General features: G+C 60.3%; 91 protein-coding genes (2 of these 91 running past the window's edge). 39 read left to right on the top strand and 52 right to left on the bottom strand.

From position 1 onward, the window contains the following. A protein-coding gene (locus VGN12_28885) for a helix-turn-helix transcriptional regulator (protein HEY4313502.1) crosses the window boundary here: on the bottom strand, nt 1-87 show its start. The gene continues 279 nt to the left of window position 1, outside the view; only the first 87 of its 366 coding nucleotides appear in the window; its start codon is at nt 85-87; its stop codon lies off the left edge, out of view. A 68-nt stretch (nt 88-155) separates the two neighbouring features. Here VGN12_28885 and VGN12_28890 point away from each other — a divergent pair, with 68 nt between their 5' ends. Then, complete coding sequence (locus VGN12_28890; protein ID HEY4313503.1) at nt 156-431, top strand: hypothetical protein; 276 nt, start codon at nt 156-158, stop codon at nt 429-431. A gap of 997 nt (nt 432-1428) precedes the next feature. On the opposite strand, the gene VGN12_28895 is transcribed toward VGN12_28890, so the two are convergent. Together VGN12_28895 and VGN12_28900 are read right to left on the bottom strand one after the other, a co-directional pair. Continuing rightward, on the bottom strand, nt 1429-1758 hold the full coding sequence (locus VGN12_28895; protein HEY4313504.1) for an RNA-binding protein: 330 nt from the start codon (nt 1756-1758) through the stop codon (nt 1429-1431). A 267-nt stretch (nt 1759-2025) separates the two neighbouring features. Then, nucleotides 2026-3669: an alkaline phosphatase gene (locus tag VGN12_28900; GenBank protein ID HEY4313505.1), complete on the bottom strand. Its 1644-nt coding sequence runs from the start codon at nt 3667-3669 to the stop codon at nt 2026-2028. A 293-nt stretch (nt 3670-3962) separates the two neighbouring features. Between VGN12_28900 and VGN12_28905 the strand changes: the two genes are divergently transcribed. Then, nucleotides 3963-4970, top strand: coding sequence for a methyltransferase (locus VGN12_28905; GenBank protein HEY4313506.1), 1008 nt, complete (start codon nt 3963-3965; stop codon nt 4968-4970). 39 nt (nt 4971-5009) lie between these two features. On the opposite strand, the gene VGN12_28910 is transcribed toward VGN12_28905, so the two are convergent. The 4 genes from VGN12_28910 to VGN12_28925 are packed head-to-tail and all read right to left on the bottom strand — an operon-like array spanning nt 5010 to nt 8407. Further along, nucleotides 5010-5807 (bottom strand): MOSC N-terminal beta barrel domain-containing protein, encoded by a 798-nt coding sequence (locus VGN12_28910; protein ID HEY4313507.1) that lies wholly within the window; start codon nt 5805-5807, stop codon nt 5010-5012. 45 nt (nt 5808-5852) lie between these two features. After that, entirely contained in the window at nt 5853-6068 is a 216-nt protein-coding gene (locus VGN12_28915; protein ID HEY4313508.1) for a DUF5989 family protein, read from the bottom strand. Between the two features lie 47 nt (nt 6069-6115). After that, a complete protein-coding gene (locus VGN12_28920) occupies nt 6116-6553 on the bottom strand; it encodes an SxtJ family membrane protein (GenBank protein ID HEY4313509.1) in 438 nt (145 codons plus the stop codon). A gap of 15 nt (nt 6554-6568) precedes the next feature. Then, complete coding sequence (locus tag VGN12_28925) at nt 6569-8407, bottom strand: carbamoyltransferase (GenBank protein HEY4313510.1); 1839 nt, start codon at nt 8405-8407, stop codon at nt 6569-6571. Between the two features lie 276 nt (nt 8408-8683). Between VGN12_28925 and VGN12_28930 the strand changes: the two genes are divergently transcribed. Continuing rightward, nucleotides 8684-10105 (top strand): PhoPQ-activated pathogenicity-related family protein, encoded by a 1422-nt coding sequence (locus VGN12_28930; GenBank protein ID HEY4313511.1) that lies wholly within the window; start codon nt 8684-8686, stop codon nt 10103-10105. A gap of 30 nt (nt 10106-10135) precedes the next feature. On the opposite strand, the gene VGN12_28935 is transcribed toward VGN12_28930, so the two are convergent. Then, nucleotides 10136-11623 carry an endo-1,4-beta-xylanase gene (locus VGN12_28935; protein HEY4313512.1) on the bottom strand — a complete coding sequence of 496 codons (1488 nt, stop codon included), beginning with the start codon at nt 11621-11623 and terminating at the stop codon, nt 10136-10138. Nucleotides 11624-12008: 385 nt separating this feature from the next. Here VGN12_28935 and VGN12_28940 point away from each other — a divergent pair, with 385 nt between their 5' ends. The 3 genes from VGN12_28940 (at nt 12009) to VGN12_28950 (ending at nt 15628) form a co-directional block, all read left to right on the top strand. Next, entirely contained in the window at nt 12009-12905 is an 897-nt protein-coding gene (locus tag VGN12_28940) for a phosphoribosylaminoimidazolesuccinocarboxamide synthase (GenBank protein HEY4313513.1), read from the top strand. 241 nt (nt 12906-13146) lie between these two features. Continuing rightward, nucleotides 13147-14286 (top strand): chorismate synthase, encoded by a 1140-nt coding sequence (gene aroC, locus VGN12_28945; GenBank protein ID HEY4313514.1) that lies wholly within the window; start codon nt 13147-13149, stop codon nt 14284-14286. Between the two features lie 34 nt (nt 14287-14320). Beyond that, complete coding sequence (locus tag VGN12_28950) at nt 14321-15628, top strand: hypothetical protein (GenBank protein HEY4313515.1); 1308 nt, start codon at nt 14321-14323, stop codon at nt 15626-15628. A gap of 3 nt (nt 15629-15631) precedes the next feature. On the opposite strand, the gene ccsA is transcribed toward VGN12_28950, so the two are convergent. The 5 genes from ccsA to VGN12_28975 all read right to left on the bottom strand — a co-directional run bounded on the left by ccsA (nt 15632) and on the right by VGN12_28975 (nt 23469). Beyond that, complete coding sequence (gene ccsA / locus VGN12_28955) at nt 15632-19135, bottom strand: cytochrome c biogenesis protein CcsA (protein HEY4313516.1); 3504 nt, start codon at nt 19133-19135, stop codon at nt 15632-15634. 96 nt (nt 19136-19231) lie between these two features. Further along, the gene (locus tag VGN12_28960) at nt 19232-20428 is read right to left on the bottom strand and encodes a hypothetical protein (GenBank protein HEY4313517.1); all 1197 of its coding nucleotides are present in this window, start codon (nt 20426-20428) and stop codon (nt 19232-19234) included. A 217-nt stretch (nt 20429-20645) separates the two neighbouring features. Next, nucleotides 20646-21470, bottom strand: a complete 825-nt coding sequence (locus VGN12_28965) for an OmpA family protein (GenBank protein HEY4313518.1) — start codon at nt 21468-21470, stop codon at nt 20646-20648. Between the two features lie 81 nt (nt 21471-21551). Then, nucleotides 21552-23045 carry a helix-turn-helix domain-containing protein gene (locus tag VGN12_28970; protein ID HEY4313519.1) on the bottom strand — a complete coding sequence of 498 codons (1494 nt, stop codon included), beginning with the start codon at nt 23043-23045 and terminating at the stop codon, nt 21552-21554. A gap of 82 nt (nt 23046-23127) precedes the next feature. Beyond that, nucleotides 23128-23469: a hypothetical protein gene (locus VGN12_28975; protein HEY4313520.1), complete on the bottom strand. Its 342-nt coding sequence runs from the start codon at nt 23467-23469 to the stop codon at nt 23128-23130. 571 nt (nt 23470-24040) lie between these two features. Here VGN12_28975 and VGN12_28980 point away from each other — a divergent pair. Together VGN12_28980 and VGN12_28985 are read left to right on the top strand one after the other, a co-directional pair. Next, nucleotides 24041-24724: a 7-cyano-7-deazaguanine synthase gene (locus tag VGN12_28980; protein HEY4313521.1), complete on the top strand. Its 684-nt coding sequence runs from the start codon at nt 24041-24043 to the stop codon at nt 24722-24724. A gap of 79 nt (nt 24725-24803) precedes the next feature. Next, nucleotides 24804-25205, top strand: coding sequence for a 6-carboxytetrahydropterin synthase (locus tag VGN12_28985; GenBank protein HEY4313522.1), 402 nt, complete (start codon nt 24804-24806; stop codon nt 25203-25205). 40 nt (nt 25206-25245) lie between these two features. On the opposite strand, the gene VGN12_28990 is transcribed toward VGN12_28985, so the two are convergent. After that, nucleotides 25246-26280 carry a hypothetical protein gene (locus VGN12_28990; protein ID HEY4313523.1) on the bottom strand — a complete coding sequence of 345 codons (1035 nt, stop codon included), beginning with the start codon at nt 26278-26280 and terminating at the stop codon, nt 25246-25248. A gap of 388 nt (nt 26281-26668) precedes the next feature. Here VGN12_28990 and VGN12_28995 point away from each other — a divergent pair, with 388 nt between their 5' ends. The 3 genes from VGN12_28995 to VGN12_29005 all read left to right on the top strand — a co-directional run bounded on the left by VGN12_28995 (nt 26669) and on the right by VGN12_29005 (nt 31624). After that, nucleotides 26669-27013, top strand: coding sequence for a hypothetical protein (locus tag VGN12_28995; GenBank protein ID HEY4313524.1), 345 nt, complete (start codon nt 26669-26671; stop codon nt 27011-27013). 936 nt (nt 27014-27949) lie between these two features. Further along, nucleotides 27950-30556: a hypothetical protein gene (locus tag VGN12_29000; GenBank protein ID HEY4313525.1), complete on the top strand. Its 2607-nt coding sequence runs from the start codon at nt 27950-27952 to the stop codon at nt 30554-30556. Between the two features lie 63 nt (nt 30557-30619). After that, nucleotides 30620-31624, top strand: a complete 1005-nt coding sequence (locus VGN12_29005; GenBank protein ID HEY4313526.1) for a hypothetical protein — start codon at nt 30620-30622, stop codon at nt 31622-31624. 10 nt (nt 31625-31634) lie between these two features. On the opposite strand, the gene bioA is transcribed toward VGN12_29005, so the two are convergent. The 5 genes from bioA to VGN12_29030 are packed head-to-tail and all read right to left on the bottom strand — an operon-like array spanning nt 31635 to nt 35953. Beyond that, entirely contained in the window at nt 31635-33053 is a 1419-nt protein-coding gene (gene bioA / locus VGN12_29010; GenBank protein ID HEY4313527.1) for an adenosylmethionine--8-amino-7-oxononanoate transaminase, read from the bottom strand. Beyond that, nucleotides 33047-33844, bottom strand: coding sequence for an SAM-dependent chlorinase/fluorinase (locus VGN12_29015; GenBank protein ID HEY4313528.1), 798 nt, complete (start codon nt 33842-33844; stop codon nt 33047-33049). Before VGN12_29015 ends, bioA begins: the two co-directional genes overlap by 7 nt. Nucleotides 33845-33860: 16 nt before the next feature. Further along, entirely contained in the window at nt 33861-34631 is a 771-nt protein-coding gene (locus VGN12_29020; GenBank protein ID HEY4313529.1) for a phytanoyl-CoA dioxygenase family protein, read from the bottom strand. A 15-nt stretch (nt 34632-34646) separates the two neighbouring features. Continuing rightward, on the bottom strand, nt 34647-35603 hold the full coding sequence (locus VGN12_29025) for a pyridoxal-phosphate dependent enzyme (GenBank protein HEY4313530.1): 957 nt from the start codon (nt 35601-35603) through the stop codon (nt 34647-34649). Nucleotides 35604-35644: 41 nt separating this feature from the next. Beyond that, nucleotides 35645-35953 carry a Rieske (2Fe-2S) protein gene (locus VGN12_29030; GenBank protein HEY4313531.1) on the bottom strand — a complete coding sequence of 103 codons (309 nt, stop codon included), beginning with the start codon at nt 35951-35953 and terminating at the stop codon, nt 35645-35647. A gap of 137 nt (nt 35954-36090) precedes the next feature. Here VGN12_29030 and VGN12_29035 point away from each other — a divergent pair, with 137 nt between their 5' ends. The 4 genes from VGN12_29035 (at nt 36091) to VGN12_29050 (ending at nt 40576) form a co-directional block, all read left to right on the top strand. Then, on the top strand, nt 36091-36888 hold the full coding sequence (locus VGN12_29035; protein ID HEY4313532.1) for an aldolase/citrate lyase family protein: 798 nt from the start codon (nt 36091-36093) through the stop codon (nt 36886-36888). A gap of 45 nt (nt 36889-36933) precedes the next feature. Next, entirely contained in the window at nt 36934-38157 is a 1224-nt protein-coding gene (locus VGN12_29040) for a Tm-1-like ATP-binding domain-containing protein (GenBank protein ID HEY4313533.1), read from the top strand. A 101-nt stretch (nt 38158-38258) separates the two neighbouring features. After that, the gene (locus VGN12_29045) at nt 38259-39101 is read left to right on the top strand and encodes a phosphoenolpyruvate hydrolase family protein (GenBank protein ID HEY4313534.1); all 843 of its coding nucleotides are present in this window, start codon (nt 38259-38261) and stop codon (nt 39099-39101) included. 185 nt (nt 39102-39286) lie between these two features. Continuing rightward, nucleotides 39287-40576: a GAF domain-containing SpoIIE family protein phosphatase gene (locus VGN12_29050; protein ID HEY4313535.1), complete on the top strand. Its 1290-nt coding sequence runs from the start codon at nt 39287-39289 to the stop codon at nt 40574-40576. A 5-nt stretch (nt 40577-40581) separates the two neighbouring features. Here the strand turns inward: VGN12_29050 and fhcD are convergent, their stop codons facing one another. The 3 genes from fhcD to larE form a co-directional block, all read right to left on the bottom strand. Further along, a complete protein-coding gene (fhcD, locus tag VGN12_29055) occupies nt 40582-41478 on the bottom strand; it encodes a formylmethanofuran--tetrahydromethanopterin N-formyltransferase (GenBank protein HEY4313536.1) in 897 nt (298 codons plus the stop codon). Nucleotides 41479-41602: 124 nt separating this feature from the next. Continuing rightward, complete coding sequence (locus VGN12_29060) at nt 41603-42691, bottom strand: hypothetical protein (protein ID HEY4313537.1); 1089 nt, start codon at nt 42689-42691, stop codon at nt 41603-41605. Between the two features lie 184 nt (nt 42692-42875). Continuing rightward, a complete protein-coding gene (larE, locus tag VGN12_29065; GenBank protein ID HEY4313538.1) occupies nt 42876-43724 on the bottom strand; it encodes an ATP-dependent sacrificial sulfur transferase LarE in 849 nt (282 codons plus the stop codon). A gap of 701 nt (nt 43725-44425) precedes the next feature. On the opposite strand from larE, the gene VGN12_29070 reads away from it, so the two are divergent. Beyond that, complete coding sequence (locus VGN12_29070; GenBank protein HEY4313539.1) at nt 44426-45625, top strand: M20 family metallopeptidase; 1200 nt, start codon at nt 44426-44428, stop codon at nt 45623-45625. Between the two features lie 97 nt (nt 45626-45722). On the opposite strand, the gene VGN12_29075 is transcribed toward VGN12_29070, so the two are convergent. The 7 genes from VGN12_29075 to VGN12_29105 all read right to left on the bottom strand — a co-directional run bounded on the left by VGN12_29075 (nt 45723) and on the right by VGN12_29105 (nt 52226). Further along, nucleotides 45723-46052, bottom strand: a complete 330-nt coding sequence (locus VGN12_29075) for a calmodulin-binding protein (GenBank protein HEY4313540.1) — start codon at nt 46050-46052, stop codon at nt 45723-45725. 237 nt (nt 46053-46289) lie between these two features. Further along, complete coding sequence (locus VGN12_29080; protein HEY4313541.1) at nt 46290-47105, bottom strand: MBL fold metallo-hydrolase; 816 nt, start codon at nt 47103-47105, stop codon at nt 46290-46292. Nucleotides 47106-47240: 135 nt separating this feature from the next. Next, nucleotides 47241-48209, bottom strand: a complete 969-nt coding sequence (locus VGN12_29085) for an SDR family oxidoreductase (protein HEY4313542.1) — start codon at nt 48207-48209, stop codon at nt 47241-47243. A 15-nt stretch (nt 48210-48224) separates the two neighbouring features. Then, nucleotides 48225-48698 (bottom strand): Holliday junction resolvase RuvX, encoded by a 474-nt coding sequence (ruvX, locus tag VGN12_29090; GenBank protein ID HEY4313543.1) that lies wholly within the window; start codon nt 48696-48698, stop codon nt 48225-48227. A gap of 49 nt (nt 48699-48747) precedes the next feature. Then, nucleotides 48748-49845 carry a mannose-1-phosphate guanylyltransferase gene (locus tag VGN12_29095; protein HEY4313544.1) on the bottom strand — a complete coding sequence of 366 codons (1098 nt, stop codon included), beginning with the start codon at nt 49843-49845 and terminating at the stop codon, nt 48748-48750. Nucleotides 49846-49891: 46 nt separating this feature from the next. Next, nucleotides 49892-51328, bottom strand: a complete 1437-nt coding sequence (locus VGN12_29100; protein HEY4313545.1) for a UDPGP type 1 family protein — start codon at nt 51326-51328, stop codon at nt 49892-49894. Nucleotides 51329-51416: 88 nt separating this feature from the next. Beyond that, complete coding sequence (locus VGN12_29105) at nt 51417-52226, bottom strand: MBL fold metallo-hydrolase (GenBank protein HEY4313546.1); 810 nt, start codon at nt 52224-52226, stop codon at nt 51417-51419. Nucleotides 52227-52407: 181 nt separating this feature from the next. On the opposite strand from VGN12_29105, the gene VGN12_29110 reads away from it, so the two are divergent. Further along, nucleotides 52408-52770 (top strand): STAS/SEC14 domain-containing protein, encoded by a 363-nt coding sequence (locus VGN12_29110; GenBank protein HEY4313547.1) that lies wholly within the window; start codon nt 52408-52410, stop codon nt 52768-52770. A gap of 46 nt (nt 52771-52816) precedes the next feature. Here VGN12_29110 and ggt read toward each other — a convergent pair whose 3' ends face one another. After that, nucleotides 52817-54541, bottom strand: a complete 1725-nt coding sequence (gene ggt, locus VGN12_29115; GenBank protein ID HEY4313548.1) for a gamma-glutamyltransferase — start codon at nt 54539-54541, stop codon at nt 52817-52819. A gap of 158 nt (nt 54542-54699) precedes the next feature. Between ggt and VGN12_29120 the strand changes: the two genes are divergently transcribed. Continuing rightward, complete coding sequence (locus tag VGN12_29120) at nt 54700-56922, top strand: tetratricopeptide repeat protein (GenBank protein HEY4313549.1); 2223 nt, start codon at nt 54700-54702, stop codon at nt 56920-56922. Between the two features lie 15 nt (nt 56923-56937). On the opposite strand, the gene VGN12_29125 is transcribed toward VGN12_29120, so the two are convergent. Then, the gene (locus VGN12_29125) at nt 56938-57780 is read right to left on the bottom strand and encodes an LssY C-terminal domain-containing protein (protein ID HEY4313550.1); all 843 of its coding nucleotides are present in this window, start codon (nt 57778-57780) and stop codon (nt 56938-56940) included. A 252-nt stretch (nt 57781-58032) separates the two neighbouring features. Between VGN12_29125 and sucC the strand changes: the two genes are divergently transcribed. Both sucC and sucD read left to right on the top strand, forming a co-directional pair. Continuing rightward, nucleotides 58033-59217, top strand: coding sequence for an ADP-forming succinate--CoA ligase subunit beta (sucC, locus tag VGN12_29130; protein HEY4313551.1), 1185 nt, complete (start codon nt 58033-58035; stop codon nt 59215-59217). Between the two features lie 98 nt (nt 59218-59315). Then, nucleotides 59316-60197 (top strand): succinate--CoA ligase subunit alpha, encoded by an 882-nt coding sequence (sucD, locus tag VGN12_29135; GenBank protein ID HEY4313552.1) that lies wholly within the window; start codon nt 59316-59318, stop codon nt 60195-60197. 125 nt (nt 60198-60322) lie between these two features. On the opposite strand, the gene VGN12_29140 is transcribed toward sucD, so the two are convergent. Further along, nucleotides 60323-61780 (bottom strand): hypothetical protein, encoded by a 1458-nt coding sequence (locus VGN12_29140; GenBank protein HEY4313553.1) that lies wholly within the window; start codon nt 61778-61780, stop codon nt 60323-60325. A gap of 971 nt (nt 61781-62751) precedes the next feature. Between VGN12_29140 and VGN12_29145 the strand changes: the two genes are divergently transcribed. Together VGN12_29145 and VGN12_29150 are read left to right on the top strand one after the other, a co-directional pair. Further along, nucleotides 62752-63663 (top strand): PEP-CTERM sorting domain-containing protein, encoded by a 912-nt coding sequence (locus VGN12_29145; protein HEY4313554.1) that lies wholly within the window; start codon nt 62752-62754, stop codon nt 63661-63663. 590 nt (nt 63664-64253) lie between these two features. Beyond that, nucleotides 64254-65204, top strand: a complete 951-nt coding sequence (locus VGN12_29150) for a PEP-CTERM sorting domain-containing protein (protein ID HEY4313555.1) — start codon at nt 64254-64256, stop codon at nt 65202-65204. A gap of 123 nt (nt 65205-65327) precedes the next feature. On the opposite strand, the gene VGN12_29155 is transcribed toward VGN12_29150, so the two are convergent. From VGN12_29155 to VGN12_29170, 4 genes are all read right to left on the bottom strand, one after another. After that, entirely contained in the window at nt 65328-66314 is a 987-nt protein-coding gene (locus VGN12_29155; protein HEY4313556.1) for an NAD-dependent epimerase/dehydratase family protein, read from the bottom strand. 69 nt (nt 66315-66383) lie between these two features. Then, nucleotides 66384-67619, bottom strand: a complete 1236-nt coding sequence (locus VGN12_29160) for an FAD-binding oxidoreductase (protein ID HEY4313557.1) — start codon at nt 67617-67619, stop codon at nt 66384-66386. Between the two features lie 143 nt (nt 67620-67762). Continuing rightward, the gene (locus VGN12_29165; GenBank protein HEY4313558.1) at nt 67763-68623 is read right to left on the bottom strand and encodes a phosphotransferase; all 861 of its coding nucleotides are present in this window, start codon (nt 68621-68623) and stop codon (nt 67763-67765) included. 83 nt (nt 68624-68706) lie between these two features. Further along, nucleotides 68707-70902 carry a PQQ-dependent sugar dehydrogenase gene (locus VGN12_29170; GenBank protein ID HEY4313559.1) on the bottom strand — a complete coding sequence of 732 codons (2196 nt, stop codon included), beginning with the start codon at nt 70900-70902 and terminating at the stop codon, nt 68707-68709. Between the two features lie 202 nt (nt 70903-71104). Between VGN12_29170 and VGN12_29175 the strand changes: the two genes are divergently transcribed. Then, on the top strand, nt 71105-72649 hold the full coding sequence (locus VGN12_29175; protein HEY4313560.1) for a hypothetical protein: 1545 nt from the start codon (nt 71105-71107) through the stop codon (nt 72647-72649). Nucleotides 72650-72683: 34 nt separating this feature from the next. On the opposite strand, the gene VGN12_29180 is transcribed toward VGN12_29175, so the two are convergent. Continuing rightward, complete coding sequence (locus tag VGN12_29180) at nt 72684-73949, bottom strand: hypothetical protein (protein HEY4313561.1); 1266 nt, start codon at nt 73947-73949, stop codon at nt 72684-72686. A 405-nt stretch (nt 73950-74354) separates the two neighbouring features. Between VGN12_29180 and VGN12_29185 the strand changes: the two genes are divergently transcribed. Beyond that, nucleotides 74355-76007: a diguanylate cyclase gene (locus VGN12_29185; GenBank protein HEY4313562.1), complete on the top strand. Its 1653-nt coding sequence runs from the start codon at nt 74355-74357 to the stop codon at nt 76005-76007. 74 nt (nt 76008-76081) lie between these two features. Here VGN12_29185 and VGN12_29190 read toward each other — a convergent pair whose 3' ends face one another. Further along, the gene (locus VGN12_29190) at nt 76082-76402 is read right to left on the bottom strand and encodes a hypothetical protein (GenBank protein ID HEY4313563.1); all 321 of its coding nucleotides are present in this window, start codon (nt 76400-76402) and stop codon (nt 76082-76084) included. 87 nt (nt 76403-76489) lie between these two features. Beyond that, the gene (locus tag VGN12_29195; protein ID HEY4313564.1) at nt 76490-77689 is read right to left on the bottom strand and encodes a sodium-dependent bicarbonate transport family permease; all 1200 of its coding nucleotides are present in this window, start codon (nt 77687-77689) and stop codon (nt 76490-76492) included. Between the two features lie 632 nt (nt 77690-78321). Here VGN12_29195 and VGN12_29200 point away from each other — a divergent pair. Beyond that, nucleotides 78322-78993, top strand: coding sequence for a response regulator transcription factor (locus VGN12_29200; GenBank protein HEY4313565.1), 672 nt, complete (start codon nt 78322-78324; stop codon nt 78991-78993). Further along, nucleotides 78974-80431 (top strand): ATP-binding protein, encoded by a 1458-nt coding sequence (locus VGN12_29205; GenBank protein ID HEY4313566.1) that lies wholly within the window; start codon nt 78974-78976, stop codon nt 80429-80431. The genes VGN12_29200 and VGN12_29205 overlap by 20 nt, the downstream gene beginning before the upstream one ends. A 23-nt stretch (nt 80432-80454) precedes the next feature. Here the strand turns inward: VGN12_29205 and VGN12_29210 are convergent, their stop codons facing one another. Next, nucleotides 80455-81834 carry a DUF1501 domain-containing protein gene (locus VGN12_29210; GenBank protein HEY4313567.1) on the bottom strand — a complete coding sequence of 460 codons (1380 nt, stop codon included), beginning with the start codon at nt 81832-81834 and terminating at the stop codon, nt 80455-80457. Nucleotides 81835-82255: 421 nt separating this feature from the next. Between VGN12_29210 and VGN12_29215 the strand changes: the two genes are divergently transcribed. The 4 genes from VGN12_29215 (at nt 82256) to VGN12_29230 (ending at nt 87351) form a co-directional block, all read left to right on the top strand. Next, the gene (locus VGN12_29215; protein ID HEY4313568.1) at nt 82256-82732 is read left to right on the top strand and encodes a DinB family protein; all 477 of its coding nucleotides are present in this window, start codon (nt 82256-82258) and stop codon (nt 82730-82732) included. A 127-nt stretch (nt 82733-82859) separates the two neighbouring features. After that, nucleotides 82860-84683, top strand: a complete 1824-nt coding sequence (mnmG, locus tag VGN12_29220; GenBank protein HEY4313569.1) for a tRNA uridine-5-carboxymethylaminomethyl(34) synthesis enzyme MnmG — start codon at nt 82860-82862, stop codon at nt 84681-84683. 440 nt (nt 84684-85123) lie between these two features. Then, nucleotides 85124-85705 (top strand): response regulator, encoded by a 582-nt coding sequence (locus VGN12_29225; protein ID HEY4313570.1) that lies wholly within the window; start codon nt 85124-85126, stop codon nt 85703-85705. A 275-nt stretch (nt 85706-85980) separates the two neighbouring features. After that, the gene (locus VGN12_29230) at nt 85981-87351 is read left to right on the top strand and encodes an ATP-binding protein (protein ID HEY4313571.1); all 1371 of its coding nucleotides are present in this window, start codon (nt 85981-85983) and stop codon (nt 87349-87351) included. 56 nt (nt 87352-87407) lie between these two features. Here the strand turns inward: VGN12_29230 and VGN12_29235 are convergent, their stop codons facing one another. The 3 genes from VGN12_29235 to VGN12_29245 form a co-directional block, all read right to left on the bottom strand. Continuing rightward, on the bottom strand, nt 87408-88169 hold the full coding sequence (locus VGN12_29235) for a BMC domain-containing protein (protein HEY4313572.1): 762 nt from the start codon (nt 88167-88169) through the stop codon (nt 87408-87410). A 17-nt stretch (nt 88170-88186) separates the two neighbouring features. Next, on the bottom strand, nt 88187-89209 hold the full coding sequence (locus VGN12_29240) for a dihydrodipicolinate synthase family protein (protein ID HEY4313573.1): 1023 nt from the start codon (nt 89207-89209) through the stop codon (nt 88187-88189). 199 nt (nt 89210-89408) lie between these two features. Next, nucleotides 89409-91151 carry a D-aminoacylase gene (locus VGN12_29245; protein HEY4313574.1) on the bottom strand — a complete coding sequence of 581 codons (1743 nt, stop codon included), beginning with the start codon at nt 91149-91151 and terminating at the stop codon, nt 89409-89411. A 211-nt stretch (nt 91152-91362) separates the two neighbouring features. Between VGN12_29245 and VGN12_29250 the strand changes: the two genes are divergently transcribed. Next, a complete protein-coding gene (locus tag VGN12_29250; protein HEY4313575.1) occupies nt 91363-92859 on the top strand; it encodes a serine hydrolase domain-containing protein in 1497 nt (498 codons plus the stop codon). Nucleotides 92860-92932: 73 nt separating this feature from the next. On the opposite strand, the gene VGN12_29255 is transcribed toward VGN12_29250, so the two are convergent. The 3 genes from VGN12_29255 to VGN12_29265 form a co-directional block, all read right to left on the bottom strand. Then, nucleotides 92933-94093, bottom strand: coding sequence for a TIGR03118 family protein (locus tag VGN12_29255; GenBank protein HEY4313576.1), 1161 nt, complete (start codon nt 94091-94093; stop codon nt 92933-92935). 603 nt (nt 94094-94696) lie between these two features. Further along, on the bottom strand, nt 94697-96106 hold the full coding sequence (locus VGN12_29260) for a PhoPQ-activated pathogenicity-related family protein (protein HEY4313577.1): 1410 nt from the start codon (nt 96104-96106) through the stop codon (nt 94697-94699). A 167-nt stretch (nt 96107-96273) separates the two neighbouring features. Continuing rightward, nucleotides 96274-97599 carry a fatty acid desaturase gene (locus VGN12_29265; GenBank protein HEY4313578.1) on the bottom strand — a complete coding sequence of 442 codons (1326 nt, stop codon included), beginning with the start codon at nt 97597-97599 and terminating at the stop codon, nt 96274-96276. Nucleotides 97600-98096: 497 nt separating this feature from the next. Between VGN12_29265 and VGN12_29270 the strand changes: the two genes are divergently transcribed. Further along, nucleotides 98097-100607: an alkaline phosphatase family protein gene (locus VGN12_29270; GenBank protein HEY4313579.1), complete on the top strand. Its 2511-nt coding sequence runs from the start codon at nt 98097-98099 to the stop codon at nt 100605-100607. Nucleotides 100608-100638: 31 nt separating this feature from the next. Here VGN12_29270 and VGN12_29275 read toward each other — a convergent pair whose 3' ends face one another. Beyond that, complete coding sequence (locus VGN12_29275; protein HEY4313580.1) at nt 100639-101478, bottom strand: transglutaminase-like domain-containing protein; 840 nt, start codon at nt 101476-101478, stop codon at nt 100639-100641. 108 nt (nt 101479-101586) lie between these two features. On the opposite strand from VGN12_29275, the gene uvrA reads away from it, so the two are divergent. Next, nucleotides 101587-104577 (top strand): excinuclease ABC subunit UvrA, encoded by a 2991-nt coding sequence (gene uvrA, locus VGN12_29280; protein ID HEY4313581.1) that lies wholly within the window; start codon nt 101587-101589, stop codon nt 104575-104577. A gap of 36 nt (nt 104578-104613) precedes the next feature. Here the strand turns inward: uvrA and VGN12_29285 are convergent, their stop codons facing one another. Then, nucleotides 104614-104913 carry a hypothetical protein gene (locus VGN12_29285; protein HEY4313582.1) on the bottom strand — a complete coding sequence of 100 codons (300 nt, stop codon included), beginning with the start codon at nt 104911-104913 and terminating at the stop codon, nt 104614-104616. A 631-nt stretch (nt 104914-105544) separates the two neighbouring features. Here VGN12_29285 and VGN12_29290 point away from each other — a divergent pair. From VGN12_29290 to VGN12_29305, 4 genes are all read left to right on the top strand, one after another. Continuing rightward, nucleotides 105545-106066, top strand: coding sequence for a 3-hydroxyacyl-ACP dehydratase FabZ family protein (locus tag VGN12_29290; protein HEY4313583.1), 522 nt, complete (start codon nt 105545-105547; stop codon nt 106064-106066). Between the two features lie 18 nt (nt 106067-106084). Next, nucleotides 106085-106891: a rhomboid family intramembrane serine protease gene (locus tag VGN12_29295; protein ID HEY4313584.1), complete on the top strand. Its 807-nt coding sequence runs from the start codon at nt 106085-106087 to the stop codon at nt 106889-106891. Between the two features lie 6 nt (nt 106892-106897). Then, nucleotides 106898-107545 carry a tRNA (guanosine(46)-N7)-methyltransferase TrmB gene (gene trmB / locus VGN12_29300; protein ID HEY4313585.1) on the top strand — a complete coding sequence of 216 codons (648 nt, stop codon included), beginning with the start codon at nt 106898-106900 and terminating at the stop codon, nt 107543-107545. A gap of 144 nt (nt 107546-107689) precedes the next feature. Continuing rightward, the gene (locus VGN12_29305; protein ID HEY4313586.1) at nt 107690-108490 is read left to right on the top strand and encodes a hypothetical protein; all 801 of its coding nucleotides are present in this window, start codon (nt 107690-107692) and stop codon (nt 108488-108490) included. 33 nt (nt 108491-108523) lie between these two features. On the opposite strand, the gene VGN12_29310 is transcribed toward VGN12_29305, so the two are convergent. The 4 genes from VGN12_29310 to VGN12_29325 form a co-directional block, all read right to left on the bottom strand. Then, nucleotides 108524-109798, bottom strand: a complete 1275-nt coding sequence (locus VGN12_29310; protein HEY4313587.1) for a VCBS repeat-containing protein — start codon at nt 109796-109798, stop codon at nt 108524-108526. 89 nt (nt 109799-109887) lie between these two features. Further along, on the bottom strand, nt 109888-110568 hold the full coding sequence (locus VGN12_29315; GenBank protein ID HEY4313588.1) for a DUF1080 domain-containing protein: 681 nt from the start codon (nt 110566-110568) through the stop codon (nt 109888-109890). Nucleotides 110569-110663: 95 nt separating this feature from the next. Beyond that, complete coding sequence (locus tag VGN12_29320) at nt 110664-111968, bottom strand: PQQ-binding-like beta-propeller repeat protein (GenBank protein HEY4313589.1); 1305 nt, start codon at nt 111966-111968, stop codon at nt 110664-110666. A gap of 139 nt (nt 111969-112107) precedes the next feature. Continuing rightward, the gene (locus tag VGN12_29325) at nt 112108-112725 is read right to left on the bottom strand and encodes a hypothetical protein (GenBank protein ID HEY4313590.1); all 618 of its coding nucleotides are present in this window, start codon (nt 112723-112725) and stop codon (nt 112108-112110) included. A 280-nt stretch (nt 112726-113005) separates the two neighbouring features. Here VGN12_29325 and VGN12_29330 point away from each other — a divergent pair, with 280 nt between their 5' ends. Together VGN12_29330 and VGN12_29335 are read left to right on the top strand one after the other, a co-directional pair. After that, nucleotides 113006-114154, top strand: a complete 1149-nt coding sequence (locus VGN12_29330) for a hypothetical protein (GenBank protein ID HEY4313591.1) — start codon at nt 113006-113008, stop codon at nt 114152-114154. Nucleotides 114155-114798: 644 nt separating this feature from the next. Continuing rightward, nucleotides 114799-115343 carry the start of a DUF1559 domain-containing protein gene (locus VGN12_29335; protein HEY4313592.1) on the top strand. It continues 793 nt past the right edge of the window, so 545 of the gene's 1338 nt are visible here — the first part of the coding sequence; its start codon is at nt 114799-114801; its stop codon lies off the right edge, out of view.

Consider the following 115343-nt stretch of genomic DNA (forward strand, 5'->3'; position numbering starts at 1 on the left):
GCCGGTGATCAAGGCGATTTTTCGCTGCGAATACCCCGGCACGGTCAGCAGACGTTTGATCTCGGCAACCACTGAGGGAGGAATCATCGGTCCGTCCTATAGTCCTCGGATTTAGAAAAGCTACGCGAGACTCCTTGCGTAACGAGAACGTCGCAATGGTGAACCTTCTCTCCAAGCGCGCGGACGTCGTCATCAGGCTCGGGCCAGAAATCGCCCGGCTCGGGATCTGGCTCGTCCTCGTCGAAGTCCGCCCCGAATTCATCCCACCAACGATCGTCGCGGGTGTCCGGTTCTACGTCCGGTTCGTCATCCCCCTCCGCACCACAGTCATCGCGAGCAGGACTACCGGAATCGTCACGCGCGCCGCTCCCGCAGGAGACCAACGCGAAGACGATGGCCCGACGATTAGTAAGGCCAGGAACACGACTTAGTCCGGGGGAGGGAACTGTACGGCAGGCGAGCATGGCAGCAGGAATTGCGAAGTCCATTCCTAGCCGGCGTCGCCAAAAGCAACGTCTGAGCGACCAGGACGGGGCCATGCTATGCGAAAAGGTGGCCTAATTTCAAGCAAAGTTTTGTACATTTTTTGCAACTTTTTCAGCCGATGCTTAGCAGCTTTCCACTACTTTTCACTCGACAGGATGCACGCCATGTCGGTACCATGACAGGGCGGGAGAGTCGCCACATCGCCCTCTATCGAGTCCATCATGACTTTGACTCCTCATTCGCCTGAGACACTCGACGCATTAGCCTTACGACTGCTCGACGCCGCGGGACTTTTGCGAAGAATGGCCACTTTATCCCGGGAAAATACGGTTGAATCGTTTCAACTGCATGGCAATAAAGTCCAAGAGTGGATGAACCATCTCGAGGACTGGGCTTACGACGGTGCCGCCCGACTAGATGCGCAGATCATGCGCGAACGGGGTGCCCGGCGAGGCCAGGCGACGACTACACCAGTGGAAAACGCTACGACACGGCGATCGGGGAAACGTCGCCAAAAGTCGTCCTATAAATGAACCAAATAATGATCGTATTTTTTGGATCCATCGACAGACCGTCGCAACTGTCGTGTCTCATCGCTTGATTGAGAATGCCTGAGTCCTTCAATCATAGCGCATCTGGAAAACTCGCGGCCGAGAGCGGTCATCGCCAAGCAGTGCAGATGCGACGCCCGCAAGAAACAATACCGCCATTAGAAGCAGGCGTAGAGAACTTCGATTCGAACGATTGGCAGACAAGCCCGTCCGCGAGGCGTACAAAGAATGTACGCCACGACCGCGGCGCGCGAATCAAGCGCCTGTCCAATTAGGCGCGCTGTCAGATTAAATGCATTTCAATCGGCAACTGGTGCCGCACTCGTCGCCAAGACATTGGCGGCACAAGTTGCGAGGGATTGAAATCGACGACTTTTGATCAGCAGCTCGCTTAGTAGCGACCGCCGCGACCACCACCGCCGCGACCATATCCACCGCCGCCGCCACCACCACCACCACCACCGCGATCTTCGCGTGGCTTGGCCTCGTTCACCGTTAGCGGCCGGCCACCATGATCTTGTCCATTGAGTCCGGTGATCGCCGCTTGAGCGTCCTTGTCGGAGCTCATCTCGACGAAACCGAATCCCTTGCTTCGCCCTGTCTCACGATCCTCAATGACCTGAGCGCTCTGCACCTGGCCAAACTGTGAAAACATTTGTTCCAGGTCGGAACTGCTAATCGAGTAGGGCAGGTTCCCTACATACAACTTCTTGCCCACCATTCATCTCCTCTGCGAGGGCGTTTTGACCCCTGCCAATCGGCTGCGGGTCACTTGACACAGGGGCCGCTCGTGCAGCCCTAAACCGGAATGGTGATCGAGGTCACGGAGGACAGATCAGCGTAACGTGGCGTGTCGTACCCGACGCTCGACGAACCAATCAACGGGAAAATATACCAGGAAGAATGGCGAGGGAATACATCCGCCGGAAAAATGAAGTCAACCCCCTCGACGTCGGCAATCCGTCTCGCGGCGAGTCGCGCCGCCCCTTCAGCGCCCTTCGCCAGATGGGGGTGCAGGCTCAAGCAGAGCTTTCGGATCGGTCAGGTGCAGGTAATGACCATGGTCCGCCGTCAGGATAACTGCCGTGTCATTCCAGCAGTTATGCTCCTCAACCCAGTCGGTCACGGCATGAAAGGCGGCGTCACCACACATGACGGCTCCGATAGAATTGTCCAAATTGTCGTCGTGATTGGCCCAATCGACTTCGCCTGCTTCGACCATCAGCCAAAAGCCCCGAGGATTCGTGGACAACACGCGGAGCGCCGCGCGCGTCATGTCGGCCAATGTCGGATTCTCGTGCCGATCTTCTGCGGAATAGACTTCGGCCAGTTTCCGCACCCCGACCGCAGGATCGTACTGGCCGTCGGCGGTCGCAAACGGAAGATGACCGGTCTTTGCGCCAAAGAAACCAAACAGTCGCTGGCCGTGCTGGCCGGCGTCGTCAGCGGCAGTCGCGAGTGCCTCGGGGCCATTTCTTCCCGCTTCGCGCTGTACGACCCGATAATTGCCGCCGTGCCTGACGTCGATGCGCTGCAGGTCGTCCGAGGCGATGTATTTGTTGCCAGGGATGAAGTTCGTTCCCTGTTTACGGTCGTCCTCCACGACTTCACCCCATCCTGCCCCGAGTAGAACATCCACTCCGGACAACGGCTCGTGGCGATGAGCGACTGAAGGCAGGCCAAGCAGATCGCGTGTCAAATCCTGAAAGTCGTCCCGCGATACGTTGTGAGCATAAGCGCAGGCGGGGGTCGCATGGCTGATGGGCACGCTGGTTATGACACCAACCGAATAACCCTTCGATTGAAACTCGTGGGAGACCGGCGCTACCTGCCGACCATGAGGACCGACATTGATCGAAACGTTATAGGTCTTGATGCCGGCACACAGACTAGTGGCCGACGCCGCCGAGTCCGTCACTGCATGAGGGCATTCGCGCGATCGACCGATCAGGTACGCCGGATCGTCACCGATGGCCCAGGGTGCCGCTCCGCCATGTTGCGCGTTGTAGCCGCCATACATGTTGGCCGTGGCCGGCAATACGGTCTGGGCGTTAACGTCGATGCTCGTTGCGTCGCTCGCCGGAGATGACACGAAATAGCCAAAATCGGTTTTCGTGCCGCGATAATCCTGAAAGTGCAAACCCGTGCCGCGCCCTTCGGTGTAGCCGACTTTACCCGCCTTATAGATCGCGGCGGCCTGCGTCGTTTGCCAATCCATGCCGTCGAAGATGATCAGCACAACATACTTTTTCCCTGAGACCAGCGCGGCGCGTTGTAATCGAGCAATGTCCGTCTGATCGAGATACTCGGCATGCGGATTCAGCGTTTGGTCAGGCAGTCGGCCATACAACTGCTCGAGACGTTTGGCGTCGCGGTAGACGCTTCGGTCGCCTTGGAAATCCTCCATACTGATGCCGAACGTGTAGGCCGGAATCAATCGGTTCGAGTGGTTGGTCCAGCCCGTGTAGATGCCAGGATCGGTCCCCCAATACCCCCACGGCGCGTGATTTTTCGTAACCGCCTGGGATTGCAAATCCCGCAGGAAATCCGCCGCCTCAACAAAAGATACCGTGCAAGCGGAAAGCAATATTGGCAAGAAGGCAGTCCAGCGGCCGGATCGAAAGAAACTCATAGCAAGACTCTGCGGGCGGGGCTTGGCATGGATCGGGGCGGGGCACATAACGTTGCGAACGGAATTGGCAAACGCACAGTGTAATCCAAAGGCGATCTGACGGAATGCATAGCGCCGCCCGCCCCCCATAAATGCAATAGCGCAGTTGGCAATCCATCCGGACCTCTCACGGAACCTTAATGTTCCGCAATCGTCGGGCTTCCTTGCCCACGGGCGGCAAACCTTCGAGAATATCCCGTCTGTCGAATCACGCGTTCCCCATTCTGGCATTTTGCCAGGGAGATATTCCAATCGTGGACAATGCCTCGCCCGCTCGAACGATTGCCCAGATGCTCAACGGCCAGGTCCTGACTCAAGCGATTTATGTCGCCGCGCGGCTGGACATTGCGGGTCTGTTGTCCGACACCCCGCGCATGGCCGAGGAATTGGCCGCCTCGACGAAAACTCATGCGCCGTCGCTGTATCGATTGCTGCGAACGCTCGCCAGCCTGGGGATCTTCCGCGAGGACGAGCAACATAAATTCCACCTCACGCCGCTCGCCGAGTGCCTCAAGAAAGACGCCCCGGAATCGCAGTGGGCGTTTGCGATGATGATCGGGGACGAGCCTTCCAAGGCCTGGCAGAATCTACTCTACAGCGTGCAAACCGGCGGTTGCGCATTTGAAAAGACCTTTGGCGAGCCGCTCTTCGATTTCCTGGGCAAGCATCCAGAGAAAGCCCGCATCTTCGACGCCGCTATGACCAGCGTGCATGGCCGTGAAAGCAAGGCCATGCTTGACGCCTACGATCTGGCCGACGTCGGAACGTTCGTTGATGTCGGGGGCGGAAATGGCAAGACTTTGGCGAGCGTGCTCGAACGTTATCCTGCCATGCGAGGCATCCTCTTCGATTTGCCTCACGTGGTGCAGGCCGCCGAGCCGAACTTTCGCGCTGCAAAAGTCGACGCACGGACGAAGCTGGTGGGCGGCAGTTTTTTCGAATCGATCCCCGCCGGGGGCGATGCCTACCTCGTACGGCACATCATCCACGACTGGTACGACGAGCAGTCGAAACAGATTCTGAGCAATTGCCGCCAGGCGATGCATGCCAAGGCCAGGCTGCTGGTTGTGGAAAGCGTCATTCTGCCCGGCAACGAACCATCGGTCGGCAAAATGCTCGACCTCGCGATGATGGTTTTGCCTGGCGGCATGGAACGCACCGAGGACCAATACCGCACGCTTCTAGGGCAGTCTGGCCTGAAATTGGAACGGATCGTTCCGACCGCGGCCGACGTGAGCGTGATCGAAGCGCGGCCGGTTTAGATTCGGCCATGATGCATGACGTCCTCCCGTCATGTGCCCTTAGGCTGGCACGACTTCCAGGATTCGCACTTCGTCACCGACGCGGATATCTCCCTCGGTGGTGAGCGGGCTGAGTCGCGTATTCACCGTTAGGCGATAATAGTGATCGAAGCGCTCCGTCACGGTCCAAGCCGGGAGCGTCGCCTGCCGATGTTCGGCAAATAGCCGTGCGAACCGCGGATAGATTGCGGCTGTCCGCGGATGTCGGGTGGGCACGATGCAGCGTTGGCAAGCCGTCACGCCTTCGAGAATCACGTCACCGATCGCGAAACGCACGACATGCTGTCGGTCGGCCACTAGCCGATCCTCGCAAAACGGTGCGTCGCCATCGAATTCGAGATTAGCCCGGAAGCGGCTGCGAACGTCCTCGACGGTGAATCCGGGATACCAGCCCGTGACTTCTTCGATCGATTGCCGGCTGACAATCGTCGGGCCGGGCGAGTCGGTGTCGTCTGGGAACCCGGCGCGATCGTTCTCGACGACCATGACCGGCTCTTCAAAGAAATCTGCCAGCCAGGCGTTTAACTGTTCTCTGTCATCAGCCAGAACAAACTCCGCCTCTCGGCCATCGATCTCGGAGACGAGCCGCACGCTGGCCGCATCGACGGCGAAGTGAGCCCGCAAATAATGAACGGCCGGGTTGGTTTTTCCGCTGATCCAGTCGCCGCGAGCACTGCGCATTGCGAAGCGCCGATCGTTCGCCAGCGCGCTGGTGGGCAACACCTGGGTGGACTCGAGCGAAATGCCGTCGAGCGACTTGATCGGATAGACCACAATACGCGACAGACGAAAATTCACGATCCGTCTCGCATCGTTAGCTCGACGAGGCATACCGGTCGTCGACTAGAACATCGTGTAGATAAACGGTGCTGCGCCCGTGCCGGCCAGCAATACCAGAATTCCAACCATGCCAATCACGGTCAGAATCGGCAGCAACCACCACTTTTTATTCTGCCCCAGGAAGTATAGGAACTCGTTTATTAGCCCGCTACGTCCCTGGCCTTTCAGCTCTTGAAACGAGTTGTCGGGTTCGACGAGAGTTGAAAGCTTTGTGCTCACGGCCAGATCCCTCCAGCGGCGGAAAAGAATGTTCGTTTGCGATCAATTTAAGACTGCCGGAAGTAGCTCTCTGGCCCCGCCGGCTGTGTCTTCGGTTGCCAATATGAGCTCACATTGCGATCGACACGCCGCTCCAGGGCGTCGCGTCCCATGAGCCGAAAGATCAGGCTCACCGGTAAGAACATGCCAAAGTAGATCACCGCCAGCACGATCTCGCCGACCACAAGGCCGATGGGCAGCGTCACCAACGTCGCGCCGACAAACGGCCATCGCAGCGTCTGGGGGCGAACGACGGCCAAGACCGCGGCGATAACTCCCAGGGCAGCCAGCGTGACGATCGCCGTACCCTGCGCGTGTGTGACGGCGGCCGGCCAAGGCTTGCCGCTAAACAGCCATCCCGCCAGTGGCAGCGCGACAAGCGCGATCGCGCCGAATTGTCGTAATTGGCGGTCCGAAGGTTTCCAAGCGATATCAATCAAGGCCATCGGCTGATTTCCTCGCTAATCCAGTTGAAACTGTGCCAGATGCTTGGCGCGGTCTTCCTGCGCGACCTGCGGCTGCTCGTCGCGGACGATGATCTGCCGCCCCATGACCAGCACGTCCATGTCAGTCATCAGCAGACAACGATAGGCATCATCCGGCGTACAGACGATCGGCTCGCTGCGCACGTTGAAGCTGGTGTTAATCAGCACCGGACAGCCGGTCTTTTCATAGAACCGGGTCAATAACCGGTGAAAGAGCGGATTGCGCACCCGATCGATCGTTTGCACGCGCGCCGAATAATCGACGTGCGTGATCGCCGGGAGCGTGGACCGCATGAAGTTCAGCTTCTCGATGCCGAACGCCTGCTCGTAATTCTTCCCCAATTCGCAACGCCACTCGCGTCGCACCGGCGCCACTTGCAGCATGTAAGGGCTGTCTTCACCCGGACGCATCTCGAAGTACCGGTGAACCTCTTCCTGCAGCACGCACGGTGCGAATGGGCGAAACGATTCACGGAATTTGATTTTCAAGTTCATCACGGACTGCATCTTCTCGCTACGCGGATCGCCGATGATGCTGCGCGCCCCGAGGGCGCGCGGTCCGAACTCCATGCGTCCCTGAAACCAGCCGATGACTTTTTCCTGGGCGATCAGCGAGCTGACCTCGTCGCATAATTGCTCGTCCGAGGCGCACGTCGTGTAAGCGGCGCCACTTTGCTCGAGGTAGTCGACGATTTCGTCATCGCTGAATTCCGGCCCCAGGAACGAGCCGTGTTGCTGATCGTGCTTTTGCGGTCGCCGGGGCTGATCGAGCAACTGGTGCCAGATGAATAGCGCGGTGCCGAGCGCACCCCCCGCGTCACCTGCCGCCGGCTGAATCCAAATGTTTTCAAACGGTCCTTCGCGCAAGATGCGTCCGTTGCCAACGCAGTTCAACGCTACACCACCGGCCAGGACCAGATTCTTCATTCCGGTACGCTGATGCACGTGCCGCGCACAGCGCAGCATCACATCCTCCGTCACGGACTGGATCGAGGCGGCCAGGTCCATCTCGCGCTGTGTGACGCGCGACTCGGCCTCGCGCGGCGGACCACCGAATAGCGCATGGAATTTGGCCGACGTCATGGTCAGCCCCTGGCAGTAGTTGAAGTAGCTCATGTCGAGCCGGAATGAGCCGTCTTCCTTCAAGTCAATCAGGTGCTCGCGAATCAGCGATTTGTAAGTCGGGCGGCCGTAAGGGGCGAGCCCCATGAGCTTGTATTCGCCACTGTTGACGCGAAAGCCGGTGTAGTAGGTGAACGCCGAATAGAGCAGACCGAGCGAGTGCGGAAAGCGGACCTCTTGATCGAGGACCAGCTTGTTACCGCGGCCAACCCCCGCGCAAGTCGTACTCCATTCACCGACGCCGTCGAGCGTCAGGATGGCCGCCTCTTCGAACGGCGAAGGAAAGAATGCACTCGCGGCATGCGACTCGTGATGGTCAGTGAAGACGTAGCGCCCTTTGTAGCCCTGGTGCAGCCCACGATCGATCTCGCGCGGCAGGTGAAGTTTCTGCTTCAGCCATAACGGCATCGCCAGGCGGAACGAACGGAAACCGGAAGGCGAAAAGGCCAAGTACGTTTCCAGCAGACGCTCGAACTTTGTGAGCGGCTTGTCGTAGAAGCCGACGTAATCGAGCTGATCGGGGCTCAACCCGGCCACGGACAGGCAGTACTCGATCGCCTTTTGGGGGAAATCCGAGTCATGTTTCTTGCGTGTGAAGCGCTCTTCCTGCGCGGCCGCCACGATCTGGCCGTCCACGACCAGTGCCGCGGCCGAATCATGGTAGAACGCCGAAATACCCAGAATGGCGGTCATGGATGGTTTGCCTCGGGTCGCAATGATACCTCTTGAATTCGCCACTCGCGCTCGAACTCGCGAATAATCGGCCGACGCCCGAACTTCGTTGGCCACCACCGAAAGCGAATATCACCTATCGGCTTTTTGTCAGCGTTTATGCACAGCCAGCGGCTGGTTCCGCGCGAAACGGCGTTTGGACCGACGCTTGCTGCTCATTGACGCTGCCTCGAAGGCGAGCCATGTTAGGAAAAATCGCCTGCATTCGTACACCCCTTTATTTTGGAAGGTTCGACGATGGCAATCCCTCAAAGGTGGGCATTTCGTCTGCCAGGTCTATTGAGCGCCCTGGTTGTGTCCGGTTTGCTGGCGGTGCATGCATTCGCCGCCGACGCCCCGGCGTCGGGCCGGACAGCCCTCGACGAATATGTCGCGAAACCTGATGACAGCTACGCCTGGAAGGTTGCTAGCACGATTCCAGGCGATGGCTGCACGACCTACGTCATTGACCTTAAGTCCCAATCCTGGCGATCCGCCGAGGAAGTTGATCGCACTCTGTGGGAGCATTGGCTGACGATCGTCAAACCCGATCGGGTGACGAGCAAAACCGGAATGCTGTTCATCGGAGGCGGTGGCAAAAAGACCGATCCCCCGGCGAAGTCGAGCGATCTCGTGAAGCAATCGGCGCTCGGCACTGGCTCGGTCGTGGCGGAATTGAGCATGGTTCCCAACCAGCCCCTCGAGTTTCACCAGGACGGCAAGCATCGCGTCGAAGATGACCTGATCGCTTACACATGGATGAAACTGATGATGACGGGCGATCTGACCTGGACCGCGCGGATGCCGATGGTGAAAAGCGCAGTGCGAGCCATGGATGCTATCCAGGCCTTCATGGCGACGGAAGAAGCGGGCAAGCTGCCCATCGAAGGCTTCGTCGTGGCCGGCGGATCGAAGCGCGGCTGGACCACGTGGCTCACCGGCGTCGTCGACAAGCGTGTGGTGGCCATCGTGCCGATCGTGATCGACGTCTTGAACGTGCGGCACTCGATGGATCATCACCACCATGCCTACGGATTCTGGGCTCCCTCGGTCGGCGACTACGTGCGACACAAGATCTTCGAAATGAAAGATAGCGCGGCGTATACGGCGCTTTTGAAAATCGAGGATCCCTATTCCTATATCGATCGACTGACGATGCCCAAGTTCATCGTCAATGCCGCCGGTGATGAGTTCTTTCTGCCTGACTCTTCGCAGTTCTATTTCGCCGAGTTGAAGGGAGAGAAGTATTTGCGTTACGTGCCGAATGCGAACCATTCGCTGAGCGGTAGCGACGCCCTGGAAAGCGTGATGGCATTTTACAACGCGATCCTGACCGATAAGCCTCGCCCCCATTTCACTTGGAAATTCGAGGATGACGCGATCCACGTGACCACGCGCGAGAAGCCGATCAAGGTCAACGTCTGGCAGGCGACGAATCCTAAGGCGCGCGATTTCCGACTGGAAACGCTCGGCCCGAAATACACCAGCCACGAGTTGATGCCCAGCGCCGAAGGAGAGTACGTGGCCAAAGTGGCGCGGCCGGCCGAGGGCTGGACCGCATACTTCGTCGAACTCGTGTTCGACAGCGGTTTCAAGTTCCCCTTCAAGTTCACGACGGCAGTACGCGTTACGCCGGACGACTTGCCGTTTCGCGACCTTCCCACAAACCAGGGTCAGTAGGCGTTGGCGGCAGTATGCATACCGCGGGAACTAAGACAGGTACTTCTTGCGAACTTTGGCGAGCATGGGAAATGCAGGACGCGGAAGATCCTCCGCGTCGAGCAATCCCCCGTCGGAGAATTCATGCGGATGCGAATCGCATAGTTGGTTGTAAATCACGCCGCGCACCGCGGGCTTTGTTAATAGCAGCGGTACGATATGCCGCAGCCATTGGCGCTGCGCTTGAGGCGTCCAACCGTCTGGCAGCGGGCCGCCCGTGGGTCGCGCACGCCCGAAAGCCTGGCTATCGGTAGCCTGGCCCGATGGCGTCGTAATGAAGAACCATAAAGGGGTTCCGAGCAGGGCCCAACGATCGACCAGCCGATTGCACTCCAAGGCATCCCGCAGGTAGCTTCCTCCCGGCGCGTATCCGACGTTCAATTCTAAGCCAATGCCGGACAGGTCGAGACCGGAGCGTACGAGAATGTCGGCAAAATGGAGCGGCGACAGGTCACGTTCGGCCTGCCCCATGTACTCGCCCCACGGCTGATCGAAGCACAGGATGGCGGGCGTGTTGGTATCGAGCTTTCGCGTTATCTCAAAGGCACGTACGGCCAGCCGGAGCCGTTCTTCGTCGGTCAGGCCAAGCACGGCTCCTACATTCACACGCGCGGCACACTGCCACAGGCTGACCTTGCCGACATAGCGTTGAACGGCCGTTTCCACGTAATCGCTGACGAATGCCAGGATGTTGTCAAAGTCCCCCTGCCAGATCGCCAACCAGTCAGGCAGGCCACGGTCGTCCAGTTGCAAAAGTGGACCGCCAACGACCGGTAAATCGTGCTCGTGGCACCAGGCGATTTGACGATCGGCAATTTCCCAGCGGTACGTCCCCTCTTGCGCTTCGACATCCCGCCACTTCAACGGCACGGCCGCCGAGTTAAAGGCGGCTAGGAACTGCCGCGCCACCGTCGCGCGCAATAGCTTTGATCCGAGGTTTCCTCCTAACACGGCAGGCAACCGGGTTCCGGCCCGACGTCGCGTGGCCACGACCTTTTTGACGTAACGGGCCGTCAGCCGATCGGCCAGGTCCAAAGCGCGGGCTATCGCACGTTCGGCATGCTCGGTGGCCGCGAGCGGGTCGTTCTGCGATGTTACAGCCAGCGAAAGGTGCCCCATCGCCTGCCGCAGCGCCGCGAGATGATGCTCCTTGGGCACCATTCCCATCGCCTGCCATTCGACGATTTGAGTCCGCAGTTGATTGATCTTTCCGCGCGCCAATTCCACGGTCAGATGATAGGGCGCAAAACGCTCCATCAACGTCCCAGTGATTAAGGCCACTTCGCCTCGTCCTGGAATGGGATAGGGTATGCAAAGACAGGCCGAATCCGATTCATTCCGACCCAGGCTAAGTACGCCCTTCTGGAATTGAACGCGGCTAACCCAGGGAATCTGCTCGGAACCAAACAGATAGGCGCGGGCCGCCGCCTCGGGAGAAATGCGGTTAGCCGGGGCGACCAAGAACCGCATAAGGCCCATCGACGCAAGATCCTTAGTCGCACCAGTCAGCTACGTCCGCGCTGGCGTGCCGCCTGAGAAGACCCGATTCGGAGGACAAATTACCGCCTTCGCTACCTCGGCCGAGTCTAGCCCAGCGTGGCGAACCCGGCAAGTTTAGCCAATTCTCAGGCACCTCTTAATGGTTGAAGCCGCGGGTAAGGGCGGGCAACTGGCCGAGCCCGCGCTCGACTGGTATATTCGCCGCGATTCGGCCACTGCGATGAAATCGATGCAGCGGCCCGGCGCACGACTTGGCCAGGGCCCCTTAACACCGGGGCTCTGCGCAATAATAAAAATTGCGGTCCGTCGAACTCATCGCTTCGTGCCCCGCAAACGTCGAGTTTCAATGTCAAGGAGGTTTAGTATGCCCACCACGTCGGCCGTTTTGGAATCGTCGATTCATGGCGTGCCAGTTCGTCGCGGTAAAGTGCGGGACGTCTACGACCTGGGGGACAAGTTGCTGTTGGTCGCAACGGACCGAATCAGCGCGTTCGACTGGGTGCTCCCCACCGGCATCCCTGACAAAGGTCGCGTGCTGACGCAGCTTAGCTCGTTTTGGTTCGACGAATTGGGCGAGCCGAATCACGTTCTGTCGACCGACGTCGATCGCATGGAAGAAATTCCGGCTGGCACCTCGCGAGAGCCGCTGGCTGGACGTACAACGCTCGTTCGCAAGACACAGGTCGTGCCGATCGAATGCGTCGTGCGCGGGTACCTATCCGGGTCGGGTTGGAAGGAATACAAAAAGCAAGGCACTGTCTGCGGCATCAAGCTGCCGGCCGGATTGACCGAAAGCGCTCAGTTGCCAGAGCCGATCTTTACTCCAGCGACCAAGGAAGAGTCGGGACACGACATCAACATCTCGTTCGAGCAAATGGTCGAGATCGTTGGCAAAGAGGTCTCCGAAGAACTACGCGAGCGCAGCATCAGCGTCTATGAACGCGGAGCCGAATTGGCACGCACGAAGGGCATCATCATCGCCGACACGAAGTTCGAGTGGGGACGCTTTCACGACAAGCTGATCCTGATCGACGAAGTGTTGACGCCTGACAGCTCGCGGTTCTGGCCCGTCGACGGTTATCGCCCCGGCGGCAGCCCTCCTTCGTACGACAAGCAGTTCGTACGTGACTGGCTGGAAACGACCGATTGGGACAAGAACAGCACGCCTCCTGAGCTGCCCGAAAACGTCGTTGTTCGCACCCGCGAGAAATACATCGAGGCGTACGAACGTCTGACGGGCCGCAGCTTTCCTTGGCGATAGCACGGGCAAGTTTTCGCTCGGTTCGACCGATTTAGCCGATAGCCCCTTACGGCGCGCATTCGCTTGCGCCGCTAGGGTTGCAGTCGTAGCATGCCCAAGAGCTTCCGCTGGCCAACATACGCCTGTCGGTTGTCCACGGGGCCTGTCCGCCTGCAATGGCCCCAGTTAAAATGGGCGTTTTCGGTCGTGCTGCCCGCCCAGCACGCCTGGCTTCACCCTCTTTTCCAGATACTGAAAGCCCATGCTGCGCTATTGGACCGCCGGAGAATCGCATGGCAAAGCGCTGATGGCGTTGGTCGAGGGCTTTCCCGCCGGCGTACCGATCGCGACCGACCCCATCGACGTCGATCTACGGCGTCGTCAGGGAGGCTACGGCCGCGGCGGCCGGCAGCGGATCGAAACCGATCATGTCGAAATTCTGAGCGGCGTCTGGAAAGGGCAAACCCTCGGCAGCCCGATCGCGCTACTGGTTCCCAATAAGGACAATAAGCTCGAACGACTGGAAGATTTGGATCGCCCTCGCCCCGGGCATGGGGACCTGACGGGTGCCATCAAGCATCTGGGAAGCATTCGCGGCATCCTGGAACGCGCAAGTGCGCGTGAAACCGCGGCCCGAGTTGCCGCCGGCGCGTTGGCAAAGCAATTGCTCGCCCAATTCGGCATCGAAGCGTTCGGCTACACCGTCGAGTTGGGAGGGATCGCGATCGAACCGCAAGCCGGCACTCTGGCCGAACAGCGCGCGTTGCGCGATGCCAGCGAGATTTACTCGCTCAACCCGGAGCAGGATCAGGAAGTCAAAGGTCTGATCGATGCCTGTGGCAAAGAGGGAGATACGCTCGGCGGCATTCTGGAAGTTCGCGTGGAAGGTCTGCCGTTCGGCCTGGGAACGCACGCCCAATGGGATGTGAAGCTCGACGGGCGTCTGGCACAGGCCGTGATGGCGGTGCAGGCGATCAAGGGCGTCGAGATCGGCCTCGGCTTCGAGGCGGCCCGCCGGCGCGGTTCCCAGGTTCACGACGCCATTCATTTCGACCAGAGCCAGCAAAACACGCCGAACCTGGGCTACGTCCGCCCGACCAATAATGCCGGCGGCCTCGAGGCGGGCATGACCAATGGTCAGCCGCTAGTGATTCGCGCCGCCAAGAAACCCATTAGCACGCTGCGTAAGCCGCTGGCGAGCATCAACCTGGGCACCAAGCAGGCGGAAGCCGCGGCCTACGAGCGCAGCGATGTGTGCGCGGTGCCGGCGGCCGGAGTCATTCTGGAAAACGTCGTCGCGTTCGAGATCGCGGCGGCCCTGATCGAGAAGTTCGGCGGCGACAGCCTGGCCGAAATGCGCGCCCGCTGGGATTTGTTCCAGCAGATGGCACGCGAACGCTAATTCGCCATTCCGACGTTAAGCCGAAAGAACAAGGATGTTCCGACTGCGTCAAATCACACGCCGACAATTGTGCCGCGCCGGCTTCGTGCTCGGCTGTTTGTCACCGCTGCTGGCCCTGACGATTTGGGGTACGTATCGGCATTCTCCGGTACACGGTCAAAGCGAGCAGTGGTCGCTGCGCCAAGCGCTTGGCGTGCGCGTCGGATTCAGCACCATCGCGCATCCGCGACCGGGCACGGTGCGCTACAACGACTTGGTACTGGCCGACGCTGAGACCGGGAAACCGATCGCGACCTGCCGCCAGGCCGAGTACCGCAGGTCAGCACTCAAGGGGGACGACCGACTCACGCTCAGCGATCTAACGATCGAGCCGGACGGACTCGCCGGCTGTCACGCCCTACTGCAACGAGTGTTGCGCCGTGAACGTGGGACCAACGTGAATCTGACGCTGGCGATCGATTCGATCACAATCGCGGATCGTAACACGGCCGAGACCTGGACGGCAAGCGGAGTGATTCATGCCAGCGACGAAGAGAGCGCAGCGCGGTTCGTGATCGGTCCGCAGAATTCCGAAGACCCGTCGGCCGATGCGGGCGCGACAACCGATCGCATATCGCTCCGTTTTGCGCGTGATCATTCCACGGGCACACCGACCGACAAATGGGAATTGCATTCCGGGGACGATGGCGTTCCCTGCTCGTGGCTGACGGCAATCGTCGGCGATTTGCCCGGACTGAATAACAGCCGGCTGCACGGTTCGATCTGGGTTCGTGACGCCGCTGCTGGTCAGATTGCCGTGCGGGGCCGCCTGACCGACGTGAACCTGGCGGCAATCGTGAGGCCGTACTTTGGCCATTTCATTGAGGGGAACGTCGAAGTCGAATTCGCCAAACCGGCACATTTTCAAAACGGACGTATCGTCGAAATGCGGGGCACCGTCATCGGCGGCGCGGGACGCCTCGGGCGTTCGCTGTTGGCGGCCGCTTCAACGGCACTGGGCTGCCAGGCGAAATACGAGTCGTCAAACGAAGTCTTTGCGTACGATCGCCTGGCCTTCGAATTCTTTATCGACGCCCAAGGGAGAATGGCCATCGTCGGCATTCCCGAACGTGGCCGGCCACTTATCAGCAATCAGGCAGGTCTAGGGCTGCTGTTCGAACCTCGCACGCAACCGCAACCGGCCGTGAATTTGGCACGGGCTATCGCCATCGCCAATGCGCCCTCGGTGCCAGCCACTCCGCAAGCGGCGCTCGTGCTCAGCCGGTTGCCGACGGCGACGCCGGTCATGGCATCTCGCATTGTGCCGGATGCACCGGCTCCCTCTGCAACTCGCAGAAGGTAAGCGTTATCCCTGCATCGCCGCGCGAGTGCTCCACCATTTCTGTCGTGGCAACAGCCCCAGCGCGACGATTGCCAATTGCGACGCGACGAAGACCAGTAGCGCGAGCGCTATCCCTTCGGTAAAGCCGTACGAGTGCAGGCCGACCGATAGCTGGTTCACGCCGAACCAGCTCCATGCCACGGCAATATTTCCTAGCACGGCCAGGACGGCCAGCCCGCGATCTTTCACCATGCCATCCCACCGGGCGTGCAGTACTAGGGCGTTCCAGAGCACGATGATCAGGGCCCCGTTTTCTTTGGGGTCCCAGCCCCAGAAGCGGCCCCAGGAATCATCGGCCCACAGCCCTCCTAGCACTGTGCCGACGAAGCTAAAGAAGATCGCGAAGCAGACGCTGCCGTAGATCATCCGCACCAGGTCGTCGGCCATGCGCTTTGTCAGAGAGGGAGTCAGCACTCCTCCCAAGATATATATCATCCCCAGGGCGCCGGCTACGAAGGTCGTTGTATACCCGAAGGTGATGCATGTGACATGCGTCGCCAGCCAGAACTGTGTATCGAGCACGGCCTGTAGAACAGTGAACGTGTCTCCGTCGCCGGCCAGCTTATCGGCAATCAAGAGTGTCGAAAAACCAACCGCGCCGGCAACGATATTGCCGATTCCCAGCCGATAAACGAGCTCCAGAACGATGCCCAGCAACACGCCTCCCCAGCCAATGAAGATTGCCGAGGAATACAAATTCGTCACCGGCGGGCGACCCGAAATGTAAATACGTGACACCAAAGCCATCGAATGAATGACGAACGTAAAGAGGACCAGACCAAACGCGGCACGATTCAACGGCCGAGACCAACCCAGCCAGCCGATCGCCGCCAAGGCAAATGCGGCGACATACATCCAGGACGCCCAGAAGAATAGCCGGGCGTGATTGAAGAAGGCCTCGAAGTCGATCTTCCGTTCGTTCAGGTCTTCGGGAGGAGCGCTCCGCAGGTCGTTTTGATACTCGGCCACGGCTTTATTAAAGGCCGAGGCATCCTTCTTGGCGTACGCCACGATGATCTCGTTAAAGGCCATCGTGGCAGGGTTCGGCTTCTGATTCATCAGGTTCGCCTGCGCGAACGCTTTGGTCCAGGCCGTCACGTACGGATCCCAGTCACCTTTGCCCGTGGCTGGCGGAATGGCTAAGGGCGCCTGGATGCGGGCGAATATTTTTTGCTGCTGGCGCATTGCCTCGAGCAGGTCCTCGGCGGCGTTCTCGCGGCGAATCTGCGGCTGATCGAACGAGGTCAACAACGTCGAATACAGCCGTAACCGGTTATCGAGTTCGAGTACCTTTTTCTGATAAATGCTGCGGTCCGCCGGCTCGACGGCATGGACCGCCTGCGATTGCTTGTCGAATTCGGCCATGTGATCGCGAAACTCGTTGACCGAATACCGAAAGCCCTTGCGCCGGGAAAGGCCCAGCATGTCGAGCACTTCCAAATTCTGGATGCGTACAATCTTCTGCTTGGCCGCCTCGGGGGGATCGGCGATCACGTCCAGCAACCATTTCACGGCCGACTGACGTTTGTCGTTCTCATCGGTGTAGGTCTCCGAATCCGAAATCACGCGCAGACTATTCCGGGCGAGCGTGTCAAACGGCTTCATGCGGCCCTCGTACATCACGGGCAGCTTGCCGAAGGCGTCGAGATTCAACTGATCTTCTGCTACGCGCGTAGGACGAACGACGGAGAAGACAAAGAGCAGCGCTGCGCCGACAACGGCCAGCGGCATCGCCCAACTACCGGTCGAACTTTGTTGCGGTGTCGGTCTCGACCGACGACCAGGAACAGGTGGCGGGCTCTCGGCGGAATCGATCACAGCGCGACGTTTCAAAAAACGCGTCAGCACGATCGAAAAATGGGCCAGCAGCCCCGTGGCCACGATCATGCAGGCCACGTAGGGAATCATCCAGCCGGCGTTCGCGACCACGCTCAGCCCCGTGAACTCGCGCCCGGTCGCGGGATCGACTTCCATTTGCGACTGATAAAACGTTTCGCCGCCGTAGCGCAGCGGGTTGTTCATCCAGATGTGGACCTTGCGATCGACGTTGCGCGAAGTGTCGACCAGCCGCAGGTCCGAAGAGTAATTGCTGGGCTTGTCGGTCCCCATGTATTTGTCGAAGCGGCCATCGATCAAATGCATCGAATAGGGCTTGTAATCGCGCTTGAAGCGGAGCGCCACGTCGTACGTTTTGCCGTCGACCGTGACTTTCTCGCCGCCCCCCTTGAACGATTGCAGAATGCCGACCAGGTAGGTGCCCAGCGACTTGTCACCGTTCTGCTTATCCAAAATACGGACATAGGCGGCCGCCATGTCGACCTTGCTATTCGTGTCGGCGCCCGCGCCGGGCCGGGCCGCGTCGGCTGCGAATTGCAAACCTGTGCCAGTGTCCGCCAGATTCGTTTCGCCCGGCTTCACTTCGCGCAGGTTCGAGTTGTCGAGAAACTTCACGACCTCGAAATCGAACGGAAGTTTCTCGTCTTTGACGATCTTCCCCGCGGTCAGGTACGATTTCGGCACGGCCACGACCTCGTCTTCGTCAGGGTTCGACGGATCGATCACGGCCAGTTCCACGGCGCGAATGTCTTGCGCGTAATTGACCGTTTCCCCTTCCTTGATCTGCATCAAGGCTTCGGAATGCAGCCCGTAAACCACGATTTCATTGATCATCATCAGGGCGATGCCGCCGTGCAGTAGCACCACGCCGGCTCGCTTGCGGAATAGCAGCACGCAACCTGCCAACAATACGAGGCTGGCGACGCCCCCCTTGAGCAGTTGCCACAAGATGCGAAGTGACGATGCGCCGAGTTCGAAATCGCTGCGCATGTATAACCAGGCGATCAACACTCCCAAACCCGCTGCGAAAATCGCCAGGCCGATTCGCTCGCCGCGTCGTGAAGGGTCAAGTTTGACTAGCGCGAATAACGTTCCCAACCACAGCACGCCTAGCCCGGCCTTCAGCGCCGTCCACAACGACGACCACTCAATGAGCGGTGCGTCCTGCAATCCGCCGCGGCTCGATCCGCTGGAAACGACGACCCAGGTCATACCGGCGCCGGCAGCGATAACCGCCAGGCCGGCCAGTAATCGCGTGCCGCGTGCTTGGATTTTGAATCGCAACGTGTGCGCGGCCAAAAGATTGGCCAGCATTGCGCCGCCAATCGTAAATCCCCCGGGAAACGGAAAAACGATATTGGGCACGTTCCAAGATCGCGGAAAGAAAACGGGCAGATCGACCCACGCCACGGGAGTACGAAAGTACTCCCCCATGACCTGCCAGATATCCTTGTCGATCTGCGCCAGCGTGCCGGCCATGATCAAGAAGATGGCCATCGCCATTAGCGCGACCGTCAACTTTAGTGAGGCCACGGGGCGCAGCACGTCGGCCACCACGCCAGTAAGGCTGGGTGCCTGCCGATCGTCGTCCAGTCCAGCCGCGTGACGGCGCTGCAGAATATCGCTTGCCATAAGTCTCGCTCGCTCGTTGTTATTCGCTGTCGCCGTTTGAAGGCGTCTGTTCACGTGCCTGCTTTGCCGCGGGACAGGGAACCAATCTTGGCCGGATTATTGCCCCGCTGCCGGCTTCGTGAAATTCACCGAATGCAAGAACGACTCGAAATTCGCTCGTTCGCTCTTCACCAGTTCAGGCGTGCCGGTCATTTTGAAAAACCAGGTTTGTTCGCCGCGCTGCACAACGGCCCCCAAGATCGCCTTCTCGGCCCCGAGAAGTTCGACCAGGTCACCGGGCAGACCACCCACTTCAACTTTTTTCGCCTCGCGTTCCAATTCCTCTGACGAGGTCGCGCCAAGTTGCACCTGTTCGCGCCAACGATTGATATTGGGCAACAAGGTTCCACCCGACGCGCCCAGGCTGATTACGCTGGCCTCACCGCCTGCGCCGACCGAAAACGAGGCGCGGCGCATCCCGCTGGCCGTCACCTCGGTCCAACTGGGCGGCACGTTATATGTCAATTCTCGAGACGCCGAGCCAGGCATCGGTGCAGCGGGCGCGCTATTGGGCATCGGTGCCGATGGTCGGCCGGCTCCCGCCATCGGTCCGGACGGAGGCATCGCGCCCCCGGCAAACGGTGCGCGCGACATGTTGTCCTGCGGTTTCTTGCCGAGCAGATCGACGAAAGTGACCGTCGCGCCGTCGACTTCGAAGCGATCGATATTCTCGCCCAACTGCGCAGGCGATAGGTCGGCCAGCCCCAATTGACCACGCCAGCGATTCAAATTCGAAAGCGTGTACACATCGAGATTCGGCTCGTTGCGCGGCAGCACAGTCACGCTCAGATCAAGCGGTCCGCCGGCGGAGGAAACTTCAATCGTCGCATAGCGCATCCCCGAGGACGGCTTTTGTTGCCAGCCTTGGGGCAGACTCCATTCCGGCGTTCCCTCCGCGCCGAAATGCACCGATTTGACGAGCGCCAGAAAGTTCGCACTTTCGCCGGCCACGACGTCAGCCGGACCTAAAAGGCGAAAAAACCACGCCTGAGGGTCGCGTGGCACGATCGCGGCCAGCATCCGGTAATCCTCCGCAGCACTCGGGGCGGCATCGCCCGGCTCAGGGCCATTTTCCTTGTTGAGCACATGCTCTTTTGGCACCCGGTAGCGGCTGATTTTTTCCTGTCGCTCGCAACCGAGGGCCGACAGGCTTAGCCCCATCAGGAAAGCGACGAATAGTCGTCCGCGCAATACCAACGGGCGCCGACTCGGGCAGTAGAAACAGTACGGCAATCGCGACGTATAAACGGGCATGCGGCAAATACTTAGGGCTGAGAAGGAGAACCCAGGGCCCGTTCAGCGGCGGGGGCGCCCAGCGAGGCGCGGCAGGCCCAAATCCCTCATGCCCATTATAGCGCCGTCAAGCGGCGAAAGTATATATGCCCCCCGCGGCGCCACGGCGGCGGGCAAGGACAAAGAGTCCCGAGCATGGGGCTCGTCAGGCGAGGGCCTGGAAGAGGGGAACACGGCGTTAATACATATTGGTCGTGGTCTCGGTCCAGCCGACGACAGGCGTTTCGGGGCCCATCACGAAGACTTCGACGCGGCGGTTCTGGTGCCGGTCCGCGGCGGTGTCGTTTTCCGAGAGGGCCTGGTGCTGGCCATATCCGGCCACACCAAGTTGGTCGTCGCGCACACCACGATGCCGTAGATAGTCCGCTACAGCCAGCGCGCGGGCGGCGCTGAGATGCCAGTTGTCGGGGTACTTATCCCGCGTCGGCCGCTTGGCGATCGGTCGGGCATCGGTATGGCCGACGATCATTACGCGCAATTCGCTGGCCTCGGGTGATTTGAGAAAATGCGCAAGACCATCGAGCGTCTCTTTAGCGCCCGCGTGCAATTCGGCTTCGCCACTGTTGAACAGCACGTCGATGTCGAAGCGGCTGACCCCCGTCTCGGCATCGTAGGCCAACCAATCGTAGCGCCGCGAAAGCTCTTCCAAGCGCAGGTCACGGGCTGAACCGCGCGGGCCGCGAGCGCCATGAACGAGTGTCTCGACCTCGCCGCGCAGAGTCTTGCGCTCGCGCTGAAAGTTGGCAATCTGCTTGCGATCGACTCCCAGACGCTGGTCCATCTCGGCCAGCTCTTCCTCGGCCTGGATCAGTTGATTCTCGACCGCGCGATTGTGAGCCTTGAGATTCTCGATCTCTTGCTGCTGTGCCTGGGCTTGCTCAGTCAGGATTTGATTCTGACTCTGCGCGGACGACAGCTTGCCCGACGAAGGCCACTGGCAGCCGCAGGCTAGCGCGGTAAGCGCGAGCGCAATGCCGGTTGTGCCTCGAATGAACTGGCCCATGATTCGACTCCTTTCGAATCCACGTATCGTTTCGATCGTACGGTGCTTTCGAGCGCCGAGCGTTTCTTGCCGGCGCGACTGCTAACCGAACAATCCCATGATGGCATCCATGATCGTGCTATTGACCGAATAGGGAGCGTTCCAGCTCCACATGTTTCTCATCAGGTCGTACATCATCATCCCGCACAGCGCCAAAAACAGCAGGCAGAATCCCATCAGCAGCACCACCCACACGGGATAAGGCGTTTCCACACCGAAGGATTGCACCTGCGCACCGGACGCCGCGAATGCCGGCGAAGCTCCACCGCCGCCAAGTCCACCCTCGGCCAGCGACGGGCCCCCACCGACGTCTTCTTCGAGCATCGTCGACATGGCCCCATCGGCCGCGGCGAACATGCTCGAATCCGAACCTTCGAAAGGGGAACCGGAATCGATCGCGATAACTTGTGAACCACTATCTTCAGACGCTTCTTCTCCCTCGGGCGCCATCGGCGTCAAAAGGAACTCGTCACTTGTTTTCAGCTCCATGACCTCGTCGGAATCGAATTCCGTGACGCCGCTGAGGTCTTCACCTGATTCGGACATTTCGAACGACGCTTCGCCGCCATCGGACCTCAGCTCGATCGGAGCATCGAGCGACAATCCGCTGTCGGCCGGATCGACCAGCGAAATGCCGCTGTCGCCCGGGCTAATCGTAATGTCGCTGCCAGGTCCTCCTAGTACGAAATCATCGTCCGAATGCTCATCGCCCAGGGTAATTCCCGAGTCGATAACGGGATCCGGAATTGCCTCGCCGGCGAACACTGTCGAGCTGCCAGCCTTCGGGGGCGGTACCACGCCACTCCCGGCAGGAGGACTCGTCGGAAATGTTCCCAGGTCAAAATCATTGTCCTCGAACGCGCTGAGTTTGATGACACTTTCATCGGCCGACGGTGGTTGGCCAGGCTTTCCGATGATCGTGCTCGACGGACTTTCCAACTCAGGACCGACGGATTGCAGGCGAACTGCGCTCTCGGCGGGCCCGAGCGGTTGCCCGGGAGTTCCGATCATCGTATTGGACGCGCTGGGCTCTTCTCCTCCGACGGCCTCGAGCTTTATCGCACTCTCATTCGGACGAAGCGGAGAACCCGGCCGCCCGATCATCGTGTTCGACGCACCCGCAATATCATCATCCAGCGAGCGAAGCTTGACGTCGCTTTCGGCACTCGACAGCGGCAAGCCCGGCTTGCCGATGATCGTCGCCGATGCACTCGGTCCCGACTCTCCCAGTTCGAACTCGCTGAGCAAAACTACTTCGTCGGAGGAATCGTCGATGTCGTCCGGGTCGATGACCAGGTCGATCGGTGCGTCGCTGATCTCTTGCGAGTCACCCATGATGAACTCGCCCGAAAGATCGCTGCTGACGGCGCCACCAGATCGCTTTTCGGCGACTCGATCGATGTCCTCGGGTTTGAATTTCCAGCTTGTTCCGTCGCGGTACCCGTACAGGTCACCGCGTAGGCGCAATTCGTTGACCTCTTCTTCGCTGACACCCAGTTGTTGGGCCGCCTCGGCCAAAGTAACAAACTTGCTCATGCGTCCCCCTCAAGCGGTTGTGTCCATTTGCTGTCTGCAAACGGACTCGATCCGCCGGACGCTTGCGCGTTTGGGCGGACGATTATCTCTGGTCCACCAGCGACCGTACTTCCGAGGGCAACGGGCTAACGCCGTTGTACTCCTCGATCTGCAGGTCCCAGTGAATGTTCCGTATTCCCTTGAGAACGATCTCGCCTTTGACCGGATCGAGTTGATAGTAACCCAGCACCTGCGTCCGCGGATCGACGATCGTCAGCATCTGACGGCCGTCGGCCATTTGAACGGGATGCGTGATCAGTCCGGTTGAAACCTCGGGCGAAACCGTCGCGCGCTGCGCCCAGGCACGGCCGCTCTCGTTTCCTCCCGCCACAGCGGCGTAAACCAGAGCAGCGCCAGCCAGGGCACCCAGGATCACTCGTCTCATGCAACCACCTAGGGCTGATGGGATTAGGGAAACTGGGGCACTTAGTCCATTCTAAGAACCCCAGAATTCGATTCAACAAAAAACGCTCTCTCGACTGCTTACAAATTGCCGGAAACCACCCGGTTCAGGGCCGCGCCCCTGACCTTCGGTACCGGGATATCGCTACAACCGAACCTTTTCGATCTCCCAGCCCATCCGAACCGGGGATCGATCACGTTAAATCCGCCACAGTTACCGGGCCTAAACGTCGGCCGGGTCACCTACGTGCAGGGTCGCCGCGACCACTCTTGGGGAAACTGCTCGGAGATAAACGGAACCGCTGATCGCGCAGAAAGGACGCAAAAACTAACGAGATAGGAAAACAGGCGGCGAAGTGTACCGGCCTGGTTTGGCAGCCACAAGGTCAAGTCCGCGTGCGAATTTTCTGAAGCAGGGTCTCGGGCAAAGACCTGTCGAACTGGTAGCATGGCCGACCACGCCCGCGAGAGCTGGCTCGACCCGCCAGCGGCGACACCTACAATGACCGCCAGCCAGCATCGTTTCTCTTTGCGATAAAGGATCAACTGTTTCCATGGCCGGCCCACAAGCACCTGCGGATATTGGCGTGCTGGTCAGCGGCGGCCTTGATAGTTCGATCCTGGTTGCCCATCTGCTCGCGACCGGGCATTCGGTCCAGCCTTTTTACGTCCGCTCGCATCTGGCCTGGGAGGAGACCGAGCTAGCTTGGCTGCGGCTCTTTTTGCAGGCCATTGCCCAACCGACCCTGGCTCCCTTGGTTGTCTTGGACCTCCCACTCGGTGACGTGTATGGGGCGCATTGGAGCACCACTGGCACGGCTGTGCCGGATGCGGAAACGCCCGACGAGGCAGTTTATCTGCCGGGGCGAAATGCGCTGCTGCTGATCAAGGCCGTGCTGTGGTGCCAGTTGCGCGGAGTGAAGCGACTGGCGCTTGCCCCATTGGCGTCGAATCCTTTTCCGGATGCGACGGATGAATTCTTCGCGGCCTACGAAGCGGTGTTGAATCAGGCGACTCTTGGTGATTTGCACATCGAACGGCCCTTTGGTGCCATGGCCAAACGCCAGGTTATGAAGATGGGACACAACGTCCCGTTGGAACTAACCTTTTCGTGCATTGCTCCCGAAAATGGTTTGCACTGCGGTCGCTGTAACAAGTGCGCCGAGCGACAGCATGCATTTCGTGACGCCGACCTTCCGGATCCGACGCAATACGCTGATACTGCGGGAACTGATTAACGCTGCCGAATCAACGCCGCTCATACTTTGCCTTACCACCTGACTCAGGGGCTGCCCGTCGAGGACGGCTGACAGACGCATGTTTCGAGTGACGCGCGAAATCGACTTCTGCTATGGCCATCGTCTGTTGAATTACAACGGCAAGTGCCGCCACCTGCACGGGCATAACGGCCGTGCAGTCATCGTGCTCGAGGGGGAATCGCTCGACGACCGGGGAATGCTACTCGACTTCTCGGATATCAAGCGGGTGGTCAGTCAGTGGATCGACGACCACCTGGATCATCGCATGCTGTTGCACCGCAATGATCCGTTCGTTCCGCTCATGCGCGAGACGGGCGAGCCGGTCTTTTTGCTCGACGAGAATCCCACGGCCGAGAACATCGCCAAACTGATCTACGAATTCACCGCCGCGCAAGGGTTCCCGATCGTGGAAGCGCACCTGTGGGAAACGCCGCGCTGCTTTGCCACGTATCGCGGCTGAGCTGCTGGCGCCGGAATCCTCGTGGTAATCCATGGCGCAATCAAGAACCACGAGTCTCGGCAACGTCGGCCCAAAATTGTGCTTCGATCTCGGCGAGCGGGGAGCCGAGGAACGCTTCAAAATCTTCGCCTGCTGTCCGCAGTTGACAGCGGTTATAGAGCTCGACGAAGCGCGCGACTCCGAAGCGTCGAATCAGAAAATCGGCCAGCGCGCCGCCATACGTGTAAACTTCGCCAAGCGGACGATAGTAGTAATCGGGACCAAGTAAGTCGGCGACGGTCAGGCCAGGATTCAATTCTCGTGCTTGAAACGCCCTTGCGGCGAGTTCCGCAGAACTAAATCCCGACTGCGACTCGGCCCAACCTTCGTGCAGCAACATGGGTGGGTCGGCGGTAACAGGACGCTGCTGAGTGATTACAGCATGCGCCAGCTCGTGCCGGTCCAAGTTCCCCTCGGTTCTGGCCCAATCCGACGGACTGGCTGTGCTCCCCAACGCGAGCCCCAAAAACGAGCACTTGTTTTGGCCGAGTAACGACCCTCGCACCCAATGCACTTTGCCGCGCAACGCGTGTCCAATCTTCTTTTCGAGCTCGGCCACGTGCTGATCCATCGCCGCGGCGTCCGCATCGGGCCGCGAGACGTCGCGATAGAACATGACCAGTCGTTCGGTCTCCAGGTGTTGCGGAAAGATGTAGGCAGCTTGCCCTTCCATGAGACTGGCAGCGGCCACGATCACGATTTGCCCAGCGGCGCCATGAGGGGCCTGACGTTCGTCCCATTGGCGGCGAGCCGCCATGAACGGCATCGCGAAGAGCCAAAGCGGAAACAATGCCGCGGTTGCCCACAAGAAAGTTGCCGATCGGCGCTTCGCGCGAATCAATTCCCAGATGGCAAGTCCTACGGCTCCCGCGGCGGCGCCCGCGGCAATCAGAAGCAAGGCTATGAACGCTAGCCAACTTGGATGCAGGATTCGCATCCGCCACTCCACCAGCAGAAGCGTCACCAGCAGCCCCACAGCCAGCCAAACCGTTGCGACCGCCAAGCGCAGCAATCGCCCTTGCTTCGTGGTCGGCATTTCAGCATCGCGCGTGCTCGTTATGGGCTCAGGGTTTTGCATGCACGTAAGCTAATCGCTCACGCGCGCTCGTCCTACTGAAAAGTTGCTCCGAAGATCTCGCAGGCGAACGCGCAGTCGACGCATCGAACGAGCAAAGTTGGACGTCGTCAGTTCGAGTGAATCTGTCGCGGGTTTGCGACAGGAAACTGCACGGCTTCCGCGTGCCGACACTTCTCCTCGGCACTCGTATGAGAAGCAGGCATTGGACTTGCGCGCATTCCGCGTGCGACTTGTTTGATCCGGCACGGCACCTGCATCCTTAACCTGCTAATGGAATGCGGATCGGGGCCCACTAAGTCCGCTTTTCATTTACCCGCAGAGTGGGCATGGAGTAAGGAGCAAGGACATGAGACGCGCACTGATGGCCATGATGGTCGTGGGAGTCTTGGTGGTAGCGACGGGGTTGGCGGATCCCCGTGTCGTCCAAGCCGCGCCGGGTTATTTCAATTTCTCGATCGGAACCCCGGGATACAACTTTGGGTATAGCGGCGGATACCCAGGCGTCGCGCCGTACGGATATGCCGCGCCTTACGCGTATCCCGCACCTGTAGCGCCGCAGCCATATTTTTATGGTGGCGTTCCCTATGGTGCTCCGCGGTACGGATATCCGGCCCCTTACGGAGCGTACTACGGCGGATACTATGGTCGCCCGGGATATGGCCATTACGGTCACGGGCACCATCACTGGTAGCACGGACCTCACTTGCCAGAGCGGCATTCAGTAGTTCGAAATGTCCGAGCGGATCGAGGCGAACCGCTCGGACATGCTGCGTTTTCCGGCGCGATGAGTTCCGCACCGATTTGCCGCGCAATAAAAAACGCTCTGGCGGACCGTTTCCGATCAACACCAGAGCGTACCCTCCTGGGAAGACGCGTCTATGTTTGCATCGTCGGGGGTGGGGGGTGCGACGACGCGTCCTCGGAGTGATTGGTTGTTCTACGTGGCTCGCATTGCATTGGTGCGCGAGCTTCGACCTCTTTGAGTGGTTTTATCGCCCGCGACGACGATCAGCGACATTTGGAAACCGCTCAAAGGGACGCACAACGATATCGGCATGCGGATGGCAGGACTTTGATGCTGTTTGCAACGATGCATTGCTGGCAGCTTGACGCCGTCTGTGCGCGCTCCAGTTCTCGAAGGCAGCAGCTCACGCCATTTCGCACCCGTGCGCAGACTCACTCACCTCGGCAAACATCCGCGGCTTCCCCATTCCTACCGAGTTCAATGCCGACAACGAATGCGGCATGTGGAGATGGCATTCGCGACATCCACGGCGCCGGGAGCGCTGCTAGCTTCGCCGCTTCGCCCAAAGCGCCGCTTTCCAACTGTGCTTGGCGCTTGAGTCGTTAGTCAGTACGGTAAGCCCCTTATTTTTTGGGTGCCAGCGGCACGCTGTCCCGGGTTTTTCTACATTCACTTTGCCGATTGCGTCGATTTTATCGACGGGCAACTCGTCGACGAGAGTCTGTGTTCTTGGGCAGCGCGCGCATTCGTCTTGGTGCGGGCGTGCGCGATTGATGGCGTATGCGCCGGAGTTGCGCGCCAAGCTGGCGCTACCGGTCGAAGTCGAGACGGCATGTTAAGCATCGTTAGGGCGGAAGGACCTCTTCCAGGCAACAAGACTGCATGAGCCGTCGCTCTCCTAGGCAATCCGCCGCCTTCTCGCTCTTCACGTTTCTCGACGTGATGCTCTGCACATTGGGTGCCCTGATCATTGTATTGATCTGCGTTGTTCGCACCGCCCAGCAAAAGAACGCCGACGAGCCGCCACAAAATGCCAGCGAAGTGGAAGAGATCGAGTCCGAGCGGGAAACGCTCGAGTGGCGCGCCAAACATCTGGCGAGCTCGCGCGAGCAAACCCGGGCACAACTACAGGACCGTCGTCTCGAGCTGAGCCATATCGAAGAGCACTCGCGCCGCTTGCGCAAGCAATTGGCCGACCTCGAAGTCGCCAAATCGGCCGAAGCTAAAGAACTCGGCTCCGGCGAGCAGCTAGAGCAATTGCGTGCCGAAACCAAACGCGTTTCGGAACTGGCCGATGCCGCCGAACGAGACTTGGAAAAAGCGCGACTCGAGGCCGATTCGCGCCGCCCTTCGTATGCGGTCGTCCCTTATGAGGGGCCAAGCCAGACCCTCCGGCGCCCTCTGTACATCGAATGCACGGCCGACCGCATTATTTTGCAGCCGGAGAATATCGAGCTAAGTCCCTTCGATTTTGCCGGACCAATGGGCCCCGGAAATCCCCTAGCGGCAGGTCTGCGCGCAGCGCGCGAATACCTGACTAGTTACGAGAATCGCAATAGCGAGGATGCCGGCGAGCCTTATCCGCTGTTGCTGGTGCGCCCTGATGGCGTCGAAGCCTACTACCAGGCGCGCGAGGGAATGACCTCGTGGGGATCGGAATTCGGCTACGAATTGATCGATCAGGACTGGAAGCTCGAATTCCGCGCGCCACAACCGGCCATGGTCGAAGCCATGCGCTTGGCAGTTGACGAGGCGCGCTTGCGGCAACAGGCATTGGCCCGCGCCGCCCCCCGCGCTTTCAACGACAAGAAATCGCAACAATGGTATCGCGCATCGCCGTCAGGTGGCATCGTGCAAGATAGCGGGCCCGGTGAAGGTAGTTCGACTCCCTCGCGCAGTGCCTGGAGCGGACGACACGGCGGCGGTCATCGCGGCGGTGGTGGTGGCGGTTATGCCGCGCAGGGCACCGGCGGGCGCGGCAATTCAGGCGGCGGCTCAGGTCGCGGTTCCGGCGCCGGGCGCTACGCCAGCAACACCAGTGGTCGGGGCGGCGATTCAGACTCCACAGGATCTGGCAACAGCGAGCAAGATCTGGCAAGCGTCTACGGAGCAGCGGCCAGTGCGCCAATCGGCGCCAGCGTCGTCGGCGGTTCAGGCAATGGCTACACCGCGGGCGCGCCGGGGGGAACATTGCCAGGAGGCGTAGCGCCAGGCACGGGATACGGCACGCAGGCCGGCGGCATAAATCCCGGCGGAAATGGCGCGGGAACGAACATGCTGGCCGGCGGCCAGAATCCTGTCAGCGGCGCTGGAGCAAATATGCTGGCCAGCGGTACGGGGCCTGGAGCCGCTTTAAACGCGGGTAGCTCGTTTGCCGGGGGCACAGCAAACGGTCCGGAACTCGGGATGCCCGCGGGTGGTGGTGACTCACTTTCTGGTACTGGTTCTGGCACTGGCGCTCAAACGCCGACGTCGTATCCGCTTCCAAGCGGGGCCAATGGCGACCCTTCGGTTCCCAGTACTGCAGCGGCCGGCGGCAAACCTGGCGATCCGATCGGTGGTTTCGGCAGCAGCACATTCGGCTCGGGCGCCGTCACCGAACTCGGCGCTACCACGGCACAAGGGTCTGGTGATCAAAAGGGCACGGTTCCCGGGGGCGCAAGCTCGGGCGTTGCCACCAACGGCGCGAAATCATCCGCGATGTCCGGAGGAGCCAGCGGCGCTAATGCTAATGGTGCCGCTTCCGGCGCCACTTCAGGTGGAGAATCGGGCAGCTCCGGCCCTCCAGGTGGACAAGAATCCGGCCAGGCCGATGGCTCAGAGCAAGCCGGCGGTCAGCAGGGACCAGCCGGTCAAGGTTACAGCAAGAAATACGCACAGGGGCGTCCCGGACAACAAGGGCCCGGAAAGCTAGGTATGCAACCCGGCGCACAACAAAGCGCAGGAGGTGGCGCTGGACAGCCGGGCAACCCCGGTGGCCAGGCCGGTTTGGTCTCGGCTAATAGCGCCGGCGGTCAGTCGAGCCCGATGGGCGCCATGCCCAGCATTCCGAGCGCGCAATTTGGCGCGACAGAGCAGACGGCCACGAACAGCATGGCCGATCGCCGCGGTAAGAACTGGAGCTTGCCCGAAGAGGCCCGGCACGCCGTGCCGATCACGCGTCCTGTACGTGTCGAGTGTCGCGCCGACCGATTGGTTTTGCCGAACGACGATAATCCCGCGCAGCCGTACGAGATACCCCTGGATAAGTACACGGAAGATTCCGTCGAAGACCTGGTTTCGTCCGTTTGGAAACGCGTGGAAACGTGGGGCTCGGCTGGGCGCGGCATGTATTGGCGGCCGCAGTTGGCGGTTGACGTCGCACCGGGAGCCGAAGGGCGTTACAAGGATCTGCAGACTCTGCTATCCGATAGCGGCATCGAAGTGAAGCCCGCGACCAAAGCCCCGGCACAAGTGGCACGGCCGAAACGCAAAGTGGGCCCCTGGTAACGGGCTGCGAATTCCTTGGCGGCGGTTTAGAACCAATATTGCAACAGCCAGCATTGTCCTGACATGGCACGTCCGGCGCGCGATCAAGAAGAAGCCTTCGGTAACGACTCCTTTTTGGATGTCGTCGCTAACATCGTCGGCATTCTTATCATCCTGGTGGTTATCGCCAGCACGCGGATCAAGAATCTTCCCTCGCTACTGTCACCGAATCTGCTCTCGAAAGAAAAGGCCGTCGAGGCGCTCAAGGAGACCGAGGCGTCGATGGCCGCGCTCGAGCAAGACGTGATGGACCTGAACGCCGAAATTCAAAACGTCTCCGTGTCCACCGCGGCGCGCTATCAAGAGCGTGCCGTGCTGGCACAAGTCGTGGCGCAACGTCAACGCGATTTGGACGAACAGCGCAATGCGCTCGACGGTAAATCACGCGAGCAATTCGATCTCGAACGCTCGTTGGCTATGGCCGAGAACAAGCTGACGCAAATCTCGCGATTAAAGCAGGAGGTCGATACCTCGCCGGCACCCACGATTGAAATCCATAGTTATCCCACGCCGATCAGTCAGATTGTTTACGGCAAGGAAGTGCATTTCCAGTTGAAGCGAGGATTGATCGCCCCCATCCCACTCGAAGCGCTTTTGGAAAAATTCAAACGCCGGGCGCACGAGCAGGTTGATCGCTTGCGCGACGAGCGTGAATTCTCGGACATGGTCGGACCGGTCGATGGTTTTCGCTTGAAATACATCGTCGAACGGGTCGACATTTCGCCCGAGTCCGGCCATTCGGGCAGCTATGCCCAATTGCGGCAGTTCGTATTGATGCCGATGGCGGACGACCTTGGCGAGACGGCGGAAGAGGCCCTGATCAAGCAATCAGCCTTTTTTAGCGCACTAGCCGGTCACGAACCCAAGCGCACCACGGTGACGCTATGGACCTACGACGACAGCTTTCCCGCGTTTCGCGAAATTCGAAAGCAGCTGCACGAAATGGGATTCAGCGTCGCCGGCCGCCCGTTGGCCGATGGCCAGCCGATTGCCGGTTCGCCGCATGGCAGCAAGTCTGCCGCGCAGTAGCGAAACTTGCCTAGCGTGCGCCAGTCGCAATCTCGATGCCATGTTCGACAGCGCCGCAAATTTCGTCGAGTTCGGCAAACGAAATCGCCAGCGGCGGCATGACCACAACGATATCTCCCAGCGGCCGCAATAGCACGCCCTGCTCGCGGGCTAGGCGACAGATCTCGCGCCCCCGCTGTTCGTTCCAAGGAAAGGGCCGGTTCGTGCCGCGATCTTCGACCAGCTCGATACCCGCGATCAGGCCACATTGCCGTATGTCGCCGACGTGCGGATGACGGCTAATTCGCGCGAGGTGCTCGGCCAGGCGGTCGATCTTCGCCGGCAGTTTGTCCAGCACTTGCTCATGATCGAAAACCTCGAGCGATGCCAAAGCCGCGGCAGCTGACAGGGGGTTGCCGCTGAACGTATGACCGTGAAAGAACTGCCGCCCCGCTGCGTTTGGTCCCAAGAACGCGCGCCACACGTCGTCCGTTGCCAGTGTCGCGGCCATGGGAAGGTATCCGCCGGTCAGTCCCTTGCCGAGGCAGAGAAAATCCGGCGAAACATCCTCGTGCTCGCAGGCGAACATTTGCCCCGTGCGTCCGAAGCCGACGGCCACTTCGTCGGCAATCAGCAGCACGTCATAGCGGCGCGTTAGCTCGCGAATTCCGCGTAGATAGCCCGGCGGATGGATGATCATGCCCGCTGCCGCTTGAACGAGCGGTTCGATCACGAGCGCTGCGATTTCCTCGTGCCGCTCGGCCAGCAATCTTTCGACCGCATCCAAGTAATGTTGGCCAAACTCATCTCGCGGCACTTGTACTTGCGCCCGAAAGGTCACCGGCGCCGGCACGCGCAGACAGTCGAACAATAGCGGCCGGAACATCGAGTGAAATCGTTCCACGCCCCCAACGCTAACGCTTCCGAGCGTGTCGCCATGATAGGCATCGGACAAAGCAACATAGCGAGTCTTGCGTGGACGAGGATCCTCGCGCTGCTGCCAGTACTGAAACGCCATCTTTAGCGCAACTTCGACGCTCGACGAGCCGTCGCTGGAAAAGAACACGTGATTCAAGCCGGCGGGCGACAGTTCGACTAGGCGGCGGGCGAGCCGAATGGTCGTCGAATTCGACGCACCGAGGAGCGTTGTATGCGCGACTTTGGCGAGTTGCTCGCTGATCGCCGCATTAATATGCGGATGGCAATGCCCATGGACGTTGCACCATAGGCTGCTGACGCCGTCGATGTATTCGCGGCCTTCGCTGTCGACCAACTTACAGCCGAAAGCGCGTTCGATCAGCAGCGGCTCGTACTCGGCCATCTGCGTGAACGCATGCCACACATGCTGGCGGTCCCAGTCGGCGAGCGATTCTGCCGAGGGGGGCTGGTTTTGAGAGGACAAATCGCCAACAGACGTAAGAAGTGAGCGAGGAGCGACTGGCTCTACCATTTAATCGTTACCGGGGTGCCGACGCCGACGCCCAGCATCAGCGCGGCGCTATCTCCCACAATGGCCAGTTCCAAATAGCCGCTCGAACCGACCAGGGCCATCAGGGTCATCTCGGGCTGATCGCTGTAGGTGCGAAAAATGCCCTGGGTTTCATGTTCGTCGCAGTGGATCAGCGTTCGTTCATCAGTCGGGGCGCCGGCGAGCATATCGCTCGTGATGTCGGTCACCAGGTTGCCGAACGAATCGATCGATCGCACTTGTCCTTCGATCTTATTGGGCAAGATCCGCACCTCCGGTTCCGGGAGTTCTACGAGCCCCTGCCGCAGCGCCCCCAATTCCTTAGCGTCGAGCCCCAGGCTCAACCTCGCAGCAACCGGAGCCATGATATCTCGTCCGTGAAACGTGGCGGATACACGCTCCTGCCAGAATCTAGGTTCGGTTAAGGTAAGTATTCTAGAGGGAGCGGTGCGCGCCGCCAAGCGACCGAGCAACCCGTTATCGGGGGCGATGTAATGCCGCCCGGCAATCTCGGCGTAAACGATGGCTCGCTCGCCTCCCACGCCCGGATCGACCACGGCTACGTGAATCGAGCCGGGGGGAAAACTATGAGCCACCTCGGCCAACACCCAGGCCCCGGCGCTGATATTTTGGGGCGGTATCGCGTGTGTGACATCCACGATCGTCGCGTGAGGATTCCGTGAGAGGATCACACCCTTCATCTGGGCGACGTAAGGGCTGCCCGTCCCGAAATCGGTCAGCAGCGTGATGATTTTTGACGCTTGTTCGGACATGGTTGACAGGGCAGTTTTACGGATCGAGCTGAATGCTTCCGTAAACCCATTCGAGTGGCGCCGGCAACGTGTTAGGAGCGAATTCCAGATGCAACACCCGCCGATGTGCGGCATTGCGTGCCGGTGACGAGGCGTGCAACAGCAACGGTTTCATTATGACGGCTGCACCCGCGCAGACACTGCATGTGACAAAAGACGTATCTTTCACGAGCTGCGCGACTTGAGCAACTGAAAGCCGCCCTTCGCGATGTGAGCCGGGGATTACCTTGAGGGCACCGCAATTCTCTTTGCAGGGATCGAGGTGCAACCGCACCGTGACCATTCCCTCCAAAACCTCGGCCGGCGGCTGAACGTGTGGCACCTCCGCTTTGGTTGACCAGCCGGTCCAGTTCGGCATATCGGCCCGTTGCTTTCCGGCTATCGATAGATCCTGATGCCAGTTTACATGCCAATTGGCCGAGGAAGTCTTGTCGAACAAGATCGCCTTAGTCAAGAACGGCCGAGGACCAACGACCTCGCGAAGCAACTCGCGAACCCGCGGCAGCAAAAAAATATCTGCGACCTCTGGCACGACATCCAGCAGGTTTCGAACGGCGAATACCTCATTTCGTCGCCGAATTGCGCGATTCGTTGCCAATCGTTCGCAAGACTCGACAGCCTTTATGAGCCAGGATGTAACCTCGGAATCGAGACATTCCTCAACGATCGCATATCCGTCGGCCGCCAGTTTCTGCGCAATACCTGAAGCCGGTTGAGCTTGAACAAGTTCATTTCCACGATTGGTCATGGATGTTGGCCCGTTTCAGGTCCAATCGATCGCCGCCAAATCCACATTGCCGCCGCTGAGAATGATCCCTACACGACGACCGGCAAAGCGGGAAGCGTTTTCCAGCAGCACGGCAACCGGCACCGCAGCCGAAGGCTCGATCACGATTTTCATCCGCTCCCAAACCTGGCGCATGGCGTGCATCGTGGCGGCATCGTCAACGGTGATGATCTCGTCGACCTGTCGGCGAATGATGTCGAAGGTCAATTCGCCCAGCGAGGTTCGCAATCCATCGGCAATCGTGTGCGGATGGTCGCTAGGCAGAATACGTCCCGCAGCCAGTGACCGTTGCGCATCGTCGGCGCCAGCGGGCTCGGCTCCCACAACCTGTAGTCCAGGGACAAGCTCCTTGCCGGCGATTGCTGTACCACTTAACAGTCCGCCGCCGCCAACCGGCGCCAGGATCATGTCCAAGTTGGGAATCTCAGCCACTAGTTCGAGGGCCGCAGTTCCCTGACCGGCGATGATGCGAGGATCGTTGTAAGGATGGATGAAAACCGCTCCGCTCTGCTCGACCACGGCGGCCGCGGTTTCTTCACGAGCCTGAACTGTCGGTTCGCATTCGACGATCGTTGCGCCGTAGCCCGCCACCGCGTCGCGCTTCACCGCTGGCGCGCCGACGGGCATCACGATCGTGGCCGGAATGCTCCGCATCTGGGCAGCCAAGGCCAGGGCCTGCGCGTGATTACCCGAGGAGTGCGTGACCACACCCCGTCGGGCTTCTTCGTCGGCCAGCGACAGAACAGCGTTCGTCGCGCCGCGAAACTTAAAGGCGCCGACTCTTTGAAAATTCTCGCATTTGAAGAACACCGTCGCGCCACTTTGCGCGTCGAAATATTTCGAGCGCATGACTGGCGTGCGATGGACAAGGCAGGCAATTCGTGCGGCGGCTTGCCGGATCGCGGCGATATCGACTTCCGGCGCGTTGGCCATGATGTGCTCGATTCGCAACGACGATTATTTGTGACAGACGCTTAGGGGATGCGCACTTGGATTTCGTCGCCTACGACGCGCACCTCGAAACGGTCGATCTTGACCTTCGGATTGTCGCACCAGACGCCCGTGCAAACATTGAAGCGCCACGCGTGCCAGGGGCAAGTCACGATGCCCTGATGCACTTGCCCTGCCCCAAGCGATGCTCCCATATGCGGGCAAAGGTCGTCGATCGCCTCATAGCCTTCGCCGGTATTGAAGAGGGCCACCAGGCGCCCGTCGACGGTAAATGTGTCGCCGCGCCCTGTGGGGATCGATCCCACCTTGGCGACAGTTACGAAATCTGACATCCGGGCTTCCCGCAAGTCATGGGTCCACGGCCTCGAGAAAGCAATTCCCAACCGGCCACGAGAAGTCTATTCTAGCCTTGCTGCGCCGACCAGGGGCTGAACCGCCTCCCTCAATTTCCTCAACTGCGAAACGAGATATGAGAACCAATATCGCCAAACGAAAGCTGCGCGAGGGAAAGCCCTCGTTCGGTACCTGGCTATCGCTCGGAGACCTGTACGCCACGCGCATTTTGGCGCGGATGGGCTTTGATTGGCTGACGCTTGATCTGGAACACTCGCCGATCGATTGGTCTCAGGCGGCGATGATCTTTGCCGCAATTGCCGACGCCGGGTGCATTCCGCTCGCGCGCGTTCCCAAGGGGAATCACGACTACATCAAACGCGTGCTGGACGGCGGCGCCTGGGGCATCGTGGTACCGATGGTCGACACGGTCGAACAGGCGCAGATCGCGATTCGCGCCGCCAAGTACCCTCCGGTTGGCAATCGCAGCCTCGGCGGCGGCATGCACAGCCTAAATTTCGATGCTACGTCGGCCGAGTATTACGCCAAGGCGAATGACGAGATTCTGGTCGTGCTGCAAACCGAGAGTCCCACCGGCGTCGCCAACGCCGAGAAGATCTACTCACTGCCCGGCGTCGACGCCATCTTTGTCGGACCGGTCGACCTGCGGGCAAACATGCGCTCGCCGGACGGGAAGGAAGCCACGGATCAGGAATTCGAGGCGATGCTGCAACGCGTCGTGGATATCGGCAAGAAGACCGGCACGCCGACCGGCATGCACACGATGGAATCGGACGCCGCCTTGGCCCGCGCCAAGCAAGGCATGCAATTCATCGCCATCGGTAGCGAACTGCGGATGATGTCGCAGCGAGCGCAAGAGATCGTGCGGGCTGTGAATCCCGACGTCGGCGACAAGAACCTGGCCCGCTATTAATCCGCCGAATTGCCGCAAGCGCGGCGCCGACGGGACTGAAAGCGCATGAGCGTCTACCTGCTCGCCACGCTCGACACGAAGGGACGCGAGGCGGAATTCCTCCGCCAGCGGCTGCGCGCCTGCGGAGCGCGTGTGACTCTGGTTGACACCGGGGCGTTGGGTTCGCCCGCCTGCGCCGCTGATATTTCTCGCGAAGAGTTATTTCATGCGGGCGGCGCGCGGCTCGAAGAAATCGTTGCCCAGGCCGACCGTGGTCAGGCCGTGGCAGCCGCGGCCGTTAGTGCGGCAAAGCTGCTGCGCGAACATCATGTAGCGGGAAAGATAACAGGCGTGCTGGCCATCGGTGGATCGGCCGGCAGCACGATCGGCTCGGCAGCGATGCGAGTTCTACCGCTCGGCGTACCTAAGTTGCTCGTCAGCACGTTGGCCTCAGGCCAGGTGCGACATTACGTCGGCGACAAAGATATCTTGATGCTCAACGCGGTCGTCGATATTTCAGGATTGAATCGGATCAGCCGCACGATTCTCGATGAAGCGGCCCGCGCGATGGCCGGCATGGTTTGCATGCCGGCGGCCAAGCAGAACATCGATGACAAACCGCTCGTGGCCGCCACGATGTTCGGCGTTACGACGCCCTGCGTTGAGAAAGCACGCCAGGTGCTAGAAGCTGCCGGATACGAGGTCCTGGTGTTTCACGCCACCGGCGCCGGCGGACAAGCGATGGAATCACTCGTGGCCGACGGCCTAATCGCTGGCGTCCTTGACATTACAACCACTGAGTTGGCCGATGAATTTGCCGGCGGAATGCTCACAGCTGGTCCTGATCGATTGACTGCGGCAGGTCGCGCCGGCGTACCGCAGGTGATCTCGGTTGGCGCGACCGACATGGCGAACTTTCACGCTCGCGAAACGGTGCCGGAGCGATTCTCTGGACGGAAATTCTATCAGCACAATGCCAACGTGACGCTGATGCGCACGACAGCGGAAGAGAACGAGCGTATCGGCGCCGACATTGGTCGCAAAGCGGCCGCTGCCCGCGGTCCGACCGTTATCATGCTGCCGGAGCAAGGTGTCTCGGCCATTGATCGGGCTGGACAGCCATTCGATGACCCAGCAGCACGTGCAACACTCTTCGACGCCATCCGCCGCAATGCCGGCACGACCGAAGTTGTCTCGCTCGACGACCACATCAACGATCCTGAATTCGCCGAAGCAGCCGCCACACGTTTGATCACGATGATGAAACTCCGCAGCCAGAATCGATCCTGATTTCCGTACCAGCCTACGAGACCGATCTTGCATACCAATCAACTTCGTCCGAGCTCTGCAAAGACCGGCTATCGAAGAGACGTCATACCTAAGGTGCAATCATGGCTCTCCACTCGCGCGACGACATTCTGCAAAAACTGCGCGCCAAGGTCGCAGCCGGCAAGCCGATCATCGGTGGCGGGGCCGGCACAGGCCTGAGCGCCAAGCTTTCCGAGGCCGGAGGCATCGACCTGCTGGTGATCTATAATTCCGGCCGCTTTCGCATGGCCGGGCGCGGCTCGCTTTCGGGCTTGATGCCCTACGGCGACGCCAATGGCATCGTGATGGACATGGCGCGCGAAGTATTGCCCATCGTCGAGCACACGCCGGTGCTGGCCGGCGTCTGCGGCACCGATCCGTTTCGCGTGATGAAACTCTTCCTGCGCGAAGTCGATCGCGCCGGTTTCTCAGGCGTGCAGAATTTTCCCACGGTCGGACTGATCGATGGCACATTCCGGGCTAATCTCGAAGAGACCCGCATGGGCTTTGGCTTGGAAGTGGACATGATCCGCGCCGCGCGCGAGCTGAATCTGCTCACCACGCCGTACTCGTTTAATCCCGACGAAGCCGCGGCACTGGCCAAGGCCGGCGCGGATATCCTAATTCCACACATGGGACTGACGACCAAGGGCTCGATCGGCGCGCAGACGGCGCTCACGCTTGACGAGTCGGTGGCGCGCGTGCAAGCCATGCACGACGCCGCAAAACGGGTGAACCGGGATATCCTCGTGCTGTGCCATGGTGGGCCCATCGCTGAACCGGCCGACGCCCAATATGTTCTCGACCGAACCGAAGGTGTCGTTGGGTTCTACGGCGCCAGCTCAATGGAACGCCTGCCGGTCGAACCAGCGATCACGGACCGGGTGCGAGAATTTACGCAGTTGAAGTTTCGCACTGCCAAGTAATTGATCGCCAGCGAATCGTTAGTTGGCCCGATAAACCAAAATCGAGCTGAGTTTCTCGGGTCATCGGATGTGAAGCCCCTGTCCATGATGCGTACAATGTCCTGTCGGCTGGATACGGTTACAGGCACCCGGCGGCAGATTCCATCGTACGTATCGGCGCCCAAGAGCTTTTGCAAGGGTCTCGCATGGCAACGATCTTCGAACTGACTCATGGAACGTGGCAGGAGCGGCTCGAATATGTCGTGGCCATGATGCGCGAGATGAGCGGCGCCAAGGACCCACAAAAGATGGTGGAATCGTACGCAGCCCGAGTGCGCAAGCTGCTGCCGGGGGATCGCTGGATGGCGATCAGCCGGCGGGGACTCGAGCCACCCCATTATCGGATTACGCGCTCCAGCATCTGGCCCCGGCATATCAACCCGTGGAAAGAGGCCGAACTCCTCCCGGTCCACGATCGCGGCTTGCTGCAAGAACTGCTGTATACCGGCGAGGCGAGGATCATCAATAACCCGGCGGTCGATCCAAATGATCCAGCCGGTGAGCATCTGGCGGACATGAAATCGTTGCTCGTGATCCCGCACTTCGAAGGGGGACGCGTGCTGAACATGGTCATTACCGGGAGCCGCGATCCTGATGCTTTCGACCACGAGCGTTTGCCTGAGATGCTGTGGTTGAGCAATCTGTTCGGTCGCGCCACGCACAACCTGGTGTTATCGGAACAGGTGCAGGCCGCTTATGCAGCGGTGGATCATGAGTTGCAAATCGTGGCTGACATTCAACGGTCGCTATTGCCGCGCGCGATGCCGAAAGTCCCGACGCTCGATTTCGCGGTAAACTATCAAACGTCGCGACGCGCCGGCGGGGACTATTACGACTTTTTCGAGGTCCCGGGCGGCAAGCTCGGCATCTTCCTGGCCGACGCCAGTGGACATGGCACGCCCGCCACGGTGATGATGGCGATCACACACAGCATCGCGCATTCGTTTCCCGGACCACCGCAGCCGCCGGGCGAGATGTTGAGCTATCTCAATGCGCAGCTCACTTCCCGCTATACGGTCGAGAACGACTCCTTCGTGACCGCCTTTTACGGAATTTACGATCCGCAGACGCACATCTTGAATTTCGCGCTGGCCGGTCACAATCCCCCGCGCTGGCGTCGCAGCGATGGCACGATCCAGCCGCTTGGCGACAATGCCGGCCTACCGCTGGGCATAAGTGCTGGGGAGACCTACCCAGAAACATCGCAGAAGCTGGCCGTAGGCGACACCGTGTTGTTCTATACCGACGGAGTGACCGAAGCATCAAACAGCTCGAATATGCAATTCGGAACTGACGGGCTGGACAAGGTCTTGCATCAGCCGCGCAAGACATCGGCCGAGTTAATCGACGCCTTGCGTGAAGCGCTCGAAGAATTCACCGGCGGTCAGGCTCCGGAAGATGACCGCACCGTGCTGATGGTGAAGGTCACGGAGTGATACGCTTATTGCTGATCCGCAAGCACCGTGTGCAGACGAAAGTGAAACTTGCCGAGCTTGCCGCCGTAGTTTCCGGCGTTGATCGCGATGACGCCGGGGCCGGCTGCCGCGCGAATGCCCGCAGCCATGGCCTGGGCGATGGCTGACTCGTCGATGCCGTCAATCACCAGCTCGTAGGCGCAATTCGCCCCCGGATGCAACTCGGTGGTCACGCGACCGCGCAACGTTGGGCAAAAGGCGTCGGCCGTGGAAGCGAGCAGCTTCTTGTAGCGCGAGCCGACCTTGCTGCCGCTGCGAGCGATGCCGCCTGGAAAAGGAGTGATGACGCCCTCAAGCGCGGCGAGCGCATCGACGGCGCGGCGCGCTGCGGCCAAGGCCGCCGGCAGGTCGACGCCTTGAACGATCAGATTACCGCCCGCCACCCCCTTCTCGATACCGAGTGAATCCTCGACGAGAAATTCGCCATCCATGACCGGGATGCGCCAGTAGCGCCGGCCAAGCAGCAACTTGCTCTTCTGGAACCCGTCTCCAAAAAAACGGATGTGTTTGCCAAGCGGAATGCGGTCCTCGGCTCCAGGCAGGCCATCGAACACGGCCGACGTGGGACACGTCATCAGGCACTGCCCCGTCCGATTGGGAACGGCCTTGGCGAGAGCCTCTATCGAGAAACCGAACACCAGCACCGCGGCGCCGGGACGGCCGTCGGGCGTCTCGCTTGGATTGAGCCAACGTTCGACCCCCGCCTCGGCATCACAGGCGATCACCGAACTAGCGTAACCGGTGAATTCCGCGACAGCCGCGTGCAGCCAATGCTCGTCGTGCGCGGTTACCACCAGTCGCGCATAGCGCATGCGAAACGCTTCGGCGAACGTGTCGACGATCTCGGTTCCGTTGACGAGCAAAGCGGCACTCCCGCGCAGGGCGTGGCGATGAATCACTGCAAGATTATCGCCTGGCACGCGGATGCGATAGCCGGGGCCGATGCGCACTCGCCCCTGATCTCCTGGACGATTGCGAAGACGGACGTTAGAAGTTCGGGCTGTTGGCCGCGCCCAGCCCCGTGACTGTCGTTCCCTCGCTCGCCTCGGCTGGGGCGAGGCTCAAGACGATGAGCACGAAGTCGCGGAAAGTTTTCATATTCTCAGGCGTAATCCAGACGTAGCAATCGCAGCCGCAGCCACGGTAGTGTCCGACCAGGCAGGCGCATTTGGGTACGTCCTGCTTGCAGCCGTGCATGATCCAGGGCATGGAATAAGGATTGGGTTCACCATCCTTGCCCTCGCCGATAAGCTTCACGAGCGCCTCGATTTTGTCTTGCGCTTGTTCGATCACGGCCACGCTGCGCCCCGGCCGGTAGTAGGCGCCGACCGGTTCGACTGAATCGTCACCGGCCTCGGCCGTGAGGCGAATCACTTCTTCCTTGAGAAACTCGAGCTTTGACGGGGGACCGTGCGGTCCATGTACGAAGGCATCTGCTTCATAACGCTGCGGTTTCTCTGAAAGCTCATTGATTTGCGCGTACAACTCTACCAAATCGGTCTCGATATGCTCCAGATGAAGCTTTCGCTCCTCGCCTGCGCCTTCCTTCATCGTGGCAAGCATGTCCGAGGCGACTTCCTTCGTCAGTGCGATGTGATAACCGGAACTGTACTCACAGATGTTGTCGTACGCCTCGCGCTTGAGGGCGCCGTCGGCGTCGAAGGGATTGATCGCCTTGCGGTAGGCAAGCTGCAACAACTGCAGGTCGTCGGCGTCGATCACCGGATCGACGTTCCATTGATGCAGGATGTTGGTCTGCAGTCCGAGATTTGGCGCTAAGTAACCGGGCCCACCCAGATTGGCGCCTAAGAAGCCCGAACCTTGATCCGCAATCTGCACCAATCCACCGTTGACCCGCACATGCCAGGCCAGCGAGTCCGGGTTGCAACTGAACATCGCCAGGTTATCGAGCACCAGTTGATACTGGATGTCCGAAAGCGTGCCGGCCTGATTGATCGTTCTCCGCTGCAGGCGTGCCGTGGTGCATCCGCATAACGCGATCAGCACGAGGGCGCAACAAATGCGCAGCCAGGGAGTGGCTATCGCCGCCAAGGATGTCGGCAGTGCTTGCACCACGTTCGGAAGCCGATGTCGTATTGGGCAATCTGAAGAAACGTTGTCGATAACATCGGCATTTCCGCAGGGCTAATTCACGCAAACCTGCAGTCGCGCGACCTTCGCTGGCATTAAGCCGGCTACGAGCGCATTGCTAGCGGGCTCTTTTTCTTAGCAGTTCTAGAAAGCACCTACGATTGCGATGCTAGCGAAGCACGCGCAGGTTCTCGACCGGCAATATCTGGTTCAGGCTGCCGGAACGGAATCCTTCCAAGTCGAGCGTCACGTATTTGAAGCCAAGCTGCTTCAACTGGGCGACCAATTGCTCGCGAATCTCCGGCTGCGCCAATCGCACGAGCGCTTCGAGCGGCACTTCGAGGCGTGCCATGTCCCCTTTGTGATAGCGAACCCGTAGCTCGCGCAGGCCTAGAGAGCGCAAAAATCTTTCCGCCTCGTCGATCATTCGCACGCGCTCGGGCGTAACTTCTTCGCCATACGCGACGCGGCTGCTCAAGCAAGGACTGGCCGGCTTGTCCCACACCGGCAACTTCCAATCGGCCGCCAATTGCCGGACCTCGTCCTTCGAAAGCTCGCATTCCAACAGCGGGCTGCGAACCTGGTGTTCGGTAGCCGCGACCATGCCGGGGCGGTGATCGCCGCGATCGTCCAGGTTCGCTCCATTCAGCACGACCGCCACCTGAAACCGCTCAGTGACGCCGGACAATTGCGTGTACAGCTCGGTTTTGCAGTGGTAGCAGCGATCGGACGCATTCGCCAGGTAATTCGGGTCCTTGAACTCCTCGGTGGCTATGACTTCGTGACGAATGCCGATCAACTGTGCGAGCGATTTCGCCTCGTCGAGTTCACCCGAGGCAAGACTAGCGCTCGTACCGGTCACGGCCAGAGCGCGGCCCCCTAAAGCCAATTGCGCGGCTTTGGCCACCACAGTGCTATCGACGCCGCCCGAGAAAGCAACGGCACAAGATTCAAAGCTGCGGATAAAATCCAACAGCCGATCTCGTTTGGTGGCCAGTTGCGGTGACAGTGTGGTCAAGCGACTCTCCTCCCGAGGGGTACTACATCAGTATACCGCCCCCGGTTTGCCTCAGCGCACTCTGAGAGGCACTGTTCAATCTGAGCCAGTGAAAAGAAAAAGGCCGGCATCCGTTGAAGCTGATTAGCAGCCTTTGAAGGATACTGGCCTTCGGCGAGTGCTGCTCACAGAGCGCACTCTCGCGAAAAAAAAATCTCCACCGCAATGCCGTGGCGACGCGGTTTTCGAGAGCCCGCATTCCAACATGGGGGTGGCCTCGATCCCGGGTTGTGTGATCCGAGCGTTGGTTCCGGACCATAAGTCCGGACGCCGGCTGTACACGCGGCCGAGATCTAACGAATTGGCACCCAGCGGACTTTCTTATCGGCTCCCCAAAATATTACGTCTCAGCACGAGCATGGCAGAGAATTAGTTCGACCCACGAAATCGGCCGGAAACCGGCACGATTCACACGGGTCGAACTCACAGAATACTACTCAGGTGTGACACCCGATGCAAGTTCTGTGTAGCCAATTTACCCCTGTTCACCCGGGTAAATCTGGCGTTTTTGCATTCTGGGCAAATGCTACTGGCGGCAACCGCTGCCGTACGAGCACTCGTGGCAGTAGAATGAGCCGCGATGCTGGCGGCGATACGCTCGACTGCGCCGGCGCGATCCACCACTTGGCCACTTCGCCGCGCGAAATAAAAAGCACATACCAATGCCTCTCGATCTCGTCGACACGCTCAGTCAGTTGGTCGCCACGCCCAGCGTCAATCCGATGGGACGTCCGGTATCGGGACCCGAGTTCTTCGAATATCGAATGACCGACTGGCTGCAGGCTTTTTTCAACCGGCTGTCGCTGCCATGGGTGCGGCAGACAGTCGAACCGAAACGCGACAATATCGTGGCTCGCTTCGACGGTGATCGTGCTCCCGGCGATGGCGGCAAGGTTATCTTGCTCGAAGCGCACCAGGACACGGTGCCCGTCGACGGGATGACGATTCCCCCTTGGCAGCCCACAGTGCGCGACGGACGAATTTACGGACGCGGGTCGTGCGATATCAAAGGGGGCATGACGGCCATGCTCGGCGCGCTCGTCCGGCTCGTCGAAGAAAAGCCGGGCTCGCGGCCGACCGTCATCATGGCCTGCACGGTCAACGAAGAGCATGGCTACAGTGGTGCTCAGGCTCTGACGCGCCTATGGACTTCGGCCGGCCAGGATTCGATCATTCCACGCACGCCTGACGCGGCAATCATTGCCGAGCCGACGAACCTGGACGTCGTGGTGGCGCACAAGGGGGCGGTGCGCTGGCGCTGCCACACGCACGGCCGCGCGGCGCACAGTTCGCAACCACAGTTAGGAGACAACGCCATCTACAAGATGGCCCGCGTGCTGACGGCGTTGGAAAACTACGCCCGTGATGTGCCCGCATCGGCGGCTGCGCATCCGCTCTGTGGTCGCCCCAGCCTGAGCGTCGGTGTAATCAGCGGCGGCCTGAGCGTGAACACAGTTCCCGCTCGGGCCACGATCGAAATCGATCGCCGCATTATTCCGGGCGAAGATGGTGAAACCGCTTACCGGCAAGTGGTCGATTACGTAACGCATCGCACCGAGCTTGGTGCCAGCTTGGAGCACGAGCGTCCCTACCTTGAAGGCCGTTCGCTATCCGATGGCCCAAACAAAGTGCTCGCCGGTCAATTGATCGAGGCCGCACGGCGTGTGCGCGGACAGGCCGCCGAGATCGGCGTTCCTTTCGGAACTGACGCCGCCACGATCGCCGGCGCCGGTGTCCCCAGCGTCGTGTTCGGCCCAGGTTCCATCGCACAAGCGCACACGGCCGATGAATGGCTGTCTCTCGACGAACTCACGGCCGCGAGCGAAGCGCTGTACCAGTTCCTCGTAAGCGCCGGTACCTAAGGTACCGCTCGACGGTCCCGGATCGAAACGCCGCGGCTGCTCGAGCGCAAGATCGCCAGCCGCGGCACCATTGCTTCGTCGGGAGCGATGCGCCCGCTTAGAACTGATCGAGGATGAAGTGATTTCCCCAGTGGTACTTGCGGGTCATGGGGAATTCGTTGTGCCAGCGCTTGTTGTAGACCGGCACCCGCATCTCTGGCGGATAGCGGTAGTACAAGCTCTCCGAGCTGCGGTAATAGTCCGCGCTCCAAAAGTTCTGCGGATACCACAGATACGGGTAGTGGTAGAAACGGTCCCAGTCCTGGGTGTTGTAGCTGCGAGCCCACTGCCGACCGAAGGCCTGTTCTTGCGCATCGGCCGAGGTGGCCGTTGCGGACCACAGCCCCAGCGCGCAGAGTCCCGCTAGCATTCCTCGACGAATCATCATGAATCCCCCCAACGCCCAACTCGAACCGCCGGCCGGCTCCTGATCGAAGAAGCCTCTTTGCGCCGGCAGATCAGCCTGGGCCTGTAAGGAGTGAATCGGCTCCCCTTACAGCCGGCATTGAGGGAATATCCGTTAAAGCCGGTAGGGTCCGCGAGGTGGGGGAGAAACGAGCGAAGCAGGGCTGACTTTGCGGGCGCCCCTCTGTGCGACTACGTCCTTTTGGCTTGCTGCGATGAGTTACCGGCGGGCGGCGGATTCGGCCGCGGAATTTTTTAGCGGCGTCTTTCCCTCGGCTAGCTCGCGGTCCCACTGGTCCATCAGTGGCCAGTCAACCGCACAGGTGCCGAAGTCGGCCATGTGCAGGTAGCTTTCCAACCGTGCGATCGTGCGATCGAGCAGCGTATTATCCTTGCGGAAAATCGGACCGTGGCTCGGCAGCAGCCATTCGACATCACTGGCTCGGATTCGCTGCAGCGAACGCAAGAATGCCTGGATGTCGCTGCCATGATGCGCGTCGATCGCGCCGACGCAGCCATCGCGATAAATGTTGTCGCCACTGAAGAGCAAATTGCCCATGCGGAACGACAGTTGGCTGTCGGTATGACCTGGCGTGTGCCAGACCTCGAGTTTGAGATTCCCGACCGTGATCACATCTCCGTCGTCGACCAACACGTCAAGCTTCACGGGCGGCATTTCCAGGTGAATATCCTGGGCATCAATGCGGGCGAAGGTCTTGATCGGATCCCCTTCGGCCAGTGGCTTAGCCGCTAAAGGGTGGCCGGTCACCGTGGCCTTGAGCGACTGCTTGATCTTGGCCAGCCCTTGGATATGATCCACATCCGCGTGGGTGGCAATGACGGTTTTGCAGTTCGACAAGGGAAAATCGAGCTGCCGAATCATTTCGACAATTTCGTCGACGGCATCCTCGAAACCGACGTCGATCAGGATCCATTCCGATTCGTCGTAGACGAGATAGACATTGCACCCCAGCCGCTGGCCGGCCTGGTAGTTCATCTCGATGACGTGGGTGAAAACGGGCTTCCGTTCGAGCATGTTGATTCATCCTTTTGTCGCCAGGCACAGCCGGCGGGTAGGCCTAGGGACTGCCCCAGATTTTAGCAGCCCGGCGGAAAAGCTCCAGGATGCCGACGAACGCAAAAAAGTCCGGCAGCCGCGCGAACTTCCCCGTCAGCCGGTCGCAACGATGCCGGCGAGCCCTTCGCGAAATGAAGGGAAGGCGAAATGCACACCAAGTTCGTTGCGCAGTCGAGAATTGCTGACCCGTTTGTCGCTCGCCGCCCGAACCGCCGAGGGCAAGGTCGCGTCTGGCGCGATGAAGCGAGGTGGCGGGGCCTCGAGCAATTGCGCCAATTGTCGGTAATAATCGCGCCGCGCTACGGGGCGGCCGTCTGACACTAGGTAGTAGCGTGGTCCTCGAGCGACTTTTTCCGCGGCCAACACGACCGACGCCGCATCGTCGACATGGATCAAGTTCAACCAGCCGGCCGCGGGAGCAGGTATGGTTCGCCCCTGCTGTAGCGCTTCGCGATTAGGAATTCGTCCGGGGCCATAAATACCCGCCATGCGGAGCACGACGGCATTCGCCCCGCGCGGATGCGAGAGCAACGCCTCCTCGGCTGCCAGGCAGGCCCGGCCCCCCGCACGCTCAGGAAAACAGGGCGTATGCTCGTCGATCCAGGCGCCACCGCAATCTCCGTAAACGCCGGTCGAACTGACATAGACCACGCGCCCAGCATTCGTGGGTAGTGCGTTCAGCACGTTAACCAACCCGCGCAGATACACCTCTTCGATACCGAAGCTCTGCTTACGGTCGTAGCCCACCGCGTAAAGTATCGAGCTTGCGGCAGGCAAGCCGACGAGCGAATCCAAACGCATGACGTCGGCCACGATTGGACGCAATCCGCGCTTGGCGAATCCCGCGGCGCGCTCGCGCGAACGGGTTACGGCGAACACCTCGTGCCCGGCGTCGAGCCAGCGCTCGGCGACGCGCAGGCCCAGATACCCGCAGCCGACGATCAGCTTCGTCTCTAGCGAGGCACGCTCGGATTCGCGACTGACGGGTACGCTACTTGGTAGCGGCGGCATAGCGCCGGGACGCAACGTGTCACGTAATCGTTCTTGGGGGATTTCAGCCATGTTTCAACCGTCACTCTAATCGTCTAAGCCCGAAGTCCCTTCGGTGTTTCCTCCTGATTCCAGATATGCGACCAGCAAAATCTGTGCGGCCAGCTTATCGAGCCGTGCCTTGCGCTGCTTCTTCGTGAACTCGGCAGCACCGAGGTATTTCTCAGCCTCGGCGCTTGTGAATCGTTCGTCGAAATACTCGACCGGTTTGCCTGTTAACTCGCCGAGCCACTTGCCGAACTCTCGCGCCTCGCGTGACTTGGCGCTCTCGCGGCCGTCCAGATGTACCGGCAAACCTACGACGAATAAGGCGATACTCTCCTCCGCCGCCAGGCGACGGAAGAAATCACCGTCGGCTTGCGGACCGCGGCGCGTGTAATTCTCGAAAGGACTCGCGATCGTCCGCCGCGCATCCGACACCGCGATACCAATACGGACAGTTCCGTAATCGACAGCGGCGACGCGGCCGGAAGCGTTATTCGCTGTTGGTCGATCGGACATGGAAAGGAGTGATATCCCTGGAAAAAGTGCGACCGGCGGCATCCCCCAATTATACGTGCTGACGCCAGCCCCGTTTCTCCAATTCTTTGACCACTTGCCGCAGCGATTCCTCGTCGCGGCGGTGGGCCACTAAGGTGGCATCGGGGGTATGCACCACGATCAGGTCTTCGGCACCGACCGTGACGATCAGATGCTCTTTGGCTCCCTCGCCGGAGTAAACGATCGTGCCCGTCGTTTTAACCCCCAAATGTCGGGCCACAATCGTGTTGCCGTCCGCATCCGTACCGCGCTGCCGGGCCAGGGCCTGCCAACTCCCCAGATCGTCCCAATCGAAGGGGGCTTCGACAACAATGACGTTGTCGGCCTTCTCCATCACGGCAAAATCGATCGAGATCCCTTTGATCTCCGCGAATTCGCGGGCAAACACCGTGTCGAAATCGGCCGTCTCGTGCGCCGCGGCGATGGTTTTGAGGTGACGCATCATTTGTGGCTGATGGCGACTGAGCGCGTCGAGAATCGTGCGCGCACGCCAGACGAAGATGCCCGAATTCCAATAGAAGTTGCCCGAGTCGAGGTATTGCTGGGCGACCTCGGCATTCGGCTTCTCGCGAAATCGCAGGACGGTGTAGGCGACACTCGCCCCGCCTGCTTGCTGCTCGCTGAGTGGTTCCCCACGTTCCAGGTAACCAAAGCTCTCGGCGGGATACGTGGGGCGAATGCCAAATGTAATCAGTCGGCTCGGTTCGGCTTCGACCAGCGCCACGGCCTGTTGCACCGCACGGCGGAACGCTTCGCCATCACGAATCACATGGTCAGCCGGCAAGACGAGCATCGTCGCCTCGGGATCCCGAGCCGCGATCAATAGCGCCGCTAGACCGATGCAAGGAGCCGTATCCCGCTTGCAGGGCTCGGCCAAAATGGCCGCGGACGAAAGCTCGGGCAACTGCTCACGAACCGGCGCCGCGAGCACCGCGGCCGTTGCCACCAGCCTCCGATCGGCCGAGACCAGATCCGCCAGGCGATCGAGCGTCGACTGCAAAAGCGAACGATCGCTTAATAGCTTTAAGAGCTGTTTTGGGGTCGCTTCGCGGCTCACGGGCCAGAATCGAGTTCCAGAACCTCCGGCCATGACCAGCGCGTGCAACATCGAATGATCTCAGGTTTCTTGAAAGGGCTATTCCTGCACGTGAGGCTTAGCGAAAATAACGATCCGACGTCACTTCCAGCCCCTCGTTGATCTTCCGCGAAACTTCGTCCGCGTCCAGGGCGTATAGCGGGCTGATTTCGACGTTTACACCTTCGCCAACCTTGACGCCGGCCTTTTCGAGCCAGGCGCGGTGCAGCTCTACGATTTGTCGACGAACCGTGGTGGGCGTGTCGCGTTCTGCCCCTTCGCCATTCTTGACTGGCGCGAACACCGCGGACTCGTCCACCTCGACCACCAGCGATTTCTTCGCTTCTGGTAACAGGTCGAAGATGAACTGCTCGAACTTAATTGCGTTGGGCTTCTCGGGCTCGACCTTGCTTCCGGACTGATCGACGAAACCGACCTTCTTGTGGGCGAAATGGAAAGGCAACCGTCCGCCCCCTTCGCTCATCCGCTTCAGAAATACCACATCGAAAATATGAACCGCTATGTTTCCAGCCCACAACTTGAGTGAGCCATCGGGCTGCCGCAGCTCGGCAACATCGTCCGGCAGGTCGCTATATTCGATGATCTGCACCTGGCCATCCACCGAGACGACATTACCGACCCGGTCGAGCGGCTTTTGCTTCGCAACGACCTGTGTCGAAACTTCCGCTCCGGCGTTCAGGTGGTAGCCGATGAACAGCGGATCGCAAACGACAACCAGCGGATTGTCGATCTGCATGTAAAACAATTGCTCGATATGACGGCGCTCGATGTCCGCGAGCGCTCCACTGCGAGCAAGCGCGCGTAGCATGCCACCGTGTCCATCGGGACTGAGAAACAGGCTATCGCGCTCAGCGAGAAGCAGCTTTCCCGATTTTGCATCCACCGCGGGCATCGTCCCCTGACAGAAGACGATCACGTCCTCGACCGGCAGACCGAAGCGGGCGTGCTTTTCCAGCGCTGCGATCGTGTCATCATGCGTAGCCGGGCTGGTCATGATGTAAATCGGGATGGCCGCGTTGTACCGCTTTCGCGCAGCCAACAGCTTTTCGAAAAGAATCTGGAACAGACACGCCTCGGAGACCGGACCGATGGGGAACAATCCCTTCGGGTGATCGAAGCCGAGTCGGGTCCCCTGCCCTCCGGCGACCAGCACGACGCCCACTTTGCCGTCGCGAAGTGCGTGTTCGCCGCGCTGGCGCGCTCGTTCGTACGCTTGGCCCTCCCCCTGCTCAGAGAGCCGAATGGCCGGCGGCGGTTCGGCACGCTTTGCGCGAGCGGCATGGTCTTGCCCGGCCGGCTGCGATTCGTTCTTGGCCTGGCCGGCCAACTTGGCGATTTGCCGAAAGTCGATCCCTTCGACCTGTTTGGCGAATGCCGATTGTTCGTCGCTCGACAGCTCGTCCCAGAACTGCAACAGGTGCTCCTGCCCTGCGGTCCGGAGTTGTTCGAGAAGCTTTTCTTTGCTGGGGGCGGACATAGCGGTTGGAGAAGACATTGGTATTTTCGTTTTCGAAGACTGACACATCTAAGTGCGACGCAACAGGCCGGTAGCCGATTGCGTGAGTCGAATCTGGTACCCAAATCTAGGTCAGCGGAACACGCATGCCGTCGTAGGCCAGTTCCATATTCGCCGGAAGTGCCGCATTCGTTGCTTCGTGCTCCAATTCATGCGACAGATGCGTAAAAATCGCACGCCGCGGAGCCAATTTTTGAGCTACCTCGATGGCTTCCTGCAGCCCGAAATGGGTCGCGTGCGGCTTGGGGCGCAGGGCATCGAGGATCAGTACATCGAGCCCTTCCAGCAGCGGCCAACTTTCGTCGGGAATTTTGTTCGTGTCGGTGCAATACGCCACGTTGCCAAAACGAAAACCCAGCACTTCCCAGCGACCGTGCAACAGCCGGACTGGAATGATGCGCATTCCCAACAGGTCAAACGGTTCGGTCGTGATTCGGTGCGGATCCAGCAGAGGAATTGCGCCGGCGTGGTACGTCCCCTCTTGAGCAAACGCATAATCGAACGATTTTCGTATGCGATCTTCGACGGTCGTTTCGCAGTACAGCGGTAACTTGTGTCCCAGGTAGTACGGAAACAATCGCACGTCGTCCAGACCGAAGACGTGATCGGCATGCTCGTGCGTATAGAGCACCGCGTGAACCAGGCCGATTCGCTCGCGCAGCAGTTGCGTCCGCAAATCGGTGGGGGTGTCGACAAGCAACACCCCCTCAGGCATCCCCAGCACCAATCCGCAACGAGTCCGCTTATTTCGCGGGTCGTTGCTTTGGCACGTATCGCATCCGCATCCAATGACGGGCACGCCCACCGACGTACCGGTCCCCAGAAAAACCAGTTGGCCGGAAACATCGGTGGTGACAAATTTGCGTTCTGCAGGCATAGGCGGATTCTATGAGATAGGGGGAAGTCTCGGCAAACGGTGCCACGTTAGTAGATCGTTTACGGTCGTTTTTTGTTCCCTCGCGCTCGTTCAGGCGCAGGAAGGATTGTGGTAGGCTGACGGACAGCCGCACACGGCAAACCGCGGAACGCTCATAGACCCAGGATGGAAGGTGAACGCCATGACTGTTGAATTGCGCGAAGAAGCTGCTGGGAAGATTCTTGAAGTTCGTGCCAGCGGCAAGCTGAGCAAACAGGATTACGAACGATTTCTGCCGGAAGTCGAACGTTTGATCAAGGCGCAAGGCAAACTTCGCATCCTGCTCGAACTGCACGATTTTCACGGCTGGGAAGTCGCGGCCTTGTGGGAAGATATCAAGTTCGACATGAAGCACTTCCGCGATATCGAGCGGCTGGCGGTCGTCGGCGAGACCAAGTGGGAGGCCGGCATGGCGGCCTTCTGCAAGCCCTTCACCTCGGCCACGATCAAGTACTTCGACCACACGAAAGCCGCCGAGGCCAAGGCTTGGCTCGAAGCGGCTTGACGGATGGCGAGCCGCTGGCGAGTGAGCTGTTTAACAGCTGGCTGCTTTAATAGCCCACGGCTTTGCCCACGGTCTGCCGGGTGTCCGCCGCACCCTCGAGGGTATCGCCGACGATGTGAATCGTATGGGCGTCCCCTTGCTCGCGCGGCTTGGAGACGACCGTATGCCCCAGTGCTTTTAGTTGCTCAACGAGCGGCGCCGTGGCCGGCTCATTGGCCAGTTCGAACGCCACGCGATCGGGCAGCCATTGGTGATGCATTCGCGGGGTAGCAACCGCCGCGGGTGCATCCATCCCGAAATCAAGCACATTCATCAGCACACACAGCACCGTGTTGGGAATCGTGCGGCCCCCCGGCGAACCAGTTACCAGTCGCAGTTGCCCGTCGCGTGCAACGATGGTGGGCGATTGCGAGCTGAGCATTCGTTTGCCCGGGGCAATCAGGTTCGCGTCGGTGCCGATCAAACCACGCCGGTCTGTCCAACCTGGCCGGGCGTTGAAATCGGTCATTTCATTGTTCAACAAAAAGCCGGCGCCGCGTACCACGATTCGCGCGCCGTAGCTTTCTTGCAGCGTGTAGGTGTTGGCCACCGCCATGCGATCACGGTCAACGATCGAAAAATGGGTCGTGCTCTCCCCCTCGGCCGCGATTTTCAACTCGGAAGCCAATCGTACACTGGGCGTCGCGCGCGAAAGGTCGATTTCGCTGGCAAGCTGTCGGGCGTATTCCTTCGTCGTGAGATGCGCGGGAATGGTGACGAAGTCTGGATCGCCCAGATATCGGGCACGATCGCAGTAAGCGCGCCGCATCGCTTCGATCATCAGGTGCGAAGTGCGTGGGCTGAATCGCCCGTCCTTGGCCAGGTCGAAATTCTCCAGGATGTTCAGCATCTCGACCAGGCATGTACCGCCGGAACTGGGAGGCGGCGGCCCGTAAATATCGAATCCGCGGTATGTGCCGTGAATCGGAGTGCGAATCTTGGCCGCGTATTCGGCTAGATCATCGGCCGTGACCAGTCCACCGCCGGCGCGCATCTCGGCCACGATCGCCTGGGCGATTTGCCCCCTATAGAACGCCTCCGCGCCTTCGTCCGCCAGCAATTGCAATGTTCGCGCCAAGTCCGGTTGCACCAGAAGATCGCCGGCTTTCCACTTCTTGCCGTCCAGAGAGGAAAAAACTCGCCGGAATTCGTCGGTCGCGGTCGATTTTGCGGTCAGTGAGCGCAGGTCATCTGCCAAGGCCTCGTCGATCGCGAAACCCTGTTCGGCCAATTTGATGGCGGGTGCGACCAGGTCGCGCCATGGCAGCTTTCCCCACCGCTGGTGCGCCATGGCCAGGCCACGCGGTGTGCCCGGCACCCCTACGGTCTTATGGGAATATGGCGCACCATCCGTGGAGAACATATCTCGCGTCGCGGCGGCAGGGGCCGTCTCGCGGTAGTCAACGCAAACCGGCTCCTGACCACGGCCGGGCCAAATCAGCATGAAACCGCCACCACCGATGTTGCCGGCGCCCGGGTAAGTAACGGCCAGCGCCAAGGCCGTGGCCACGGCCGCGTCGATCGCATTACCGCCACGTTCTAGGATCGCCAGACCGACGTCGGAAGCCTCGGGCGAGACCGAAACGACCATCCCCTGCTTAGCGCGCGCAGCGCTTGCGCCGATGCCTTCTGCCTCACCCCGAGCAATGCTCGGCGCGACCGCCGCACTTCCGACCAGTACAACGGCAATCAAGAAAGTCGAGATCCGATGGAACTTACGGCGAGGATGCATAGTTGCATTCCAAGAAATCTGACGAATCGCTACTTTGAACATCATAACAATGGCAATCCGTAGCCGCTGATGATTGTGCTCCTCGCTCGATTGCTCGTATCCAGGTTGTAAACTTGTCGACGCTCGATTCCACAACGCCTGGCGTTCAGGATGGCCTTGTGCCCACGACTGCCGATGTGCGTGCGCGCGGCGCCGCACGGCCGTGGTATTTGGACCTCGTCGCGGGCATGTTCTTATGCGGCGCCGTGGCTCTCATTTACGGGCATGCGGTTCATGCGCCGTTTATCTTTGACGATCGAATCTCGATCGTCGAAAACCCGTCGATCCGTACGATTTGGCCGCTCTTGGGAACTGATAAGCGCCCTGGCCCGTTGCAAGCGCCGCTCGACGTAAGTACCGCCGGACGTCCGCTGGTGAATTTCTCGTTGGCCGTTAACTACCAAATCGGGCGTCTCGACCCGACCAGTTACCACGCGTTCAACGCGCTCGCTCACGGCGTGGCCACGTTGCTAATGTGGCTGATCGTGCGTCGCACCTTGTGCCTGCCCTTCTTTGGCGATCGGTTCTTGAACGCGGCTAACCGCCTGGCCTTCACGGCGGCGCTGTTGTGGGCGGTTCATCCGCTGCAGACCGAAACGGTCGAATACGTGACGCAGCGAACCGAGCTTCTGATGGCGCTGTTCTACCTGGGGACGCTGTACGCGGCGCAACGTTACTGGGCCGCGACCGGTCACGCGCAGGGCTACTGGCTCGTGGCCGCTTGGGGCGCCGCATTAGCCGGCATGGCTTGCAAAGAGGTCATGGTCACCGTGCCGGTCGTAGTGCTATTGTTCGAGCGAACGTTCCTGCGCGGCTCGTTTCGCGCCGCCATCGATCAGTCGTTGCCGCTGTATCTCGGCTTGTGCGCTTCATGGGCGTTGCTGATCGCCTTGAATTACGGGGGAGCGCGATCCGCCTCGGCCGGTTTTCATTTGGGCGTTTCGGCCTACGACTGGTGGCTCGTCCAGTCGCGGGTGCTGTTTCTTTACCTTTGGCTGACTATCTGGCCTTGGCCGATGGTGATCCATTACGAGTTCCCCTACTTCGAGTCGATAGCGTCGGCCTGGATGTGTGTCGTTCCAGTACTGCTGCTGGCTGTCGCCACGATTTGGCTGGTATATCGCCGGACGGCGACAGGCTTCGTTTGGGCAGCCGCGTTCATCGTGCTTTCGCCGACATTCACCGTGCCGATCATTACTGAGATCGCCGCCGAGCGCCGCATGTATCTGCCGCTGGCGGCGCTTCTGCCGTGGATCATAGGGGGTGGGTACACGCTGGTCGATCGAATGATGAATCGGCTGCGAAACACAGATCAAACTTCCCACACAAGCCATCTCCCGTTAGTGCTGACGATCGCAATTACGCTCGGAATGGCCGCCGTTTGTGGCTGGTTGAGTTTCGAGCGGACGGGCATCTACAACGACCCGATCGCACTTTGGGAAGACGCGGCCCTGTATCAGCCAGACAACTCCCGCGTGCAGAATAATTTAGGGGTCGAACTTGTCGACTCGCGCCGGCCCGCCGAGGCATTACCACACTATGAACGCGCCCTGGAGTTGCAGCCGGATTACGTCGAAGCACGATCGAATCTCGGCGTAGCACTGGTGCATCTGCAGGAATTCGCCCGCGCGCGGCCGGAATTCGAACAGGCGTTGGCCATCAATCCTCATTACGTCGACGCCCACATCAATTTGGCTCATCTGCTGGTCGAAGCTGGACGACTCGAGGAGGCGGTCGAGCAATACCGCGCCGCCCTTACTCAAAGGCCGAACGCCGCCGAATTGCATTCCAACTTGGGGCACGTCCTGGGACTTTTGGGGGATGGGCAGCAGTCGGTCGCTGAATTTGAAGAGGCGGTGCGCCTAAAGCCGGATTTCGCCGAAGCCCATTTGAATCTCGGCGCCTCGCTGGCCAATACGAAACCGCAAGAGGCGGTGGCCCACTATGAAGCGGCATTGCGAGCCAATCCCGACTTTGTCGAGGCGCATAGCAATTTAGGAGCCCTGTTGAACGCCTTGGGGCGCAATGAGGAAGCGGTCGAACATTTTCGCGAGGCGCTCAGACTGAGGCCTGATTACGCCGAGGCGCATTCCAACCTAGGCATTGCCCTGGTGACCGCCGGCAATATCAAAGAGGGAATCGAGCAATTCGACCAAGCCGTAAAACTGAAACCGGACATTGCGGGCTACGCGAATCTGGCCATGCGCTACGCCCAGGCCGGGCGTACGGACGAGGCAATTGCGACTGCCGAAATTGCCCTGGACATCGCGCGCACGCAGGGCCAGCAAAAGATGGCGGCCCCCATCGAGGAATTGTTGCGTAAGCTCCGTCAGATGCGCTGACGTTAGTCCTGCCGTTTATTTCAGCCAACCGCGTAGCCATACCCAAAAGCGGTTCTTCGCTTCCACGACCACGGGATTCGCATCGACGATCAGCGGAATCTCGTTTGGCACGTTATTTGGACTGATGACGCCGATCGTGACTTCACCGTCAGTGTAGTAGCGATCGCCGCCGCCGTTGCGGCCGTTCAGCGTCGGCCCCACGCCAGACACTTGATAGGTGCGTGTGAGTTCGTGCGCCTCGATCAATGTGTTCAAGACATGGTCGCGTTCGCCATCGACGTCCGCGTCGATGTGATGCGTGATTTGTCCTGTGCGATGACTTAACCCCACGCTGCGATCTAACGTCGCGGCGCCCAACCAGGTGGGCCGGCCATCCTCGGCAGGCTGCTCGCTTTGCCAGAACCGGACGTGGTGCCGCTCGCGAGCGCTTTTGCCGATCAACTGCTCGAAGGCCAGATCTTGCTTACGTCCCCAAACGAACAGGCTGCTGACCGGGGCATCGTCGTAAGCACGATCGAGCAGCACGCTTTCCGCGATATGTACGCTGCTGCGTGCCGTGACCGAATCGGCCGGATGCCAATTGGCAGCCAGCATGGCTTTGATGATCTCGTCCTTTGTGCCGACAAGGCCGATGTTCAGCGGATCGCCTGGTATGCCGCTGTGCGTGACCGTGAACTTTGGCGCTTCTTCGAGATTCGGCTGATGTTCGTAATGCTTCCAAACGGCCGGTAATACGATGTACGCCAGCACGAGCCATAAGATGACAGCCCACAGAGCGCGGATTGCCCAGCGGCGTTTCCAGCGCGTGGGAGCGGCTGCGATTGGCGGTGCGCTTGCTCTCGGTTCGTTGTTGTCCATGATCACTGCCGAGGTGGAATGTTTCGCGGCGCGTGCTACCTGCCCAAAGACATGTGACAGTCGCCGAGCCGCACGCAAGTATAGAAGCGCGCTGCCGCGCAAGCGCTGCCGAATCGAGCGAGGCGTCGCACGGTCGGCGGGGCTAGCCGCTCCTTGACCATCGGCGCGCGGCAGCCCTATAATCCCCGGCTCGCACGCCTCGTGACGCCCGCGGGCGTCTGCTATCCCTCCCCCCAGCAAGCCGGTTCAGCGATGAAAATTCACGAATTCCAGGCCAAGGAAATCCTTCGCAAGGCGGGCGTTCCGGTGCCGCAGGGCATCGTCGCACGCAGCGCCGCCGAGGCGTCCGACGCGTTCCGAAAGCTGGGCAGCCCGATCGCCGTCGTGAAAGCACAGATCCACGCCGGAGGGCGCGGCAAAGGAACCATCAAAGACAACGCCAATCAGCGCGGTGTGCAACTGGTACGCAGCGCCGAGGAAGCCGGCAAGGTCGCTGAGAATCTGATCGGCAAGTCATTGGTTACGATTCAGACAGGTGCCGAGGGGCAAATCGTTCACCAGGTGTTGGTTGAACAGGGCTGCGATATCGCCCGTGAGTTGTACCTGGGAATCGTCGTCGACCGCGGTTCGGCGGGACCCGTATTGATGGTCTCGAGCGAAGGGGGCATGAACATCGAGGACGTGGCCGCCAACACGCCCGAACTGATTTACAAAGAAAAGTTCGATCCGGCCGCCGGCCTCGGCGGATTTCAAGCTCGCAAGTTGGCGGCGAAATTGGGGCTTAAGGGAGCCAGCATCGCCTCGGCCGAAAAGTTCATGAAGGGGCTGTGCCGCGTCTTCGTGCAATGCGATTGCAGTCTGGCAGAAATCAACCCGTTGGTCGTCACCGGCGCCGGCCAACTGCTGGCGCTCGATGCGAAGATGACCTTCGACGATAACGCCATGTTTCGTCACAAGGACCTGGCCGAGCTGCGCGACGTTTCCGAGGAGGAGCCCGCCGAGGTTCGTGCCGGTGCCGCGGGCCTCAGTTACGTCAAGCTCGACGGTAATATCGGCTGCCTTGTGAATGGCGCCGGCCTGGCGATGAGCACCATGGACCTGATCAAATTGCACGGCGGTTTTCCCGCTAATTTCCTGGACGTCGGTGGCGGTGCGAATGTCGACCAGGTGACCGAGGCTTTCCGTATCCTGCTATCGGACAAGAACGTCAAAGCCGTGCTCGTGAATATCTTCGGCGGCATCATGCGATGCACGACGATCGCCACGGCCGTGGTCGCTGCGTACAAGTCGGTCGGCTTCAATGTGCCGCTGGTCGTGCGGTTGGAAGGGACCGAGGTCGAAGAAGGCCGCAAAATCCTGGCCGAAAGCGGCGTCGACATCATCGCCGCCGAAGGGCTGACCGACGCCGCCAAGAAAGTCGTTGCTGCCGTAGCCTGAGCCCTCGCGTTTACCTGCATCCCGCCGATCGCGCACCCCCGAAAACGCGTTCATCAAAACAACTATTCCGCCCACTCCTTCGCCGTAAAGAGTCGAGCATGAGCATCCTGATCAATAAGAATACCCGCGTCCTCTGTCAGGGAATCACCGGCAAGGTCGGGCAATTCCACACCAAGGGCTGTCTCGATTACGGCACAAAGATGGTCGGCGGCGTTACGCCGGGCAAAGGGGGCGAATCGGTCCTCGGCTTGCCGGTGTTCGACACCGTGGTCGAAGCCGTGGAGAAGACAGGCGCTGATGCCACGATGGTTTTCGTGCCGCCGCCGTTTACGGCCGACGCCATTCTCGAGGCGGTCGACGCAGGTATTAAGACCGTGATCGCCATTACCGAGGGGGTTCCGGTCCTGGACATGGTGCGCGTTTACGAAATCGTGCGCCGCAGCAACTCCGTATTGATCGGTCCGAACTGCCCCGGCGTGATCACGCCCGGCGAGTGCAAAATCGGCATCATGCCGGGCCACATTCATCGCCAGGGGCCCGTCGGGCTAATGAGCCGGTCTGGCACCCTGACCTACGAAGCAGCCTGGCAATTGACGAATCTGGGGCTAGGGCAGTCGACGTGCGTCGGGCTCGGCGGAGATCCGATCGTCGGTACCTCGTTCATTGATGTATTGCGGCTGCTCGAGGCGGACCCCGCCACGGAAGCAATCCTGATGATGGGCGAAATCGGCGGTACCGCCGAGGAAGAAGCCGCCGCCTTCGTTCGCGAGCATGTGACGAAGCCGGTCGCCGCCTTTATTGCCGGCCGCGCCGCCCCTCCGGGCAAGCGCATGGGCCATGCCGGTGCGATCATTTCCGGTGGCAAGGGTACGGCCACAGAAAAAATCGCCGCCCTCGAGGCTGCAGGCATCGAAGTGGCCCAAAGCCCCGCCGATATGGGGACCGCCATGCAACGCGCAATCGCCCGTAAGAAGCGCTAGTCGCAAGCGACGCAATTCGGGCGCGCGGTTACGGGGCGTTGCGCGTCCTTCATGTCATGAGCCGGCTTGTCTCGTTCAAAGCACGGCACATTGTCCATTCAAAAGCCCCGACCCGCTCAAAGCCCCTAGCGCCTGCCCGACATCTGTACGCGTTGATACAGCGCAAACTGATAGCCCGAAAGCCGCCCGCAAGGGTACTTCTGCACCAGGACGTAATCCTCGCCGCTTGCTGTTAGAGTGGGCGCGGGCCGAAAGGGACGCTGCTGATTATGCACCAGAAGCCAGTCGGGTGGCGGCGCACCGGGGCTGGCGGGCTTGTGAAAATTGGTGTACTCAAACACGTGCCCCTTGGGCAGGTAATCGACGTAAAAGCCCAGGTACGTGGTGTTGTCGAAGTCGTCGTCGCCTGCGAGGCGGATCGTCGAGCCAGGTGTGTGCTCATTGACGTATTCAAGCGCATCAAGGTAATGGCCTCGGCCAACGGCTAGAAAATCGGCCGTTAGCTTCGCGTTTCCTGCCAATACGAGCGCGACGCCAATCACGGCCACGTACTTTCCCAAGCGTCCGAATTCGACCGTCCGGGCCACCAAAAAGCTGAACAGAATCTGCAGGAAAATCAGGTTCAGGTAGAAGTACCGCACATAAAGCAGGGGCGGCGGTTTGACGGACAGCAGAACTGCGGGAGCGACCACGAATCCCACCGTACAGAGCAGCCACAGATGCGATTTCTCGTGATGCAGAAGTACAAGACTGGCAACGGCCGCTGCAGCCGCAATCAGCGCCGCGCCAATGACTATGACCGGCTGCTCTGAAAAACAGCCCACCGCCAGAGCAAGAGAACTGGCCACGACGTCGCCTACGCGATAGGGGTCGCCGCCGCCAATCCGCATGGCGCGCACGTCCACCAAATAAAGAGCCAAAAAGAAGCTAATCGGCAGGGCATGCAATTGAACGAGCCGAAAAAGTGCTCGTTTCCATGTCGCCTCGGACATCGCAAACGACACGATCGAGCAGGCCAGCGCCCCGCAATAGAATTGGATGAACGTCAAATGCGACAGGGCGCCAAGCATCGTCGCCAGCGAGAAAGCCAGCGAAGCCCACACGTTGGGCCGTTGCAAGAAACGCTCGAGAAAGAGGAACGCTGCCAGGCTGAAAAAGCCGGCCAAAGCGTAACCACGTGCCTCCGATCCATAGACGTTCATGACGAACGAAGTGGCGCAAAACCAGGACGCGCATGCCGCGGCAACTCGTCCCCACCTTCGCGCAATCACGGCCGCAAGGATGACGGTCCCCACACTCGCGACAATCGAGGGGATTCGGTAAACGAACCAATTTCGTGCGCCGCCGCCAACGACATCCATCCACAACGTGACGAGGTAGTGATTGTTGTCGTGGTGGAATGTGAATATCTCGCAGTACGTGTGCGGAATGCGCACAAAGGCCATCAGCGACCAAATCTCGTCGAGCCAGAACTCATCAAATGCCGCGACGATGCGCAACACCGTGGCAATGACGATCCCCAGCCCGACGACGCCCCGCAGCATGCGCGTTCTTACAGCGGCCGAAATCATCGATAGGCGCATGGTGTTTTCAATTTGCGCACGAGTTGATTGCCTGCTAACAACTAACGGTTCCGCAAGTCGTTCGGCAAGCACCTCGCCTCTGCGAGCCGCATCGAAAACGGCTTGACACGACGGCTGCATTCGCCCTCAGGCCGTGCTGAACCTGGATCGCAGTCCCCGCCCTTTATCGCAGCTTCCGCGCGGCGCAAACGGCACCAATGGGTGGAGCCGCCGTGCCGCGAAGTACTTACAAGAAAAAGAGAGCATGGATGCGCATCGGCGGGACATCGTTTCTCTTAAGTGCCCGCCGGCCAAACTCATTTTTTCGACGCAACTTATTAACCAGACTTGGCTTATCGACCAAAACAAAAATCGACATTCGGGTAGCAAGAAGTTTGCGGAATTTGCTGACTTTTTCATTGACGCCACCCCTATTGCTGGTAGACTGTGTCGAAGTTGGCTGCCGTGCGCCCTTTGTTCGGCACGCCTGTTTTAACCGGCAAGACCCTTAACGAGGGAGCAAACGCTAATGATTCGGACGCGATTCGATTCATCCCTCGTATCGGTGCATCATGCTGCACTGATGGGCCGCAAAGCCCTTCCTTCGGCAGCGAAGTACATCGCCGTTCTGGCACGCTTCGCCAATACGACCCTTGCAGGTCGTGCCTCTTGCCAATCAATCGAGCACCCACTTGTGCTTAGCAATACGCACGACGCACGGCGATTTCCGTTGCGGACTGCGTCGTATTGCTCGAACCAACGTAACACCACACACCGTGATCCTGGGCACATTTGAACCACAAGAAGGAGAAATCCTCCACAGACTGACACCTTGGCTCCAGCGACCAAAACGCTGAACGTCGATCAACGTTCGAAAAGCACGTTGAAGGATCAATGACGAACAGCAGATACGAAAAACCGATTCGCGTTAGTTCGAAAAAGAGTGTTTTTAGTAAATCAGAGCGTGACAACATTACGAATGGGAGTTGCTAATGATGAGTAATCGATTCCGCCTGTTGGCAGCCGCGGCTGCCTGTGCGATGGCGCTGACGTCATCGATGGCCAAAGCTGACCCGTTGTCGTTCACCATCGACTCGTCGCAAAGCTACCTGACGCTGAACATCCCGAACTTCAGCTTGTCGGGCTTGACGATCAACCTGACCAGCCAAAACCGCACGAATGGTGCCCCGACCGGCACGCAGTGGAGTGCGAACTCGACCACCGGCAACACGGCGTTCATCTCGGGTACGTTCGCCACGACGATTGGCGGCAGCCTCAGCGGCCAGTCCTTGAGCGCGGTTCAGTTCATTGCCGGTGCGAACAACCTGAACGCTATCAATTCGGGCAACTATCGCCCGAACCCGGCCGCTTACAACACCGCGACCAGCCATTACGACAACAACTCGGGTGGCGCTGGTGCTTATGGTGCCACGGTTCACTCGACGTTGGGTAACGCCGGCTTGGTGTCGTTCGACAACGTCTCGTACGACATTGGTTCGAACAACCTGCCCGCCAGCGGTGGTGTTGGCTCCGGCACGATCGCCACGGGTGGCAACCTGCAGACTGGCATCCTCAACTCGGTGTTCTCGGCCCAAGGCTTGAGCGTAATTATCGTCGGCCAGGTATTGCCGAACGACACGGGAAGCCTCGGTGGTGTCTCGGCTCCGAACACCGTTGCCAGTGCGAGCTACACGTTCACCAGCCCGAGCAACTTGCAGCTAAAGGTACCGGTCAACGTTCCGATCTCGATTGACCTGGGTGGCGGCACCTTCATCAACGGCACGGCCTTCGGCCAGTTCGTTGGTAACGCCGCGGTGCCCGAGCCGTCGACTCTCGCCTTGGCGGGACTCGGCATGGTTTCGTTGGTCGCCTTGGTGCGTCGCCGTCGCAACCTGCAGAAGTAGTCTTGAAGCAGGCGGTGCCAAACCGCTCATTGCTAATCACTCTTCCCTTCGGTGCCGCTTCGGCGGCACCGAAGGGTTTTTATTGCGCAATGCCTGTCGGGAGAAGTCCATTCAAGCATCGACGGCGTCCCCCGCCGCGGTGTCAAAGCCCGGCAGGCTGCAACCGGTTGAAAAATGCCCCTCCTGAACGCAGCCTGAGAAATTCCAGATTTTTTGCGGAAAAAGTGTTGCAATCGGTAAAATCGTAGCGCAACATGTGGGCTGTGCCGACCAAATGGCGCAATCTTCCTAATCCGACTGTTCATCTTTGTCGAAACGACGCTAGTGATTTGGACCACGAACCTGAGCTGAGAGTCGAGCCTTTCTGGCTCCTCGCAGGTTTGTCATAGCGTCCTCCCTTGGATCAGCCCTTCCCCTTCCGTTGCGAGTTGTGTCGCACGGCACTTTAAGGCGAAGGTCTCATCGTAGAGATGATGGCCAAGCGACTGCCGGTTTACACGGGATCGGCAACTCGCCTGATTAACACCAAAAATCACCGTGGATGAAACGGGAAGCTAACGCATCTAGATCCCCCAACTCGTGAGGCGCCAATGACCACATCGTGCTATGTATTGCCCCGTGCGCAGAAGTCCCTTCGTTCCCAATGGCTCGCTCCCGCATTCGCTCTTTGCGGGCTGGCCCTCCTGACCTCGACGGTTCAGGCTGACCCTCTGACCTTTACGGTCGATTCGACGCAGAGTTACCTGACGTTGAACATCCCGAATTTCAGCCTGTCGGGTCTGACCATTAACCTGACAGCGCAAAACCGTACAAACGGCGCGCCGGCTCCCACCGCGTGGAGTGCCAATTCAACGACCGGAAACACGGCGTTCGTCTCGGGCACATTTGCCACGACGATCGGCGGCAGCCTGAGCGGCCAGAGCTTGAGCTCGATTCAGTTTATCGCCGGTGCGAATAACCTGGCGGCTATCGCCTCGGGCAACTATCGCCCGAATCCGGCCGCCTACAACTCCACAACTAGCCATTACGACAACAACAGTGGGGCTCCGGGGGCTTACGGTTCCACGGTTCACTCGACGCTCGGCAACGCCGGCCTGGTGTCCTTCGACAATGTGACCTATGACATTGGCTCGAATAACTTGCCGGCCAGCGGTGGCGTTGGCTCCGGCACATTTGCAACGGGCGCGGATTTGTCGACGGGCATTCTCAGCTCGGTGTTTTCGGCACAAGGCTTGAGCGTCATCATCGCCGGCCAAGTGTTGCCAAACGACACGGGCGGCCTGAGCGGTGTATCGGCTCCGAATACCCTCGCTAGCGCGAACTACACATTCACTAGCCCGACGAATCTGCAGGTGGTCGTGCCCGTCAATATCCCGATCTCGATTGACCTCGGGGGCGGCACGTTCATTAACGGCACCGCATTCGGTCAGTTCGTCGGCAATGCGGCGGTGCCTGAACCGTCCACGCTGGCCTTGGCGGGTTTGGGAATGGTTTCCCTGGTCGCGATGGTGCGACGCCGTCGGAATGCGAAGATCGGATAGTCCAATCAGTCGCTAGATGCTTTGACGACTCACGAGCCCCTCGGTACCGGTTCGCCGGTACCGAGGGGATTTTTTTTGCGCTCCTATAAAAGTATTGCGCTGATCGACAGGCTGCCGATGCGACTACCGATACCCGTGCGTTCGAAACCAATCCCAGGCGTCGCGAACCGTCTCAGCCGCTGGGCGTATCTGGTACCCGAGTTGCGCTGAAGCGCGATCGCTCGAGTAGTTCTTGGGAAGCCCAGCCATCGCGACGGCCGCCGAATTGAAGTCCGGCTCCCGGCCAGTCACCCTGCCGATTACATCCCCTCCCCAACCGCCAACCTTGAGTTGCATCGGCCCGGCGCGCCACAGTGGTCGCCGCACATGGCAAGTATCGGCGATCAGGCGCATCAATTCGATCCATTGCATCGTGCGGCCTGCCAGAATGTAGCGCTCGCTGGCGTTAGCCTGATCGCGGGCGGTTAGAATCGCGGCAGCGACATCGCGCGCATCGCACAAGCTGAGCCAACCGCGCGGTGCCAGGATCATCGAACCCCGGGCCGTGGCCAATAGCAGCTTGCCCGACGATGGCTTCCAGTCCCAGGGACTCAGCATGAACCCGGGATTGACTGTGACAGCGTCCAACCCTTGGGCTATTTCGCTCGTCACGATTTCTTCCGCCTGCCGCTTGGTCACCACGTAGGGAACCGCCGGGCCGCCGGCGTATGGTGTTTCTTCGTTGGTCCGTTCTCGCAGCGAGCAGCGACCAAACACATCAGTCGTCGAAATATGAACCATCCGCACGCCGGCTTCGCGGCAGGCCTCGGCCACATGACGCGTCCCCTGGACGTTGACGGCGTCGTAGACCTCGCGCTGCGACCAACCAATCCGCACAAAGGCCGCACAGTGGACGACCGTGTTCACGCCTCGGCACGCCAGGCGAACGGACTCGCGGTCGCGAATATCTCCCGCCGAAGCCTTCACATCTAGATCGGCGAGGGCAGGATGCAAAGACTTATCGCGCACGAGCACGCGTACGCGCTCACCGCGCGAAAGCAGGAGGCGAACGATATTGTTGCCCAACAAGCCGGTCGCGCCGGTGACCAGCGTGACTTTCGGATCATTCATTAATTCTTCCGGCCCCCACGATCCGACCCGGCGATGCAAATTCAGTGCGAAACATCGAACGGGGCATTCTCATGCCGAGCCCTCGGCATGTCCCGTCGTCATGTCGTAATAGGTAGCATAGGTTTCGCAGGCGCGCCGCCGCACTTCACTTTCATCGAGGTTTTGGCCGGCGAATCGGGCGATTGCCATGCCGCTCGGGTCGATGGAAGTCGTCCCCGAGACAATCCATTCGGCCAGCAGTTTGCCCACGCCCCCCCCGCCCGACACGCCGTGTGCGCAGAAGCCGCACGCAGTCCACACGCCGCGTACCTCGGGGGTCGGTCCCAGGAGAAACGCGCCGTCAGGCGTAAATGACTCCAAACCGCAAATCTGGTGTGCAAGCGCATGTCGTGCGAATTCCGGAACACGTCGCCCGGCCGCTGCCAAAAGACCCGCGAACTGTTGTGAGTCGAATTGCTGGACTGTGGGGTTTTCGTTACGCGGAATGGTCGCCGTAAACGCGCGGGGGTTGCGCTCGTAACCGCCGGCAATCAGCGAGTCCCCCTTTTGCCGCAGGTAGACCAGGTTATCGGGATCGCGGAGATTCGGCAGCATGCCCTGGCCAAGAGTCGGAATTGACTCCGTTTCGACGTACTGATGTTCCATGGGAGTCAAGGGAATCGAGACGCCCGCCATGCGTCCGATGAGCGGCGACCAGATGCCGGCTGCAATGACCAGGGTTTCCGTTTCGCAGCGCCCCGACTCGGTCGTCACACCGCGCACAGCGCCGCTTGCCACTTCGATCGAGGTGACACGGGTCCGCGATTCGAACTCAACGCCGAGCGCGCGTGCATCGCGGATCATTGCCCCTGCGAGTACTGGCGCCGCGGCCGAACCGTCGGTCGGCATGTAGATCGCCCCCTCGACCCCCGACTTGTCCATGAGGGGAAACAACGCGAGCGTCTCTGCCGGCGACAATAGGTGCGTATCGAGCCCGCAACGGTCAGCGAACGCCTTTTGCTGCCGCAGTTCGATCAGTCGCTCGCGCGACGACGCCAGACGCAGGCTACCGACTTCCAAAAAACCAGGAGCACCGTCCAACTCCAAGGTTCGGTACAACGCCACGCTGTCGACCAGCAGCCGCGTCAGACTCACTGACGAACGTAGCTGACCTATCAATCCCGGGGCGTGCGATGTGGTACCGCTGATTAGCTCTCCCTGTTCCAGCACCAGAACGTCGGTACGTCCTAACCGCGCCAAGTGCAGCGCGATGCTCGCGCCTGCGATACCGCCTCCGATAATGACGACCGAGGCCCGAGTTTTCATTTCGAATTCCTAGGATGCTGCGTTCGACGAGGACTAGTGTCCCCGGCCGTCACCGATCCCACATTCGCGGCAAGGCTCTGCCACGCGGCCCGGCAAGTTCACAAATCTACCCATGAGCGCGGCCAGGGAAAAGGACCGCGGCCTCAATCGGAATCGGCCTGAAGAAAGCGTTCCAAGTTCTGTTGGGCGTACCCGGGAAAGTCGAATTCGAGTCGCGAGATTCCCGCTTGTGCAAATCCCCACATCGTCTCGCGCAAGGCGGAGACCTTCCGCATGACTCGCAGCCGCCTTAGATCCTCCGCCTGCACCGCGCCCGCGTAGTTTCGCAGGAATTCGCTCTCCTGCGCCGCGGAAAGTCGGTGATTCTCGGCGAAGTTTCCCAAATCGAAGAATCGATCTCCCATGCCTGCGTATTCCCAGTCGATGATCCGCAGGTTTGTACCATCATCGATCAGGTTGGCCGGCAGAAGATCATTGTGACAAGGGCACGACACCGCGGTGCTTGCCACGGAGCCGCGCAGATCGTCAAGACCCTCGAGGATTTTCCGCACGCTGCCCGGCAACGGAACTTCGTGAGCCTGCGCGATTCGATGATACTCTTCAATGATTGCAAAGGCCGAGAATTCCTTGGGAAACGCCGGAGCCTCGTGCAATCTGGCCAGCGTGCGAGCCGCGCGGGCGAGAATATCGTTGCACGTCGCGTCCATGGGTGAGAGTACCCGACCTTCGACGAACCGCGTGAGCAACGCCCGTCGTGCGGGCAGATAAGCCACGACCTCGGCCCCGATGCCGACAGCAGCGGCGATTGCAGCGCAGGCGTACTCGCTATCGCGATCGATCCCCAATTGCGCAGTGTTGTCCCCCGCAATGCGCAGCGCATAGGCGTCGTTTCCGACAAGAACGCGATAGTTGCGGTTCGTAATGCCGCCCCCGAGGGGCAGCACGATCGTGGCGCCCGCCAACTCGGGAATCTCGTGGAGAATATCCTGCAGATCGTTTAACACGGGGAATCGTCGGCGCGAGGGATGATGATGACCTGCAAGTGTAGGTTAGGCGCGACGCACAATTCTTAGCCAGAAAAACGTGGTTATTGGCTCGGAGTGGCCGGCGCCGGCAGTTCGCTGATCCAGCGCTCGAGCAACGATACGGCCGCCCGATCGATCACGCTTGTCGCCAACGGCGGCATGCGTCCCCGCTCGACGCGATTGATGCGCGTCAGCAGAAGCGACCTTTCGGGATGCCCTGGGGCCAGCAGCCGCGCGTCGGTAATGCCGAATCGGTCGTGCTGAGGCTTTTCGTCGAGCAGGCTCGTCTTGTCCAGCGGCGTCGTAAATTCCAGCTCCAGCCGGGCGTTGCCACCACCGGCCGACACGTGACAATGCGAGCAATTCGAATGCAGGTAGCTGCGGGCGCGCGCGTCGATAGGCAATGCGCCGTCTTGCGGATCCGACAGGGCGCCCATTTCAGCGGGGCGCTTCGGCAGAGGTTCGCGGAACAGGCCGAGCCGCTCGAAAACCTCTAATTGGTTTGCTGACGAGCTGCCGTAGTCGTGCGCGCGGTTCATTTGCAGCGTAGACAATCCCAGCACGTAATTCGCCGCGCGCGTGTGGCACATCATGCATTCGGCGCGGCTGGGAAAATGCCAGGACTGGCTGCGCGATTCGCCCGTCACTCCATCCGCCACTAATAAATCGTGCGAGCGGCCTTCGCTGGGGACCAGTTCGGCATCAGTCTGCTCGTCGTTCCACTGGTACGAATAACCAACCCACTCTCCTTGCTCGCGCACCAGCAGCCGTGTTTCGACTCGCCGTGCCACCGGCGGATTTCCGGGCACGTCCAACGAAAATGTCTTCACTACGACGGCGTGATCGGGCAGGTTCCAGCCGCGTGATTCCGTGAACTGGATCTGGGTATCAGGCGGCAACGCGAACAGGCGTTCCTTCCTTGCGCCATCGGACCAGAGGGGCGCGATCACCGAATACGGCACCACACCCGGCGCCGGCCGATGGTCCACGACAGATGCGAACAACCCTGTCTCGCTCAAGCGACGCGGGAATTCGCTACTGGAATTTGGCGTGTCATTTGGCTCGAACTGGTATAAGCCGCCGGCATAGTCGACGACGTATAACTCGCCGTCGGCATCGACGCCGAAACTCGCGACTTGCAGCGTCGTATCCGCCAACTCGCGATGCCAGGTTACCTGGCGACCGTCGTAGCGCATTCCCCAAAAGCGGCCTGTCGCAAAATCTCCATAGACGTAGGCTCCGCGCAGTTCCGGCAGCCGGCGCCCATAATAGACGTGCCCTCCGGTGATCGATCGACCTTCGGAATGAGGATGGGCAACCACTGGTGGCACGATCGGCGTCGGCCGGCGCTCACGAAGCGATTGAAAGGGCAAGCCCCCTTCCTCAACGCTCCATCCGTAATTGCCGCCGCGCTCGATGAGATAAATCATTTCGCGCCAGTCCTGGCCCACGTCGCCGATCCATAGGCGTCCCGTTTCTCGATCAAAGGACATGCGCCACGGATTGCGAAGGCCGAAGGCCCACAACTCGCCGCGCGCGTTCTCGGTCGAAACGAAGGGATTGTCACCGGGAATCACGTAAGGACTCTGCTCATCACTAGCGCGAACATCGATTCGCAAAACGCCCGACGGCAGGTCGGCAAGGTTTTGTCCCGTCAGGTTGGTATCAGAGTCCGAGGTCCCATCACCCGCCGTGATATAGAGCATGCCGTCAGGGCCAAATGCCAGGTCCCCGCCGTTGTGGCCGTTCGACTCGTATTCCAGAACCATCAGCCGCGAGTTCGGCTCGCAGCGCGGGGGACCATCTTGGGCGACCTTGTATCGCGCGATGTGGTTATTCTTTTTCGTCGCTTCGCGCGGTCCGTTGCTGAATACATAGACGTAATGGTTCGTCGTATAAGCGGGATCAAACGCCAGGCTATAGCTCTCTTCGCCGACATCAAGGAACAGGTCGGCACTTTCGACGTCTGCCCGCTTCGGAAAAATCAGAATCCGCCCTGATCGTTCGATCACGAGCAACTCGTTCGTCGCGGGAACATGCGTCAGAAACAGGGGTTCTTTTAGCGCCAATTTGTCGAATACGCGCTGCAGGCGGAATGGCAGCGGAGCGTCGGGACTGCCGCGTACCCGAGACGTGGTCCAAGCGACCCGTTTGTGCGTATCGAACGGCTCGTTTGGTACTGACTCTGAGGATGCGGCGTCACCTGCCATGCCGACGGACAGCGTCATCAGACACGCCAATCGACGAAGCCATTGCATGCGGGACCGCCGGCGAGAAGTGCAGGTTTCGGCAGGACTGTTCGCATGATACAGGCCCCCATGGCCACAACCAAGCACGCGGAACGCTCGGCCCCCCTCGGGCGGCGTTTGCCCGGTACGGCGAACCTGTTAGTGGCATGCTACGCTTGCCTATGTTCCGCCGGCAGCTCTGAAGGCGAAAACCTGGCTGGTCGAGGGTCTTATGTTTGCACGGTGTTTTTTCTTCTGTGGCGCATTCTGCTTGGTAATCGGCGCCGCGTCAAAACTGCTAGCGACCAACGGCGGAGAATTCCGCATTACGGTCGTTGACGCTCAGACGCGCGAACCGATCGCGTGCCGCCTGCATTTGAAGAACGCCAAGGGAGCGCCGCAAAAAGCGGCACGCATGCCGTTCTGGAACGACCACTTCGTTTTTCCCGGCAACGTGAAACTACGACTGCCGCGCGGCAATTACACGTTCGAACTCGACCACGGCCCCGAGTATACCGATCGCAAAGGTTACTTCTCGATTGAGGACAACGCCGACGATGAACAGGTGATCGACCTGACGCGCTCGGTCGATATGGCTGGCGAAGGGTGGTGGTCGGGCGACCTGCATATCCACCGCTCGGAAAAAGACATCCGCCTGCTGATGCAGGCCGAGGACCTGCATGTCGCGCCACTGATTACCTGGTGGAACGAGAAGAATCCGTGGAAAGGAAAGCCGCTCCCCAAGGAACCGGTCGTGCGGTTCGACGGTAACCGGATTTATGATTTGCTGGGGGGAGAAGACGAGCGCGGCGGCGGTGCATTGTTGTTCTTCAATCTGGCGAATCCTTTGGATCTGAGCGGATCGGAGCGTGAATATCCTCCGGCGATGAAATTCCTGCTCGCCGCGCGTGCCCAGGAAACTCCTGACCAGCCCGTGTGGATCGATATTGAAAAGCCCTTTTGGTGGGACACGCCGATCTGGCTGGCCAGCGGCAAGGTCGATTCGATCGGCCTGGCCAATAACCACATGCAGCGCGATGGCATGCTGACGAACGAGGCTTGGGGGAAGCCACGCGACAAGAGCCGATTTCGCGATCCGCGCGGTAACGGCGAATGGTCCGAGGAGATTTATTATCACGTGCTCAACTCGGGTCTGCGCATTCCCCCATCGGCCGGTAGTGCGTCAGGCGTGATGCCAAATCCGGTCGGCTATAACCGGATCTATGTGTGGGTCGACAAGGACGAATTCAGCTACGCCGCCTGGTGGGAGGCGTTCAAGGCCGGCCGTGTGGTCGTGACCAACGGCCCCCTGATTCGGCCGTTTGCAAACAACCGTTTGCCGGGGCACGTTTTCAAGGGCACGGCCACCGAAGAGCTCGAACTCGAAATTACGTTGAACCTCGCTACCCGCGAGCCGATCAGTTACATGGAAATCGTCAAAGATGGCCGCGTCGTGCAGAGCGTTCGGCTGGACGAAATGGCCAAGACCGGCCACCTGCCGCCGGTCAAGTTTACGGAGAGCGGTTGGGTGCTGGTGCGTGCCGTAACGGATAACGACAAAACGTACCGCTTCGCATCGACGGCGCCGTGGTACGTCGAACTGGGGGACAAACCCAGGATCAGCAAAGCCTCGGCACAATTCTTCTTGGATTGGGTCAACGAACGTACGGCGAAGCTGAAGCTCACCGATGTCGCCGAGCGCCGCGAGGTATTGGAATTCCACGACCAAGCGCGGAAGTTCTGGGAAGAACGCGTCTCTCAGGCGACCGTTGACTAATCGCGCTGTTGGTCAAAGAGCCAACCGTGCAAAGCTAAGGGCAGCACTCGGCAACGAGCACTCCTTGAGCCTGGGCCAGTTTGACCAGTGCGAGCTTCCAGTTGACGACTTTCTCCAGCAGATCACCATCGGCCTGCAACAGTGCCAAGCGGGCCGCACTCGAGTCGGCGAACGTCGCGCCGCCGGCGCCGGCCCGCCCTTCGACATCGGCGCGTCGTTGGGCGAGTTGATCGCGTGACTCCTTGGCCAAAGCGATTTGCCGGACGCGCACATCGACCATCTCCGCGGCCTCGCGGATTTCGACGGCGATCTCCTGTTCGCGGTTGTTGGTGTACTGATTGATCTGCCGGCGACGTTCGGGAAGTTCTCGCTTGGCTTCGTGCGCCTTGCGCAGGGCGCCGAGCAAGCCGAAAATGCCATCGCAGCCCGACGATTGCGGCGCTAACCCCAACAACGGGCTGATCTGAGACAGCGCCGCCCGGCTCGAAGCCAACGAGTCTTCGTCAAGATTGCGCCGCAGTCGGCGAAGCATGCCGAGTTCCGGACGCGTCGCCAAGCCAAATTGCACGGCCGCCTCGATATCTTGCGGTTCAACCAGCGCTGTCAGATCGTCGGTGGGCCACAGCCGCTCGTACGGCGCGGTGGGGCGCAGCCCGATCTGCTGCCAAAGCTGCATGTCGAATTGCGTGACGGCTCCCTCGACTTGAACCTGCTGATCACGCAGCTCGATTTCGCGGCGCGCGAACTGGTTCTCGTCCAGCGGCAACTTCAGCCCCTGCTGCCGCAACCGGTCGACGCCAGACACGGTTTGTCGCACATCGGCGAGCGAGCGCCCGAGCAGGTCCAGCCGGGCTTCGTTCAATTCAAGCGCGTAATACGTGCTCAAGGCGTCCGCGCTCGAACGATTGCGCGCCTCGAGCGCCGCGGTGCGCAGCACGTCATAGGTCAACGAGTTGTCTTCATGCGAACAATGCTTGCCAGCTTCTCGCGCAGCCAACGCCCGGCGCTCGCCATCGAGCAAGTTGCCCAGCTTCGAAGCGCGCGCGGCCAGGCATTGGCATTCGGGCTTGCTGAGCGCGTGGTAATTTCCTGCCGCGCGAGGATAGCCGAGCTGTTGATCGACCGCCGGCAGCCGCTCGACGCGCTCGACATCGACGAGCGCCGCGCCGCGCTCGACCACCTCGAGCGAGTCGCTCGTCGGCGGCCCCGCCCCGACGCGGCCGCGGTGCGCAACGCTCCCGGCGCAGCCGACCACGGTCGTCACGAGAATCAGTCCCAGCAGCAGTAACCCGGCTCGCATGCGCTCCTCAGCCTGGAATGGCGGCATTTCCCTACTTTCATCGCCGTACGGCTGCGAAGGCCTGAAGCATTTATTGGGGTTCTGCCCGGCGAAAGGGATCAAACGCGACTGACGAAGGAAGGGATTGTGGTGGGGTCGGGTTTGCGGCCTTGACGGTTACGCTACGGCCGATTGTGCCGGTTGTGCCGTCCCTAGCAGATGATCGGGAAAGGGTAACCGTAACGGCGTTGAATCCTTGCCAAAACGCCGCGAGAAAACGCACGTTGTCCGGCGCGCGGAAGGCGATCCAATGCCGCAGCGGTGGTCGTTCGCCAACCGAACGAACCGATCAAAATTCATCCCACCTTTGGGTGAGTCTCAAACCTATAGTTGCTAAAGGCTGCGCGCAAACTGCACGATGCGGACTTGACGTCCCCCAACCCCTCGTACACGAAGATGTTGCACCGCAAAGTACTCATCGCCGACGACGACCCGGATATTCGCCGGTTGGTCGCCTATTGGCTCGAGGCGGCGGGCTACACCGTGCAACAGGCCGAAGATGGCGCAGCAGCCCTCGAGGCGGCCCATCAAGATTGCCCGCACTTTCTGATTTGCGATTGGGATATGCCTGGGCTCGACGGGATCGAGCTGTGCCGGCGGATTCGCGACGACAGCTTTCCGCACTACATCTACACGGTACTGCTCACCGCGCATAACAAAGTCGCGGACATGATCCTGGCGTTAGAGTCGGGCGCAGACGATCTCTTGACCAAGCCGATCGCCTCGCCCGAGTTGCTGGCGCGTTTACGCGCCGGGGCGCGCGTGATCGAACTCGAAAACCAACTGGTCCGGTTGGCACGCACCGATCCGCTGACTGAGATTCCGAATCGATGGGTATTCTTCGAGCAATTCGAGCGAGAGCTGGCCCGTGCTCGCCGGCAGCAGACGCCGTTGACCTGCGTGCTGTGCGATATCGACTTTTTCAAAACCGTGAACGACACCCACGGGCACGTTGCGGGTGATATTATCCTCAAGGCGTTCGCCCAAGTTTTGAATTCCCAGTGCCGCGAGACGGACCATTTGTGCCGTTACGGTGGAGAAGAGTTTTGCATCCTGCTGACGGACACCGACGAAAAGCAGGCCATTCAGTGGGCGCAGCGAATCCGGGCCACGTTACGGGAGATGTCGCTTCCCGGTGAGGGCCATCGGCTGACGATCACGGTCAGTTTCGGCGTGGCTGAACTGGACGAATGCGTCGAGAGACCGACCGAGCTGTTCGATCGCGCCGACAGCGCCCTACGCGTCGCCAAGCATACGGGGCGCGATCGGGTTGTCGGCTTTAGTGAACTGGACGAGCCGGACGGACAGGATTGCGAGTCCACCGGCGACTATCGCGAATGGCTGCGCGGCCTGCAAGCCCGGCAGATCATGTCCAGCCGGATCACATGTTTTCGGAATGATCAGCCGATCCACGAGGCGGCGGAATTCTTCTTGCGGACGCGCATCAATTCCGCGCCGGTTGTCGACGACGGCGGCAAGCTGGCCGGCATCGTCTCGGAAAAAGACTTGGTCTGCGCGCCGCTACAGGCCGACGGCTGGAATCTGCCGCTGTGCGACGTCATGAAAACCAACGTCGTGTGTTACGACGAAGAGACACCTGCGATCATCATCTACAACTTTCTGTGCCGCGTTTCGATTCGCCGGGTCGTGATCGTGAAAGATGGTTTTCCGACGGGGATCATCAGCCGGGGCACGTTCTTGCGATTGATGGCCAATTGGCAGGCCGCGCGCGAGTCGTCGCGGCGGTCCGAGAGCGACGACAACACCGATCGTCTCGCGATCGAGCGGCATCTGGCCGCTACGATGCAGCGACTCGAGGCGAGCGTCACAGAAATCGAGAACAGCCTGGCCACGGACGCGGGCGCCACCCCTCTGTTCGTGGGTGCGGCCTCGATTCAGGATTTGGCCCTCGACCTGGTGGCCTTATCGGGCTGGCTGGGCGAAACGCGCGCGACGGGCACTTTACCCATTCAAGTGCCAATGCCTACAACGCCGACACTCCCTGCGCCGACGCGTTAGCGACGTTTCGCTCGACATCGCGCCCTTGCGATAACTGATAGCGCGGAGGCTGCGAACCATCGCACGGCGACAATTCATCGGCGAAAGAACGTGTCGCGACTGTCGACCATGACCGTATCGACGAAGGCGGTCACCGGGTAGCGCTGTACCGCATCGCGGTGGACGTAATCCATGAGGGCCGACGCGACGTCGATCGTGGTAATCATTTCGATACGGACACAAGAGCGGTCCGGACTGTTGAACAAGTCGTCAACGATGCCGTGCTCCCCCTTGCCAAAGCAATACATGGCGTTGTACCCCTTGGCTCCGAGCTCGACGAATTTCGAAAGCAGGTCTTTCAGCAAGACGCTCTCAGCGATAACGACCACGCGTTTGGCTTCGACGAATTCTGCCATGTTCCGTCATCCCCCTTTCGTGGACGAGCGAGCCTTGCGAGTTCGCTAGATTATCCACCTGCGCTCAGTGTGGCGTGCTAGGTTCCGTCAGCCCGCACCAACGGCTGGCGCTGCGACGGGAAAATGTTCCAAGACCGCTTTGGCAATCTGCATATAAACGGGAATTCCGATCGTCACGTTGTACGAAAACGTGCATCCCAAAGAGGCTGCCAGCGGCAGCGTTGGGCTTGCTTCGGGAATCGCCAGCCGCTGAACGGCGGGTACCGCGATATAGGATGCGGCTGCGCACAGGACGGCAAACAGGGTATACGTCCCCAGCTCGAATGGCGTTCCCAGAAACTTGCTGTACCCATGCGCGATGAAGATCCCCATGGTCGCAAGGATGTTGGGACCAATCAGCGCGAACATCACGAAGGGCAGGCCGGCGGATTTCAGGTCGCGCAAGCGTCGGCAAGCGGTCATGCCCATTTCCAATAGAAACAGACATAACGCTCCCTGGAACAGCTTCACGAACAGCTCGTCATCCTCGGCAGTGATTTTTTCTCCCTGCAAGCGGCTCACAAAGCCGATCAGGATACCGCCAAAGAGCAAGAACAGCCCCGGATTGAGAAACAGTTCGTGTAGCAGCTGCAGATTGATGAACGAATAGAAGCTGCCGTTGCCATTCTTAGCGAGCTTCGCCGCGTCAGCTTCGGATGAACCGTGCATGCCTTCACTTTCCACCGATGCAAACGATGGCGTCTGCGGATCGTAACCCGGCTCGTCAGGCAGGTTGCCGCGAGCGTCCATCCCGTTTTGGCGCAAACGGGAGACGAGAAACAACGCGACGAGGCAGCCAGGAACCTCCATCACAGCCAACATCACCGGCATATAGGGCGCAAAACCGACGCCGGCAACGTTCAACACCCCGACGCACGTCGCGAACGTACCTGCCGAGTCCGAACCGTAGTAGCCCGCAACCGTGGCGGCATCGACCCGACGCAACTTCGTGAATCCTCGTAAGGCGTAATAAGCCAGGATACCAATCAGGAAATTCGTGACGAAACCAATCACCATGAATCCGCCAGCGCGGGCAAATTCCTTGCCGGACAACGCGGCCAACTCCTCACCACCGTGCCAGCCGATGGCGATCAGCAGATACATCGTCAGGCCCTGATAGAGCACGTGCGGGAACTCGAAGGGAACCTTCAACAGCGGCACGCTGAAGCCCATGTAGAAGAACAACAACAGGGGCTTGAAGAGGTTGTGTCGGAAGTTCTCCCAGAATTCCCAAAACATGTCATGCATCGCGAAACCTGCTGATGTTGGGCGAACAGCGCATGACCGGCGCGATGTCGGCAGCAGGAGTCGAGCGGCCCGCGGCAACGAGAGCCAAGCGAATGACCGTACGATGAGGCCCTAGCCTTGGATGAGAGGCCATCGATCGTGTCGATGCAGCAGCAAGCAACGGAACGTTCGGCGATGAAGAGATTGGCCGACGGGCCGTTTTAGAGTGCCTGGCCAGCGAACACATAATGACAGCCAGGAGCCCACTTTTATGGTCGACGACTCGCACCATACTCGGAAGTATATGAGGTTTAAAGCCGCCCTGGGACGTCAGTTGGTTAAAAATTCGTAAATATGCCGCGCGCCATTCGCGCCGAAGACCGTGCGGCGACGAGAATAGGTGCAGAGTTGCCCAAGGTTTGACCCGCCCCGCGACGGTTGTGCCAGCGACGGCATCAGGGATCAATTCGCGCCCCTAGGTTCCCCGATGTACACTTAAAGGAGCGGGCGAGACCGAATCGAGGGTGAGCAGTCAGCGCCATGGGTCGCGGCAAAATCGCCGACGAACCGTGGGCCTGCGCGATCGTGCGATTCGTAGAAACATTGAATGCCGTCGCGATCTTGCACAACCCGACATCCCAGGAGCGCTACACGTGAACGTGTTAGTCATCGAGGACGACCCGGTAATCGGCAAAGCGCTGCGGCAGGGATTCGTCGAGGGAGGAAGCGAGTGCGCATGGGCCAAGGATGGCGTCCGCGGCCTGGAAATGGCCAGCAGCCAACAATACGACGTCATCATCATCGATCTGATGTTGCCGCGCATGCCAGGTCTCGAGGTGTTAGCCAAGCTCCGCTCGCAGGGCCTGCAAACTCCGACCATTTTGCTGACGGCCCTCGGATCGGTCGAGGAGCGCGTGGCCGGCCTAAATGCCGGAGCCGACGATTACCTGGTCAAGCCGTTCGCCTTCACCGAGTTGATGGCGCGGATCGAGGCCGTTTGCCGGCGCACGACAACCAGACCCCGCCCCGTGTTGCAAGTCCGCGACATCACGCTGGACCTGACGACGCGCCGCGTGACGCGTGGCGGCGTCGAAGTCGACCTCACGCCGACCGAGTTCAGCCTGCTGGAATTGTTGATGCGTTATGCAGGCCAGGTTGTGACGCGCAAAATGCTCTGCGAGCATTTGTGGCAGTCCGATTGGGAAGGGACGACGAACGTCATCGAGGTCCATATCAATCGTTTGCGCGGCAAGCTCGATCGCAAATTCGGCGAATCTATGATTCAAACGGTGCGAGGTCGCGGCTATGCGATTCCGGCGGCTTAGGGATGTCTTCCGGTCTCTCCGTTTTCGCCTCACGTTGTGGAACACGGCCGTCGTGCTGCTGACGGTCGTCTGCACGTTGATGGGCGTCCGCGAGGCGCTGCGGTTTGCCCTGCGTCACGAGATCGATCAACTGCTGCGCGAGGACGCCCTGGAAGTCGAGTTGGCGGTCGAGCAGATGTACCACTCGATCAACAACGAGGCTTTCTCGGCCGAAATGACGCGCAAGGTCGCCGCCCATATCGAACGTGGCATGTTCGTCGAGCTGCTGGACGAGAACGATAAAGTCCTGTGGTGCAGCGAAAACACGCCGTCCGAGCAATTATTCAAATCCGATCTGCGCGACGGCACAATGACGATCGCCGGCCAGCGCTATCGCGTCGTACAATCGCATTTGGAAAAGCCTGGGCTGCCCACGTTTACGGTGCGAGTCGGTTCGTCGATGGCCAGCGCCGACGAGGATATCGCCAAGGTCACGCAAGTGATGACGATCGTGGCGCTGTTGATCATGTTGATTGCGCCTTTGGGCGGCTTCTGGCTGTCAGGGCGCGCCACACATCCGCTGGCTCAGATCATTCACACGGCCGATCGGTTGCGACCGCGGCGCATGGAAGAGCGTCTGCCGATGCGCGGTACGGGGGACGAGCTCGATCAGCTATCAGCCACGATCAATCGCTTCCTCGATTTGATTGCCGAATACCTGGACCGCAATCGGGAATTCGTCGCCAACGCGGCGCATGAACTGCGGTCACCGCTGGCCGCCATCCAGAGCTCGGTTGAGGTGGCCTTGAATAGCGATCGCACGATCGACGAGTACAAGGACCTGTTGAGCGACATCGTGGACGAGTGCAGCAGCCTGGGCAAGCTCGTGAATCAACTGCTGCTACTGGCCGAAAGTGACGCCGGCAGCATGCAGATCGATACCAAGGCCGTAGCGCTCGACCGACTGACGAAGCATTCGGTCGATATGTTCCAGGGAGCGGCCGAAGAGCGTGGCGTCGATTTGCATTTCGGCCGCTTCGAATCCCTACCGGTTCGCGGCGATGCCCAGCGTTTGCAACAGGTCGTCAATAACTTGATCGACAATGCGGTAAAATTCACTCAGTCAGGCGGTAGCGTCACGGTTGACCTGTCGCACGACCGCGATCGAGCCCGCGCGATCGTCCAGGTGCGCGATACCGGCATGGGCATTCCGTCGGATGACCTGCCCCACGTCTTCGAGCGCTTCTATCGCGGCGACAAATCCCGCCAGCGTGAAAATCAGCCGGGCGGAACCGGATTAGGTCTGAGCATTTGCCAATCGATCGTGCAGGCGCACGGTGGCAAGATGGAAATCCAGAGCACCTTGGGAAAAGGAACGACCGCGACCGTATACCTGCCTGCCGCTCCGCAAGATGCGACACAGGAACGTTTAGCGCCCTTCGCGATCGGCCCCGCCTAGCTGCACGTGCGGCGTTTGCCGTATCAAATCAATTCGCTGATCACTTCGCCGGCGTCGATCGCCGGCACTGGGCGGCCGGAGTGATTCAAGAAGCTCGCATGAGGGTCGATCCCCAGCACGCGATAGATGGTCGCGTGGAGGTCGCCGGCCGTGATCGGGCGATCTTTCGGCGCCTCGCCCAAGCGGTTCGTCGAACCGACGATCTGACCGCCGCGAATCCCGCCGCCGCCGAGCAGACAGAACATGGCATTACCCCAATGATCGCGCCCCGGCGTCCCCATGCTCAAGGGGGGACCGCCGTTGCCGCCGTTGTTCATCCGCGGTGTACGGCTGAATTCGCCACACACGACCACGAGCACGCGTTCGGAAAGTCCGCGATCACTCAGGTCCTGGAACAGCGTTGCCAGTCCGCTGTCGACGCGCGGCAGGTAGCTTTCCATTCCGGACTTCAAGTTCCAGTGATGATCCCATCCGCCCAAGTGTACGGTGACGAACGTGCAGCCCGCCTCGACCAGACGGCGGGCTAGCAACATGCTTTGCCCCCACGACTGCCGACCATATTGGTCGCGTAGTTTGGGATCCTCACTACCGATGTCGAACGCCTTGCGCGCCGCTTCGCCGGAGACCATCTGATAGGCATCATGCTGAAAGCGATTCATCGCATCAAGCGCTCCGCTGGAATCGACCTCGCGGCGCATCCGATCGAAATCGCGGAACAGGCCCTGCCGGTCCTCGAGTCGCGCAAGCGACATGTCGTTCGGCAGATTCAGATTCTGGACCTTGAAGTTGTCGCTGTTCGGGTCTCCGTCGGTCTCAAACGGATTGTGCTCGCGCCCCAAGTAATTGGCGCCGAAGTAACCCGGCCGTAAGCCGATGCTGGCCGCGTAGGGCACGGCAACGTAGGCCGGCATACCTGGCTGGCGCGGGCCAAGCGTCTTGGCAGCGATGGCGCCGATCGAAGGATACTTGCCAGCCTGATCAGCACCGTTCGCACCACCACGACTGGTCAGAATGATATGGCCGCCGGTGAAATGGTCGCCATTGTTGTGATGCAACGAGCGGATGATCGAGAACTTATCGGCCACCTTGGCCTGCAGCGGAAATAGCTCCGAGATTTCCATGCCTGGCACGTTCGTCGGAATTGGCTGCCAAAGCCCGCGATATTCGGGCGGAGCCTCGGGCTTCATGTCATACATATCCATGTGGCCCGGACCGCCATCCATCCAGACGAGAATGACCGAGGTGTCCTTGCGCGGAGTGCCACGTCGCGCCGAGTCTTCCTTGGCGCGCAGGATCTTGGGCAAACCCACCGAGGCCATGCCAGCGGCGCCGACTTGCACGAAGCTGCGGCGGGTCATGCCGTCGCAATAACGCGGCGTGCGGCCGGAAGTGACTTTGAACATCTCAGGTCCTCGCTTTCGAGGCTGGTGGCGGGGGCAGCGCCGGCAGGACGTGATCCAGCGTGGCACTGCTTTTCGGGCAGGATGAAACTATCGGCGGTCGTTGTCGGGATTAACGATACGCTGTGGCAATCGACGACACGCAATTCGCGTCATCGATCAGAACGGAAGGCAGAACATATCGGCAGTCTTTTATCCGACTGGATTCTAAGGGATCGTTTACCGTGGGGTCAATAAAAAGTTCCGGCCGCACTGGCCGACCCGTGGCCTTGAAACCGGCTCATTGCTGCCGGTGAGCGTCCGCGGCCTATCGCTTTGTTTGCAAACCCTGCTAAAAACCGGCAGGAAGGTTCGGGTGATGGGTAAAGGTAAATCGTGCAGCCCACTGTGTGTCGACAACTCAAATTTCGCAGGGAGCATTCGCATGGATCGGCAATGGATCGATCGTTACCTCCAGGGGGCGTACGTGCTGGGACAGGCCATTCGCGGTTTGTCGAACCAAGAACGAAATGCCTTCCCAGTGCCCGGCACGTGGAGCATCCAGCAGATCGTGATGCACATGATGGACAGCGACCTGATCGCCGCCGACCGTATGAAACGCGTCATTGCCGAAGATCACCCGACGTTGATCGGCTACAACGAGACGTTGTTCGCCCAACACTTGCCCTACGATGAACTCGACGCTGAACTCGCTTGCAACATTTTTGCTAATAACCGTCGGCTGATGGGCGAAATCCTACGGCGGCAGCCCGACGCCGCCTTCCAACGGACCGGCCTGCACAACGAAACCGGCGTGATCACGCTCGAATATCTCGTCAAAACCTACACCGGCCATCTGGAACATCACATGCAGTTTGTGAAGCAGAAACGCGAACTGCTGGGCAAGCCGCTGATTGCGTAAACGCGCGTCGCGGAATGACGAACCTGTCCTGCTTTTGATGAGATTCGGGAATAGTCGTATACGAACCGCCTATTCCCACCCGCGAGGCCGCTTGTTCCTCCGCCTCTGGGCAAACTATCATGCCTGCATGGCGCATTCGCAGTATGAGTACGACGTTCTAGTGATCGGGGCCGGGCATGCCGGAACCGAGGCCGCTGCGGCCGCCGCACGGTTGGGCGCTAAGACGGCGTTACTAACCACCAACTGCGACACGGTCGGGCAGATGAGCTGCAACCCAGCCATCGGTGGCGTCGCTAAGGGGCAGATCGTACGCGAGGTCGATGCCCTGGGGGGCTTGATGGGGCGGGCCATTGACGCCACGGGGATTCAGTTCCGCATGCTGAATCGCCGCAAAGGGCCGGCCATGCACAGCCCGCGGGCCCAGGCCGACAAGAAGGCCTACCAGCAGGAAATCAAGCGGCTGATCGAAGAGCAGCCCGGCCTCACGCTTCGCCAGGAAGTGGTCGAAGACCTGCTGACCGAACAGGTCGGGGAACGGGAGCGGATCGTCGGCGTCGCGGTGCGAGGTGGAGCAATCTATCGCGCGCAGGCCGTGATACTGACGACCGGCACATTTCTGCAGGCCCTAATGCATACGGGCGAAGCCAAGAGTCCTGGCGGCCGGGCCGGGGAAGGGACAACCACCGGCATCAGCGCCGCGCTAGCGCGGCTGGGGTTTCAGCTAGCGCGTTTCAAGACCGGAACACCTCCGCGGCTGAATGGTCGCACGATCGACTATTCGCGCACCGAACATCAGCCCGGCGATGACGAGCCGCAACCGTTCTCGTTTTTGACGGACCATCTGCCGCAGCAACAACTCCCTTGTTGGATTACCTACACGAACGAGCGCGTACACGATTTGATTCGGGCGAATCTCGATCGGGCACCGATGTACACCGGACAAATTCGCTCGAGCGGGCCGCGCTATTGTCCTTCGATCGAAGACAAGATCGTGCGTTTCGCCGACAGGTCGCAGCACCAGTTGTTTCTCGAACCCGAGGGACGCCACACGCAAGAAGTCTATGTCAACGGCGTCTCGACCAGCTTGCCGCGCGACGTGCAGGACGAAATGTTCCGGCAAATTCCGGGGCTCGAAAACGCCGAGATCATGCGCTACGGTTACGCCGTGGAATATGACTTCGCTCCGCCCGAGCAACTGCAACCAACGCTCGAGACGAAGCAGGTCACCGGGTTGTACTTCGCCGGTCAATTGAATGGCACCACGGGCTACGAGGAGGCCGCCGGACAGGGACTGGTTGCCGGCGCCAATGCGGCGCTGGCGGTGAAAGGAACCGGTCCCTTTGTGCTGGGGCGCGAGCAGGCGTACATCGGCGTACTGGTCGATGACCTGGTTACGCGCGGCGTCGACGAACCTTATCGGATGTTTACCAGTCGAGCCGAGTACCGCTTGCTGTTGCGACACGACAATGCTGACCGTCGTTTGACGCCGCTTGCCCACGAGTTGGGGCTGGTCAACGCAGGACGCTGGCAGCGCTTTGCGCAGAAGCGCGACGAGATCGAAAGAGCCGCGACGTTGCTATCGGCGACAATGTGGGGGCAAGAGCCGCTAGCCAAAGTACTACGGCGAACCGAGGGGGTCTGGGCCGACGTGGTCGAGCGCTTGCCGCAGCTACGCGACGTATCGCCGGAGGCGGCTTACCAAGTGACCTGCGACGTTAAGTATGAGGGGTATCTTGCCCGCCAAGAGGTCGATATCGAGCGGCAGCGCCGACTGGCCGAAAAGCGCATCCCCGACGGCTTCAATTACGATCGGATCGGCCAGCTTCGGACCGAGGCCCGGGAAAAACTGAGCCGCGTCCGACCGGGCAGCCTGGCTCAGGCGAGCCGAATCAGCGGCATAACTCCAGCCGACCTGGCCCTGGTCATGGTTCACCTGGAAGGACGACGGTAGGGTAAAAACAGGGGGTACCGTCGCTCTCCTTACCCTGTCTTCCGGCGCCCCACTCCCAACAGGTCGCGGGCAGGCTGTCGAGCTGCGAAAGCGGCTGAAACATTGCCTGCGGATGTTTCGGCAAAACAATGTAAAGTCATACGGACAAAGAATTTGCGAGGAATATATCAATATTGACTCCATCCGGAAGATGGCTATAATTGGCCCAGATGGCAAATTCGGCAATCTCGGCAGGGCCGGATGAGCTTGTCGAATGCAGAAGGTCTGGAACGTAAAGGATTTACGAATACCGCGTGCTAAGGGCTAGCTGTCGACTAGCGTCACACGGAGGACTAGGTACTCTCACCCTTGCGAGATGCGGCCGCCGCATCCCAGGGGGGCCCGAGAGTCCCGCTGAGACTAGCCTTACCATCGGCTAGGGAGAGGGATGGTTAGCATTTATGAAGACGGTCTTTACGACGGGCGAAGCCGCCAAGATCTGTAAGGTCAGCCAACAGACCATTATTCGCTGCTTTGATTCTGGACAACTTAAGGGATTTCGGGTCCCTGGCAGCCGCTTCCGCCGCATTCCGCGTAACGAGCTATTCTCGTTCATGCGCGATAATGGCATCCCGACCGATGCTCTGGAAAGTGGCAAGCGCAAGGTCCTGATCGTCGATGACGACGAAGAGTTGGTCGAGCTGATCACCGACGTCCTGAACCGGGATGGCCGCTTCGAGGTTCGCAGCGTTAACAACGGCTTCGACGCGGGCATGATGGTCAAGGAATATCGCCCCGACCTGATCGTGCTGGATGTCATGTTGCCGGATATCAACGGCAAGGAAGTCTGCCAGCGCGTACGTGGCGACAGCACCATGGACGATGTGCGGATCATCTGCATCTCGGGCATGGTCGAAGAGGACAAGATCGAAGATCTCCGTGCTTCGGGGGCCAACGATTTCCTCCACAAGCCGTTCGAAGTCGATACGCTGATCGAGCGGATGTGTACGTTGTTGGATATCGAGACGTTGTCGGCCGGCTAGGCCGGACCCGTAGCAATTTGATGGTTGGTTGCTTGTCCGGTGGATCGACCAGTCCGCCGGACACGCCCAGCCTGTGGGGCGGTACGTCCTGTTTGCGTGACGCCGCAATCGGTTGTCGATGCGTCGAGCTTCGGCTGGTGGTCTGCGCCGTCTGGCTGGATTGCTACGGAGTTGCGCGCGCAGGTTGGCATGCCGGTATCGTGTACCGATGCGCTGAGGTGCGACGATTGATTGCACGACTCCCTCCTATTTCAATTGGCACATGGCAGTGCCAATTGCCGTTATCCGAGCCGACCGCGGCCACATTGTTGTCGGTGTTATTGGAGCCTGATTCCGCGATCGCGCGACACGATCTGGCCGAGGGCATCGCACTCGATCCGGCTCTGGCTCTTTGGTCTTCCATTCACCATGCCAGTCGGGCGTCCGCAGATAACGCACCGGCAACGATTCAAAACCTGGCGGCATGGTTGAGTGATCATCTCGGTTCGCTGTTAAGTGGCAACGAAGTTACTGCGGCGTCTGAGACGCTCGCCGTCGCACCGCGACGGCAAGACCTGGCAGCGCTCGCAGCGGCGGATGTCGGCGCCGCGAGTGCGAGCGATTCCGAGTCAGAATCACTTGACGATCCGAGCTATCTCATCAGGCTCGTGCGCGATATATCGCGCGAGTGGCTGATTCTGGAGGGCGCGACGAGCCAGACCTTCGAGACGTTCCCCGGCTGGCTCGGCGCGATGTTTCGCGAGCGCCCGTCGAGCAGCGACTGCGCCGCTGGCACAGCCCAACCCGCCGGCAGCGCGGCCGCAAAGGCGCGGCAGCGCTGGCTGGTCCCGTCTGGATTCGCATCGCAGAATTTTGCAGTCGTCGCCGCGCGCCTGGCATCACTCGAATCGCTACAGGCTACGTTCGAGGAGCGGCTGGAAGCAGAAAAGCTGGCTTCGCTCGCTGAATTCGCCGCTGGCGCCGGACACGAAATCAACAATCCGCTGGCCGTAATCTCAGGCCGCGCACAACTTTTTCTGCGTCACGAGCAGGATCCCGAGCGGCGCCATGAGCTGGCCGTGATCAACGCACAGGCCCGACGAATTCACGAGATGATTGCCGACCTGATGCTGTTTGCTCGCCCGCCCGAGCCCAGGCCGTCGGCCTGTGACGTTACGGAACTGATCGATGCGGTCGTTGGCGAACTCGAGCAGCGCGCCGCGGAGGCAGGCGTTGAATGGGACGTGCGTCTGGCCGAAGATCTGCCCACGATCCATGCCGACAATACGCAATTGCTCGTGGCGTTGCGGGCCGTGTGCGAAAATGCGCTCGATGCCTTGGCTGACCGAGAGAATGGGCGAATCGAGATTGTTGGCGAGCCGGCCGGTTCAACAGATGCCGAGAACTTTGCGATCACGATCCGCGACAACGGCTCAGGCATGTCGCCCGAAGTGCGCCGCCACGCCTTTGACCCCTACTTTTCGGGGCGTGGGGCCGGTCGCGGCCTGGGGAACGGCCTGTCGAAATGCTGGCGGATCGTCACCGGGCATGGTGGAAGGGTCGCGGTCAACAGCAACCCTTCTGGAACGGTTGTGCAAATCCTGATTCCGCTACTCCGTGGTGCGCTCGACCAGACCAACGAGGCAGGTGCCCTGCATAGCGAATGATCCGTCGCCGGACTCCAGTGGCAAAATCCCACCGCGCGAGATCAGCCGAACCGCGCCTACTTCGGCAGTAGCGCCGCCAGGTCGGCGTGCGGACGTGGGATCAGATCGGCCATGATCAGTTTGCCGCCCAGGCGTTCGACGGTTTCCTTGCCGACCGCGATTGCTGCTTGCACGGCCGCTACGTCGCCGCGGATGACGATCGTTACATAGGCTGCGCCGATCTTCTCCTTGCCGACCAACTCGACGGCGGCCGATTTCAGCATGTCGTCGGTCGCATGCAGGGCCGCGACCAGCCCTTGCGTTTCGATCAAGCCGATGGCTTGGGAAGTGCTCATGTGATTCTCCAACGGATGGCGTGAGTCGTAGGAATCCAATAGTGGACTGTAGGCGGGCGGCTGCTCGGCCAGCTTGCGCGTCGCTTCGACGGGGGCTGGCATTACCGTCCAGGTTGCCGCCGTCCCCATCTGTACGGCCAGCTCGGCCCCTTGCACGGCAGCTTCGCGCACATCGGCCGTGCGTCCGATGAGCTTGATGCACTGTACCGGACTGTCGGTACTCTCGATGCCCAGGATGTGGACGCCGGCGGCTTTGGCGCAGCGATCGGCAACTAACAGGGCCGGCGTCAGATTTCCCACCTCGATCAGAGCCAGACTATAGGGTTCAGGCGCGGGGGGAGGAGCGGGCTCAACGGGTTGCACCTCAGACGTCGCGCGGCGCGCGGGAGCCTTGCGCTTTACGGGGCGTTTGACCGGTTTCCGTAGTTGCGCGCCAGCCCGCGTGCGTCCGGCAACAGCAGGTTTGGCTTTCTTACGGGCCATTTTTTATCCGTACTGGGTCAGCTCGAAAGGCCGCGCCGTTTTAGTTCGGCCAGCACGCCCTGAACGATCTGGTTGATCTGCTTGGCATCGTTGCGTCCGGCCGGCGGACAGCCACCGAGCGGTTCGTCGGTGAATCCTTCCTCGGCCAGCAAGCACTGTAGATTCTCGCGCACCACGCCCAACTCGATCTGTTGCCCTTCGGAGAGAGGCTGCCGGCCCGCGCCCGGCTGAAATCCCCGCAGTGTAAGCGCCGCGCGAAAGCCTTCTGGGAAATCGGCCGTGTACATCATGGCGTCGAACAGACGCAGCACTTTGTACTGCAGCTCGCGTGCTTCATCGATTCGTCCGTCGACGGTCAGGTCGAACAGCTTGCGTGTGATCTCCGGAACGACACCGCTCGTGGCATTGGTGCCGCCATCGCAACCAACCAGCAGCATCGGCATCAGCGCCGCATCCCAGCCGGTGAGAAATGCGAAGTCGGGCCGATTCGGTCGCACGGCCGCGATCATGCGGATCATGTGCGGCAGATCGCCTGAGGAATCTTTGATCGCCACGATCTTTTCGAACTCTTCGCTCAATCGCTGCACGGTCGGCACGTCGATCGGCGAGGCGAACATCGGAATGTTGTACAGCGTCACATCGACCGGCGTGTTGCGGCCGATCTCACGAAAATACGCGTACACAGCCGGTGGGCTGAGCTTGTAGTAATAAGGGGACACAATGGCCACGGCCCGCACGCCCAGCGAATGATAGTACTCGCAGGCACGGATCGTTTCGCGCACGTTGGATTCAGCGGCCCCGGCCAGGATCGGCACGCGACCGCGCGTCTGGTCCGCCATGATGGCGATGATTCGCCGGCGCTCCTCGACCGTGAACCGCGTGAACTCACCTGTCGATCCGTTCGGGTAGAGTCCATGCACGCCGCGCTCGATCAACCAATCGGTGTAGCGGCGCAACTCGGGCTCGTTGATTTCGCCACGAGCGTCAAGCGGGACGATATTCGGTGTGAAAATACCGCGAAGGCGATTGTCGCCGGCCATTGGTGCGAGTCTCGTCGGTTGGAGGGCGTGGGTGGGCGAGCGGAGGATGAGGTCCGACTACGTGCGAAGCCCAGCCCGCAGGGCACGGCCACGGCCGGCCGGGATGACGCAGCATGAAAGCTTAGCCCACGGGTAAGCCTTGGGAAGGGGTGCATTAACCGTGGGGTTTTTACCCGGGGTTTAGCCGCCTCGGGACGGGTTATCCTTTCTTCCTGCCGCGGCCCCACACCGCTCGGCCGGGGGTGGCGCCGGTGTGCTCCCCCTCGGCCAGAACCTGTGTGCCGTTGACGAAGACGTGCAGCATACCAGTGGAATATTGATGCGATTCGGGATAGGTCGCGTGGTCTTGAATCTTGGCTGGGTCGAACACCACGACGTCAGCCAAGTAATTGGGACGCAACAGCCCTCGATCGCGCAGCCCCAGGTTCTCGGCCGGCAGCGAGGTGAGCTTGCGAATCGCCTCGGCCAGCGGAATCACCTTTTCGTCGCGAACATATTTGCCCAGTAGCTTCGCCACGTTTCCGTAGGTGCGGGGGTGCGTGTTCGATAGCATGAACGGCCCCTCGGGCGCTTCCGACGGAGCGTCGGACCCAAAGCTCACCCACGGCAGCGCGATGTTGCGCTTCACGTCTTCCTCGTCCATCATGAAATACACGGTGTCGACGCGGCTGTCGTCCTCGATCACCAGGTCCATCGCGGTTTCCTCGGGCGACGACTTGCGGCGTGCCGCGACCTCGGCCAGCGTCTTGCCCGTCAGGTTCTTAAGCGCCGGGTTCTTAAAACCCAACAGCAGCACGCGCTCGGGCGAGCCGGCCGCCAGCAATAAGTTTTCCCATTGATCACTGGGCGTGCGCATCTCGGTGACCAGGCGGGCACGAATCTGCGGTTCGCGCATCCGGGCGATCCATTGTTGCAGCCCTCCCTCTTGCACCCACGGCGGCATCGAACCATTCAGGCCGGTCGAGCCTGCTGTGTAGACGTACATGTCGGCTGTGATGCGCGTGCCTGCGGCGCGCGCGGCTTCGACCCTCTCGATCACGCGCGGGCGCTTCGACCAGTTGTCGCGACCGGCCGCCTTGAGGTGATAGATTTCGGCGGGCAGGTGGGCCTCGCGCGCGATGTGAATCAATTCGCCGACCGCCTCGAGCAACTTGTTTCCTTCGCTGCGCATGTGCGAGATGTACATGCCCTGGTATTCGGCCGCCACTTTGCACAGCTCGACCAGTTCGTCCGTCTTGGCATAAAAGGCGGGAGCGTAGATAAGGGACGAGCCGATGCCGAGCGCCCCCTCCTCCATCGCCTGCCGCACCAGTCCGCGCATCTGATCCAGCTCGACCGCTGTCGGAGCGCGATCCTCGTAGCCCAAGGCGTGGATGCGCAGCGTGGTCGCGCCGACAAACGACGCCACGTTGCACGAAATGCCGCGGCCGACCAGGTATTCGAGATATTCGCCAAGCGTCGTCCAAGGAATCTGATACTTGATATCGGCCTGACCGTCGGCCATGTCCTTTTTCATGCGGGCGTTCAGGGGGCCCATCGACCAACCTTCGCCAAAGACCTCAAGCGTCACCCCTTGCCGGATGTCGCTCTGCGAGCGGCCGTCGTGCAACAGCGAGACCGTGGCCCAGGAGAGCATGTTGATAAAGCCAGGCGCCACGGCCATACCTCGCACGTCGACTTCACGTTTCGCCCGAGCGGTGCGCAGGTCTCCGACGGCGGCGATGCGATCACCGACGATCGCCACGTCCCCGACGCCCGGTTGATTGCCCGTCCCATCGTAGATCGTTCCCCCGCGTAAAATGACGTCGAACTGCGGAGCGTTAGTTGCCGCGCGGGGCGCCGCATCCGGACGAGTCTCGCGGCCTGCGGGGGGTTGCTCGGCACGCGTCACGGTTTGTGCGAGCAGCAGGAACGTCAGCGCCGGAAAGAGCCAGCGAGGCATAGCAATGATCCCTCTTCGGAAACCAGATAGAAGATATTCTTGCACTCGGCGAATCCTGGTACGAGTCCGCCCGCGCGCCGGAGCCACTATATCACGCCGGAATTCCGTTCGCGATTCGACAGACAGTCTGCGGGCGATTAAAGTCGTCAGCGGCGTGACGATCGCTCGTCCCGAACGCACGGAAACGCGACGCTCAGGAGATTACAAGACTATGCAACGATACTGGCGTCATGTGTTGTGGATGGCCGTGGCTGTCACGCTGATCGCCCCGGTGGTGGCCGATGAATTCGACGGTATTCGGGCGCGCATCCCCGTAGAGCTAGCCAAACGCGGCACGGCGTCGTTGGCAATTGCCGTGGCGCGCGACGGGAAGATCGTCTGGGAGCAAGGCTTCGGCTGGGCCGATCGCGAGAATCGCGTGCCGGCCACTGAGCACACGATGTATTCGCTGGCATCGATCTCGAAGCCTGTCACGGCTACCGGGTTGACTGTGCTCGCGCAGCGCGGCAAGGTCGATCTCGACAAACCGATCAACGACTACCTGGGCGAGGCGAAACTCGTAGCCCGGGTCGTGAACACAGCCGATGCGACCGTACGGCGCGTGGCCAATCATTCGGCCGGTTTGCCACTGCATTATCAGTTCTTTTACGCCGACGAGCCGTACCATCGTCCGTCGATGGACGAAACGATCCGCCGCTATGGCAATCTGATCACGCCGCCGGGCGAGCGCTATCAATACTCGAACCTGGGTTACGGCGTCATCGATTACGTCATCTCGCGCAGCGCGAGCAAGCCATTTGCCGACTTCATGCGCGAAGAGGTTTTCCTGCCACTCGGCCTGACGCACATGTCGGTTGACATCGGTGCGGGATTGGAGAAGTTTGCGGCCGTACGTTACGGAACGGACGGCTTGCCTATTCCGTTTTACGACTTCGACCATCCGGGGGCCTCGGCCATTTTCGCAAGCGCTCACGACCTGGTTCGCTTTGGCATGTTCCACGGGGGCGATCGACAGCCGGATCAAAAGGAGATCATTACCGACGAGTGGCGCAAGAAAATGCAGGAGCCCACGTTCGAAAGTGGCAAGAACCAGCATTACGGCATCGGCTGGGTTATCGACAAGGACCCGCAGGGTGAAACACGCGTGTCACACTCCGGCGGCATGGGGGGCGTCAACACGCTGTTGACTCTGGTTCCGGCCAAGCACGTGGTGGTCGTGGCGCTGGCGAATGCGAACTCCCCCCTCCCCTTTTCGCTGTCGAAGGAGATTCTCGACATCCTGTTGCCACCGCCGGCTGGCGCGGAGAAGAAAGAGGAAGGGTTGCTGTTTAGCGCGCCCTCGGGCGACAACGCCAAGGAGTTGGCTTCGCTCGCCGGCACCTGGAAGGGGCAGGTACACACCTACGAGCGTGACTTACCGATCACGCTCACCGTGCAGGCCGATGGTGACGTGCATGTGAAAATCGAGGGCCAACTGGAAACGCTGCTGGACCATCCACGTTTTCACGACGGCTGGTTGCGTGGGCGTATGAACAGCGATCTGCGTACCGACGATACCGCACGGACGCCCTACGATCTGCAATTGGAAGTGAAACTGCGCGACGACTCATTGGTGGGCTCACTGATTGCTATGTCACGGCCTGGCAAGCGCGTCGGAAACGCGCTGACGCATTGGATCGAACTCCGGAAGTCATCGGACAAAGAGTAGCGCGGCGGTGAATCACCAACCGCGCTACTCCGGGCACTCCCCACGCACTCTCTGTGACGTGGATCGATCACGATCATTTGCTGCGGCTGGCGCGGCGCCGGTGCATGTGTACGCCTAGTAGCGTACAAGCCGACAGTGCGGCCATGACGAGTGTCGAAGGCTCGGGCACGGCCGAGATGCGCCCGTACAGACCGCCCGCCTCGCCACCAGGCCCGGATGTGAAGAAGAGAGCATTCGTGTCCTGGCCGAAGAGGCCGTTGCCGAATTGCATTCCCCACAGCCCATCCATTACGAGCGGGTTGCCGTTTTTGTCGTCAACTGTTCCTAGCAGGGCGCCGGTCGTCGGGTCATAGGCGTGGATCGTGCCGTCGCCGAAATTGCCGACCAACAGGTCGTTGCTCAGTGCGCCAAAATTCGCCGGCGCCATCGCCAGACCCCACGGAGAATTCAGGGCTCCGCCTGCAACCAGATGATGCAACAGGTTGCCAGCCGTATCGTAGACATCGACGAAACCATTGCCTGGCCCGGCGACGTCATCATGGGCATTTGCGTCCTGCTTGGCATAGGTCACATACAGCAGGTTGCCGATGTTCTGAATACCGAACGGCGCGAAGCCGGCCGGAATGTTCGGATCGGTGAACGAACCGGCGGGCGTCACCGGCGTGAACGAACTGTTGAAGACGTCGATGCGATTGTTGTGGAAATCGGTTGCGTAAATGAACTGCGCACTATTGTTGGTGCCGATCGCCAAGCCTTTGAAGACGGCGCCTGTGGATGAATCGTCAACGGCGACGTGCGCGACGGTCGACGGGGGCGGCAGAGGAACCGTAGGGGACCAACCAGAAATCGTGCCGTCCTCGCTGGCGAAGATGAAGGCGCTCGCTCCTGAATGCCCCTGCCCGTCGCTGACGACAAAGCTGTTCGATCCGTTGAAGACGATGCCCGTCGGGTCGGCCGGACCATCACTGCCGGGAACGGCAACCACCAGGGATTGCGCCACGCCTGATCCGTCATACAGCGTCGACAGGCCGGTGCCGTTGTCGGCAACCCAACTGAACCCGGTCGGATTGAAGACGAGCCCCCAGGCGTTGACGAGATTGGGATCGGTATGTGCCGCAGGCACCGAACCATCGGATACCAGGTTGGCCACTTGATAGCCTGTGTCTGCGCTTGCCTGAGTGAAAAGACCGAATAACAAGGCCGAACAAAAAGCGGTCGCAAATTTGTAACGCATGGTGTTCCTCAATGGGCGTTGAAAAAGGCAACAACTCGACGTGCGAGTCGTTGCGTGGGAAGCGATGCCGCGAGCCGTGCTGGCTCAACCTGCGCGGACGTGAGTGCGCCGCTGTCTTGCCTGGCTCCCTGCGCCGAATGAGCCAACCGCCAGTAAGAAGTGCGCAAAATGAGCGCACGATACGACCAACGGGCCAAGCGTCATGGCGTGAGAGTCAGCACATGAGAGCCACGAAGAGCATTCGCAGGCGATCGCCCGAACTCTTCCGAGGCAGGCGTGTGTCGTGCAGTAGCGATTCCTCACGCAACGTCACGAAGAATGATGCCGCGGAAGTCCGGTCAAACGTGGGCCCGAAGGCGCCGCGAAATTGACCACCCGGGGCTTTCGGCGCACAGCGAGATGCGCTGCGCAACGACGCAGGGAAGCTCGAGTAGCGCACCGTTCTCGCTAGCGCGCCGGAGCCGCGGGTAAGTGTCGCTTGCTTGCGGGAGTCGCAAAGACACTGCCTAAAATACGCCGCGACTTTGCAGGCAGATTGCCACGGAAAAGGAAATTTCAGCGGGCGCCCTTCAGCGACCGCAGCCCTACCAAGTGTTCGAACGGCTACTTCTTCTTAAAAGCGTCCTCGAACTTGAACGGCAAGATGTCCGGCACCACGCTCACTTCGGTCGTGAATTTGAACGGGTAACGGCCACCGCTGGGGTAGACCAACTCGACGAAGAACGCCGTGAATCCCTTGGCTGGCTTGGCGACGCGACCAGTGTAACTCCCAGGCTTATCTGCTGGCAGCGGTGTCGATGTCCAGGCCTTGCCGATCGTATCAACGCGGAAATCGCGCGCGTCGGGGTTCGTGGCCTGCCACAGATTCACCTGCTGCGGAGTTTCAGGCGCGGCAACAATCAGCGTACCGTCCTTGTCTTTCGTCCAGGTGAATTGCGGCCGCGGACGCTTGCTGAGGATCGCCTGATAGAACGCTTCGAGGCTTTCCCGCGCATCGCTTCCCTCGAGATTGTGCTTCGCATTCGGGACGTAACGCAGATGCTTCTCTTCGGGAAGCTCCGCGTAATAGAACTGTGAATTGTCCGGCAGGAAGAACTGATCGCCCGAGGCATTGATCAAATACTTGGGAATCTTCAGCCGGGCACGATCACGATAGTTATAGGGATCCTCGATTTGCAGCACTTCGCGATATTCGGGCGTGCCGACTTTGTCGGGAAAGACCTTGTGGCGGACGTAATCCCCCAGCGCCGGCGAGAAGAAACCGTACGCCTCGTAATGGTGACGAGTGATGACCTCGGAATTCAGGGCGTCGATCACCAGCGGAATGATGGCAACCACGCGATTGTCCATCGCGCCCACGAGCCAGGTCGTCCAACCGCGCTTCGAGCCACCGGCGACGACGAAGTGCTCGACCTTTTGCTTGCCTCCTTCGTCGGAGGCCAGGAATTGTTGTACGGCGTCCATCGCGCGGATGCCGCTTTTGACCATCGCCAGCCGCACCAGCCACGTCTCGTCGTGGGTGTTGATGTACTTGATGCGCGTATAGGCAATCAGGTCATCCTCGGATCGGCCGGCTTCTTTCGAGTCGGCGAAGAACAGCGGCTGATTCGGCACTTGCCCTAGCTCGGCCACCACGGTGTTGGTGCCCAGCGCCAGGTTCACAACTCGTTCGGGCGCAGCCTGGGGAATATCTTCACCGTTCTTGCCGCCACCGATATAGAGAAACGCCGTGTCGCCGGCCGCCTTGTCCGGCTTGACGATCGACAGCCAGTGCTTCCAGACTGGGCGATCAACTTCGTCGGCCGAGCGCCAGGTTTGCGACGTCAGATCGATAATGTACGTCGTGTAGCCATCCCCCGGAATGCGGGCCGCCACCTTCCAGGCGAACGCGGGATCGGCCTTGGTCGTGTACCGGTCAAGCGCGGTTTCGGCCGCTGGGGTCGCTTCGGAAAGAACTACCATGACAATCGCCAGGGCCAAGCCCGTCACCTTCCGCGCTAAGCTGGTCGCCATGTTTTCCGCCTCCAGAGATTCTTGAGCTCGTTCCTCGGCAAAGTCGAGCGAGGAAAAGCCGCGTTCCGCGAACGCGACTTCTGCGGACCGAACTACGGATCGAACAGGGCCACGGATTGGTCCGTGGCGGCGGACAATGGAAATTCGCAACCTTACCGCCACCGCGGCTAGACCGTCAGCGCACTTTCCGCCGAGGAATGTTCGTCCGCGGATTCGTCCAGCGGCTCGCGGGTCGGCACTCGCAAGACTTCGATACCGGTCAGGGCGCCGGGCTTACCGCGCACTACCAGCCCGTGGCATTCGACAACGTGCTCGGCATACTCCTGGTTTTCTTGCTTGAGGAGCTCGTGCAATCGTGGCAGGTTGTAATGAGGCACCGCCGGATAGAGGTGATGCGTCAGGTGCGCATCCTGGCCGTAGACGAACATCGCCCAGCGGATGAACGGGTGGCAGAATACGACCCGGCTGTTGGTCAGCTTGCCATCGTCGGCGTTGGCGTGCTGCACCAGATCTCGCAACAGCATCAGGTACGGGAAGCTCGTCCCCAGCGGGAGCACCCACAACAGCCAAAAGTAAATTGCGTAGTTCGTGCCGGTGAGGTACAGCGGAACCGAAATAGCGGTTTGCAGAATCGTCAGCGACGCCAGCCGCAACATACTAGTTATGCGCACCGAGTAAACCGGTTTCAGCTTCGATTGAAAAAAGTACGACTCGGGCAGGAGCCAGACCACCGCGCAACCAGCGCACCAGAAGGCCACCGGCGCCACGGCCAGCAACCATGCCGGCCCCGTGAGTCCGACAGTACCGACGCCGATCGCCATCACGGCCACATAGCCTAGTCCCAGCCAGGTAGCCGGCCGGAAATTGCGAACCGTCTTTCCCGGAAAGCGTGGGCGTGCGTCGTCGAGCTCGTAGGGATGGACTCCGTTGCCGAGCGCGTTGACGTAAATCATGTCCCACGTGTAACGCAGCAGCGTCGGCGGCCAGAGCAAGTGCATCGCGAAGTTCTTAAAGACCTCCCAGGGGGTCATGGGGAAGTCGGCCATGCGGCGTGTCTCGGCGACGTTCAAGATTTCCGGGTCACGATTCCAATCGTTCGTATGTTCGTGATGTCCGAGATGAATCTGACGATACTGCTCGGTGGTGGTAAAGATCGGAATCATGCAGAAGACGTCGGACACCAACTCGTTGAGAATCCGATTCTTCATCAAGATGTAGTGCGCACCCTCGTGCCCCATGCCCGCCAGGCGATGCTGGCAGGCGCCGATCAAGAAGATCGAAATCGCGACGATCGGCACGAGCGCTGCCCAGGGAACGCCCCACGCGGCGCGGTTCTGACAAACCGCGATCGTGCCGACCAGCAGCGTGATCAGCACGGCGTAGTCGGCGGCGATGTAGAGGAGATTGGTCCAGTTGTTGATGTAGCGCAGCGGATGAATCTTCGCCGCAAGCTCACGATCGTTCAACGTCCGGCCCAGCTTCTTCGCTCGCATAGCGCAACGATTCCTTTTCAGAAAGCTCGACGCGGTCACCGTTTAGTTCCGCACAACCAGCCGACGAGCAAATCCGTATCACACCCTCGACGAAACGCCCCCCTATTTAAAGGCACCGGGGTGATTAATTGAAGGGGCAAAACGGCCACTGGCCGTTGGACGCTCATCCCGAGGGCGCGGCGAGCGGATCACTTTTTTAATTCGTCCTCGGCCGTACGCCGACCGTAGTTCCGCGCCGAGCAATCCGGCTGGCCCTGGCGTGCCGCTCGTAGCGAGATTTCCCGCCACGCGGGTGGCGGAGAATACGTGAGCGCCCGAATTCAGATGACAACCTTTTTAGCCTCACTCCGCCGGATTACTGTTCTTCTTATGCCCAAAAAGGGTCATTACATGGCACTGGCCGGGGGCGACACGTCTGGAGTAGTTGGTCATGCGGCGACCAGCTAGGATAACGTCCCGCACACCCCATGGTGGGGACCGCCGACAGGAGAATCGTAATGCGACAACAATCCGCCGCCGTGACGTACTTGAGAGCTCTCGGGGTATTGATCGCCTTTTCGACTCCGTGCGTGGCGGAGGAAGCCGTGAACCCGACGCCTCACTTCGCTGGAAAGACGGACGACGGTTACCTTTTGCCCAACGGCTGGACGCTGACTCCCGTGGGGCAGCAAGTCACGCTGACGGACATGCCGCTTTCAATCATGCCGCTCGCGGACAGTCGACACGCACTGGTTGCCAGCAGCGGGTACAACCAGCATGAACTGTGTTTGGTCGATCTAGTGGAAAGGAAGATCGTTGACAGCGAACACGTTCGGCAAAGCTGGTATGGCTTGGCCGCAAATGCTGCACAGGATCAAGTGTGGTGGTCCGGAGGCGGTGCCGACATATTGCATGCCTATGCGATTAAATCGAATGATCTGTCCCGCACAAGCGCTGATGAACCAGATGAGTCTAAGCAATCACGCGAACAGCGGCGTGCCGACCGCCGGTTTCGTAGCGGAGTTGCCTTGTCGGTTGACGGCCAGAAACTTTATTCGCTCGACATCAACTCCGGTTCGTTGCGCGAAATCGACCTGAGCGGCAAGGCGGAAGATCGCGTTTCAAAAATCGGCAATCGACCGTACGACGTAGTAATGGCCCGAAACGGATCACGACTGTACGTTTCGGACTGGGCGGATCGTAAACTGCTAGCCATTGATCCTGCAGACTTACGCGTCGTGGCTCGCATTGGCACGGGCGAGCACCCGAATCAATTGGCGCTACACCCGCAGGACGATCGGCTGTTCGTCAGTTGTGCGTCGAGCAACTGCGTCTCGGTCGTGGACACGCGCCGCGGCGTAGTGACCGAAACGATCATGACGACTCTATTCCCGAAGGCGCCGGAAGGAAGCACGCCGGACGCCGTTGCTGTGTCGCCGGATGGCGAAACATTATTCGTCGCGAATGCCGACAACAATTGCATTGTGGTTGTCGATATTGAAGAGCCGAACGAAAGCCAGGTGAAGGGCATGATCCCTACTGGTTGGTACCCCACGGCGGTCGCCATAACGCCGGACGGCAAGAACCTGCTGGTGGGCGTCGGGAAGGGAAATCAAACCAAACCGAATCCGATACCCGCGCAACTCGCGCCCCAAGACAAAGACCAGATCGAACGACGCAGTCTGCCGTACCCGTACATCGGCACGACGTTGTCTGGCGCGCTGTCGATCGTTCCGCTGCCTGATGATGAAGAGTTGGCCGCTTACACGGAACGGGTCTATAAGAACTGCCCCTACTCGGACAAGCTTTTGGCCGGCGCTGCGAGTGAAGCCAAGACGGCGATTCCGACAAAGGTCGGCGACCCGTCTCCCATCAAGCATGTGATTTACATCATCAAGGAGAACCGCACCTACGATCAGGTCTTTGGCGACATGGCCGGCTCGAATGCCGACCCGTCGCTCGTCATGTTTGGAGAAGATATTTCGCCCAATCACCATCAGCTAGCCAGGGAATTCGTCCTCCTGGACAACCTTTATTGCAACGGCCAGGTGTCGCGAGATGGGCACCCGTGGTCGACGATGGCATATAACACCGACTACGTCGCCCGCGATTGGACGTTGACGTATTCCGGACGCGAGGGAGTCGAAGATGACGACGACGGAGACTTGTCGAACGCCCCCAGTGGATATATCTGGGACGCTTGCGCCCGCGCAGGTCTGACGTATCGAAGTTACGGCGAGTACGGGCGCCGGGTCAGCCAGCCTGACGGTTCAGTGCGTGTGGAGGGAGCCGTGCCAGGATTGACTGGGCACATGTGCCCCGACTACGGCGTACCAAAAGCAGTCGGCCAACGCTCCCGAGACACGGACAACGTGGAGACTTTCCTGCGCGAGTTTCGCGAATTCGAGCAACAGGGAAATTTGCCAAATTTCATCGTCATGAGCCTGGGTGAAGACCATACCTCGGGTACAACGCCGGGTGCGTTTACGCCGCAGGCGTGCGTTGCGAGCAACGACCTAGCGCTTGGCCAACTGGTCGAAGCAGTAACACAAAGCAAGTTCTGGCCCACGACGGCAATCTTTGTCATCGAGGACGATGCTCAGAATGGCCCGGACCACGTCGACGCCCATCGTACGATCGGCCTGGTGATAAGCCCCTACACGAAGCGTAAGCATCTCGACAGCACGCAGTACACAACCGTGAGTATGCTGCGGTCAATCGAATTGATCCTAGGCTTACCCCCCTTGAGCCAATACGACGCTGCGGCAAACCCGATGTACGGCTCTTTCACAGATAAGCCTAATCCAACGTCGTACAAGCACCTGCCGGCGCGGTATGACCTGAACGCAAAGAACACGGCACTTTCCTACGGGGCCGAACGTTCGAGCAAAATGGACTTCAGCGAATACGACCGAGTCAACGACTTCGAGTTGAACGAGGTCCTGTGGTATGCCGTGAAGGGAGAAAATGCCCCCTTACCACCAGCCGTGCGGCGAGCGATCGCTTATCGCGGACCGGGCACGAGATAGCTAAGACGAATCGGCGAGTCTGGTATCGTCGCTAATTCCTTTCGGCCGCCATCCGGCGTGCCGATTTCAGAAACGGCAGGACGGCTTCACCGGCCTCGGCGGGCGCTTGCTCGACGTATTCCTGCAAAAGTTTCGTGGCAGGATGGGGGTCGCCGTTGCGCAAATAGATCAGGCCCAGGTCGCGGCACTCGTCCGGAGCCTCGGGCAATAACGCGACCAAGCGCAATTGCACCGGCAGCGCCTCGCGCCAGGAGTCCGCCATGGCGTACGCGGCTTTCAAATTACGCAAGACGCGGGCCGCGATCTCGCGCGTCGTCGCGGCGCGAAAGTGATCGCTGGAGATCACGTTCTGCTGCCCAAGGACGCGCTCGATGCGTTCACGGCAGGCCTCTTCGTCCAATATCTCGCCGTCGTCGAACGGATCGATGTACAGCGTCTGACCGTTGCCGTGGCAGCCGACCATGAAATGACCGGGTGACCCAACGCCGAATAAATCGAGCCCCGCCTGTCGACCCACAGCGGTGTAAACAATGGCGAGTGAAATGGGGATGCCCAAGCGCCGCTCGAGCACATCGTTGAGATAACTGTTGCGCGGATCGTAGTACGAATCTTGATTGCCGCCGAAGCCTTCCTGTTGATAGAGCAACTCGCTGACGGCCTGCAGTCGATTCGCGATATCGCCGCCGGCTGCGCTCACCATTTGTCGCGCGGCCTCACCTAGGCGGGCCAATTCCTGCAGCGAGCTCTTGGCACTCAAGTCTGGGTATACGTCGGTGGCGAATTCCAGCATGAGTTGCGGAATGTCGACCTCGACGTCGCGCTGAGCGAGCAGGCGGGCAAACTGTGGGTTATCGGAGAATACCGCGGACATGGGCGAGCCTGGCGAGGACCGAGTAGCGCAGGTGGACGAACCCGTGACACCGGGGGTATCATAACAATTTGCGTCATTATGCACTGAAGTCGGCAGGGAGAAGAGGACGTGAGCGAACGGCTGATTTCCCTGCGCGGCGTTGAGGTGCATAACCTGCAAGGGATCGATCTCGACCTGCCCCATCGCAAATTGATCGTGTTTTGCGGCGTCAGCGGCAGCGGCAAAAGCAGCCTGGCCTTCGATACCATCTATGCCGAAGGGCAACGCCGGTACATCGAAAGCTTCTCGGCCTACACGCGGCAGTTTCTCGAACGGTTGGAAAAGCCGGCAGCCCAGCGAATTGATGGCATCTCGCCGGCGATCGCCGTGGCCGCTTCGACCAGTGCGAGGTCGAGTCGTTCGACCGTGGGGACGTCGACCGAGTCCTACGACTATCTGCGGCTGCTGCTCGCGCGGATAGGCCGAATCTTTTGTCGGCAATGCGGTCGCGAGGTGCGCCGGCACACGCCGCAAAGCGTGGCCGCGGAAATCGCCCGGTTGCCTGCCGGCACGCGCTACATGCTGGCCTTTCCGTGGCCTTCGACGGCTACGATGGCGCCGCACGAGTTAGCGGCGCGGATCATCGAAGAGGGATACGTGCGCGCGGTGGTCGGCGAGAGGATCATCGAGTTGGCGACGATCGCCGCGCAAGCGACTTCCCGCGGCGACGCTGGCGAAAAACTGCCGCTTTTCGCGGACCCCCTCACCCTGCCCTCTTCCCCGCAGAGCGAGGGAGAGGGGTTATCGATCTCATCGCCATCAATCGCATCGTCATCGATTCCACCTACGGCAGTGCCGCATGAGTCGGCGTCTGGCTGGCATGTTGTCGTTGACCGGCTGACCGTGGGCAGCACGAGTGATGAACGGCTGCGCGACAGCTTGGAAGCCGCCTTCGAGAAGGGGCATGGCCACGCGGTTTTGTATGTCGACGAATCGACGGTCGGAGCGACCGATTTTGGCGGTGCGACCGTCGATCTCGACGGTCGGACGTGGAGGCGTGTGAGACGGAATACTCGGCTGATGTGCGACGATTGCGGCATCGAATATCCGCAGCCCGACCCGCGACTGTTCAGTTTTAACAGCCCACTGGGAGCATGCCCCGAGTGCGAGGGCTTTGGCAACGTCGTCGACATCGACATGGACCTGGTTGTTCCGGACAAGCAGAAAACGCTGCGCGAAGGAGCAGTAGCGCCATGGAACACGCCGGCCTACGCGCATGAGCGCGACGAGCTAGTGGCGCTGGCGAACGATTATTCGCTGCCGATCGATATTCCGTTCGCCGAGTTAACGGACGATCAGCGCCGGATCGTTGTTGATGGAGTGCCTGAGCGCGAGTTCGGCGGGTTGCGAGGATTCTTCGCCTGGCTGGAAAAACGCAAGTACAAGATGCACGTGCGGGTGTTCCTCAGCCGCTGGCGCAGTTACCGCCCCTGCCCTGCCTGTCATGGAGCGCGATTGCGTCCCGAGGCGTTGGCCGTTCGCGTGGGTGGAAAGAACATCGCCGAGATTTGCGCGATGCCGGTCGACGAGACCGAGCCCTTCGTGCGGCAATTGGACCTGTCGGATTGGGAGCGCTCGGTCGGCCGCACGATGCTCGAACAAGTGCAAGCCCGGCTCGGTTTCTTGCGCACCGTGGGCCTGGGTTATCTGACACTTGATCGAACTTTGCGGACGCTCTCGGGGGGCGAATCGCAGCGTGTGGCGCTGACGTCAGCCCTGGGCTCGAACCTGGTGAACATGCTGTACGTGCTGGACGAGCCGTCGGTCGGCCTTCACATGCAGGACACGTCGCGGCTGGTGAAAGCGATCAAGGGGCTGCGCGACCGTGGCAATACCGTGATCGTCGTCGAACACGAAGAAGAAATGATTCGCGCCGCGGACATGCTGGTCGAGATCGGGCCGGGCGCCGGCGAGCGCGGTGGCCGGATCGTCTTTCAGGGTACGCCCCGCGAAATGGAGGAGAACACCGCCAGCCTGACCGGTGATTATCTCTCAGGCCGGCGCGTCTTCAACATGCCCGAGAAGCGCCGCGCGCCGAATCACGGTTGGATTCGTCTCGCCGGGGCGCGGGGCAACAATCTACAAAACCTGTCCGTGGAATTTCCATTGGGCGTGTTGTGCGTGGTGACCGGCGTCAGCGGAGCAGGCAAGAGCACGCTGGTCGAGGACACGCTTTATCCCGCACTCTGCCGGCGGATGCGCAAAGAGGCCGAGGCCCCCAGCCCCTGCGATGACGTTTACGGCGACGGACAGATCAATGACGTGATCCTGGTGGATCAAAGCCCGATCGGCCGCTCGCCTCGCTCGAACCCCGTGACGTATATCAAGGCGTTCGACGAAATTCGAAACGTCTTCGCCGACACACTCGAAGCCCGCACGCGGAACTACACAGCCAGTCACTTCAGCTTTAACGTCGAGGGGGGACGCTGCGCTGCTTGCAATGGCGACGGGTATATCCAGATCGACATGCAGTTCCTGGCCGACGTTTACATGAAATGCGGCCAATGCCACGGGCGGCGTTACCGGCAAGAGATTCTCGACGTCACCCACCGCGGCCGGAACATCGCCGACGTGCTCGAGATGACCGTGCGCGAGGCATTCACTTTTTTCCGCGGCAGCACCAAAGTGCAAGCGGCGCTAAAAAAACTGATCGACGTGGGGCTCGATTATTTGCGCCTGGGGCAGCCGGCCAATACGCTGTCCGGCGGCGAAGCGCAGCGACTGAAGCTGGCCGGCTATATGTCCTCGGCCCGGCGGTCGCGGACACTCTTTATCCTGGATGAGCCGACGACTGGGCTGCACTTTTTCGACGTCGTGCAATTGCTCGATTGCTTCGAGGCGCTGCTGGCCGTGGGGCATTCGCTGATCGTGGTCGAGCACAATCTGCAGGTAATGAAGGCGGCCGACTACATCATCGACCTGGGACCAGGGGCCGCGGCTGACGGCGGCCGGGTTGTGGCACAAGGAACACCGGAGTTCGTGTCGAGGAATCCCGATTCGATCACCGGAAAGTATCTGGCGCAGGCACTCGCCAAGAACCGCAAGGGGAAATCGGCCTGACGTCAAAGACTGACGGGTGCCCGGCCGCGCCGATACTTACTTCGCCGGACTCTCGGTCGGCGAACTGGCAGCGGCTGGCTCGCCTGGGGCCGAGACGCTGGTATCGTCGGGATTTTCCTGAGCTTCGCCGGCCTGCTTCTTCTCGACCGGCGCGTTCGGCAACTCGGTAACGATCTCGCCCAGATCGGAGCGGCTCACACCGCAACCGGTCACGGCAACGACGATAACCAGTAACAGCCCGAAGCCAAGGCGAACGCCGACCTGCCGGAATAACTTACCTGGGTTGCGGAAACGTGAGGGTCGAAAACGTCGCGAAGCCGGCGAATCGTTCGTCATTATTGTACGCCGGTTCTTTCCCGGCGGGCGAACAGGAATTGGTACTAGCATGGCCGTTTTATGACCGTCTTTTCAGCCAGACGCGTCCATGATAGCCTATTGTAACCCAAGCGGAAATTGATCGTGATCTGACGCTATGCTTCTGCGTCTTGCGATCAACCGCCGGTCGACCGGCGTCATATCACCGCTGGGGCGGAGCGGGCATTCTGGTTTTACGGCCCGACTGCTTTTACCCTTTCGCATAAGATTTCGAACCTGGAGAGTGTACGCATGGCCAAGCCTCATCGTGGACTGAAGAAAGCCAATCACGGGGCTCGTCCCGCCAATAGCAAAGCCCGCAAGGCGAAGCGCAAGCACATTAAAACCTAGTATCCAGGAAAATTTAGCCTCCAGCGTCATGCGGTGCGCTGCGGTTCTTGCGGCTGCGAGTTTCCTCGGGCCTTTAGGGCAGCGCGCATCCGCGGCGAGAGAAGCATCCGTTGGGAGAGAAAAGCACCAGCAGGTGCCTTGGGTGCGTTTGATCGCTCGGCCTGCTGGAGGGCACGAGCCGGAAATGAAGCGTGTCGCGCCGGAGTAGGAAGCCGTTTGTTGGGCAGTTGAACACCGGTCCTCGAATGTGTGGGGTGGACCAATGTCGTCGAAAGACTTGATTCTCGATTTCGCGGCCTACGACTTGAACCGTACGGTCGCGGACATTGAGGAGATTCGCCGCTGGAATCCGCAACGATTCGAGATGGAGCAACTGACGGCGGTCGTTTTCGACGATATCGAACAAAAAATCTGCGTCGGCTATCGCGATTACGGGGAACACGAATTCTGGATTCGCGGGCACATGCCGGGGCGTCCCGTGCTGCCTGGCATTTTGATGTGCGAGGCCGCGGCACAGTTGTGCGGATACTTCGCATCGAAGCACGGCCTGATGGGCTCGGACGTGCTGGGGTTCGGCGGGCTGGACGGAGTTCGCTTCCGCGACATGGTGGTGCCGGGAGATCGGCTGGTGATCGTCGCCGAATTGCTGAAGATCCGCCAGGGCGCGATGCTCATGTCGCGCTACCAGGGCTTTGTTCGCGAGACGATGGTTTGCGAGGGAGAAATCCTCGGTGTTCCGCTGCCGCTGGATCGTTTGACTGAAGCTCCGCAGTCGTCGAGTTAAAGAAGAAGCGCGGGGACAATGATCTTTCCCTTTCGCGACGACGTGCCTGCCCAACGATTGCCGGTCGTTACGTATTTGATCATCGTTATCAATGTCGCGGCGCTGGTCTGGATGACGCGGCAACCGCCGCTTATGCAAAACGTGATCGCTTACCAGCACGGCTTTATTCCGCTGCGGCTGGCGCAGTTGCAAGTGCCGCAAGCAATTCCTTTGCAGGTGGCGGTGCCGCAACGCCCCGGATTTCCGCCGCAGGTAATGCGGGTCGTGCTGGAACCGGATCGCGCCGAAATCTATATGTCGCTGATCACGGCCATGTTCTTGCACGGCGGCTGGCTGCACTTGATCGGCAATATGTGGTTCCTGTGGATCTTCGGCGATAATATCGAAGACCGGCTAGGGCACATTGGCTTTGCCGCCCTGTACCTGGTCGGGGGCGTGCTCGCCAGCTTGTGTCATTGGTACATGCAGCCGGATAGCAGCGTGCCGCTAATCGGCGCGAGCGGCGCCGTGGCCGCGGTGCTGGGGGCATATACGATCACCTGGCCCTTCGCGCGCGTACACACCTTCGTATTCCTGGTAATCTTCTTCACCGTGGTCGAGTTGCCGGCGCTCGCCGTGTTGGGGTTCTGGTTCATCGAGCAGTTGTTGGCGGCGCGAGCCGTCGAGGGGAAGCTGGCCGCGGCGGGTGTCGCCTGGTGGGCGCACGTCGGCGGCTTTTTAGCGGGTATGGGGCTGATGCAGGTGTTAAGCTTTGGCATGCCGGACGAGCCGCCGCGCGATGACCATCCCTTTGATTCCGTAGAAGACGCTCGACAGGTCGTTTGAAGATTCATGGGACGTCGCGCCTTAAGAAAACTCGATCCCGCGCTCGCCTTGTCGCCGTGGCTGACAACGGTCGACGCTTTGCCATCGCCGTGGGATGAAGCCGCGTTGTTTGGCCGCGCGGCGCCGATGGAGGTCGAGATAGGAAGCGGCAAGGGATTATTCCTCACCGGCGCCGCGCAGGCTCAGCCCGATCGCAATTTCCTGGGCATCGAAGTCGCACGAAAGTATGCCGAATTCGCCGCGGCGCGACTGGCCCGCGCGGATTCCGCCAACGCCCGGATGGTTCATGGCGATGGGCTGCGTGTGTTTCGCGAGTTTCTGCCGGCCGACTCGCTTTCCGCCGTACACGTTTACTTTCCCGATCCGTGGTGGAAAGCACGGCACAAGAAGCGGCGAGTAATGAACGAACCCTTTTTGCGCGACGTGCAGCGGACGCTACGCGAGGGGGGCAGCCTGCACTTCTGGACCGACGTCGAGGAATATTTCCAAACCGGTGTGCAGTCGGTCAAGGAGTTCACGTCGCTCGTCGGGCCACTGCCCGTGACCGAACGCGCGGCGGAGCACGATCTGGACTACCGCACGCACTTCGAACGCCGCACGCGGCTGCATGGACAAGAAGTCTATCGAGCTGAGTTCCGCAAAGAGACTTCTTAGTCCGTTCGTACGACAGATTGGAAAAATACGCTGCTAGCACCGTCTTGACCGCGCGAACTGGCGTGCCCTGGTTGGCCCGGCGTCTGTTAGACTTCGCGATCTCGTGCCGGGCATTGCACTTCCTTCGACAATGGAATGTCGATCATGCGCGCTATCACAATTCACGCTTTGATCGTGATGTACTGCTTCCTACTGGCTGCCAGCGGGACGAGCCGTGCTCTTGCCGATCAGGTTGGCGAGCAAAGTCTATCGGACTTGGCGCGGAGCATTCTTCTCGAAAACCTTCCTCGCGAGATTACCGGCGACAATGACTGGGGCCAGCAACGACAAGTGACGAGCGGCCTGAAATTTGACCGCGACAACGGTCGGCTGCGCATCCAGAAGCGAACCAAGGATGTCAACGACGGGCTCTGGACAAACTATCGCGTAACGCTGGTCGATCCTGCGCAAAATCTGCACGTGCGCATCGCCGGAATCCGCCGTGCGGGCGCCGGGAGGCTAGCGTTCCAACTTTATCTGTCAGCGCAGCTCGACGGCGAAGCACGATACGAGCGATGGCGGCGCGGCGTCAAAATGCTGAACTTCAAAGTCGACGCACAAAGCAAGATCGAAGCCGAGTTGGACTGCGAAGTGGCATTATCGATCGTGCCGGGTCGCTTTTTGGGGGACCTGGTCGTCGAGCCGAAAGTGCTGGGCGTGAAGCTGGCGCTGGCCGACATCGACCTCGAACGGGTGAGCCGGATCGACGGCCACGCGGCCGAGGAACTGGGGGATCGACTGCGGCATGCCTTGGACAAGGAGCTGCGCGGCCGGCAGGACCAGGTGACCACGAAACTGAACGAGGCGGTACGCAATCATCCGGAACGATTACGGTTCTCCAGCGAACGACTTTTGGTCGCCGGATACGCCGTGGCGCGCGAACTGATTAAGAGTGCGAAGCAGTAAATAGTAGGCAGAGGGCAGTGAGCAGAGACGTTCTCAACGTGCGCCGGACTGCTGCGGAGTTTCGTTCCAGTAGATTCGCACATTGTGCGTTTGTCGGCCGACGGCCACGATGTCGCGGCGGCCGTCGCCGTTGAAATCGGCGACCGCCAGATCCTCGACCGCCACGCCCCCCGGATCAAAGACCTGTTTGTGCCAACGTCCCGCTTCGGCATCGACCGGGTCGTAGACACGCACGCCGCAACGGGCTTTTTCGTTCAACTCGTCGCGCACGCCGATCACCAGTTCCTCGTCGGCGTCGCCGTCCAGATCGGCGCACCACACGGCATGCCCCCACTTCAGTTCCGCGTCGAGCAAATGACGCTTCCAGAACATATTGTCGGCCGGCGGTTTTCGCTCTCGCAAATCGACCTTCTCGGGGGGCGTGTACGTGACAACCTGAAATCCATGCCAGGGTTCGATCGTGGCGATGTAAGGCTGTGCAGCCAGTCGACCGAGCTTTATTTCGCTGGCGCCGCGACTGCGCGGAGCGGCACGCGGGTCGGAGTTGCCGGTTTCGATGGCGTCTTGATTACCAAAGCCGAGCCGTTGCGATTTCCATTTACCGTCGGCGTCGCGCTTGAGTTGCGTCACCCCTTCGAAGCTGGCCACCAGAATCTCGGGCTTGCCATCGCCATCAACGTCGGTGGGATAAAAGTTGTGCGTGACGTGCAGCTCGTCGTTAATCACCTCGAAGGGCCACGGATCGCGGCGTGGGTCGGCGGGGATATGGTAGGCCAGGATGCGAACGCCGTGCGCGTCCCAGTCGGGGCCCTTCGTGTCGCGCCCCATGAGCGGCACGGCCAGTAGCTCGGCGCGACCGTCGCCATCAATGTCGGCCCAGCGCATGCGGTGCATCATCGGTTCTTCGGCAATCGGAATGACTTCGTAGCGATCGCCAACTTTGCCCGTCGGGGCGAGCCATTGCACGGTGCCGCCGGTGGCTGTGTCGAAGGGGCGCCAATCGGCACCCAGCGCGAAATCGAGTCGGCCATCGCCGTCGATGTCGTACGGCGCGAGGCAGACGTTGTCCTTCTTTGTCTGACCTTCAATGATGACGTGCATCTGCCACTTGGGGTTTTCATACCAGATGACGCGAGCCGTATCGACGACGACGATGTCAGGCTGCTTGTCCTGATTCATATCGACGACGATCACGGCATAACCGACGCCCAGACCGGTGCCGATCTCTTCGGTGCGGAAGGACAGCTCGGCCGCCGGCGCCGCTTGGTCCAACGCCAGCGCGAACAACAGAAACAAGAAACGTCGCATGCGCTGCGCTCCACGAGAAGGAACTGCCGAACAACGGACAAAGACCGCTTGATCGTGAAGACCGATTCCCGAGGCGGTCGACTCCGCCTTTACTCGGCCGCTTTTACAGTTTGCAACCGCACGTTGCGAAAGGCGCAGGGGCTGCCGTGGTTTTGCAGGCAGACATAACCGCAAAGCGGCTTGTCTTTGATCTGGGCGATCTTGGTTTGATCGACGTCTTGAACTTTGCGGCCATTGATCGTGATTTCGATGTGCGGTCCGGTACACCGAATCTCGACGGTGTTCCACTCTCCGGCCGGCCTGATCGCGTTCTCCGTCGGCGCGACGTAACGATACAGCGAGCCGGTGCAATGCTCGTCGACTGGTTTGCCGGCGTCGTCTTGCAGTTGAATCTCATACGCGGCAAACGACGGTCGCGTCTGGCGCACGTTGCGATACGGAACGGTGCGAATGCCGATACCGCTATTAGCGCGTGGCTCGGGCTTGAACTCGGCCTGCAGCACGAAGTCGCACACCTTCCGGTCGAGACGCAAGAAACCGAATCCGCCGCCGCCGCAACGAATCTCATCACCGACCGCGGTCCATACCGGCAGGGTCTGTTCCCCTTCCTTGCGAATGCTGGTTCCTTCAACGACCCAACCCGTCAGATCGTGGCCATTGAAGACCGTTTCGAAGTCTCCCTGATCGGCAGCCTGCGCCGCTGCAGCCGCCGCTGCGAAAATCAACGCCGAAAGTACGGCGATCTGCCAAAAACGAATGAGCTGGTTCATACGTGGGTCATCTCAAGGATGTCGAAATGCATGCAGCGAAAAATGTGAAACTAAGCTGGCCGGACCGCCGCGGCAAATAGTTTTCTCACGGGCGACTATTTCGCGACTTTGGGCCCGATGGCGTACAAGGCGTCGAAAGCCCGCAGATAAATCCGCCCTCCCGAGATTGCCGGCGACGACGAGATCGAGATGGCGTCCTTATCTTCACCTAGCTTATTCTCGGCCAGCAACTCAAACTGCCGGCCCGCCTTGACGACCGTAACGACGCCATCGCGGGCAGTCAGATAGATCTTGCCATCCCCATAGACAGGCGAAGCACGATAGCGCGTCGGGTGGGCTCGTTCTTCGTAGAGTTCGCGGCCCGATTTGGCATCGACGCAAATCAGCACCCCGTTCTCGCGGCAGAGGTACACCAGTCCGTCGTGAACAACCGGCGACGGAACGTCCGGGGTGTTCTTAGCCCGGGTCCAAACGTGCCCCTCTTGGGTCTCGGAAATGTCGCCGCGGGCGTCGGGCGAAATGCCCAGGACGGGACCGTTCTTCGCGCTGGGGACGACGACCAACCCCTCGGCCGCGACCGGCGAGGCGACGAATCGCAGCGTGGGATTGTAATTCCCCTTGGGATTCAGCCCGCCACAGCGCCAGATCTCGGCGCCATCGGCCAGGCGATGGGCCACGACGTAATCGCCGCCATGAGTCAGCAGAAACTCATGCCCGCTATCACGGTAGAGCACCGGCGAAGCATAAGAGTGCTCGCATTCGGCGCGAGCATCGCTGGGACGCTTTTGCTGCCAGATTTCGGCGCCGGTTGTTTTGTCCAGGCAGACGACCAAGGCCGTGCCGGTGTGCAGCAATTGCAAATAGAGCTTGTCGCCATCCAGCACCGGAGTAGAGGTCATGCCGAATTGAATCTGGAATTTGCCGTAGCGATCTTGCAGGTTGAACTTCCACGCTTCGTTACCGGCGAAGTCGTAGCAGGCCAGGTCACCAGTGCCCATCAACGTCCAGACGTGCTTGCCATCGGTGCAAGGAGAAGGCGAAGCCGAGTTGCCTTCGTCGCCGCGCACTTCTTGATCACCGGTCGCGACAACGCGCTCCCACAATTGCTTGCCCGCGGTGTCGCAAGCAATCAGCAGCAAATCGCGTTCGCGGGCGCTGGTAAGGAATATATGGTCGCCCCACACGACGGGGGTCGCGCCGGCCGGTCCGGGCATTGGCAATCGCCAGGCGATGTTCTCGGTCGCGCTCCAGGTGGTCGGCAGTCCAGTCTCGAGGCTGGTGCCGTCATCGCGCGGGCCGCGCCATTGCGGCCAATTCTCGGCATGAGCGGAAAGCGTTGCGGTAACGATCAGAGCGAATGCGGCCAGGACGATCCGCCCGGCAAAGATTTGCTTCAGCATGCCATCATGATCCGGAAGGTAGCGAGGTAGGAATTCGTGGCGCATAGCCGGCGCCAGGCGTGCCCTTTGTGTTGTCGCCGATCGCGCGGGCCCGGTCAAGCTGCGACATCGGCCGGTGCGTGATGCGGCCGCGGCTTTGCTACTTGCCAATGCGTCGCGGCAGTGCCGTTGGGTTTTGCGGCGCTAGCAGAATTTGCACGTCGTCGAAATCGGCCGTGCCCGTCGCGCCGGCCAGGCCGACCTCGATCAGGATCAAACGAGTTCGCTCAGGCACGGCGAAACGTGCCGTCTCGCGCGACCACGATTTACTGCCGGCCCAGGGGCCAAGCGTCTCCTGCCCGATTTCGACGTCGTCGGCATCATAGAAATGAATGCGCACCCCCGCACGCTCGGGCAAAGACTGCCCCGGCGCGACGGATTGCACCGCGACCGATGCCGCGACGAGAATTGCGCGCACATCGCGGCCATCAATCCGCACATGCTGTTGCGCCTGCGCCGTGCGGCCTGGCACGTCATTAGTGAAACGTAAGAAACGCCTCCCCGCAGCCGCATCCTTCGCCTCAACCAGCGCCGCTTGCTGCACGTAATACCAGCCGGCAGGATGCGATAGCTCGCCGGGCGCGGACTCCTCGAAGCTGCCGTTTTTCACGAGTGACAACGGCGCAACAGTCGGTTCGGCTGCCAGTCCGCAATCGCCGCGCACGGCAGCAATCATTACGACTAGCAAGGACCAGCGGATAAACCGCGAACCGGCCATACGGCAGTCTCTCAATGCATCGCGGAAGGATCGTGACGAAACCGTCGCTCGCCGTTTCGATTGTTGAAGCGTACCACGGGGAGCGAGGTACATTTTGCCAAGAGCCCGGATTGGCGGCAGAATGCGGGTTCTCGCAGTGGCAGCGATGATTTCGTTGCGACGGCGTCTTGAAAACCCGCACGCGGCCGCGAAGACCAACCCAGTTACGAGCGATATGTCCAGGACTGTCGAGCGTCGGCGACATCGACATTGCAGCGCGCCCGCGGTGGGCCGCGTTCTGATGGCGATCGCGCTTTGGGCAAGTGCTGCCACGATTGTGGCAGCAACGGATCCGGCAGCCGAACATGCGCGGCAGGAAATCGAACGCGCCGGCGGCACCGTCGAACTGATCCCAAACGGTAAAGATGAAGAGGCATTTCTGGCTGTGCGTTATGGCGGCGCGGATGCGGGCATGGAACATCTCGGGGCGCTCGCGCGTGTGCGGTGGCTGGATCTCAGCCGTTCGAATATCACCGATGCCGGCATGTCGCACCTGGCGCCCCTCAATGAACTGCAAATTCTCTATCTGGGCGAAACGCGCATCGGCGACGATGGCCTGCGGCATCTGGCGGGCCTGAGAAACTTGCGCGGCCTGTATCTGCAGGGCACGCCTGTCACATCTGATGGGCTACGCCACCTGGCAGGACTCGCGCAACTCGAATGGCTGAACCTGTCCTTCACGCAAGTCGATTCCGTCGGTCTGACGCAATTGAAGGGTTGCCGACAACTGGCCGGACTCTGGCTATCGCATACCGACGTCGACGATCTGGGCCTCTCGGCGCTTCTAGATATGAAAGCATTGCGCAGCCTGAAGCTGGCGAGCACCAAGGTCACAGACAAGGGTCTGCACTCGATCGCACAGCTAACGCATATCGACAGCTTATGGCTGAACGGCACCGGCATCACGGACGATGGGGTGCAGCAAGTGGCCCAGTTGCCGTCGCTCGCCTGGCTGTTCCTCGACGATACGATCGTCGGGGACCAGGGACTGGCGGCGCTCGTAAGCCTCGCGTGCCTGGAACGGCTGTCCCTGACCAATACGAGCATCACGGACGCGGGCCTGGTCCAGCTTGGAAAACTGCCACGGCTCGAGTTCCTGGTGCTGGACGGAACCGACGTCACCGGCGCCCGGCTGGCTGGATTCGCGCGGCTAGTCCACCTGGGACTGCGGGGAACGCGGGCGGCCGACGACGGCCTGCGTGCGATGGCCCGCCACGCGGTGCAGTTGCAGGGGCTCGACCTGCGCGAAACCGAGATTACCGACGCCGGGCTGGCGGCGATTGCCCGCTGTACGTCGTTGGAGGAGATACTTTTGCGACGCACCAGGACTACGCCCGAGGGGCGGAAAGAACTGGCCCGGGCGCTGCCCGATCTGGAAATCGTCCCCTGAGGTTTGGCTACCTCTAGCCCCCGGGCAATGCACGAGGTTTAGAGGTTTAATGGATCCTCGATTGGACCGCCAATTAGGAGTCGCCGAACGCATTAAACCGGGTGCCGTGACGGCGCGGAGCCCGGCAGGGCTGAATCGAGCAAAAGCGGGGAGGTTTACCGTTCCTTTTGGGGGCAGGTTCTTATACGGTACGCGCCGGGTGAAGGGCATCCAGCGGCGCGGCGATAATCTGGTCACAGGTCGACTCGTCGGTCGGTGGCAAAAGTTTTCTCAAAACCCTTGCAAGGATTACGGTTTATCGTAGATAATGACAACCGCTCTCGAATGACCCCGCGCGTTTCTTAAGGGGACGTGCGGTTTTCTCATCGACAGCCCGAGGTTACGTCGGCCACAGGCTACGTCTCACCGGGTAATGCGATGGTGAAAGGTTTCCGGTTTCAGACCGGAGAGCTTGTCGTTTGCGAAGCGATTGATCGGATTCGCACCCTTCAGGCGACGAATCCGATGAGGGGGATCTGTTTGTATTGCGTTTAATGCTCGGCGGATCATTCATTTGCCGAGTGCCTATGTCTTGGATTTTGAAGTCGTGCGTTTCAAGAGATTCTGTGTCCGGTCCTAATCATTTCTTATCCGGAGGTCGTGCGATGTCTCGTTCGTGGCCTACATCCCGTCGCCGCGGGGCGTTCACGCTGGTAGAGCTACTAGTCGTGATCGCCATCATCGGCATTTTGATCGCTTTGTTGCTCCCGGCCGTGCAGATGGCGCGCGAAGCAGCCCGTCGCGCCCAATGCTCTAACAACTTGAAGCAGATTGGGCTGGCTCTGCAGAACTATCACGATTCGTTCAACAAGATGCCGTATGGTGCCCGCGCGGCAGGTAATAGCGCCGCCGGCTACACCTGGGGCAATTCTTTCTGGGTCGGACTCTTGGCGTATGCCGAAGGGACCGCTGTGGCCCAGCAGTGGAACAACTCGGTCCCCAATAACGCCCTGGTTGGCTGGTCGGGCATGGGAACCACAGCTTCCGTTCCGCTGAGCGGCAATTCCGGCCTGGTCGGCAATCCAACAAATAACTCGACCAGTCCGCAGGGTTTCCGTCCGGCGTACATGCTCTGCCCCTCCAGCCCGTTGCCTCAGTTTTATTCGGGCCTGTGTACACCTGCGTCCACAACCGTGCCTACCGTGCCGGG

The organism is Pirellulales bacterium (assembly GCA_036499395.1).
Lineage (GTDB): Bacteria > Planctomycetota > Planctomycetia > Pirellulales > JACPPG01 > JACPPG01.

What these genes read in the sequence shown, in the direction of transcription:
- VGN12_28925 (HEY4313510.1), bottom strand. Translation starts at nt 8,407, where the DNA reads ATGACCGCCATTCTGGGTATTTCGGCGTTCTACCATGATTCGGCCGCG.
- VGN12_29215 (HEY4313568.1), top strand. Translation starts at nt 82,256, where the DNA reads ATGGATCGGCAATGGATCGATCGTTACCTCCAGGGGGCGTACGTGCTG.
- VGN12_29160 (HEY4313557.1), bottom strand. Translation starts at nt 67,619, where the DNA reads ATGAAAACTCGGGCCTCGGTCGTCATTATCGGAGGCGGTATCGCAGGC.
- VGN12_29290 (HEY4313583.1), top strand. Translation starts at nt 105,545, where the DNA reads ATGTCGTCGAAAGACTTGATTCTCGATTTCGCGGCCTACGACTTGAAC.
- VGN12_29295 (HEY4313584.1), top strand. Translation starts at nt 106,085, where the DNA reads ATGATCTTTCCCTTTCGCGACGACGTGCCTGCCCAACGATTGCCGGTC.
- VGN12_28930 (HEY4313511.1), top strand. Translation starts at nt 8,684, where the DNA reads ATGGCAATCCCTCAAAGGTGGGCATTTCGTCTGCCAGGTCTATTGAGC.
- VGN12_29020 (HEY4313529.1), bottom strand. Translation starts at nt 34,631, where the DNA reads ATGACCAATCGTGGAAATGAACTTGTTCAAGCTCAACCGGCTTCAGGT.
- VGN12_29210 (HEY4313567.1), bottom strand. Translation starts at nt 81,834, where the DNA reads ATGTTCAAAGTCACTTCCGGCCGCACGCCGCGTTATTGCGACGGCATG.
- VGN12_28980 (HEY4313521.1), top strand. Translation starts at nt 24,041, where the DNA reads ATGGCCGGCCCACAAGCACCTGCGGATATTGGCGTGCTGGTCAGCGGC.
- VGN12_29025 (HEY4313530.1), bottom strand. Translation starts at nt 35,603, where the DNA reads ATGGCCAACGCGCCGGAAGTCGATATCGCCGCGATCCGGCAAGCCGCC.
- VGN12_29110 (HEY4313547.1), top strand. Translation starts at nt 52,408, where the DNA reads ATGACTGTTGAATTGCGCGAAGAAGCTGCTGGGAAGATTCTTGAAGTT.
- VGN12_29285 (HEY4313582.1), bottom strand. Translation starts at nt 104,913, where the DNA reads ATGACGAACGATTCGCCGGCTTCGCGACGTTTTCGACCCTCACGTTTC.
- VGN12_29250 (HEY4313575.1), top strand. Translation starts at nt 91,363, where the DNA reads ATGCAACGATACTGGCGTCATGTGTTGTGGATGGCCGTGGCTGTCACG.
- VGN12_28900 (HEY4313505.1), bottom strand. Translation starts at nt 3,669, where the DNA reads ATGAGTTTCTTTCGATCCGGCCGCTGGACTGCCTTCTTGCCAATATTG.
- VGN12_29150 (HEY4313555.1), top strand. Translation starts at nt 64,254, where the DNA reads ATGACCACATCGTGCTATGTATTGCCCCGTGCGCAGAAGTCCCTTCGT.
- bioA (HEY4313527.1), bottom strand. Translation starts at nt 33,053, where the DNA reads ATGGTAGAGCCAGTCGCTCCTCGCTCACTTCTTACGTCTGTTGGCGAT.
- VGN12_28975 (HEY4313520.1), bottom strand. Translation starts at nt 23,469, where the DNA reads ATGAGACGAGTGATCCTGGGTGCCCTGGCTGGCGCTGCTCTGGTTTAC.
- VGN12_29085 (HEY4313542.1), bottom strand. Translation starts at nt 48,209, where the DNA reads ATGGCTGAAATCCCCCAAGAACGATTACGTGACACGTTGCGTCCCGGC.
- VGN12_29195 (HEY4313564.1), bottom strand. Translation starts at nt 77,689, where the DNA reads ATGCATGACATGTTTTGGGAATTCTGGGAGAACTTCCGACACAACCTC.
- VGN12_29125 (HEY4313550.1), bottom strand. Translation starts at nt 57,780, where the DNA reads ATGGACAACAACGAACCGAGAGCAAGCGCACCGCCAATCGCAGCCGCT.
- VGN12_29040 (HEY4313533.1), top strand. Translation starts at nt 36,934, where the DNA reads ATGAGCGTCTACCTGCTCGCCACGCTCGACACGAAGGGACGCGAGGCG.
- VGN12_29270 (HEY4313579.1), top strand. Translation starts at nt 98,097, where the DNA reads ATGCGACAACAATCCGCCGCCGTGACGTACTTGAGAGCTCTCGGGGTA.
- sucD (HEY4313552.1), top strand. Translation starts at nt 59,316, where the DNA reads ATGAGCATCCTGATCAATAAGAATACCCGCGTCCTCTGTCAGGGAATC.
- VGN12_29275 (HEY4313580.1), bottom strand. Translation starts at nt 101,478, where the DNA reads ATGTCCGCGGTATTCTCCGATAACCCACAGTTTGCCCGCCTGCTCGCT.
- ggt (HEY4313548.1), bottom strand. Translation starts at nt 54,541, where the DNA reads ATGCATCCTCGCCGTAAGTTCCATCGGATCTCGACTTTCTTGATTGCC.
- VGN12_29175 (HEY4313560.1), top strand. Translation starts at nt 71,105, where the DNA reads ATGTTTGCACGGTGTTTTTTCTTCTGTGGCGCATTCTGCTTGGTAATC.
- VGN12_29070 (HEY4313539.1), top strand. Translation starts at nt 44,426, where the DNA reads ATGCCTCTCGATCTCGTCGACACGCTCAGTCAGTTGGTCGCCACGCCC.
- VGN12_29305 (HEY4313586.1), top strand. Translation starts at nt 107,690, where the DNA reads ATGCGCGCTATCACAATTCACGCTTTGATCGTGATGTACTGCTTCCTA.
- VGN12_28990 (HEY4313523.1), bottom strand. Translation starts at nt 26,280, where the DNA reads ATGCCGACCACGAAGCAAGGGCGATTGCTGCGCTTGGCGGTCGCAACG.
- VGN12_29035 (HEY4313532.1), top strand. Translation starts at nt 36,091, where the DNA reads ATGAGAACCAATATCGCCAAACGAAAGCTGCGCGAGGGAAAGCCCTCG.
- sucC (HEY4313551.1), top strand. Translation starts at nt 58,033, where the DNA reads ATGAAAATTCACGAATTCCAGGCCAAGGAAATCCTTCGCAAGGCGGGC.
- ruvX (HEY4313543.1), bottom strand. Translation starts at nt 48,698, where the DNA reads ATGTCCGATCGACCAACAGCGAATAACGCTTCCGGCCGCGTCGCCGCT.
- VGN12_29180 (HEY4313561.1), bottom strand. Translation starts at nt 73,949, where the DNA reads ATGCGAGCCGGGTTACTGCTGCTGGGACTGATTCTCGTGACGACCGTG.
- ccsA (HEY4313516.1), bottom strand. Translation starts at nt 19,135, where the DNA reads ATGGCAAGCGATATTCTGCAGCGCCGTCACGCGGCTGGACTGGACGAC.
- VGN12_29000 (HEY4313525.1), top strand. Translation starts at nt 27,950, where the DNA reads ATGAGCCGTCGCTCTCCTAGGCAATCCGCCGCCTTCTCGCTCTTCACG.
- VGN12_29310 (HEY4313587.1), bottom strand. Translation starts at nt 109,798, where the DNA reads ATGCGACGTTTCTTGTTTCTGTTGTTCGCGCTGGCGTTGGACCAAGCG.
- VGN12_29320 (HEY4313589.1), bottom strand. Translation starts at nt 111,968, where the DNA reads ATGCTGAAGCAAATCTTTGCCGGGCGGATCGTCCTGGCCGCATTCGCT.
- VGN12_29155 (HEY4313556.1), bottom strand. Translation starts at nt 66,314, where the DNA reads ATGAATGATCCGAAAGTCACGCTGGTCACCGGCGCGACCGGCTTGTTG.
- trmB (HEY4313585.1), top strand. Translation starts at nt 106,898, where the DNA reads ATGGGACGTCGCGCCTTAAGAAAACTCGATCCCGCGCTCGCCTTGTCG.
- VGN12_29080 (HEY4313541.1), bottom strand. Translation starts at nt 47,105, where the DNA reads ATGCTCGAACGGAAGCCCGTTTTCACCCACGTCATCGAGATGAACTAC.
- VGN12_29225 (HEY4313570.1), top strand. Translation starts at nt 85,124, where the DNA reads ATGAAGACGGTCTTTACGACGGGCGAAGCCGCCAAGATCTGTAAGGTC.
- VGN12_29265 (HEY4313578.1), bottom strand. Translation starts at nt 97,599, where the DNA reads ATGCGAGCGAAGAAGCTGGGCCGGACGTTGAACGATCGTGAGCTTGCG.
- mnmG (HEY4313569.1), top strand. Translation starts at nt 82,860, where the DNA reads ATGGCGCATTCGCAGTATGAGTACGACGTTCTAGTGATCGGGGCCGGG.
- VGN12_29140 (HEY4313553.1), bottom strand. Translation starts at nt 61,780, where the DNA reads ATGCGCCTATCGATGATTTCGGCCGCTGTAAGAACGCGCATGCTGCGG.
- VGN12_29075 (HEY4313540.1), bottom strand. Translation starts at nt 46,052, where the DNA reads ATGATGATTCGTCGAGGAATGCTAGCGGGACTCTGCGCGCTGGGGCTG.
- VGN12_28950 (HEY4313515.1), top strand. Translation starts at nt 14,321, where the DNA reads ATGTTCCGACTGCGTCAAATCACACGCCGACAATTGTGCCGCGCCGGC.
- VGN12_29030 (HEY4313531.1), bottom strand. Translation starts at nt 35,953, where the DNA reads ATGTCAGATTTCGTAACTGTCGCCAAGGTGGGATCGATCCCCACAGGG.
- VGN12_29255 (HEY4313576.1), bottom strand. Translation starts at nt 94,093, where the DNA reads ATGCGTTACAAATTTGCGACCGCTTTTTGTTCGGCCTTGTTATTCGGT.
- VGN12_28920 (HEY4313509.1), bottom strand. Translation starts at nt 6,553, where the DNA reads ATGGCCTTGATTGATATCGCTTGGAAACCTTCGGACCGCCAATTACGA.
- VGN12_28985 (HEY4313522.1), top strand. Translation starts at nt 24,804, where the DNA reads ATGTTTCGAGTGACGCGCGAAATCGACTTCTGCTATGGCCATCGTCTG.
- VGN12_28940 (HEY4313513.1), top strand. Translation starts at nt 12,009, where the DNA reads ATGCCCACCACGTCGGCCGTTTTGGAATCGTCGATTCATGGCGTGCCA.
- VGN12_28965 (HEY4313518.1), bottom strand. Translation starts at nt 21,470, where the DNA reads ATGGGCCAGTTCATTCGAGGCACAACCGGCATTGCGCTCGCGCTTACC.
- VGN12_28995 (HEY4313524.1), top strand. Translation starts at nt 26,669, where the DNA reads ATGAGACGCGCACTGATGGCCATGATGGTCGTGGGAGTCTTGGTGGTA.
- VGN12_29095 (HEY4313544.1), bottom strand. Translation starts at nt 49,845, where the DNA reads ATGTTGCACGCGCTGGTCATGGCCGGAGGTTCTGGAACTCGATTCTGG.
- VGN12_29015 (HEY4313528.1), bottom strand. Translation starts at nt 33,844, where the DNA reads ATGTCCGAACAAGCGTCAAAAATCATCACGCTGCTGACCGATTTCGGG.
- VGN12_29205 (HEY4313566.1), top strand. Translation starts at nt 78,974, where the DNA reads ATGCGATTCCGGCGGCTTAGGGATGTCTTCCGGTCTCTCCGTTTTCGC.
- VGN12_28960 (HEY4313517.1), bottom strand. Translation starts at nt 20,428, where the DNA reads ATGCCCGTTTATACGTCGCGATTGCCGTACTGTTTCTACTGCCCGAGT.
- VGN12_29330 (HEY4313591.1), top strand. Translation starts at nt 113,006, where the DNA reads ATGGCGATCGCGCTTTGGGCAAGTGCTGCCACGATTGTGGCAGCAACG.
- VGN12_29105 (HEY4313546.1), bottom strand. Translation starts at nt 52,226, where the DNA reads ATGCCTGCAGAACGCAAATTTGTCACCACCGATGTTTCCGGCCAACTG.
- VGN12_29170 (HEY4313559.1), bottom strand. Translation starts at nt 70,902, where the DNA reads ATGCAATGGCTTCGTCGATTGGCGTGTCTGATGACGCTGTCCGTCGGC.
- VGN12_28935 (HEY4313512.1), bottom strand. Translation starts at nt 11,623, where the DNA reads ATGGGCCTTATGCGGTTCTTGGTCGCCCCGGCTAACCGCATTTCTCCC.
- aroC (HEY4313514.1), top strand. Translation starts at nt 13,147, where the DNA reads ATGCTGCGCTATTGGACCGCCGGAGAATCGCATGGCAAAGCGCTGATG.
- VGN12_29050 (HEY4313535.1), top strand. Translation starts at nt 39,287, where the DNA reads ATGGCAACGATCTTCGAACTGACTCATGGAACGTGGCAGGAGCGGCTC.
- VGN12_29325 (HEY4313590.1), bottom strand. Translation starts at nt 112,725, where the DNA reads ATGGCCGGTTCGCGGTTTATCCGCTGGTCCTTGCTAGTCGTAATGATT.
- VGN12_29045 (HEY4313534.1), top strand. Translation starts at nt 38,259, where the DNA reads ATGGCTCTCCACTCGCGCGACGACATTCTGCAAAAACTGCGCGCCAAG.
- VGN12_29190 (HEY4313563.1), bottom strand. Translation starts at nt 76,402, where the DNA reads ATGGCAGAATTCGTCGAAGCCAAACGCGTGGTCGTTATCGCTGAGAGC.
- VGN12_29100 (HEY4313545.1), bottom strand. Translation starts at nt 51,328, where the DNA reads ATGTCTTCTCCAACCGCTATGTCCGCCCCCAGCAAAGAAAAGCTTCTC.
- VGN12_29145 (HEY4313554.1), top strand. Translation starts at nt 62,752, where the DNA reads ATGATGAGTAATCGATTCCGCCTGTTGGCAGCCGCGGCTGCCTGTGCG.
- VGN12_29005 (HEY4313526.1), top strand. Translation starts at nt 30,620, where the DNA reads ATGGCACGTCCGGCGCGCGATCAAGAAGAAGCCTTCGGTAACGACTCC.
- VGN12_28895 (HEY4313504.1), bottom strand. Translation starts at nt 1,758, where the DNA reads ATGGTGGGCAAGAAGTTGTATGTAGGGAACCTGCCCTACTCGATTAGC.
- VGN12_29315 (HEY4313588.1), bottom strand. Translation starts at nt 110,568, where the DNA reads ATGAACCAGCTCATTCGTTTTTGGCAGATCGCCGTACTTTCGGCGTTG.
- VGN12_28890 (HEY4313503.1), top strand. Translation starts at nt 156, where the DNA reads ATGGTGAACCTTCTCTCCAAGCGCGCGGACGTCGTCATCAGGCTCGGG.
- VGN12_29240 (HEY4313573.1), bottom strand. Translation starts at nt 89,209, where the DNA reads ATGGCCGGCGACAATCGCCTTCGCGGTATTTTCACACCGAATATCGTC.
- VGN12_28970 (HEY4313519.1), bottom strand. Translation starts at nt 23,045, where the DNA reads ATGAGCAAGTTTGTTACTTTGGCCGAGGCGGCCCAACAACTGGGTGTC.
- VGN12_29260 (HEY4313577.1), bottom strand. Translation starts at nt 96,106, where the DNA reads ATGGCGACCAGCTTAGCGCGGAAGGTGACGGGCTTGGCCCTGGCGATT.
- VGN12_29235 (HEY4313572.1), bottom strand. Translation starts at nt 88,169, where the DNA reads ATGGCCCGTAAGAAAGCCAAACCTGCTGTTGCCGGACGCACGCGGGCT.
- VGN12_29245 (HEY4313574.1), bottom strand. Translation starts at nt 91,151, where the DNA reads ATGCCTCGCTGGCTCTTTCCGGCGCTGACGTTCCTGCTGCTCGCACAA.